This window comes from Campylobacter sp. LR291e (genome assembly GCF_008633915.1).
In the GTDB taxonomy this organism is placed as follows: domain Bacteria; phylum Campylobacterota; class Campylobacteria; order Campylobacterales; family Campylobacteraceae; genus Campylobacter_D.
Window position 1 is genome coordinate 57,672 of the sequence record NZ_VJNV01000023.1, and the last position, 90,225, is coordinate 147,896.

Consider the following 90,225-nt stretch of genomic DNA (forward strand, 5'->3'; position numbering starts at 1 on the left):
CATACAAAATTTAGAAAATACCCTCGCCAATTTGTTATGTCCTTGCGTAGAAATTTAAACTGGTATTCTCAAACACTAATCCCTGATTATACAAATCCAAATATTGACAGGGCTCGTTTGGTTTTTGAATTTAAAGACTTTTCAAGGGGGATTGCAACATTTAGGGTGTATATTGAAGATAGAGATTCTAGGCTTGAGGTGAAATTTTTAGATCCAAAAAATATGAATAATATACAAAATACAAACTAGATTAAGTAAAAAATAATAAAATAATAAAAAAAAAAAAAAGGAAATTTTGTGCAAGAAATTGATTCTTTAATAGAAAGTTTTTTAAAAGATTTAAACTATCCACCTATTTTAGATATGATGAAACATACAAATTCGGGTAAAAAACTTCGTTCAAAACTACTTTTAAGCATCGCAAAACCTAGTAAAAAAGCCTTTATACTTTGTGCTGTTATTGAACTTATACATTTAGCTAGTTTATTACATGATGATATTATTGATGATAGCAAGTTAAGAAGAGGGGTAAAATCAATAAACGCTGAATTTGGCGTTAAAAATGCCCTAATGCTTGGTGATATTTTATATGCTAAGGCCTTTTTTGAATTAAGCAAAATCGAAGCAATTTTTGGACAAATCATCTCAAAAGCCGTTTCAAATTTGGCTATTGGCGAGTTAATGGATGTAAGTTTAAGTCAAACTTTTAATAGCGACAAAAAGGCATATTTAGATATGATTTATAATAAAACTGCTGTTTTAATCGAAGCTAGTGCAAGATGTGGGGCTATTTTAGAGAATTTAAACGAAGAAAAATTTGGAGAATATGGAAAAAATTTAGGCCTTGCCTTTCAAATGATAGATGATGTTTTAGATGTTAGTGGAAGTAGTGATAAGCTTGGAAAACCTGCCCTTAATGATTTTAAAGAAGGCAAGGTAACCTTGCCTTATATTTATTTGTATGAAAGTTTAGAAGATAAAAATAAGTTAAAGACCCTTTTTAAAAAGGAAATTAGCGAAGATGAAAAAAACTGGCTTTTAAAGAGTATTGAAAAACCCTTAAAAAAGGCAGTAGAAGAGGCTAAGGAGTATGCAAATTTAGCCTTAAATGCGATTAAAGAATATAAAAATGAAAAATTAGAAAATATCGTTAAAGCGATGATAGATAGGGAATTTTAATGCATTATTTTTGTATTTCATTTACTCACAAAAATACAGATATTTCTTTAAGGGAAAAATTAAGTTTAAGTGTAGATGATAAGCAAAATGAGTTTTTAAAAATACTAAATTCAAAAGATGATATCGTAGAAAGCTTGGTGTTAAGCACTTGCAATAGGGTAGAATTAATAGCCTTTGTTAAAAAACTTAGTGGAATAGCTGATTATATGGTATCTACTTTATCCTTGCTTTGTGGAGTTGATAAAGAACTTTTAATGCAAAAGGCTGATATTTTTGAAGATAGTGGGGCAATTCATCATCTTTTTGCAGTGGCAAGTTCTTTAGATAGCTTAGTAATAGGCGAAACGCAGATTGCAGGACAGCTAAAAAATGCCTTTAATTTTTCTGTTAAAAATAATTATTGTGGTGTAAATTTAAGCAGAGCTATACAATATGCCTTTAAGTGTGCAGCAAAGATTAGAAATCAAACTCAAATTTCTAAAAATCCTATATCAGTTGCTTCTGTTGCCGTGGCTAAGGCTAAGGAATTAATAAATTTAAAGCAAAAAGAAGTTATTGTAATCGGGGCTGGTGAAATGGGCGAGTTAGCTTGTAAGCATTTAATCGCAGCTGGCGCGAGGGTGATTATTTTAAATAGAGATATCAAAAAAGCTGAAAATTTAAGTAAAAATTTAGGCGTTTTAACAAGCTTTGATAGCATAGAAAAACTAGCTAAATACATAAACGAATATGAAGTATTTTTTTCAGCCACAAATGCAAATTCAGCAATCATAACAACTTCCTTAATCAAAGAAGTAAATTTTAAAAGATACTTTTTTGATATAGCAGTCCCCAGAGATATTGACTTAGATTCTAGTGAAAAAATAAGGGTCTTTGCGGTAGATGATTTAGAAGAAGTAGTTCGTAAAAACTTAGCCCTTAGAGAATGTGAAGCCAGTGTGGCGTATTCTATAATAGGGTCTATGACAAATGAATTTTTTAAGTATTTAAATGATTTAGCCTTGCATCCTATCATAAAAGAATTAAGGCTTAGGGCAAAAGAATGTGCTAGAATACAGCTTGAAATTGCCATTAAAAAGGGCTATTTAAGAGGCTCTGATAAAGAAGAGGCTAGAAAATTAATACACCAAGTTTTTAAGGCATTTTTGCATAATCCAACTATAAATTTAAAAAAATTACAAGGTAAAATCGAAAGTGATAGTATCATAAGTGCTATGCGTTATATTTTTAATTTAAATAATCAAGAAGAAAATAAGGTTTTAATTATGGAGAATGATGATGAAATTTAGTAAATTATACGCACCAAGTTCAAAACAAGCTCCAAAGGATGCTATGTTACCAAGTCATATTTTTTTACTTAGAGGTAGCTTTGTAGAACAAATTGGTAGTGGTTTGTATAATTTTTTACCACTTGGAAAAAGGGTTTTAAGTAAGATTGAAAATATAGTAAGAGATGAAATGGATAAGGCAGGGGCACTAGAAGTAAGCCTTAGCTTTGTAACCCCTGCTACTTTGTGGCAAGAAAGTGGTCGTTATAATATTTTTGGAAAAGAACTTTTAAGATTTAAAGATAGAAAAGAAAATGATTTTGTTTTAGGACCTACCCATGAAGAAGCCATGCTTTCAATAGTTAAAAACAAAGTTACAAGTTATAAAGAACTTCCTTTGAATTTATATCAAATAGGACTTAAATTTAGAGACGAGGCTAGGCCTAGATTTGGGCTTTTGAGATGTCGTGAGTTTTTAATGAAGGATGCTTATAGTTTTCATGCAAATGAAGAAGATTTGGGGCGAGAATTTGACAATATGTTTAAGGCGTATTCAAATATCTTAACGCGTTTAGGGCTTGATTTTAGGGCTGTTGATGCAGATAGTGGGGCGATTGGAGGAAGTGGCAGTAAAGAATTTATGGTATTAGCACAAAATGGCGAAGATGATATAATACTTTGTGAAAATTGTTCTTATGCAGCAAATATTGAAGCAGCAAAAAGGACTAAGAAAATTTCAAACGCTCCAAGACCCCAGGCAAATTTTGTAAGTAAATTTCACACTCCAAACATAAAAACCATAGATGAATTAGCCAAATTTTTTAAAATAGATAGCTTTTATACCATTAAGGCAGTGGCAAAAAAGGCAATTTATGAAAATGATGAAAAAATCGTTATATTTTTCATAAGAGGAAGTGATAATCTACAAGAAAAAAAAGCCTTAAATGCTTGTGGGGCTTTAGAATTTGAAGAAGTTGATGAAGATGAATTGGCAAAAGTTGGCTTAGAGGCTGGATATATAGGATTTGTTGGCTTAAAGGGCGTTGATTTTTATATAGACTTAGAACTTGAAAATGAAACCCAAATGATAATAGGAGCAAATGAAAAAAATTACCATTTAATAGGCATTAATGTTGTAAATTTAAAAAAAGAACGTTTTAAGGACTTAGTTGAAGTAAACGCAGGGGACAATTGCGTTCATTGCGGAGGAGTGCTTAAAAAAAGTAAGGGCATAGAAGTAGGACATATTTTTAAGCTAGGACAAAAATACTCATCGGTCATGAATGCTACTTTTTTAGATGAAAATGGCAAGACAAAGCCCTTTTTTATGGGCTGTTATGGCATAGGGGTTAGTAGATTAATAGCTGTTGCAATCGAGGCTAGTCATGATATTAAGGGTTGTATTTGGAATAAGCAATTAGCACCCTTTGAACTTGATTTAATACTTTCAAATGATAAGGATGAAGAATCTTTAAAATTTGCAAATTTACTTTATGAAAAGCTTTTAAATTTGGGTATAAATGTGCTTTTTGATGAAAGAAAAGAAAGATTTGGCGTTAAGATTAATGACTTTGAATTAATGGGTTTTCCTTATGCAATTATAATTGGCAAAAAATATACCGAACTAAAAGAAGTGGAATTTATAACGAGAAAAACCTTACAAAAAATATCGGTTAAAGATTACGAAATCATAGACCTAGTTAAAAAGAATCTATTATGAATCAAAGATTTAAGATAAGCTTAACCCCTGTTATAATAAGCGAATTTATAATTAGCATTTTGTTTATATATGTTTTTGGAGTTGGAAATTTTGTAGTTTTCATAATGGCAAGTATGCTTTTAGGCGTGATTTTATTGATAATTTTTTGGAAAAATATGCTTGAATTTCAATTAAGTGGCGTTAAAAATATGATAACTCAATTTTCCTTTGTAATAGCCGGTTTTTTGCTAGTTTTCCCGGGGGTTTTAACTAGTTTTTTTGGATTTTTAATTTTAATTGTTGCCTTATTTTTTCAATTTTTTACAAAAACGCGTTATAGGCGAACTCAAAGGCAAAATATGCAAGGGAATGAAGAGATTATAGATGTAGAAATTATAGAGGATGGAAAATGAAAGAATTAATAATTGCAACTAGAAAAAGCAAACTAGCCCTTTGGCAAAGTGAATTTGTAAAGGATTTTTTAGAAAAAACTCATAAAATTTCAGTTAGCTTACAAGGCTTTAAAACAAAGGGTGATGTTTTGCTTGATTCTCCTTTGGCAAAGATTGGTGGTAAGGGACTTTTTACTAAAGAACTTGAAGAAAGTATGCTTAGAAAGGAAGCCCATTTAGCAGTACATAGCTTAAAAGATGTACCTAGCTTTTTTCCAAGTGGCCTTGTTTTAGCTGCTATTAGTAAAAGAGAAGAAAGCAATGATGTTATGCTTAGTCAAAAATATAAAGATTTAATAGCTTTACCTATGAATGCAAAGGTAGGTACCACAAGCCTTAGACGCTCAATGCAACTTAAATTTATAAGACCTGATTTAAATATTATTTCTTTAAGAGGCAATGTAAACTCACGCATTCAAAAGCTAAAAGATGGCGAATTTGATGCTATTGTTTTAGCCTTAGCTGGTGTGAAAAGATTAAATTTAGATAAAGAAGTAAATTTTATTTATATTTTTTCAAAGGATGAATTAATCCCAGCTGCAGCACAGGGGGCTTTAGGAATCGAGGCCATTGATGATGAAGAAATTTTAACCTTGCTTAAATGTTTAAATGATGAAGATGCCTTTATTGAAACAAAGATAGAAAGGGATTTTATAAGGACCTTAGATGGAGGATGTCAAGTACCCATTGGGGTAAATGCCCAGTTAAAAAATGGTGAAATTTGCATTAGGGCAGTTCTTGGCTTACCTGATGGCAGTGAAAAATTAAAAGAAAAAATTTTTGTTAAAAAAAGTGAATTTAATGATATTGGTGAAAAATTTGCTAATGATTTTATAAAAAAAGGTGCAAAAGAACTTTTAGAAAGGGCTTTAAAAATGGTGTAAGAATATGCAAAGATTTATAAAAATTTTAAAAGAAAATGATTTATTAAAAATCTATAATGAGCCCTTAGATGTAGAACTTGAAATTCCACATATTGCTTATATAGAGGCAAAAAAGGGCGAAGATGGCAAGGCTTTGTTATTTAATAATCCAATTAGTAAAAAAGAAAATAAAAGCTATGATCATCCTGTTTTAATGAATGTATTTTGTAATAAATTAGCTTTAAATTTAGCCTTTACTAGAGATTTTGAAGAAGTAGTAAATGAAATTTTAAAATTAACAAAAATGCATATTCCTACAAATTTAAGTGCAAAGATTGATTTTTTTAAATTCTTACTTTCCTTAAAAAATGTACCACCAAAAAGATTAAAATTACCTAGGCCTAAATTTCGCTATAAAGAATTAGATAGCCTTTATGATTTACCAGTGCTTAAAACTTGGGAAGAAGATGGTGGCAAATTTATAACCATGGGGCAAGTTTATACTCAAAGCCTTGATAAAAAGCAAAATAATTTAGGTATGTATCGTCTGCAAGTAAGTGGTGAAAAAGAACTTTTAATGCATTGGCAAATTCATAAAGATGGGGCAAATTTTTATAATGAGTATAAAAAAGCAGGGCTTAAAAAAATGCCTGTAAGTATAGCAATTGGTGGTGACCCCTTATATATTTGGTGTGGGCAAGCTCCTTTACCAAAAGGAATTTTTGAACTTTTGCTTTATGGTTTTATAAAGAAAAAAAGGGCTATTTTATCTGCTTGTGATAATAAAATTTTTGTTCCATTTGATAGCGATATAGTAATTGAGGGCTTTGTTGAGATAGATAATTTTAAAGATGAAGGACCCTTTGGTGATCATACAGGCTTTTATACGCCGGTTTTGCCTTTTCCTGTTATGAAAGTTGAAAAGATAAGGGTTAAGAAAAATGCTGTATATCAAGCTACCGTTGTTGGAAAGCCTCCTTTAGAAGATAGGGTTATGGGGCTTGGGACTGAAAGGATTTTTTTGCCACTTTTGCAAACTTCTGTACCTGACTTGATTGATTATAAAATGCCAGAAAATGGCGTTTTTCATAATTTAATTTTAGCTAAATTTAATCTTAAATACCCAGCTCAAGCTACTCAATTAATGCATGCTTTTTGGGGCGTTGGGCAAATGAGTTTTGTAAAACATGCAATTTTTGTTGATGAAAATGCCCCTGATTTAGATGATTATGATAAGTTAATCCCTTATATTTTGGAGCATTTTGATAGTAACAATATCCTAATTAGCAAGGGAATTTGCGACCAATTAGACCATTCTAGTAATGATGAGTGTTTTGGTGGAAAAATAGGGCTTGATGCAAGTAAAATAGCACATGTACAAACCCTTGAAATATTAAGTGATGAAAATTTAAAAGACCTTTTTAAAAGTAAAATCGACCTTATAGATTTAAAGCAGTTTTATGTACAAACAAAAAGCCCTGTAGTGTGTATTTTAATAGATAAAAAAGAAAAAATTTCAACACTTTTTGGAAATTTGCTTGAGTTTAAAAATCATTTTAGAATTTTAGTATTTTTAGATAAGGAAAATAAGCTTGAAAATCCATACATGCTTGTTTGGAGAGTAAGTAATAATATAGATGGATTAAGAGATGTTTTTATAAAAGATGAAAGGGTTTGTTTGGACGCTACTAAAAAGGGAAAATTAGAAAATTATACAAGGCAGTGGCCAAAGCAAGTTGATTGTTCAAAGGGCGTTTTAGAAGATTTGGTTTTAAGAAAGATTATACAAAATGATACTCAGCTTTTTGACAAATTTGAAATTTAATAAAAAATTAACAAAAAAGTTCTTTAAAAACAAGAGATAATTTGTTAAAATTGCTTACAAAGTGTTTATTAATTTTTGTAATAGTCGATATAGAGATTGACTAATACAAAAAAATTTTAAAAAGGATTTTAAAATGGAAGTGACAAAATTAGCTATGCAAGGTGTGCAAATGGATACAACTTCGGCTGTATCTAAGACAGATTTTGAGTCTAGTAATTCGCAAAGTGCTAGTACTACTAATACTATACAAAGCGTTCAAAGCCAGGATGGCATTGAGAGTACTCAGCAAAGCGATAAAGGGTTAAGCGAAAAGTTAGCCGAGATTACGCAGGAATTAAACGAGCAAATGGAAACTATGGATTCAAATATTAGATTTGGTTATAGTGATGAAATTGATCGCATGTATGTTAGCGTAGTAGAAAAGATGACAGGCAAGGAAATTCGTAGAATTCCAACCGAAGAGGCCATGCGTTTAACCGAATATTTTAGAGATGCAATGGGCATGATTTACGATGAGGAGGTTTAAATGGCAACAGAATCAAGTAGCTTATCAAGCTTAGGTTTTGCTTCTGGTGTTTTGACACAAGATGTTATTGATCGGTTAAAGGAAGCGGATGAGACTTCTAGACTTACGCCTTATACTACGCAAATAGAAAGTAATACCACAAAACAAACCGATGTAACAGAACTTATCACTATGCTTTCTAGTTTGAAAACTTCTGTTTCAACACTAGCCGATGGTACGATTTTTACAAAAAGAAGTGTTACAGCTAACAAAACAGATGACCCAGCTGCTACTTTAACAGCAGATAGTGGTGTAGCTTTACAATCATTAAATGTTAGTGTTACTCAATTAGCACAAAAAGATGTGTATCAAAGTGCAGGTTTTTCAAATAATACAGGTTATGTAAATTCTAGCCTTACTTCTCCTACTGCTTTTACACTCTTTGTTGATGGACAATCTTATACTATAAATGTTACTTCAAGTATGACTTATCAAGACTTAGCAGATGAGATTAATAGTGCAACTGATGGGGCTATAGTAGCAAAGATAGTAAATACAGGAGAAAAGGATGCTCCTTATAGACTAACCCTTACCAGTGGTGATACTGGGTCTGATAATGCTATTACTTTTTTTGCTGGTACAAAAAATAGCACTACTTCTACTTATGAAACAAGTACTGAGGCAGAGGAAATTTTAAAAAATTTAGGTTGGGAGATGGATACTAGTACTAGTTCAGTTGACGTTACTGATTCTAGCTTTGCTGGTTATGGTATCACAAATGATGCAGACTTACACGTACAAACTGCACAAGATGCTTATTTTACAATAGATGGTATCAAATACACTAGGTCTTCTAATACCATAGATGATTTAACCACAGGTCTTACACTAACCCTTAACACAATAGGCGATATAAATTTTGAAGTAACACAGGATTTATCATCTGCTACCGAGACTATGGAAAGTTTAGTTGAAGCTTACAATAACCTAATCGCTAATCTTTCAGCTGCTACTGACTATGATATTGATACTGGTACTTCAGGTAGCTTAGTAGGGGTAAATGCAGTAACAAGCATTAAGTCAACTATAAATAAAATCCTTTTTGGTTATCAAACAGTAATAGGCACAGTTGAAAACGATGATGGTACTTATTCAACTTCTCAAGTTTCAGTTTCTTTGCTTGATTATGGTTTAAGTGTATCAGATGATGGGGTATTAAGCTTTGATTCTTCTACCTTTGAAAGCAAGATGAAAGAAGACCCTGACTTTGCCGAGGAATTCTTTGCAGGTATTAGAGAGTATGAAACCCTTACTTATACTAGTAATCTCATTAAAACAGGTTCTTTAGAAAAAGCATTGCAAGATGAAGGTGGTTCTATAACCTTTAGTTCAGGTGATTTTAAAATAATCTACAATGAAACTACTTATGATTTGTATAAGAATAAAGATGGTTCTACTTTTGTTTTAACAGGTAACACCGAAGAAGAAATTATGCAAAATTTAGTTACTCACATTAATGACCTTGGTATAGAAGGGCTAACTGCTAGCTATGAAACCTATAATAAAAACGGCGAAACAGGTTATAATCTAGTATTAACTGGTACTACCGGTTCGAATTTGCAAATCAAGGGTGATAGCGATTTTCTTAGTACCTTTGGTTTAAAAGAAACTACTATGTATGCAAGTATCAAAGAAGCAACCGGTATCTTTGCTGAGTTAAAAGATGCTATTAATGGTATTATAGGTACAAATGGTTCTTTAACCTTGTATGATGAAAGCCTTACTTCTTCTACTACAGCACTCACTGAGTCAAAAGAAAGGGTACAAGAAATGATTGATGCTAAATATGCAACTATGGAAAATCAATGGTTGCAGTATGAAAAGATTTTAAGTGCCCTTGATTCTCAACTTTCAGCCGTTGAAATGTTGATTGAAATGATGAGTCAGTCTGATGATTAAAAGAGTTAGCAATGCAAAATAAGTTAGCTTGTAATGCGTATTCTCAAAATCAATTGGGGGTAGAATCCCCCCAAAAACTCGTAGAAATGCTTTATGAGGGCATTTTGAAATTTTGTGCTAGGGCAAAGGTTTATATACGTAATGAAGATATAGAACAAAGGGTATATTATATTAAAAGGGCTACTGCAATTTTTGTAGAATTAATAAACGGGCTTGATTATGAAAAAGGTGGCGATGTGGCGTATTATTTAGCTGGTCTTTATACAAGAGAAATTCAACTTCTAGCATTAGCAAATTTAGAAAATAACGAAGCTAGGGTTGATGAGGTGATAAATGTAGCCAAATGTTTGTTAGAGGCTTGGAGGGAAGTGCATAGTGAAAAAAAACAAGACTTGGCTTGATGAATTTAAATTAGCCTTATTTTTAGATGATATAGGAAGTTTTGAAAAATTACTTAATAGAATAGAATATAATCAAAGTGAATTAGTACAAATCAGGGCCTTATTAATAGAGGCCATAAAATTAGTTAAACATAAAAAAGACTTACAAGCTGTTGAAATTCAAAAATGCCGCAGGGCATTAAAATATGTCAAATCGTGAGATTGTGAAAATATTAAAGAATATGAAAATATTAAAAAATAAGTTATTAAAAATTTAAAAGCATAGCGATAAGCCGAGTTCTGTCGTGAATGCTCATTTATCTAGTTTTGTTTTTACAAACAAAATCAAGCGAAGGGTTAAAAACAAAGACTTTAACCATCCCTTCTTGCTGCGAATTGGGTTTACATAGCCGAAATTGTTACCAAAAACGCTGGTAGGCTCTTACCCCACCCTTTCACCTTTTCCATTTTCATGGTAGTTTACTTTCTGTTGCACTATCCCTTAGGTCGCCCTAGCCATCTGTTAGATGGAATTCTTGTCTTTAGCAGCTCGGACTTTCCTCTTCAAAATGAAGCGAGCATTTACTATGCTTTGTGTGTAATTTTATCTAAAATTTAGTAATTTTTATTAGTTTATAAAAAAATATTTGTTAAAATATCGCTCATTTTTTATTAAAGGATTATGATGGCAACTTACTCAATGGGAGATTTGAAAAAAGGCTTAAAAATTGAAATCGATGGTGTTCCTTTTAAAATCGTAGAATACCAGCATGTAAAACCCGGTAAAGGACCTGCCTTTGTTCGCATTAAGATTAAATCATTTATCGATGGTAAGGTACTAGAAAAGACCTTTCACGCAGGCGATAAATGTGAGTCTCCAAATTTAGAAGAAAAAACTATGCAATACCTTTATGATGATGGGGAAAATTGTCAATTTATGGATACTCAAAGCTATGAGCAAGTTGGCATTAGTGATGAGGATGTTGGAGATGTTAAAAAATGGATGCTTGATGGTATGATGGTTGATGTGCTTTTTCACAATGGCAAAGCAATAGGCGTTGAAGTACCCCAAGTAGTTGAGCTTAAAATCGTTGAAACTGCCCCAAATTTTAAAGGTGATACTCAAGGTTCTAATAAAAAACCAGCCACTTTAGAAACGGGGGCTGTTGTGCAAATTCCCTTTCATATCTTAGAAGGTGAAGTAATCCGCGTTGACACAGTGCGTGGAGAATACATAGAAAGGGTAAATAAATAAAGATTTGCTTTTATATTAATGGCAAATTTGCCATTAATTTTTTTTAAAACTTTCAATTTATTTTTTAACTTTTTAACTTTCTTAAAAAATATCAAAAAATTTAATATACAAAACTATAAATTTTAAAACTATTAAAATATTTTTATTAAAATTTTATAAATTAAATAAAAAATACTTCAATCATTAATTTTTATCAAAATAAAGGCAAAATTTAAGCTGAATTTTTATTAAAATTTTTATCTTTCATAAAAAATTTCTAACAAAAATCTAAATATTAAAAAATTTTTATTCTCTTTAAATACCTTAAAAATAGTTATTTTAGATATAAATTATAATTTTGATTAAAAAATTATATTAATATTTTATTAATTTTATATTTTTTTAAAGAATTTTAAATATAATTTCTTTTGATTTTTTAAGGAGAGAAAAATGAACGCAGTAAATACTAGCTTTATTATGCTTTGTTCTTTACTTGTTTTGCTGATGACACCGGCATTAGCTATGTTTTATTCTGGTATGGTAAGAAGTAAAAATACTCTAAATACCATTATGAATTGTTTTATAGTCTTTGGTGTCATTAGCTTACAATGGGTTTTGATAGGCTTTAGCTTATCATTTGGGGATGATAGTGGCACTGGTCTTATAGGGTCCTTTGCAAATTTTGCCTTAAATGGCATTAGTGGGGAAAATGATGCAGGCGTGCCAAATGTCCTTTTTGTGATATTTCAAATGATGTTTGCATTAATCGCTTCTGCTATTATTACAGGAAGCTTGGTTGGACGCGTTAAATTAGGCGTTTTAGTGGTATTTTTGCTTTTTTGGAGTACCTTAGTTTATGATGTTTTAGCCCATATGATTTGGAGTAGCGATGGCTTTTTGTTAAAAAGAGGAAGTCTTGATTTTGCTGGAGGTGGAGTTGTGCACATTAGTTCAGGCGTTGCAGGTCTTGTTGGTGCCTTAATGGTAGGGGCTAGAAATGAAAAGCCTACACAAACAGCAGCCCATTCCATACCTTATGCCTTTTTAGGGGCAATCTTACTTTTTATAGGTTGGCTTGGTTTTAATGCAGGTAGTGCAGGTGAGATCGATGAAATAGCTGTAAATGCTTTTATAGTTACCATATTATCAGCGTCTATGGGATTTTTAGTATGGGTTTTGGCTGAGTGGATTAAACATAAAAAGCCATCCATTTTAGGAGGACTTAGTGGGCTCGTGGCTGGTCTTGTAGGCATTACACCAGCTTGTGGTTATGTTGGGATTCTTGAGAGTATGATTATAGGTGCTATGAGTGCGATTTTTTGCTACATGGGACTTAGTTATATAAAATACAAACTTGGCTTTGATGATACTTTGGACGCCTTTTCTTTGCATGGAATAGGTGGTGTTTGGGGAGGCATTGCAACAGGGCTTTTTGCGAGCGATAGTGTAAATAATGGTGCGTCAAATTTAGGAGAGGGCTTATTTATAAGTGGTTCTTGGCATTTGCTTTTAGAACAATGCCTTGCTATAATAATTTGCATTATACTTTCTGCTATAGTAAGTTATGCGATTTTTAAGTTTATCTCACTTTTTACTAGTCTTAGGGTTGAAAAAGAAGATGAAAATATAGGACTTGATATTATCTTACATGGTGAAAAAGCTTATAATTAGTTATTCAAGGGCTTAAATTTTTAAGTCCTTGAATTTGCAAAAAAATGATAAAATACGAATTTTTAGAAAAATTAGAAAAAATGGGGTAAAAATGAAAAATAAGTGCTTTAGGTTTAAGTGCGATTTTTGGGTTGTTCCGATTCATTAAATGATACTTTTTCAAAAGACAAATATTGTTCTAATAATCACAAAGATGAGCTTTATACTAAATTTGAGATGCTTAATAAGCTTAAAGGTAAATTTGGTAAAAAAGAAGAAGTTAAAAATGGTATTTTTGCTAATAAAAATGCAGATATTCTTTCAAAATTTTATGTTTTTTGTAATGATAACTTAGATGTAACAAATGCTATTAATTGTAAAGAAGTTGTTAATATAGTTTATTTTGAAAAGCATCCTATACAATGGCAATATTAAAATAAATTATTTTTAATAATTTTGTATTTTTTTTATTTATTGCATTTATAGTTTTTGCGTTAAATCTACTTTCTTTGTAAGCTATGGCTAAAATTATTTTATAATCTATCTTATAGGTATTATTAGCAAATTTAAGATAATTTTCTAATCTATCTTCAAAACGCTTAAAAAGGCTTCTTGAGGTAATTTTACCTTACCTATTGTTTTCATCCTTTTTTTGCCTTCTTTTTGTTTTTCTAAAAGTTTTCTTTTGCGTGTAATATCGCCTCCGTAGCATTTTGCAGTTACATTTTTACCCATTGACTTAACCGTTTCTCTTGCTATGATTTTATTTCCAATACTTGCTTGAATGGCTACTTCAAAAAGCTGTCTAGGGACTATTTCTTTCATAGCCTTTACAAGTTCACGTCCCTTGCTAAGTGCTTTTTGACTAGGTACTATAATGCTTAATGCGTCTATATTTTCACCAGCTACCTTTATATCAAGCTTTACTAAATTAGCATCTCTAAATTCAATAGGTTCATAATCAAAACTAGCATAACCCCTAGTTAAGCTTTTTAATTTATCATAAAAGTCCATAACTATTTCATTTAATGGTATATCATACTCAAGTAAGACCCTTTCAGGCGTTATATAATCCATTTTTATTTGAATTCCTCTTTTATTATTTAAAAGCGTAATTAAATTTCCTAAAAACTCACTAGGGCTAATGATTGTAGCACGAACAAAGGGTTCTTTTATATAGGCTATTTTATTAACAGCTGGTAGTTCGCTAGGATTTTGAATTTTAATCATAGAATTATCAGTTAAATAAACTTCATAAGTCACGGTTGGGGCTGTGGCGATTAAATCTAGGTTAAATTCCCTTTCAAGCCTTTCTTTGATTACTTCCATATGTAAAAGCCCTAAAAAGCCTACTCTAAAGCCAAAACCAAGAGCAAGGGAGGTTTCAGGTTCATAAGTTATAGAACTATCATTTAATTTTAATTTATCAAGTGCCTCTCTTAAATCTTCAAATTTATCAGTTTCTATTAAATAAAGCCCTGCAAATACAAAAGCTTTAGCTTGTTGAAAGCCTACTATTGCTTCTTTTGCCTTGTTTTTTACTAAGCTTATAGTATCGCCAACTTGCACGTCCCCAAGTGTTTTAAGTCCAAGTACCACAACTGCGATCTCGCCTGCACAAATTCTATTTGTCTTTTTAGGATTTATAGGGTGAGGATAAAAAAGTTCTTGCACTAAATGCTTTTTTTCAGTACTCATTATTATAACTTCATCGTTTTTACTAATACTTCCTTCATAAACTCTAACAAGGGCTAAGGCCCCTAAATAATTATCAAACCAAGAATCATAAATTAAAGCCTTAGTTGGGGCGTTTTCATTTGCCTTTGGAGGTGGAATTTGCGTGATTATCCTTTGTATCAATTCTTTAATGCCTTGTCCTGTCTTTGCACTAACGCAAATTGCATCCTTGCAATCAATGCCTATAATATGTTCTATTTCATGTTTAACCCTATTTATATCAGCTGATGGCAAATCGATTTTATTAATAACAGGTATGATTTCTAAATTATTTTCAAGTGCTATATAAACATTAGCAATGGTTTGGGCTTGTACCCCTTGACTTGCATCAACTACAAGCAAAGCCCCCTCACAACTTGCAAGGCTACGACTTACCTCGTAACTAAAATCAACATGGCCTGGGGTGTCTATTAAATTTAATATAAAATTTTCTTTATTAAAAGTGTATTCAAGGCGAACTGATTGGGCTTTTATAGTAATTCCTCTTTCTTTTTCTATATCCATAGTATCCATAACCTGTTCGCTCATTTGCCTATCGCTAATCGCCCCACACTCACTAATAATTCTATCAGCTAAGGTGCTTTTCCCATGGTCAATATGTGCTATTATGGAGAAATTTCTAATATTTTTCATATAAGACCTTAAATTTCAAAATTTAAAAAAGTAAAATTGTAACAAAATAAATTTAAAAGAAAGGTAAGATAGACACAAGGCCTATCTTAAATTAAAGCCAAAAGAAGTAAGCAGCTATGGCGATTATAACGCTACAACAAATATTTAAAATAATGCCTACCCTTACCATTTCAGATTGTTTTATATAACCTGTTCCAAAAACTATAGCATTTGGAGGGGTAGCAACTGGTAGCATAAAAGCACAAGATGCCCCGATTGCAATTATTAAGGCAAGACCTAGTGGAGGAGCACCCAAAGATTCTGCGATTGAAATAAATAAAGGCACTAAAAGTGCAGCTGATGCTGTATTTGAGGTAAATTCTGTTAATAAAACTATAAAGAAAGAAATAGCTAGGCCAATTAAAAATAAATGTCCTCCTTGAATAGCCCAAATAAGACCATCAGCCATTACCTTACTAGCACCTGAATCCTTTAATATTAAACTTAGGGTAATTCCACCACCAAATAACATTAAAACGCCCCATTCTGTATTTTTTTCTACTTTTTTCCAATCAATTACGCCAAAAATACATACCAAAACAGCAGCAAAAATAGCTATTACGCTATCAAAGGAGGCAATTTTTTTCATATTGATTAAAGATGCTACTAAAGGGCTTAAATAGCTAGAAAATATCCAGCACAATGCAGTAAAGGCAAAGATAGCTAGGGTTATGTATCTTTGTTTATTCATAGGGATAATGTCTAGGGTTCCGCCTACCTTTTGTTTTAAATTTGGTCTAAATACTATGAAAAGTACTATTAACATTAAAGGCATTAAGACAAGGACCATAGGGATTCCATATTGTAACCATTGAGAAAAATTTATATTTAAATTTGTAGCAACGATTAGATTTGGAGGGGTACCAACAAGGGTGCCAATTCCTCCTATACTTGCAGAAAAAGCTATACCAAGTAGGGTAAAAACATAAGTGCTCTTATTTTCTTCAAATTTCACATTAGAAAGCATACCAATGGCAAGTGGTAGCATCATAGCAGCTGTGGCGGTATTGCTAATCCACATTGATAAAAATGCAGTTATAATAAACATATATAGCAAAGAAAGTGCAAAATGACCACGAGCTAAAAGTAAAATTCTTTGGGCTATGATTTTATCAAGTTCTTGATAGTGCATGGCAGCTGCTAGGGCAAAACCTCCAAAGAATATAAAAATATTTGGGTCAGCAAAACCTGCCAGAGCTACCTTAGTGGTTAAAAGACCAGTACAAGCTGCTAAAATAGGGATTAAAATAGCTGTTATTGTTGTGTGAACTGCTTCACTTAGCCATAAAACTGCTATAAAAACTAATATAGCTAAGCCTTGATTTACCTTTGTCTCAAAGGGTAGTAAATAAAGAAGTGCTATAAATAATAATATATCCACTATAATTATAGATATTCTTATGCTTCTACTCATAAATGCTCCTTAAACAAAATTAGTTTTATTATAAGTTAAAAAGAATGTATTTTTCATAAAAAATTTTTAAATTTACAAAACTTTTAATTTAGCGTTTAAAAAAGTATCAAAAATATACATTAAATTTAAAAATTTTAATATTTTTTGATAAGTTTTTTAGTAAAATACCTTTTCAAATTGAAAATCATAAAGGAGAGTTGATGTTAAAAAATCTCATTTTATGTATATTAGCAGTCTTTTTACTAAATGCTTGTTCAAGTAATACTTACTCGCAGGTAAATCAAATTGCTAATAATACGCAGTGTTATTCTTGCGAAAGCTCACAAGCTTTTGAGGCTAGAATCAAAGGACTTTATTATGTAAGCGATATGGGTATTAAGTGTTGTGCATCAAAACGTACGCTTGATAGTTCAGTAGCCATTAAAAAAGTATATTTGCATCGTTTTTATGACTTAAAAGAAGAAGAAAAAGTACTTAACACAGATACTAGGACTTATCTTGTAGATGTGCAATTTCACACAGCTTTTTATATTTATTTAAAGCAAGAATTAGAAGCTAGGCATATTGAGGTGTTAGATGACAACAACAATAATTCTCCTTATGTTAGCAAGATAGATTTAAGCTTTACCGGTTTTAATTCAAAGCAAGATACCACAGGGCTTCATTCAAGATTGGTTGGGGTTTTAAGCGTTAAGGATATTAATAAAGATAAAAAATTTACACTTAGGACTAAGCAAGATGTAGAAGGCTTTAGTAATCTAAGAGATATTAGTTTTTATACGCATTTGCTTATAAAACAAATGGCAAATAAAGCAGCAAGTTTAATATCTGAGTTGTGAGATGTGTTAACTGTCACAACTTTTCCTTGCTTGTGTTTTGCGATAAATGCTTAGAAGAACTTGGGGAATTTTCTCTAGGCGTTAGAAAGCTTGAAGAGAATTTTAAGGTTTATTCTTTTTATAAGTATGATGAGATAAAGCATTTGATATTTTCAAAACATCATTTTTATGGGTATTTTGTCTTTAATATGTTGGCAAAATTAAGCTTTGGCAAATTTAAGGATTTTTTTAATCCTAATGAAAAAATAAATGCCATAGCACTTGATGATAGGGTTGAAGATTCCCTTTATTCTCATTGTGCTATTTTAGCAAAGCATTTAAAAAGTGCTAGTATAAAGCCTAAATTTAGAGTTTTACAAGCTCAAAATTTCGTAAAGTATTCTGGTAAAAGTGTGTCTTTTCGTAAGCAAAATAAAAGAAAATACAAACTTTTAAAGGATATAAAACACCCTGTTATATTAGTTGATGATGTTATAACCACGGGTTGTAGTTTATTAGAGGCTAAAAAATTTTTAGAAAAAAAAGGAAAATGCGTACTTTTTGCTTTAGTTTTAGCTGATGCAAAAGTTTAATTTGGTAAAATGTAGCTTTTATTGTAAGGATTTTTATGGAAAATATTTTCAATCATAATAGCGATACTCAGCTTGTAGATATAGAAAATTCTATTAAGAGTAGTTATTTAGATTATTCTATGAGTGTTATTATAGGTAGGGCATTGCCAGATGCTAGAGATGGTTTAAAACCAGTACACAGACGCATTTTATATGCTATGAATGACCTTGGCGTTGGAAGCAAAAGTGCATATAAAAAATCAGCTCGTATAGTAGGTGATGTTATAGGTAAGTATCATCCACATGGAGATGGGGCAGTTTATGATGCACTTGTTAGAATGGCACAAGATTTTTCTATGCGTTATCCAAGCGTTGATGGGCAAGGAAATTTCGGTTCAATTGATGGCGATAGTGCTGCTGCTATGCGTTATACTGAGGCTAGAATGACTATTTTAGCTGAGGAGCTTTTAAGGGATATTGATAAAGAAACCGTTGATTTTGTGCCAAATTATGATGATTCTTTAAGTGAGCCTGATGTTTTACCTTCTAGGGTGCCAAATTTATTATTAAATGGTTCAAGTGGGATTGCTGTTGGTATGGCTACAAATATTCCTCCTCATAGCCTTAATGAACTTATCGATGGGCTTTTATACTTACTTGACAACAAGGATGCAAGTTTAGAAGAGATTATGCAATTTATAAAAGGACCTGACTTTCCAACTGCTGGGATAATTTATGGCAAAAAAGGCATTATTGATGCGTATCGTACTGGTAGAGGTAGGGTTAAAATTCGTGCAAAAACACATATAGAAAGAAAGGCAAATAAAGATGTTATTGTGATTGATGAATTACCTTATCAAACAAATAAGGCAAGATTAATCGAACAAATTGCTGACTTAGTAAAAGAAAAGCAAATCGAAGGAATTTCAGAAGTAAGGGATGAAAGCGATAGAGAAGGAATTCGAGTTGTTATAGAACTTAAAAGAGAGGCACAAAGTCATATAGTTTTAAATAATTTATTTAAGTCAACCACTATGGAAAGTACCTTTGGTGTGATTATGTTAGCAATTCATAATAAAGAACCAAAGATTTTTTCTTTATTAGAACTTTTAAATTTATTTTTAACCCATAGAAAAACGGTTATTATAAGAAGAACTATTTTTGAACTTCAAAAGGCAAAGGCTAGGGCACATATCTTAGAAGGTCTTAAAATAGCACTTGATAATATAGATGAGATTATAAATTTAATCAAAACAAGCCCTGATACAAGCACTGCTAGAGTTAGTTTAATGTCTAGATTTAATTTAAGTGAATTGCAAAGCAATGCTATTTTAGATATGAGACTTAGCAAACTTACAGGACTTGAAAGAGAAAAGCTTGAAAATGAGTTAAATGAACTTATAAAAGAGATTGCAAGACTTGAAGAAATTTTAAAAAGCGAGGATTTGCTTGAAAATTTAATTAAAGATGAATTAAAAGAATTACGTTTGAAATTTGACGTGCCTCGTATCACTCAAATAGAAGATGATTACGATGAGATAGGCGATGAGTCTTTAATACCTAATGAAAATATGGTTATTACTATAACTCATAGAGGTTATATTAAAAGAATGGCAAGTAAGCAGTATGAAAGGCAAAAAAGAGGAGGTAAAGGGAAAATAGCCCTTACTACCTATGATGATGATTTTATAGAAAGCTTTTTTACTGCAAATATGCATGATACTTTAATGTTTATTACAGACAGAGGTCAGCTTTACTGGCTAAAGGTGCATAGAATTCCAGAAGGAGGCCGCATCGCAAAAGGAAAGGCCGTTGTAAATTTATTTGAATTAAATGGTCAAAAGATACAAGCTATCATAGCTACTACCGATTTTGATAAGAGTAAATCCTTATGCTTTTTCACAAGCAATGGTATAGTAAAAAGAACAAATTTAAGTGAATATAAAAATATTAGAAACATAGGGGTGAGGGCTATAAATTTAGATGAAAATGACCAGATTGTAACAGCTTTGATTGTCCAAAGGGATGAAAATGAGCCTATTATCGATGAAAACGAACCTATAGAAGTAGATGAAAATAGCCAAAACGATGAAAATAATGAAATCATAGACGAGAATTTTAAAGGAAAAATGCTTTTTGCTATTACTAAAAAAGGCATGTGTATTAAATTCCCACTTGCAAAGGTGCGTGAGATAGGTCGCGTTAGTCGTGGGGTTAGGGCTATTAAATTTAAAGAAGAAAATGATTGTGTTATCGGGGCTACCCTTATAGAAAATGATGAACAAGAAATTTTAAGCGTTAGTGCAAAGGGTATAGGAAAAAGAACAATGGCTTCTGAATATAGACTTCAAAGTAGAGGTGGTAAGGGCGTTATATGCATGAAGCTAACTGATAAAACAAAGGATTTAGTAGGGGTTGTTATAGTAGATGAAAGTATGGATTTAATGGCTTTAACAAGTAGTGGAAAGATGATTCGTGTTGATATGCAAAGCATTAGAAAGGCTGGGCGAAATACGAGTGGAGTTATAGTTATTAAGGTCGAAAACGATGAGGTGGTTAGTATAGCAAAATGTCCTAAACAAGAAGAAGAAAATTTAGGCGATGATACTAATCAAGATTTAAATTTAGATTAGTTATAATGTTGGCACGCTTTTTGCTAAGTAAATTGTAATTACAATATTTTGAGGGTGTAATATGAAAAATTTATTTTTTGCGCTTGTTTTAGCGTTGGTTTTTGTTGGGTGTACGCCTATTTCGCAAAGAAATACTGCAAGTACTGGCACAGGTTCAACTTCAACTTCTACTCCAAGTTCTGATGTAATCGTTCAAAAGGTAGATAAGGATGATGTTAGAGATATCATTAGACAAGAAAAGATGTTAGCACCTGATGTAAGTGAAACAGAGCTTAGTTTTACTGCTGTTGGCGAAGGAATTGCTCCTTTAAACACAGTTTCATCAGCACAAGCATTAGCACTTGCAAAAAGGGCTGCGATAACTGATGGTTATAGACAACTTGCTAGTAAGCTTTATGGCGTTAAGGTAAATGGTAAGGATACAGTAAAGGATGCTATGCTTAGAAGTTCTACTATTACAGCACAAGTAAATGGTTTAATTAAAAATGCAAGTATTATTGATGAGAATTTTAATCAAGGGCTTTATCGCATTAATTTAGAATTAAAAATAGACGCCGATAAGTGGAAAGAATTGTTTGCTTATTAATCTTTCTTAGTGTTAAGCTTTGTTGCGAGGAATTTATCTTCTGGGCAGAGCTTACTAATAAAAATTTAATCCTTTTTCATCAAAAACAAAATTTATCCCTAGCTATGACAAATAGCGAAAATGCAGATAGTGAATTTGCTTGTGAGATTAAATTTAGTCAAAAAGATTATGATGAGTTACCTAAAAATGAACTTGGCTTAATAGATGATGATATGCCAAAGGCTAGAAAATTAAGCTTTTTAAATGAGCATAAAGACGAGCTTAGTGAGTGTTTTATAGGTGCTAAGATTAGCGTTAAAGATATAATCAATACAAATTTAATGCAAGCAAAAAATGAAACCTATGTGAAAATTTTACCTCTTCGTTTTATAGTTGATTTTGGTCAAAATAGTGCCTTAATTTACTATCTTAAAAAGAGTAAATAAAAATTAAGTGCAAATTTGCTATTATCTTGCAAAAATTTTAAGGTGAGCTTATGAATTTAGTTATCGTAGAAGATGATATAAATATGCGAAAATCTTTAGAAATTGCACTTAGTGAGTATGATGAATTTAATATTAAAAGCTATAAATCAGCCACTGAGGCCTTAAAAAAGCTAGACGATAGCACCGATTTAATTATAACAGATATTAATATGCCAGGCATTGATGGGCTTGAATTTGTAAAAACTTGCGATAATAAATATGATTTTATTATTATTACAGGCAATGCTACATTAAATAGGGCCATTGAGGCCGTAAGGCTTGGGGTTAAGGATTTTTTAACTAAGCCCTTTGATATTAATACCCTTGTTGAAGCGATTAAAAGGGCTAAGATTATACGCGAAAAAACAAGCGATAAAAAAATAGCTAAGAAAAAAGAAAAAAATAATAGTGATTTTTTTGCAAGCTCACCAAAACTTGAAGAAGTATTAAATTTAAGTAGTAAGGCTGCAAAAACTGATGCTTCTGTTATGTTTTTTGGTGAAAGTGGGGTTGGAAAGGAACTTTTTTCACAATTTATCCATAAAAATAGTAAAAGAGCGAATAAGCCTTTTGTGGCTATTAATATGGCAGCAATTCCTGCAAATTTGATTGAAAGTGAGCTTTTTGGCTTTGAAAAAGGAGCTTTTACAGATGCAAACGCCACAAAAATAGGGCTTTTTGAAATGGCAAACGAAGGGACTTTATTTTTAGATGAAATAGGAGAAATGCCTTATGAAATTCAAGCAAAATTACTTAGGGCTTTGCAAGAAAAAGAAATTACAAGGCTTGGTAGTACAAAAAACATTAAGATAAATGTAAGAATCATAAGTGCAACAAATGCAAATTTGGATGATAAAATTCAAAATGGAAATTTTAGAAGAGATTTATATTATAGGCTTAATACCTTGCCTATAAATATACCACCTCTAAGAGAAAGAAAGGAAGAAATTTTAGATATATCAAAAAGGGTGCTTGATGATACTTGTAAAGAATACGAATTTGAAAACAAAGAACTAAGTAAGGAAGCACAAAAAACCTTATTAGAATATGATTTTCCTGGCAATGTTAGGGAGTTAATCTCCATAATTCAAAGGGCTTGTATTTTAAGTGAGGGTAAGGAAATTACAAGCAAGGACTTATTTTTAGAGGCTAGAACGGTTAAAAAAAGTGTTAAAAATTTGGAAAAAGAATTACTTTTAGAGGCCTTAGAAAACACAAATTTTAATATAGAAGAAGCAGCTAAAATTTTAGGACTTGCAAAAGATATTTTTGAAGAAAAAATGAAAAAATATAATATAAAAGGATAAGATATGAAAAAACAAAGAATTGCGATAGTTGGGGCTACTGGTGCTGTTGGCGAGGAGCTTTTAAATGTTTTAGATGAACTTGATTTTCCTGTACAAAGCATTTTGCCACTTGCTAGTGCTAGAAGTGTGGGCGATGAAGTGGAATTTCAAGGTAAAATTTATAAGGTAAAAGAGCTTACTGAAAATGTTTTTAAGGAAAATCCTGTTGATATAGCCTTTTTTAGTGCAGGTGGAAGTATTTCAGAAAAATATGCTAAATTTGCTGTTGAATGTGGGGCTGTGGTGATTGATAATACAAGTCATTTTAGAATGGATGAAGACGTACCATTAGTAGTGCCTGAGTGCAATGAAGAAGATATTAAGCTTTATAAAAAAACAGGCATTATAGCAAATCCTAATTGTTCTACTATACAAATGGTCCATGTCTTAAAGCCACTAGATGAAGTCTTTGATTTACAAAGGGTTGATGTAAGCACTTATCAAGCAGCAAGTGGGGCTGGAAAAGAGGGTATGCAAGAATTAGTTGAGGCTATGCAAAGTTTTTTTGCCTTTAAATTAGATGAATTTGAGGCTAAGGTTTTTACTTATCCACTTGCTTTAAATTTGATACCTCATATTGATGTTTTTAATGAAGAAAATGGCTACACAAAAGAAGAGCTTAAAATGGTAAATGAAACTCAAAAAATTTTACATAAAAAGATTGAAGTTTCAGCAACCTGCGTTAGGGTACCTGTTTTAAGAAGTCATAGTGAGGCCATTACCATGAGTTTTACAAATGAGGTTAATGTTGAAAAAGCAAGGGAAATTTTAAGTAAGGCTAAAAGCGTAAAATTAATCGATGATATAAGAAACAAACAATATCCTATGCCACTTTATACAAGCAATACTAACGATACTTATGTAGGTAGAATCAGGGCTGATTTAAGTAGGAAAAATATTTTGCATCTTTGGTGCGTGGCTGATCAAATTCGTGTTGGGGCTGCTACAAATGCAGTTAGGATTGCACAAAAATGGCTAAAAATTCACAATGCATAAATTTAAAAAGTAAATTTATAATTTTTTGCTATAATCAAGGCTTGTTATTTAATGAGAAAAAGGAAAGTAAATGAAAAAAGTTATGTTTTTTGTTTTATGCTTGATTTTTTGTTTAAATTTTACTAAGGCAAGTGATTTTAACGAAACTATTAAGGATGTTGATATAAGTGGTTCTTTAAAATATGAGTATAACTCAGGCAGTGCTAAAAAGAAAGATGGTCATCAAGGTAGGGCTTTAATAAATGTTGGCGTTGAATAGGTTAATATTTATTTTATTTTTTTTAAGCTTAAATTTTGCCTTTGGTGTTAGCTTAAAATCTTTGTTTGATTATTCTTTTGATGCTGATAAGGTTTATGATACTCAAAGGGCTAAAGAGCTTTATTTTAAAAAAAGATGCAATACCTGCCATGGCGATATGGGTGAGAAAAAATTAACAGGGTCTAGAAGATTAAGAGATATGAACGCACAAGATATTAAATCTAGCCTTATTGATTACGCACTTGGAAACAATAGCCAAACAGCAGGTTCGGTGCAGATGGCAATTTATGCAAATAGCTTAACGCATGATGAAATGGATGAATTAATAGCTTATATTAAGGGTGAAAATTTTGTTATTGAATTACAAATACAAGATTTAATAGAACAAGAACCACCCAAAAAAACAAAACATGGTACTTTTATAAAATAAGGAAAAAATATGAAAAAAATATGTTTAATACTTGGAATTTTTGCCTTTATTAATCTACAGGCGAAAGAACATAAAATAGGCATTGTATTGCCTTTAACAGGAGCAGTTGCAGCCTATGGACAAGATATATTAAGTGGGGTTAGCCTTGCTAATAAATTAAGCTTTAAACTTGAAAATAACGATGAAGTAAAACTTGTGATAATAGACACAAAGGGCGATAAACTTGAAACTGCAAATGGGGTAAATCGCTTAATATCACAAGATAAGGTAATAGCTTTAATAGGAGAGGCTATTACACCAAATACCATTCAAGCCATTTCAATAGCTGATAATAAGCAAATTCCTATAATTGCACCAGTGGCCTCAGGGGACAAGCTTTTAGATAAAAGGACCTTTGCTAGTAGGGTTTGTTTTAATGATAGCTTTCAAGGTGATAAATTTGCTAGCTATGTTAGCAAGGAATTAAATTTAAAAAAAGTAGCTATAATAATCGACCAAAGCAATGTGTATTCTTTAGGACTTGCAAAGGCCTTTGAAGCTTCTTTTATAAAAAATGGTGGTCAAATTTCAAAAAAGATTAATATAAATTCAGGCGATAAAGATTTTAGGGCTATTATTTCTCAACTTAAAAATATAGATATTGATTTTGTTTATATGCCTATTTATCACCCAGAAGCCGCCCTTTTTGCAAGACAGGCTAGACAAATGAATTTTATAAAATTATTAAGTGCAGCTGATGGGGTTAATAATCAAGCCTTTATTGAACTTGGTGGAGAAGCTGTTAATGGCGTGATTTTTACGGATAGCTTTGATTATAACAATCTTAGTACAAAGCTTGGAAAAGATTTTTTAAATGAGTATGAAAAAACAAAGGGTTCAAGAGAATTACCAGCCTTTTCGGCAATGGGGGCTGATGCTTATTTTGTAATGGTAAATGCAATGAATGCTTGTATAAATGATTTAAGCTCAAAATGTATAAATGAAAAGATTAAAAGTACTAAAAATTATGAAAGCGTGGGTGGAATTTTAACTATAAATTTAGATGGAAATGCTGTAAGACCTGTGGTTATAAAAGAGATTGTAAATCAAAAACAACATTTTAAAAGTTCTATAAATCCATAAGGTTAATTTATGAAAAAAATATTAATATTTTTGTGTTTAAATCTTTTTTTGTATTCAAATGAGTATAAAATAGGCGTTGTTTTACCATTAACTGGTGCAAGTGCGGCCTATGGACAAAGTGCGCTTAATGGCATAAAATTAGCAAATAGTATGCAAGGTAGCTTAGATAATGGAGATAAGATTGTATTAAGTGTAGTAGATACAAAGGGCGATAAGCTTGAGTCTTATTCTTCTTCTTTACGTCTTGTTTCAAATGAAAAGGTGCTTGGTTTAATAGGAGAAATGCTTACAGCAAATACTTTGCAAGTTATGCGAGTAGCAGAAGAAAAAGAAATTCCATTAATTGCCCCTGCTGCTACAAGTGATAGAATTTTAGATAAAAAAAATTTTTCAAGCAGGGTTTGTTTTAATGATAGCTTTCAAGGTGAAAGTTTAGCAAAATATGTATTTGACAAGCTTAATTATAAAAAAGTTGCGATAATAATGGACCAAAGTGCCGATTATTCTTTAGGACTTGCAAAGGCCTTTGAAAATGAGTTTAAAAAAAGAGGTGGCGATATTTTAAATACCTTTAAGATAAATTCAGGCGATAAAGATTTTAAGACCTTAATAGCCCAGCTTAAAAATTTAAATATTGATTTTATTTATTTGCCACTTTATTATAACGAGGCTGCCCTTTTTGTAAGACAAGCTAGAAATTTAAAGCTAAATACCCCTATGGGTTCAGCTGATGGGGTTGCTGATAAGACTTTTATAAATTTAACTGGCGATACAAGCAAGGGTCATATTTTTACTGATAGCTTTGATTATAATAATCCTAGCACTGATTTAGCTAAGGAATTTATTAAAAATTATAAGGGTCAGGTGCCAAATTTTACTGCAATGGGGGCTGATGCTTATTTTGTAATGATAAGGGCTATGAATAATTGTTTATCAAATTTAAGCCCTAAGTGTATAAATGATGAAATTCATAAAACGAATTTTGAAGGCGTAACGGGCAAAATTAGCATTGATAAAAGTGGCAATGCAAAAAGAAGTGTTGTTATCAAAGAAATAAATAATCAAAGCCAAATTTATAAAGATACTATCAATCCTTAGAGTTTAGCATGGATTTTTCACTTTTTTTACAACAACTTATAAATGGTTTAAGTGTAGGTAGCATGTATGCCCTTATTGCTGTTGGTTATACTATGGTTTATGGGGTGCTAAGACTTATAAATTTTGCCCATGGTGATATTATGATGGTCGGGGCTTACATTTGTCTTATTTGCATGGCTAGTTTTGAGATTCCTTTTTTAGTTGCCCTGTGCTTAGCTATCGTTTTTGCAATGTGTATAGGAATTGCTACTGATAAGATTGCTTATAAGCCACTTAGAAAGGCCCCTAAAATTTCACTTTTAATAACAGCCATAGGCATTAGTTTTTTATTGCAAAGTCTTTTTAATATGATTTTTACTTCAACGCCTAGATTTTTTACTGCTCCTGAGTATTTTGAAAAAAATATTGAATTTATAGGGCTTAGTATTAGTTTTGGAAATTTATTAGTACCTATTTTAACCTTTTTTATAATGTTAATAGTACTTTTCATACTTTATAAAAGCAAATACGGCATAGCTATTAGGGCACTAGCCTTTGATGTTCAAACGGTTAATTTAATGGGTATTGATGCAAACCGAATTATAGCAATAGTCTTTGCAATAGGCTCAGCCCTTGCTTGTGTGGGTGGAATTTTTTATGCTGCCATTTATTATTCAGTAACACCTACAATGGGAACCCTTGTTGGCTTAAAGGCCTTTGCAGCAGCCGTGCTTGGTGGGATTGGCTCAGTTGTTGGGGCTGTTATAGGTGGGTTAATTATAGGACTTAGTGAAGTTATAGCAATAGCATTTTTTCCCGAACTTTCAGGCTTTAAAGATGCCTTTGCCTTTATATTTTTAGTTTTTATCTTACTTTTTAAACCTAGTGGAATTTTAGGGATTAATTTTGAAAGAAGTAGGTTTTAATGAATAAAATTTCACATTTAAGCTTTTTTATCCTAGCTATATTTTTTATAATTTTAAGCCCTTATATCTTTGAAGATTATGGTATAAGCATACTTAATCAAATAGCAATTTTTATAATCTTAGCAGTAAGTTATAATCTAATAAACGGCGTTACAGGACAATTTTCACTTGAACCAAATGGCTTTGTAGCAGTTGGGGCCTATGTTAGTGCCTTACTACTTTTAAGCGTTGATTCTAAAAACGAACAATTTGCTTATGAAGGCATTAATAGCTTAGTTTTAATGCTCCATACTCCCTATCTTATAATAGCCTTACTTGCTAGTGGAATTTGTGCTTGTTTGCTTTCTTTGATACTTTCTTTTGCTGTGTTTAGGGTAAGGGGCGATTATTTAGCCATTGTAACCCTTGGTTTTGGCATTATTATAAAATTATTGGCCCTTTCTTGTCCTACCTTTACGAACGGTTCAAGGGGCTTAGTTGATATCCCAAGACTTAGCAATATTTATGTTATAGGTGGCGTTGCTATTATCTCTGTTATTTTAATACTAAATTTAGTATATTCTAAATTTGGTAGGTCTATGAAGGCCATTAGAGATGATGAGGACGCTGCTAGTGCAATGGGTATTAATTGCTTTTGGATTAAAACTCTTGCCTTTGGCACCTCTGCTTTTTTAGAAGGAGTAGGGGGTGGATTAATGGCTTGTTTATTAGCTAGTGTTTCGCCTGAACAATTTGATTTTATCTTTACTTTTCAGCTTTTGATTATAATAGTGCTAGGTGGACTTGGTTCTACAAGTGGGGCTATTTTAGGTACTATTTTGGTAATAGGTGGCAGTGAGTGGTTGCGTTTTTTAGACGAGCCTATGAGTATATTTGGCTTAAATTTACCTGCAATGGTAGGCTTTAGAATGGTAGTTTTTTCACTTATTTTAATCTTAATTATGCTTTTTGCAAGAAAGGGCATAATGGGCGATAAAGAATTACTAGAACATTTAAAAAGCCTTAAAAATTTCATTAAAAAGAAAAAACAATGCTAGAATTAAGACATATATATAAAAGTTTTGGTGGTGTTATGGCAATTAGCGATACTTCTTTCACACTTAAAGAAGGCGAAATTTTTGCCCTAATAGGCCCAAATGGGGCAGGTAAAACCACGCTTTTTAATATAATTACAGGCAGTTACAAACCAAGTTCAGGCGAGGTACTTTTTAAAAATCAAAAAATAAACGGACTTAAAACGCATAAAATAGTAAGATTAGGTATAGCTAGAACCTTTCAAAACATACGTCTTTTTTCTAGTATGAATGTACTAGAAAATGTATTAATAGGCTTTAATTTTCAAATGAAATATAATATCTTAGAGGCCTTTTTACATTTTGGACGTTTTAAAAAAATAGAAAGTGAATTTAAAGATAAGGCTTTCTTGCTTTTAAAAGAACTTGGAATTTCACATTTAGCAAATAATATGGCTACAAGTTTAAGTTATGGTCAGCAAAGAAAGGTAGAACTTGCTAGGTCAATGGCTACAAATCCTAGTTTGCTTTTGCTTGATGAGCCTGCTGCTGGGATGAATGCTAAGGAAAGTGATGATTTAGCAGAACTTATTTTTAAGCTAAGAAAGGATTATAAAATTAGTATTTTGCTTATTGAACATGACATGAAATTTGTTAATAAATTATGTGAAAATGTCTTGGTGCTTGATTATGGTAAGAGTATTTTTAATGGAAAACTTAGCGAGGCCCTAACGCATAAAGAAGTAATTGCAGCTTATTTGGGTGATTTTGAAAGTTTAGGACAAAGCAATGTTGGTAGTTAAAAATTTACAAGTTTTTTATGGACTTATACAAGCAGTAAAGGGCATTAGCTTTGAGGTAAAAGAAGGGCAAATTATATCTTTAATCGGTTCAAATGGGGCTGGTAAAACCTCTACCTTAAACGCCTTAATAAACGCTGTTAAACGCAAAGGAGAGGTGATTTTTTTAGGCTATGAAACAAAGAGGCATTTAACGCATAGCTTGGTAAAAAAAGGGATATCCTTAGTACCTGAGGGTCGTAGGGTATTTATAAATTTAAGCGTAGAAGAAAATTTAAAAATAGGGGCTTTTAATAATGATGAAAATTACGAACACTTAAAAAAACAAATGTATAAGCTTTTTCCAAGGCTTGAAAATAAAAAAAATGTTTTGGCTGGAAATTTAAGTGGAGGAGAAGCACAAATGCTTGCAATTTCAAGGGCTTTAATGAGTGAACCAAAATTATTAATGCTTGATGAGCCTTCCCTTGGACTTGCACCAAAGATTGTAGGAGAGCTTTTTGAAACGATTGTACGTTTAAAAAATGAAGGTATCACTATACTTTTAGTTGAACAAAATGCTTATAGTGCCCTTAAAATTAGTGATTATGCTTATGTTTTAGAAAATGGACAAATAGTACTTCAAAACGAGGCTAAGCATTTAATTAACGATGATGAAGTGCGTAAAAAATATTTAGGATTGTAAAATGAAAGTTTTTATAAAAAATGTGGGAAATATTAAAATTTCTATTATGTTGTTTTTGCTTTTTGCAATATTTAGTGCCCTTGCTACATTTATTGAAAGTGCGTACAAAACGCAAACTGCTTGGGCTATGATTTATGGGACTTGGTGGTTTGGCTTAATACAGCTTTTACTTGGTATAAACTTAGCCTGTGCAATTTTTTCTTATAAGATGATAAATAGAAAAAAAATTCCACTTTTACTTTTTCATATCTCTTTTTTATTTATCTTGTTTGGAGCTGCTATGACAAGGTATTTAGGCTTTGAGGGTATGGTTCATATTAGAGAAGGAGATACAAATTCAGCCATTGAAAGTTCTAAGTCCTTTGTAAGACTTTCTACCATTAAGGATGGCGATATAATTAGCGTTACAAATAGCGATTATATTTCTTTACTACCCTTTGTAAATAGCTTTAACTTAAATTTAGATTTAGAAAAGGGCAAGGCAAAATTAGTTTATGAAAATTTATTACTTGATGCTAATTCAGTTTTTAAAGAAAATGAAAAATCTCCACCCTTGCTTGTCTTAACGCTTTCTAGTGAAGATAGCAAGGGAGTTGATTTGTATTTTAGGCAAGGGGAGATAAAAACAATTGATGGTATAAATTTTGCTTTTTTAAATGATGAGGTAGAAAAACCATTTGTAAAGATTGATGAAAATTTAAAGCTTAGTTCAAGCAATGCCTTATCTTTTTTGCAAATGAGTAGTGGAGATAGTGCGTCAATTAATCCTTTTGATATGGTTGATAGTAAAGAAAGAAGACTTTATACTATAAATAATATAAATTTCGTTGTCAAATTTGCCTCCTTGCATGGACAAGAAAGTTTAATTGGTAAAAATAGACCTCAGGATGAAAGTTGGTGGCTATGGTTTAAAAGTGCTTGGCTTGAAGTATTTAGAACCATGCTAGTATCTAGTTTTGGAGAACCTAGCAATTGGAAAGCCTTTTTTCTTACACCTTTTAAAGAATTTGCTATGAGCACAGATTATCATTCCCTTGAATTAAGTGGCCAAAATGCCTTAAAACTTAGATTAAGCTATGATGGAGAAGAAAGAGAACTTTATATATTTGAACACTCAAATCCTTTAAGAATAGAACTTGGTGGACAAAGATTTTTTGTATCTTGGCGTAGCGAGTATTATGATTTGCCTTTTGAACTTTATTTAAAAGATTTTATAATGGATAGATATCCAGGTTCAATGTCGCCATCTTCTTATGCAAGCGAGGTTGAGGTAAGAAATGATAAAGAAAATTTTGATTATAGGATTTTTATGAATAATGTTTTAGATTATGATGGATATAGATTTTATCAAAGTTCTTATGACCAAGATGAAATGGGTACTTATCTTTCAGTTAACAAAGATCCTGGCAAAATTCCTACCTATATAGGTTATTTTTTACTTAGCCTTGGTATGTTTTTAAATTTGCTTAACCCACATTCAAGATTTAGAACTCTTGCAAGGCTTATAAATAAAGATGCCTTAAAAACGGCAAGTATTGCTATATTTATTTTATTTATCTTTAATACAAAAAGCCTTGCAAATAGTGATTTTATTTTAAATGTAGATGAAAAACACGCTAAAAATTTAGCCTCTTTGGTTATGCAAAAGGCAACTGATGGTAGGATGGCCCCCCTTGATACGCTTTCAAAAGAAATTTTAGGAAAAATTTATAAAAAATCAACATACAAGGGAAAAAGTGCAAATGCAATAGTCCTTTCTATGCTAACAAATGTAGATGAGTGGCAAAAAGAAGACATTATCATTATGCCTAAAAATAAGGCTGTAAGGGATGAGATTGCTAGAATTTTAAATATAGAAAGTAAGCCTTATATATCTTATTTAGACTTTTTAAGCGAAGATAGACAAGAATATAAATTACAAAAATATGTAGAAAATGCAAATCGTAAAAACCCAAACGCAAGAGGTATTTTTGATAAAGAATTGCTTTATTTAGATGAAAGGGCAAATATTATGTACTTGGTATTTAGTGGAGAATTATTTCACTTTATACCTATTGCAAATAGCCAGGATAATGCTTGGCTAACGCCTTTTTCTGCAATATCGCATTTAAAAGGAGAAGAAAGAGAATTTGTACTTTCCTTGATACAAAATTATTTTGGTGCTGTTACTGAGGCCTTTGCAAATAATGACTGGAAAAAAGCAGATAGAGGTTTGAATTTGCTTAAAGAATATCAAGAAAAGGTTGGTGCTGCTATAATCCCTAGTAAAACAAGACTTCAAACTGAAATTTTTGTAAATCATGCAGAAATTTTTGTAAAGCTTACCCCACTTTATTTAGTGGCTGGTTTTTTACTTTTATGTATAGTTTTAGCTAAGATGATTAAGCCAAATTTAAAGATAAATTTAATCTTTAAACTAGTTTATTATTTTAATATTTTTGCCTTTTTAGTTCATAGCATAGGTCTTATTTTAAGGGCATATTTAGCAGACCATGCCCCTTGGAGTAATTCTTATGAAAGTATGGTTTATATAGCTTGGGCACTATCGCTTTCAGGTATTTTCTTTTCAAAGAAAAGCCCTATTGCCCTATCATTAACCTCAATTCTAGCAGGTATTACATTGCTTGTAGCACATTTAAATGAGATAAATCCTCAAATTACAAATCTTCAACCTGTATTAAATTCATACTGGCTAAGCATACATGTATCTGTAATCACTGCAAGTTATGGATTTTTAGGGCTTTGTGCCTTACTTGGAATTTTTGTTTTAATACTAATGTGCTTTTTAAGAAAGGATGACAAATTTAACGCAAATATTTTAAGAAATATCACAGAAGCCACTAGGATTAATGAAATGGCTATGATTTTAGGGCTTTGTTTGTTAACCATAGGAAATTTTTTAGGGGCTATTTGGGCAAATGAAAGCTGGGGCAGGTATTGGAGCTGGGATTCAAAGGAAACTTGGGCCTTAATTAGTATACTTGTTTATGCAGCTATTTTGCATATTAGAATGATTCCTTCATGGGCTACTCAATTTAATTTTGCTATAACTTCAATGTTTGCTTATTGGGTTATTATAATGACTTATTTTGGTGTAAATTATTTTTTAACAGGTATGCATTCTTACGCAGGAGGAGAGGCAGCTCAAATCCCTGATTATGTATATTGGGGCTTTTTCTTAATGGTGTGTTTAGGAATTTTTTCTTATACAAAAAGAACTTATGTAGGTAGGCTTTAAGTGTCAAAACTAGTAATGGTTGGCTTATTTAGCGTTTTAGCACTTTTTTTAGTGTTAAGTTTTATTACCTATTTTGCATTAAGTGATGGCAAAAAAAGGCCTAAAAAAGCTAAAAAGTCTAAAAAATCAAAGAAAAAAAAAGAACAAGCCCCACCAGCTAAGAAATTTAAAAGCGAATTAAATCAAATGATAGAAGAAGCAGCTAATAGAAATAATTCAGATTCTGAGTTAAAACAACTTGCAAAGCTTTTTTTGCAAAAGCACAAGCTTGGTTCTAAAACTAGTAAAACCTTGGATGATGAAACCAAAAATAAGCTTGAATTTATATCAGCCCTTGCTTCAAATACAAGGGCTAGTGCTGGTACTATTAGTTTTTTAAATCAAGAATTAAAAAGAAGTTCAAATTCATACAGAAAAGAAATTGATGCTTACGAACAAATGGGACTTGCCAAACGCAAAATAAAAGAAAATGCGTGATTTTGTTTTTATAAACAAACTTTAAGTCTAAAACTAATAAACACTATCACGTAAATCACAGGCATTCGCACATTATTTTTTAATCAATATTTGCTAAATAATCAAAAAAACTTTCTTTTACTTCAAAGCTTTTTCCAAGTTGGGTTTTATTGATTAAGGAATTTGTGCCGTATAAATGTGAATTTGGTTCTAGGATTAGAATTTTTGAAGCTAGGATTTTTGCATTTTGTGGGTAGTGGGTATTAAAAATAATAGTCTTTTTTTTATCTTTTAAACGTTCTAAATTCTCTAAGATTAAAAGCTGATTTTTAAAATCCAAATTTGATTCAGGTTCGTCAAGTATTATAAGCAATGGATTAGATATTAACGCCCTTGCAAAGATTACCATTTGCAATTCCCCTCCACTTAGATTATCGCAAGTTCTGTCTTTTAAATGATAAATTCCTATCAAATTTAGCATATCCTTAGCCCTTTGGATATGTTCTTTTTTAGGCATTAAGCTAATATCTACATTTAAGCCGAGTAAGACCATGTCAAGCACATTTAAGCCAATGTTGTTATTTTTAGCCTGTGGAATGTAAGAAATTAACGAAAAAAGTTCTTTTTTGCTATATTCTTTAAGGTTTTTATCTTTTAACTTAATATTCCCATGTTTCACAGGCAAAAGCCCCATTAAGCAGTTTAAAAGCGTGGTTTTACCAACCCCATTTCGCCCTAAGATAGCTAAAATTTCACCACTTTTAAGTTCAAAATTTATATCTTTAAAAAGTTCTTTTTTATCCCTGCTAAAGCTTATGTTATCAGCTTTAAACACGTTCATATTTTAAGTCCTTTGTATTTGTAAAGTATGGCTATGAAAAATGGGGCACCAACTATAGCACTAAGTACAGAAAGTGGTAATTCTTGATTGATTAAGGTTCTAGCTAGGGTATCGATTAATAGCATGAAAATGCTACCTATTACTATGCTATAAGCAATGACTTTTGCTGTATTAAAACCAGCTATCATTCTTGCAATGTGAGGTATTACAAGACCTATCCAGCCGATAATTCCACACATTGAAACTATACAAGCAATTATTAAGGTAACGCAAAATATGATAAATAATCTCACATAAATCACATTAAAGCCAAGCGTTTTAGCCTCGTTATCATCAAGCATTAAGATATTATGTTTCCAGCGAAACAAATATATTATAAGGCCAAAAATTATAATAAAGGCACAACAAAATAAAATTTGATGAGTGTTACTAACTTGCAAAGAACCTAAAAGCCAGTAAGTAATAGTGGGCAAGGTATCTTGTGGGTCAGCTATGTATTTTAAAAGCGAGATAAAGCTTTGAAAAAGTGCAGCTATGATAATACCTCCTAGTATAATCATAATTTTATTGCTAAAATCCCTAGCTATAATAATCGTAAGCCCTAAGCTTAAAAGTCCACAAAGAAAAGAAGTAAGCGTTAAAAAATATATATTAAGGCCTAAAATTAGGGACAAAACTGCTCCAAAACTTGCCCCACTTGAAACGCCTAAAATATCAGGACTTGCCAAAGGGTTTCTAAAAATAGCTTGCAAACTTGCCCCACTTATGCCAAGCCCAGCACCTACAATGATAGCTAAGATAACCCTAGGCAGTCTTACATTTAGGATAATAAAATTTTTATCATTCATATTTTGATAAAGTAAAATTTCATAAATTTCAGCATAACTTATATCATAACGACCTATGCCAAGTGTTAAAAATCCAAGTATTAAGATGATTAAAAGGGAAAGCAATATTTTCATTATTTTGAAATTCCAGCCTCTCTTTTTGGATTCATAATTAAGTTTAAATCGTTCTCGCTTAAATTAATATCGTAAAATTCCTTAAAATGCTTTTTAAACTCAGCCTTTATATCATAATTAAAAAGTTCTGGGTGATTGTTGTTTGCTAGAAATTTTAATATTAAGCTTAAATCAAGGCTTGGGGCGGTTGGGCGATACGAACCAAGTGGCAATTTAAAAACTTTTTTGTTTTTAACAGCTTTTAAATTTTGTAAATTTTTATCTTGCATAATATCTTCAACTTGCAAGGGGGTAAAATTTGTTATATAAATAATGTCTGGATTTAGGGAGTAGAATTCTTCTAAATTTAAATAACTATTATTAAAGCCATTAAATTTAAATGCATTAGTAGCACCTGTTTTTTTAAATAAATAGTCTACAAAACCGGTACTTGTCATTATTTTATTACCATCATATCCTCTTAATGCAACAGCTTTTATAGGTTTGATATTGTATAATTTTAAGTTTATTTCTTTTTCTACTTCATCAATATTAGATAAAAGTTTATCGCTTATTTGTTTAATATCAAAATACTTATTGAGCGATTCTAGCCAATGTTTCAGAGCTGATCTTGAATTATAATTATCTACATTTATAGTTAATTTTAATACTTCTTTGCCACTTTTACTCAAAAACTCACAAATCTTTAAATCATTTATATGACAAATATATAAATCAGCATTTAAGGCTAAAAGTTCTTCTAAACTAGGATTATTAGAACTTTTGATATTTTTTAATTGAGGATAAAATTTTACAAGCAGTGAGTTATTAATAAAATTTGATGAAGCCTTTGGTATTAAAACCATATTAGCATCTTTTGTAATAAAGGCCAATAAAGAAGGTACTGGCCATAAATCAACTATAACTACTTGTTTGGCAAAAATAAAATTTACAAAAATAAATAAAGAAAATATTAATTTTTTCATAAAAGTCCTTAATAATTATAAGAATATTTTACAAAGAAATTTGTACCAGGTTCTAATAAAGGATTTGTCCTTGCAAAATCATAACTAATATCTTCAATATTTACAGGATTGCGTCCTTTTCTATCAAAGATATTTTCAACCCCAAAAGTAAGTTCCATATCTTTCATATTAGTACTAAACGCACCCAAATTTAAACCAGCGTAAATATCACTCATAGCATAACTACCACTTTTTCTTTCTTGGCTTTCATCTATTCTAGTTTTGCCCTTAACCATTCTTTCTTGTACTTTTAAATAACCAAAATTTTTATAATCATATTGAAGTGAAATCCTGCCATAAAGTGGGGCTATATGATCAAGTGGTTTATTTTCAGTACGATTTTGTCCATAGGTGTGAGTTGCATTATAAGCTAAGATAAAATCATAAAATTTATGATTTCCTTCAAGTTCTACGCCTTGAATGTAAGTTTTTCCTATGTTTTCGTAATAATAATTGCTAGAACTAGCTGAACTAGTAGTTTTTAACATATCTTTATAATTTGTCCTATACGCGTTTATGGTAAAAAAGTTTTGTTCATCATGAATTCTAAATCCTAGTTCATAAGTTTGAGAAGTTTCGCTTTTTAAATTAGGATTAGGCCATTTTTCATTTCCATTTGTATCTCTACTTGCCGATGAATAATTAGAAGCACCTGGTGCTTTAAAATTATGACTAATATTACCAGTTATAGAAAATATATTACTTAAAAACCAAACAGCACCAAGACTTCCTGTTAATGCACCTTCATCAAGCGTACCTAAATTTTTAAGTTTTTCTTTTACTTCATCGCTATAACTTGATTCTGTATCAGCACTTCTTTTGCCTATTGTGGTGAATACATGGTCATATCTAATGGCACCTTGAAGTATTAAATTATCAAGCATAGAATAATCATCTGTTATAAAGGCTGATATAGTGTTTTGCCAAGATTTTCTACCATCAGTTTGTGCAATATTTGTATTTAAATTTACTTGTTTTCCTTGAGTTGGGGATAATGCATTTAATGTTTCAACGCCATATCTTAAAGTATGAGCATTTAGTATAGAAGTAAAGGCTAGGCGTCCACCTATATAGTTATTGTTATATACTTTATTATTTACATAATTTCCCGTTCCTGCGTTATAAGTATATAAATCAGTCGTATAATATCTCCAATAAACATACCAATCAAGCTTTTCAGCAAAGCTTAGATTTTCAGCCTCTACTCCAAATTTTAAATAAGTCTCATAAATAGGATCTCTTTTTCTAATGAAACCAAAATCGCTTCCAGCCCCAGCAAATTGACCACCTCCATCGTTATCTACTGCCCTTGAATATCGACCTTGCGTGTAATATCTTATATCATCATAACTATATCCTACATTCCAATCAAAGCCGTAGTTTTTAGAATTTGAATTTTTAATTTCACCTTCTGGACTTCGGTAGTCTTCTGTATATCGTCCATTTAAGCCAAATAAAACATCAAAACCATCACCACCTCCAATTGCTTCAAAGCGAGAAGCCAAGCCGCTATTTACGCTAGAATACTCCAAAGCCCTTAATCTAAAATCCATATCAAATTCTTTATTAATATCACCTCTATAACGCCTTGAAATAAAATTTATAACTCCGTTCATAGCATCAGAACCATAAAGGGCTGAGGCAGGTCCTCTAATAATTTCAACTGCATCAAGTGAATTTGAATCAAAAATATTTAAAGCCAAAGTATTTCTACCAAGTACAGGTACCCCATCTAATGTAATCAAAGCCCTTGAAACCTGTGTACTCATACCTCTAATAGAAACTTGTCCATTTGTACTGCCTGAACGAACAAACATAATACCGGGTGCTTGTTCTAATATACCTTGAATTCCATTTGTAGTACTATTTCTTAAAATTGACTCAGAATTTATCACACTTATACTCCTACTTTGTTCAATTAAGGGAGTATCAAAGGTATTAAGATAATCAGCACTATCTTTAATAATGATTGAATCTAGTTGATATTCGCTTGTTTTGTTATTTTCATTTGCAAAAGCATTTGAAAAAAGTCCTAAATAACAAGCTAGGCTTAAAAAAATTTTATTTTTCATTATTTCTCCTTGCTATTTATATCAAATTCAAGCCATTTCATAAATTTGTCAAAAAAGACTTCGGTTATAGGCATAAAGCCTTGTCCTAGGTGAAAATCAGGGTCTAGTGCACTTAGATAAAGTGAGCCTTTAAAGGTCTTTTCATCCTTACAAAGTATGGACCTGCCAAGTTCATCAACAAGCAGTTTTTCTACTTCACCACCATGCTTAAAAGTACCATGATAATGCCATTTGCACTCCTTAACCTCTAAAAAATTCCACAAAGTAGAGTTTTCATTAGCCTTATACATAGGTAAATCTGCATTTTGACTTATCCACCACCAAAAATTTACCTGTCCTGTTTCATAGGTTATATGATTAAAAAGTCCACTTATTAAGTCAGGAAACATTAAAACATTGCCATCATTTTTTAGATAATTTAAAATTTTCTCAAAATTTTCTCTCATAAATTTTGGATACATACGAGAGGCAAAAACTACTAAGTCAAATTCGCTTAAATCCTTATCTTTAAGATTGGCTAGATAAATTTTTTCATCATAAAAATTACTGTATTTTGCATCTTTATTTATGAAGAAATTTTGGTGAAAAGAACTACCTCCTGTGATTATTGCTTTTTTCATTTTTCTAGCCTTTCTTTTAAGATATTTTCTATATAGATTAAGACATTTAATCCAAGGCGTCTAGCCGTGCTTAAATCAAAAAGCCCATAAGCTAATAAATCAGCCCCTGCTGTGTTTATTAAAACGCCCTTTGAGCTTGTTCTATCAACATAAGCTACGCAATATCCTTCATCATCTTGCATAAAAATTTCAGCCTCATCACTTGGATTTTTATAACCTCTATTAAAAAAGCCCTTTACTCCACGTCTATAATTTATATCATACTCTCTCAAACCATTACAAATAGGGTGTTTATTTAGCTTAACCTCTCTTAATCTAATAGGTGTTTTACTAGCTATATACTTACTATCATAAGGACAAAAATCACTCACTGAGGCCGTGAAATTTAAAATAATTCCACCTCTATCTAAGTACTCTTTAAATTTATCCTTATATGAACTTAGCCAAATTTGGTCTATATTCATAGGAAAAAGAATGGCTGCGTGATTTTCTTGCCAAAAAATTTCATTTAAGTCCTCATAAATATCAACCTTTTTTAAGGTCCCTTTATAAAGTTCTTCTTCGCAAAGATGCTTTGCCTCGCAACACAAAGAATCACCCCAACAATCCAAATAAGCTATTTTTCCAGCTTTTTTGATAAGCTCAAAATCATATTTTGTATAGTCTATATAAGACATGGTTCTCCTTTTAAAAAAATCTTTGTATTATATTGATAATTATTTTAAAAATTTATAAAAAAAAAAAAAACGAAAGAAAAATTCTAAAATAGTCTATATATAAGTATTTAAACTTGAAAATAAGTTTCAAAAAAATATAAATTTTTTTGAAAAATATAAGTTTTTATTGATTAAAATTATCAATTAATTTGAGATGAAAAAAATAACTAGAATAAAGTAAAGATAAAAATTAAATATAATTTTTATCTTTTAAAATGGTATATAGTCTAATGGTAGATATAAAAAAGGTTAAAATGGCAGGTCCAAGTATAATGCCCCAAAAACCAAAGCTTGAAATTCCAGCTATCATTGCTAAAAATATTAAAAATTCATTGATTTTAGCAGGGGTTTTTACTAATTTTTGATTAATCCATTTTATTATAAGTGGCTTAATGATAGTATCTGCAAGAAAAGAAATAACTATTATACAATAGCCAAAAATCCAAAAGGCCGTTGCTTGATTGCCAAGGGTAAACTCATAAATGCTAATAGGTATATACATTAAAGCCCCACCTATTGCTGGTATTAAAGAACTTATTGAAAAAACTAAGCCCATTAAAATGGCATCATAGCCAAAAATTCCTGTAATTATAGAAAATAAAAAGCCCTCAAAAATAGCTACAATCACCATAGAATAAAGCACAACAGCCATTACATTACTAACCTCGCTTAAAACGTCTTCTAATTCTTTTTTATTGATAGGCACGACTGATTTTATATAAATAACAAGTTCAGTCCCGTATAAATTTGCAAAAAAGTAAAAAATACAAATTAAAACCATATCTACTAAGAATTTAGCCCCACTTTTTGTAAAATTTGAGAGATAGTTTAATGATTGTTTTGCTAGTTGATTTAAATCAAGTTCTATCAAAAATTTTTTTATTTTTGGTTCTAAAAATTGAAGCGGCTCAGGTAGTTTAAATTCATAACTTCTAATATATTCTAAGGTTTGACTAACCACATTTATATCGAAATTTCTAAGTATTTTTGCAAGTTCAACCATGGCATAAATAAAGGGTGCAAAAAAGACTATTATTATACAAATAGTCGTTAAAATAGTAGCTAGTAATTTTTTTCCCTTTACAAAAAATAAAATTTTAGCATGTAAATTTGAGGTAGCAACCGCCATTAGGCTCGAAATGATAATTACTAGCAAGAAATCTTTGAAAAGATATAATAATAATAATAAAACTATTAAAATAAAACAAAATAAAAAAACTTTACCATTTTTCAAACTTACTCCTCGTCAAACAAAGTTCGCTCGTAATTTAATTTTAAAGCCTTGTAGCTTTTAACACTAGCAATTCTGCCCTTTGCAGTTCTTTCTATATAGCCATTTGCAAGTAAATAGGGCTCAATCACGTCCTCAATGGTATTTTCATCCTCGCTTAAGGCCGCTGCTAAGCTACCAAGCCCTATAGGACGGCCCCTAGAAGTTGTTAAAAGTTCTAAATATTTTAAATCCATACTATCAAAGCCAAGTTCATTTACTCCAAGTGAATTTAAGGCCTCTACGGTCCTTTGTTGAGTGATTGTTTCTTCATCGTTTACATCTGCAAAATCTCTAACCCTTCTTAATAAACGAAGTGCTATTCTAGGCGTTGAGCGGCTCCTTTTTGCTATCTCCATGGCTGCGTTTTTATCACAAGTTTTATTTAATTTTACAGCTGCTTTTTGTATAATCGTTGCTAGTTCTTCATCTTTATAAAATTCAAGCCTAAATTGCATTCCAAATCTATCTCGCAAAGGATTACTAAGCTTTCCTGCCCTTGTGGTTGCACCTATTAGGGTAAATTTTGGCAGGTCTATTTTAATGGTTTGCGCAGCTGGCCCACTACCTATGATAATATCCAAGCGAAAGTCCTCCATTGCCGGATAAAGTACTTCTTCAATCGCAGGGCTAAGGCGATGAATTTCATCTATAAATAAAATATCACCTTCACTTAAATTTGTAAGAATAGCAGCTAAATCCCCACTCTTTTCTATCATCGGAGCTGCCGTTGTTTTGATATTTGCAGTCATTTCATAAGAGATAATATTTGCAAGTGTTGTTTTTCCAAGTCCAGCAGGACCACTAAATAAAATATGGTCTAAATTTTCCTCTCTTTTTTTTGCAGCACTTATAAAAACATTTAAATTTTTTTTGATATTTTCTTGTCCTATGTAATCATCAAAGGAGGTAGGACGTAAAGAATTTTCGTATTTTTCATCAAAGGAAAATTTTTCTATTTCTACGATTTTATCCATTTTTTACACTTGTTTTTAAAATTCAAATAAGATTTTAACTAATTTTTGTTAAAATTTGGCAAAAATTACGATGAGTGCTTATGGGAATTTTACGCAGTTTAGAAATGGAACACGATATTGATGATGTGGATAAATTTTTGCAGTACTTTAGGACCATGTGTGATAGCTTTGAACCCTTAATTATCAAGCTTACAAGCGATAGTGAAAAATATAAAGAAGCAATAAATGAGATAGAAAGACTAGCCCATAATACAGCTTGGGCGGCAAGAAGGCTTGATTTAGGAGAAATTACTGATTTTTGTGTATTTTGTGAAGAAATGATGCAAGAAGCCAGTCGTTTTAATGGTCCTGCAAGTGATGAATTTGCTGATTGGTTGCTTTTAATGAGTGACCAGTTTGAAAAATATTGCCGTTCTTATGAAAATGATGCTTCTGTTTTAGCTCTTTTTAATCCTTTAATTGTTAATGTTCCAAATATCATTTCTAAATAAACTTTTCTTAATGGGGACGACCTGGCTTCGACAGGAATAGTTTTGCAATGATGGCATGTCGCTTTGGGCAAAGCGTAAAAAGCCTACTTAAATTTAAACGCAAACAACGCGAAATTTGCTCCTGCCTACGCTAGAGTTGCGTAGTCGTGGTTGAGCCTTGCTTTTTGATGATACTATCTAGTTAAAAAAGCGAGTCATTTTTTGATAGTGTAGCTTGATTTTTGACGAATTTTAAGCCAAATTTAGTCTTAGCTAGTTTGTGAAATTTTAAAGGTGAGTTTAAACTAGTGAAATTTTCATCTTTGATAAGCATGTAGAGATTGTTGTGGGATTATTTTTGGACAGGGGTTCAATTCCCCTCGTCTCCACCATTAAGCTATTTCTAAGTTTTATCAATATCTTTCAATTACCATTTTAGCACACTTTGACACTCTTAGATATCCAAATATATTTATAATAAATTAAATATTATGATATAATTTTACTATTTATTTTACTACCTGTATGAAATTAAAAAAGGACATTTTAAAAGCGTAGGCAATCTAAAAAACTTTAAATAAGTCTTTTTATTTATCAAGCAAATAAAAATTTTAATAACTTATAAACTATAAAAGAAATAAAAAATTCTCCATTCATCCACACAAATGCTATAATAAAAATTTCTAAATAAGATAAAAAGATGTTTTGTTTATACTTGCAGCCATTGTTAAAGAGCTTTTTTCTCCATTATAAACAAAGAATAAAAATGGAATATATAAAAACAAAAACCATAAACCAAACAATATTTTTTATTATTGATAAAAAATAAAGCAATTATCATTAAAATAATATTTAATATATGTTGCATTCAAAATTTCCTTGATTGCTATATGTGCCTACTTCTTCTGGTAAGCTTATTTCTATGCCAAGGGTTGAATAAAATTTATTTGCTTTCAGTTTTGTTTCTAGGGTGTAGGGCATTTAAATCCCTAATTATTGCTTTTGAATTTTGCTTGAAAATTCATTAACTATTCTTAGAAGTTCGTTTAAATTTTCCTTTGCCTTGTCGTCCTTTTTACATAGTGTTTTTAAGTGTAAAAATTTGTTTTTATCCATAAGAACAGTATTTAAATCCGTAAAAATTTGAAGTAAATTTTTAGCCTTTTCATCATTCATTATATACATACTCCTTTTCTATGTTTTTATCTAAGATATATTTTTTAATGCCTTGATAGCTTAAATTTTTTAATTTATCATCATCCACAAAGCTACTTGATTTTTGGTCATTTTGATAAAGTTCGTATAATCTTAAGCCATTTTCTGCCATTTTTAATTTAGTTAAAACTATATTATTTTTACCCTTATCATCCTTTATAATCTTAGTTTGAAAGTATAATAAACTAGCATCTTTCATCATATTTAAGGTGCGAATTAGCACATCGTTAAATAACTTTTTTTCTTCTACCCTATCTTCTGCATGGGTTACTAAAATAGCGATTTTTTGATAATCTAAAAGAGTATTGTGTAGTTTTGTCATAGGAATTTCTTCTATATTAAAGGGGTGATTTTTAATGGAATTTTTTAATATTAATACACTTAAAAATATTAATAGCTTATTTCGCCCCATCATTTTTGAAAATTCCTAAAAGCTAGTTTTGTATTTGTAAATCGTATAAAATCAATTATTTTATAAGTGGCAAAGAAAAAATTTAGCATAGCATTATTTATGATTTTTTTATGTATTTTAAAAAACACTGAATTTGAATTTTGTATGCCTGTATGTAATACAATAAAAATTGCTTTCAAATGCCTTATTATCCAACTTTCCTTTATATTTTGTTTGAAAATTCTTTAAAATATTTATAATATTGTATCTATTTTTTTATTTTATTAAAATTAAGCAAGAAAATTTTTTTAAAAGCTTAAGGCTTAAAATTAAATTTAAGCCTTAAGTAAATTATTTAACTCCGTCAACTACTTCTTTTATCATGGCACTTAAAGATTTAATCCCATTTCCACCTACTAAGTACCAATACTCAGGGTCTAAAAAGACTATTTTACCTTCATTTGCAGCCTTTGTTTTTTTAATCAAGGCATTATTTAAAAACTCGTCATTAACCTTATCCTTGCCAACTATAACATTCCTATCTACAATAAAGATAAAATCTGGATTTGTTTCTAAAATATACTCATAATTTATGCTTTTTCCATGAGTCCCTACCTTTATGCTATCATCAACCGGGTTAATGCCTAAAATATCATGTATTAGACCAAAGCGAGAAGAAGGTCCAAAGGCTGAAATTTTATTTGCATTTGTCATTATGATAAGGGCTTTTTTATCCTTTGATAATTCTTCTTTAGCCTTGCTTATCTCACCTTCAATTAGAGCAATTTTCTCATTAGCCTCTGCTTCTTTTCCATAAAGTTTAGCAAGGGCTAAAGTATTTGTTTTGAAAGAATTTAAAAAGCTTGCATTATCATACCCTATACCCATAAAGGCAGTTGGGGCTATTTCTTTAAGCTTGTCATAATACTTTGCCTGTCTTCCTGAAATGATGATTAAATCAGGCTTTAAGGCATTAATGGCCTCTAAATCCACTTGTTGAACGCCACCAATGCTATTTTTATTTGAAAATTCCACTAAATATCTTGGCAAATTTTTAATAGGTACCCCTACGACATTGTCATTTAAATTTAAGGCAGAAAAGCTATCTAATATACCTAAATCAAGTACCACTACCTTTGTAGGGGCCTTTACAACTGAACTTGTACCAAGGCTGTGATGAATGATAAAATTATCCCCATCTTCTTCCACGTTAATAGGGGTTATCTCAAAACTAGCCTTTGCATCAACTGGCTTAGATTGTTCTGCAGTGCTTGAATTTACTTCAACACTTGTATTATTTCCAGTACTATTTGACTCAGTACTTACTTTTTTATTATCAGTGCAAGCACTGAAAGCAACGACAATCGCACAAAGTGCGACAACTAAATTTTTTTTCATTATTTCTCCTTTATTAAAAATATATGCAAACTCGTTTTTTTTCAAATTCACAAACCTTAATTTGCATATCATAAATTTGTGCTAGCATTTCCGTGTTTATAAGCTTGTCTGTGCTATCACAGGCGATTAACTTGCCATTTTTTAGGGCAGCTATCTCATCAGCATAAGTAGCAGCAAAATTTATATCATGCAAGACAACAGCTATTGATTTGTTAAAATCATGCACTAAATTTTGCATTAACTGCATAATTTGAACACAATGTTTCATATCAAGGCTATTTAATGGCTCATCAAAAAAGATAAAATCAGTATCTTGTGCTATAATCATCGCTATAAAGGTCCTTTGTCTTTGACCTCCACTGAGTGTGTCTAAGAATCTATTTTTAAGTTCATAAATTCCCATATAATTTAGGGCAGTGTTAATCTTTTCTTTGTCAATCTTATTTAATTTTCCTTGAGAATAAGGAAAACGTCCAAAGGCTACTAATTCATCGACCCTTAAACGCATATTTATATTATTTTGTTGTTTTAATATAGAAATTTTTTGGGCTAAAATATCGCTTTTATAAGAATTTATAGGTTTATCATTTACATAAATTTCACCACTATCAGCCTTAATAAGACGACTAGCAATAGCTAAAATGGTGCTTTTCCCAGCCCCATTTGCCCCTATTAAAGCAGTAATCTTACCCTTTTTAAAGCTTAAATTTATATTTTCTAAAACAGCTTTTTCGTTATAAAATTTATTAATATTTTCGAGCCTTATCATCTTTTATTATCCTTAAATACTAAATAAATAAAATAAATTCCACCTAGAAAATTTATAATCACACTCACAGTTGTGTTATAGCCAAAAACCTTTGATACGAAAAAAATCGCCCCAACTAGTGCAATCATACTTACAAATACACAAGCAAAAAGTAAAATTTCATGTTTGCAGGTTTTAAAAAGTTCATAAGTTATATTTGCTACTATAAGTCCTAAAAAAGTTATAGGACCTACTAGGGCAGTTGCAATCGAGGTTAAAACAGCAACTATTATCATTAATTTTTTAACTACATTTTGATAATCAATGCCTAAATTTATAGCTAAATCCTTGCCTAAAATCAAAGGATTTAAAATTTTAAGATACTTAAATATTATTAAAAAACAAGCAATAGTAGCAATGCTAGCCAGTAATAAAACATCCAAGGCGATATTATCAAAACTTGCAAACATTCTACCTTGTACAATCATAAATTCATCAGGGTCAATTAATACTTCAAAAAAAGAACTCAATGTACTAAATAAGGTCCCAAAGATTAAGCCTAAAAGCATGATTAAATATATACTTCTTTCGTTTCTAAATAAAATTTTATATAGAAGTAGGGCAAAAAATATCATACAAACTAAGCTTAATAAAAAATTTACATTTTCCTTATAAACACTTAAATTAATAGCCCCAAGGGTAAAAACTAAAAAAGATTGCAAAAGCAAATATAAAGAATCAAGCCCTATAATGCTTGGGGTTAGAATTTTATTATTGCTTATGGTTTGAAAAATAATGGTTGAAACGCCTATGCAAGATGCTACTATTATAACGGCACAAACTTGCATTGAGCGATTTTTAATGGCATATTCGCTAAATTCCCCTGTAAAGCTAAATATATAAGCAACAATTATAACAAGGGCAATAAGCATTAAAATAAGCATTCTTTTAAGCATAGTTTTGTTTCCTAAATAAAAGCAAGATAAAAACAAAACTTCCAACAACTCCTGCTGTTATGCTTATAGGCATTTCAAAAGGATATATTATAAGTCTTGAAAAAATATCACAAATTAGTAAAAACAAAGCCCCACTAAGTGCTATGTATATGAGATTTTTTCTAAGATTATCTCCTCTATAAATTGCTATAATATTTGGAATTATAAGCCCTAAAAAGGGGATAACCCCAACGCTTACAACTATGATTGAAGTGATTATTGAAACTATTAAAAGCCCTATTAATAAGACTAAATTATAAGAAACACCCAAATTTAAGGCAATATCTTCGCCCATTCCAACAATGGTAATTTTATTTGCAAAGAAAAAGGCTAGTAAAAATAGGGGCAAGCTAATATAAATTAACTCATAATTTCCTTGCATTATATTTGTAAAGCTACCTTGTAACCAAGCACCTATGCTTTGAATATAATTTAAACTATAAGCAAAAAATGTACTTATCGCACTAACTATACCTCCAAACATAATGCCTATTAATGGTACAAAGATGATATCTTTAAGCTTGATATATTTTAGCATTTGAATAAAAATAAAACTTCCAATCATAGCAAACAAAGAAGCTATTATACCTTGAATTATAAAGGAATTTGACCCAAAAAAAACTAGGGCTATTAATATACCAAATCTCGCACAATCCATAGTTCCAGCTGTGGTTGGAGATACGAATTTATTTTGCGTTAATTGTTGCATTATAAGCCCACAAATTCCAAGGCTCATTCCCGTTAATATAATGGCAATTAAGCGAGGTATCCTAGTGATTAATAAAATTTCTATATTTTCATAATCTAAAAAATTGCTTAAATTTATGTTTTTAACGCCTACAAAGATGCTTATAAAAGAAAAGATAATAAGTAAGCTAAGCAAAATTTTTAACGAAAAAATATGTCTTAAAAACACAAATATCCTTATAATATAATAATAATTATCAAAGTTGGCTATTGTATCTAAAATTCTTTAATAAGTTATAAAAAATTGATAAGTATTTTTAAAAATAAAAATTTAACCTAGACTTTGTTATAATTTGTAAAAATTCTAAGGATAGTATATGAAAATACGTGTTTATTACGAGGATACTGATGCAGGTGGGGTTGTTTATCATAGTAATTATTTAAAATTTTGTGAAAGAGCAAGGAGTGAAATTTTTTTTCAAAAAAATGCTGATATTTTTGATAAAGATAGGGGACATTTTTTGTTAAAAAGAACTACTTGTGATTTTATAAAATCTGCTAAGCTTGGCGATATTTTAGAGATTAAAACGCAAATTTTAGAACTTAAAAATGCCTCTGTTATCTTAGAACAAGATATTTTTAAAGACGATATCAAAATCTTTTCTGCAAACTTTGTTTTAGCTTATATAAAAGATTCTAAGCCTTGTAAAATGGATGAAAATATTAAAAAATATTTTAAAGAATTATCTACTTAGTCTCTTCAAAATTCCCATTTAAACCACGCATTAAGCGAATATTATAAATAACTTGTGAATTATTTATACTTTCTTCAAATAAGGATTTATTATCGCTTAAAAAATTTGTGTAAAAATAATCAACCCCTATGCTAGTAGCATAAGACACCCAGTTATAATTTATATTTTGATTGAAAATTTCATTTAAATAAGCTAGATTATCATCTGTGTTATTTATGGAATTTGCTATGTAAAAATTGCGTCTGTCATTTAGCTGAGTAAGGCTAAAAAGGGCAGGGTTATAATTTATTTGAGTTGATAAAAGTACGGCTGGATAAATTTTATATACACGCAGTTGAGAACTAATAAGGGCAGTTTTGATTAAGGAGGTATTAAAAAAAATCGTAGTCCCATTTAAAGACTCTTGCGAACGAAGTAAAGATGCAAAATTCATTTTATCACTATTAACATTATAAGTAGACGTATCAGGATTTAGTTGCTTAACTTCGCTTGTTAGGCTATTTAGCAAGGATGAGTTTTCACTAAATATAGCTATCTTTGAATTTCCTTTATTTAAAAGGGTTTTAATTTGTGCTTCGTAATCAATGCCACCAAAAAAGATATTTTCACTTTTTACATTTGTCGTGCTTTTATGCGTTGTAGGTATGAAAATTTTCATATTATCTTGGTAATTTTCAAGTACGCTAACTCCTTTTTGAGTAAGGCCTGCTACTATATATTGATAATTTTGAGCCTTTATTTGTTGTAAGGCCTCTTTTATATTAACACTATCTTCTGTGCCTATTAAAAAAACTTTAAGCTTAATATCTGCCCTTTGTCTTAATAAATAAGCTACACTTGCGTTTATTATGGTGTTAGAATAACTTTTTATAGTTTTTTCAGGGATAATAATGGCAAGTTTTATTGAGGCTGATTTTTGAATATTTTTTTCAAAATCTGTTATGGAATTTAAAAGTTTTGCATAGATATTTACTAAAAGCTGGTCAGTATTTGAGCTAAATTCACTTAAAAAGCTAAGATAAAGTCTTGATTCTAGGTATTCAAGTAGGCAATTTTTGTTACAAACATGAGTGCTTAAATTTGGATATATATTTTCACTTGGTTCTATTTTTGATAATTTTTGACTCTTTGCATAAAGTAATATCGAACTTAGCATTAAAATAAGTATAATTTTTTTCATATAAAACCCTTAATCTTTAATAAATCTTTTTTAAATTCATCTTGATAACTTGGATTTTTTTCTAAAAAATCCATATCAAAACTTGCCATTATAAGACTATTTTTATAAGATAAAATTTCACCTCTTAAAGAGTTAAAATCATCAAATCCCAAAGCCTTAAAAGGATAATAACCTAAGCAAAGTATAAATTTTGGCTTAATTAAATTTATCTCATTTAAGCTAAATGGCAAACAAGATTGTAGCGAAAAATCGTCAACTTTCAAAGAAGAAAAACATTTAATTAGATAAGAAAAATAAAAATTTTCTTCGTTCAGTCCTAAGTTTTCATAGATTAAAGTTTTTAATCTCTCACCTTGCTTTGAATTAAGCAAAATTCCACTCTCATTTTCACTTTTTTGCCCAAAACTTGTTAAAACAAAAAGTCTTGCATTTTTTTGAGTTTTTTGCATTAAAATATGTTTTCTTTGCTTTGAAAATTGACATAAAGAACAAGTACTAGCTGTTTTTCTTAGATTATCAAAGCTTAAATTATATATGTTTTCATCTTTTATCTCATCTAAAAAATCATAACCCATGGCTTTAAGATAATGTAAGCTTCGAATCATTAATGAACTTTCAAGTTTAATTAAACTTTGTAAATTTAACAAAATAAAGGTTAAGAATTGCTTGAAATTTTAAAGCAATTTATAAGTAAGGCTTAGATAAAATACGAACTTTATTTTATATTTTTAAGGAAATTCTTATGAAAAGGACTTATCAACCACATAATACTCCTAAAAAACGCACTCATGGTTTTAGGGTTCGTATGAAAAGTAAAAATGGACGTAAGATTATCAACGCAAGACGTTCTAAGGGTAGAAAAAGACTTGCTGTGTGAGAACTTTTTTTAAATTTGATAGCAATGAAGAATTTACACAAGTTTACAAAACAGGCAAAAAATGGCACTGCAATGGTTTTATTATTTTTTATTTAAAAAGTGAAGAAAAAAAAATGGCAGTTGTAGCAGGTAAAAAGGTGGGTAAGGCAGTTATTAGAAATCGCGTTAAACGCGTTTTAAGGGCTTTATTTTTTAACGCACAAAATAGTTTAAAAAGTGGTAAGTATATTTTTATAGCCAAAGAAGAAATGAAAACTGCACATTTTTTGCGTTTAGAAAAAGATTTAAAATGGGGTTTTAAAAAATTAGAATGTTTAAGATAATTTGTTTAAAGATATTGCGTTTTTATCAGTATTTTATAAGCCCATTAAAGCCTAATTGTTGTAGATATTATCCAAGTTGTTCAAATTTTGCCTTTTTGCAATTTCAAAAAAATAATATTTTCTTAGCCTTTTTTGCAACCTTTATTAGAATTATAAAGTGCAATCCTTTTTTTAAAGGTGGTTTTGATTATCCAAAAATTTCAACTTCTTTTCAAACTATAAGTATATTTAAGCCTTCTTTTTTAGCAAAAAAACCCTTGCGTTTTTTATATATTCCTTATAAAAAAGAAGCGTATTATTTAATTAAAATTTTATAAAGGAACAATGGTGAATCCTATTAATAATAAAAATAATGCTACTCAACAAAAACGAATTTTTTTAGCTGTTATTATCTCTTTTGTATTTTTTATGGTTTATGATTATTTTTTCTTACCAAAAAAGCCTATAAACAGCGAACAAAACACAACTCAAATTAGCACAAATGAAAGTACAATTTCAAATACAGCCCCAGAAGTTAAACAAGAAAACACTTCTTTACCAACGACAAATGCTCCCATTTCACAAAGTCAAAATTTAGTTAAAATTTCTAGCGATTTCTTTGAAGCAGATATTGATATTTATGGACGCATTAGTACTTTTTATTTAAAGGATAAAAAGCATCAAAAAGAAGATGGAAGTAGGGCAAATTTAGTAACAAATGATAAATTGCCACTGCCTTTAGAACTTCGTTTTAATGATACAAATATCAATCAAGAAGCCTTTAATACCCCTTATATTAGCGATGAAAGTGAGCTTATAATAGAAAATGAACATAAAATTTTACATTTAACTCAAAATTTAAGTGATCTAAAAGTAGAAAAAATCATTACCTTTTATCCCAGGGGAAATTATGAGATTGAGATTAAGCTTAGCAAGGATACACCTTATTTTATAAGCCCGGGTTTTAGACCTAGTATAGCAATTGATGGCTACACCGTGCATGGGGCTTTAGTCGTTGATAAGGATGAAAAGATTACTACCTTTGAAGATGAGGATGTGGATGAAAATGAACAAGTAAATAATATTATCATTGCTTCTGCCTTTGATAGATACTATGCTTCTGTGTTTTATAATTTTGACGAACCTTTAAATATAGTTATTAGCCACGATGAAAAAGAAAATCCTATAATTTACGCACAAGCACAAAATAGTTTTAAAGCAGGTGGTTACATAGGTTCAAAAGAACATGCTGTTTTAATGAATATTGATAAAAGGCTTAAAGATGTTATTGAATATGGCTGGTTTACCTTTATAGCTAGGCCTATGTTTGATTTTTTAAATTTCTTACATAAATACATTAATAACTGGGGCTGGGCCATTGTAGTAATGACCTTAATAGTTAGAATTGTGCTATTTCCTCTAACCTATAAATCTATGATGTCTATGAATAAATTAAAAGACTTAGCCCCAAAAATGAAAGAATTAAAAGAACGTTACAAGGGCGATCCACAAAAAATGAATATGCACATGATGGAACTTTATAAAAAACATGGAGCAAATCCTATGAGTGGGTGTTTGCCTATATTTTTACAAATTCCTATATTTTTTGCCATTTATAGAGTTTTGTTAAATGCCACAGAGTTAAAAGACGCCCCTTGGGCGTTTTGGATACATGATTTATCATTAATGGACCCTTATTTTATCTTGCCTATTTTAATGGGTGTGACAATGTTTGTACAACAACTCATTACACCTATGAGTATACAAGACCCTACACAAGCTAAGATTATGAAATTTTTACCTGTAATTTTTACCTTTTTCTTTTTATGGTTTCCAGCAGGACTTACACTTTATTGGTGTGTTAATAACCTTTGTTCTTTACTTCAACAATTTGTTATTAATAAGCTTTTTGCAAGAGAACATCATAAAAGAAAAGAAAGCGAGTAGATTATGAAAATTGAAGCCTCAAATTTAGAAAGCGCCTTAACACAGGCGGCCAAAGAATTACAATGTTCTATTATTGACCTAGAATATGAAATTTTACAATATTCTAAGGGTGGTTTTTTAGGTTTTGGAAAAAAAAATGCTATCATAGAAGTACGTTCCAAAAAAAAGGCATTTAAAAAGGAATTTGAGAAAAAGCCTTATAAAAATTATGAAAAAGATAAAAGATATGAAAAAAATTTTGAAACAAGAAGTGAAAGCAAATTTGAAAGACAAAATTTAACAAATGAAGAAGAAGTAAAACAAGAAGAAGTTGTAATTAGAAAAGAAATTCTAAGAAGTTCTTATAATGTAGAAAGCGATAGGATTTTTGATAGCTTTCATAAGGAAAGTAAAAAAGATATAGATGAAATTTTAAGCGAAATTCGCACAGGGATTGTTTCTTTGCTTGAAAGTATGGAATTTAACATACACTTAGAAGAATTAAGAATGTTTGATGAAAACTGCGTTTTGATTAGACTTGATGGAGAAGATGCAGCCTTAATGATAGGTAAGGAAGCTCATAGATATAAAGCTATGTCTTATCTTTTACATAGTTGGATAAATTCAAAATATGATTTATTAATTAGACTTGAAATAGCACAATTTTTAGAAAATCAAATAAGAGGCATGCAGTTTTATCTACAATCTGTAATTGAAAAGGTACAACTTAGTGGCAGAGGTCAAACAAAGCCCCTTGATGGAGTTTTGATAAAAATAGCCCTAGAACAATTAAGAGCTCAGTTTCCTAATAAATATGTAGGCATTAAGCAAAATGGTGAACAACGTTTTGTAGTTATTAACGATTTTTTTAAAAGAAATGAATGAGACTATAGCAGCCATTTCTACTTCCCATGGAATTTCATCAATTTCTATAGTAAGATTAAGTGGCGATAATGCCCTTTCAATTGCCCTTAAACTTACTCACAAAACAAATTTAAAAGAACGTTACGCTACCCTTTGTAAGCTTTATGATGAAAATAATGATTTTATAGACGAGGCCATTGTACTTTACTTTAAGGCACCCTTTAGTTTTAGTGGTGAAGATATAGTCGAGTTTCAAGTACATGGAGGAGTTAGTGTTAGCGAAGTGGTTTTAGAAAATCTCATAACTTTGGGGGCTAGACTAGCAAGGCCAGGAGAATTTAGCAAAAGGGCTTGTTTAAATGGCAAAATGTCTATTTTAAAGGCCTTAAATATACAGGATTTAATATTTGCAAAATCAAGTTTTGCAGCAAAAATTATAGCTAGAAATTTAGAAGGGAAATTAGGGCTTTTACTTGAAAAAATAAGGCAGGATTTAGTAAAAACTTTGGCCTTTGTTGAAACTAGCATTGATTATGCAGATGATGATTTACCTAAGGATTTGCTTAATCAAATTCAAGCAATGTGTAAGGAAAATGCTGATATTTTAAATGAAATTTATACTATTTCACAAAGTAAAAAGGGCCTGATTGATGGCTTTAAGGTTGCCATTGTAGGAAAGCCAAATGTTGGTAAAAGTTCTTTATTAAATGCCTTTTTAAGTTATGAAAGGGCCATTGTTTCACAAGTACCAGGTACTACAAGAGATAGAGTAGAAGAAAGCTTTTGCCTAGATGGCTTTTTACTTCGTATAATTGATACAGCAGGCATAAGAAATAGTGATGATTTGATTGAAAATAAGGGCATAGAACTTAGTAAAAAAAGCATTGATGAAGCTGATATAATCATAGCTTTATTTGATTATAATTCTTATTTAAGTAAAGAAGATGAGAATTTATACGAACTTTTAAAGGATAATTCAAAAAAAATTTTTTGGGTCTTAAATAAATGCGATTTAAAGCAAAATTTTAAAACCTTTAAGAACTTAGATTTTATAAAAATTAGCACAAAGCATGATATAAACGCACTTAAAAATGCCCTTGTTACATATTTAAAAAGCCTTGATAGTAATGGAGTGATTGTTCATTCTTTATATGTTATAAATGCTTTAAAAAGTGCAAGCGAGGCGATTTTAAGGGCAAAAAATTTAATAAATGAGGAAAATTTAGAACTCTTTGCTTTTGAATTAAACTTAGCTATACAAGAGATTGCAAAATTTACTAAGGATTTTAATAGTGATGAAATTTTAGATGAAATGTTTAGTAATTTTTGTTTAGGAAAATAAAGGATAAAAAATGGATAAAAAAACCATACAAGCTCATAAAATAAGTGATGAGGAGTATCAAGAAATTTTAAATATTCTTGGAAGAGAGCCAAATTTACTTGAACTTGGGGTTATTTCTGCAATGTGGAGCGAACATTGCTCTTATAAGTCTAGTAAAAAATATCTTAGTGGTTTTCCAACTAAGGCAAAATGGGTTATACAAGGGCCTGGAGAAAATGCAGGTGTTATTGATATAGGTCAAGGAATGGTTGCTGTTTTTAAGGTAGAAAGTCATAATCACCCAAGCTTTATAGAGCCTTTTGCAGGTGCAGCAACAGGGGTTGGAGGCATTTTAAGAGATGTTTTTACCATGGGTGCAAGGGTAGTAGCAGGTTTAAATTCGCTTAAATTTGGTGATATTTTTGATGAAAAGGTAGGAAAGCATCAAAAATACCTTGTAAAAGGTGTGGTTAATGGCATAGCACATTATGGAAATTGTATGGGTGTACCTACAATAGGAGGAGAAATAGCCTTTGATTCTTGTTTTAATGGTAATATCTTAGTAAATGCCTTTGCTTTGGGAATTTGTCCTATCAAGGATGTTTTTTATGCTAAGGCAGAAGGCATTGGAAATAGCGTTATTTATGTTGGAAGTAAAACAGGACGCGATGGGCTTGGTGGGGCAGTTATGGCAAGTGATAGCTTTAACGAGTCTAGTAAAACTTTAAGACCTACGGTTCAAATAGGTGACCCATTTAGTGAAAAGCTTTTAATGGAGGCGTGTTTAGAATTATTTAAAACCGATTATATAATAGGCATACAAGATATGGGTGCAGCAGGGCTTACTTCAAGTTCCTTTGAAATGGCTGGAAAAAGTGGGGCTGGAATGAAGCTTTATTTAGACAGGGTGCCTATGAGAGAAGCTAAAATGACTCCTTATGAATTAATGTTAAGTGAAAGTCAAGAAAGAATGCTAATTTGTGCTAAGCATGGCTATGAAAGAGAGATTATTGCTATCTTTGAAAAATATGGACTTGACGCAGTTATTATTGGAGAGGTTACAAATACTTCAAAGATGGAACTTTTCTGGCAAGATGAAAGGGTGGGTTTAATACCGATTGAGCCATTAAGTAAAAAATCACCCGTTTTAAATAGACCTCTTAGTAAGCCTTTGTATTTAAATGAGATAAAGGATTATAAATTTAGCTTAAAAATGAGTGCTAAGGACTTGTTATTAAAAATGCTAAGTAATGAAAACGTAAATGATAAAGGCTTTATTTACGAACAATTTGACTCAACCGTGCAAACTAACACTATAAAGGCTGATGGAGGTCTTGGGGCTAGTGTGATTCGCGTTAAAGAAAATAATGCAAGTATTGCAATGGCTATTGAGTGCAATTCTCGTTTAAATTATATAAATTCAAAAATAGGTGCAGCAAGGGCAGTTATGGATGCAGGTAGAAAGGTAGCTTGTACGGGGGCAAGACCTTTGGCAATAAGTGATTGTTTAAATTATGGAAATCCTCAAAATCCAGAAGTAATGTGGCAATTTGCAAAGGGTTGTGATGGTATTAAAATGGCTTGCAAGGCCTTAAAAACTCCTGTTGTAAGTGGTAATGTTTCACTTTATAATGAAAGCGATAAAATTAGTATTTTTCCAAGTCCAACTATAGTAAATGTAGGGGTTTTAAAGGATTGTAAAAAAAGCTTAAAGGCTAAATTTAGTCCAAATTCAAGCGTTTTTTTAATAGGTAAAACTAGGGGCGAATTTGGGGCAAGTTTAGCTATGAAAATTCAAGATAATAAAGTAGCTGGTAAACTTAAAAAGCCTAAATTTAAACAAGAACTTAGATTATGGAAATTTTTATATAAGGCAAATGAAAACAATCTTTTAACTTGTGCAAATAGCGTAGGAATTGGAGGCTTAGCTTTAAGCTTAGCTAAAATGTGTGCTATTTCAAATCTTAGCATTAATGCAAAATCAAATTTTAAAAATGAAATTTTGCTTTTTGATGAAAGTGCGAGTAGGGTTATTTGTGGGGTAAAAAATGAAAAGAAATTTAGACTTTTAGCTAAGAAATTTAAGTTAAAAATCACAAAATTAGGCACTACAAATAAAGCTAAAAGCTTTAAACTTGATAGCATAAATATTAGTTTTGATGAGCTTAAAAATGCTTATTTTAAGAGCTTTAAAGAACAAATTCAATGATTTTTATTATCTTACTTGTAGCTATTTTTGCCTTTTATTATTATTATAAAACCTGGGGAAAGGAAGATTTTTCTAGTACTATTAATAAATTTAGCCGTGGGGCTAAGGGCTTTGCTAGGGATTTTTCAAGGGGTGTAATGGAAGAAAGGATAGATGAGTTTAGAAGACGGGTTAATTATTATGTAATCGCCCTTTTAGCTAAGATTGCAAAAAGTGATGGCAGGGTTAGCGAAGAAGAAGCGGATATGATAGCCCAGCTTTTAAATGCAAATGCAAAAGATGAAAGAGAAAGGGAGTTTTTAAAAAGAGGTTTTAACGAACATAAAGAAAATTTAAGCGATGTCTATGAAGTGGCAAGGGAATTTATAAAAGAAGTACCCCTGCCAAAGGAAGAATTATTTAATATATTAAAAGTTCTTGTTTTTATGGCCTTAATAGATAGTGATTTTAGCCCTAAAAAACAAGAACTTTTAAATCAAATCGCAAGGGCCTTTTCTATATCGCAAAATGCCTTAAATGCCTTTATAAATGAACTTAGAAACTATAAGCCTTCAAATTCAAAACAAAGTATGGATATAAATACAGCTTACGGGATTTTAAATTTAGATAAAAATGCTAGTATTGAAGATGCAAAAAAGGCTTATAGAAGACTTGCTAAGCAGTATCATCCTGATGTGCTAAATGCAAATAAGGTAAGTGACGAACAATTAAAACAAGGTGTTTTGAAATTTCAGCAAATTAACGAAGCTTACGAACTTCTTAAAAAGAAATTGGAAAATAGATGAAAATTCTTTTGCTTATTGCTATGCGATTATTTATGGGCTTTGTTGAAATAATACTTGTTGTATATGCTTGTTATTTAGGGTATCATTTAGCACAAGATGCTTATTATTTTAAGGGTTTTGTAGGTAAAACTATACAATTTTTAGCCTTTGATAAGGGTAGTTGGATAGTTTCAATCTTAGTTTTTGCAATAACAGTTGGTGCATGTTTTTTTATAGGATATTTTATTATTGAATTTATAAAAATGCTTTTAACCCATGCTATTAATAATATTTGGCGTATTTTAGGTTATCTTGCAATATCATTTATATTTGCCCCTTATCATTTTACAAAGACCTTTATATATTATCCTATACATTGTAGCATAGTTATTTTTAAGTCCTTTTCTTGGCTTATTAGAATTTCACTTATTTTAGCTTGGTTCGTTTTTTTAGGAATTATCATTTTTGCCTTTTATCATTTTAATTTAATTCCTATAATTGTGGATTTTTGCCTTAATAATTATCAAAAAATAATTACTATGAAAAAACTTGATTATTCTTATATTTTCTCATTTTTCTCAATCTTTATAGCAGTTGATTTTATAAGCTTGGGATTTATGTATTTATTTCAAAAATTCCTTCTTTTAATCCATATGAAAGCCTATGAAAGATTAGAAAAAGAACATTTAAGAAAAAAACAAGCACAAGAAGAAAGACAAAAAGAGTATTATAAGGCTTATAAAGAAAGTTATCAAAATGAAGAAAAATACGAAGAAGAACAAGAAGAAGAAAAATTTCAAAGCAAAGAAAATGATAAGGAAGAATTTCTTATGTTATTGCAAATTTTTGGTTTAACAGAAAATACCTTTAATAGAACAAATTTGAAAAAAAGCTATAAAAGGTTGGTAAAATTATTTTACCCTGATTTAAAACCAGAACATGAAAAAGAAGAAGCTCATAAAAAATTTTATTCAATTTCAAGAATGTTATGAAAAATTACAAACACATTTAAAGGATTAAAAATGAAAAAAAAGGCATTAATTAGTGTAAGTGACAAAAAAGGAGTTGTTGAGTTTGCTACAAATTTAGCAAAACTTGGCTTTGATTTGTTATCTACAGGAGGAACATACAAGCTTTTAAAAGAGACTGGTTTAAAGGTGCTTGAAGTAAGTGAGTATACAAAGAGTGTTGAGTTATTTGAAGGCAGGGTTAAGACCTTGCATCCTAGAATTCATGGTGGAATTTTATACAAAAGAAATAATATAAGTCACACAGGTCAAGCTAAAAAATTTGATATAGAAAGCATAGATTTAGTATGCGTAAATTTATATCCTTTTAAAAAAACTACCATGCTTACAAATGATTTTAACGAGATAGTAGAAAATATAGATATAGGAGGTCCTGCTTTAATACGAAGTGCGGCTAAAAACTATAAAGATGTCTTGGTGGTGTGTGACATTTTAGATTATCAAAGGGTAATTAATGCTATTAATAATGGTTATAATGATGAAGAATTTAGGCGAGGTTTAATGATAAAAGCCTTTGAACATACTGCAAATTATGATTCTTATATTGCAAATTATATGAATGAAAGATTTAAAGAAGGCTTTGGAAATAAGAAATTTATAGTAGGTCAAAAGATATTAGATTGTAAATATGGAGAAAATCCTCATCAAAGTGGTGCTTTATATGAATTTGAAAATTTTATTTCTAGTAATTTTAAGGTATTAAAAGGCGATGCAAGTTTTAATAATATAACAGATATTAACGCAGCCCTAAATTTAGCTACTGCCTTTGGGAGCACACCTTGTGTTGCCATTGTTAAGCATGGTAATGCTTGTGGTTTTGCTATAAAAGAAAATTTGGTACAAAGCTATATACATGCCTTAAAATGCGATAGTATTAGTGCTTATGGTGGTGTAGTGGCTATAAACGGTTGTTTAGACGAGACTTTGGCAAATAAGATTAATGAAAGTTATGTTGAAGTAATAATAGCTGCAAATGTTAGTGATGATGCTTTAAGGGTTTTTGAAAATAAAAAACGTATAAAGATTTTTACCCAAAAAAGTAGGTTTTTATTAAAAGCAGTTGATAAGTATGATTTTAAGCATATAAATGGTGGTTTTGTGTATCAAAATAGCGATGAAATTTTAGAAAATGAATTTCAAAATGCAGTTTTAAAGAGTAAAAGGGTGGCAAGTAAGGATGAGTTAAGGGACCTGGAAATAGCCATGACAATCGCAGCTTTTACTAAGTCAAATAATGTAGTTTATGTAAAAGATAGTGCTTTAGTTGCTATAGGAATGGGAATGACAAGTAGGATTGATGCAGCAAAGGTTGCTATTTCAAAGGCTAAGGAAATGAAAATTGATTTAAAAGGTTGCGTTTTAGCTAGTGAAGCCTTTTTTCCATTTAGAGATAGTATAGATGAAGCCGCTAAGGTTGGCGTTAAGGCAGTGATTGAGCCAGGTGGTAGTATAAGGGATATAGAAGTAATTGACGCAGCGAACGAACATGACATGGCACTTTATTTTACAAAGGTTAGGCATTTTTTGCATTAAAATTAAGGGTTTTAAGCTCTTAATTTTGCAAGAAAATATCTCTACTAAACACCTTTTCTTCTATATCTAAAAGCTCATCGCACTTTCTATTTGCAAGTATCAACTCGCTTTTTTCTTTGAATTCATTTAAATCATTAATGATTTTTATACCCATAAAATCACTATCTTTAAGGAGTGGTTCGTATATTATTAACTTAGTTTTTTCTTTTAAAAGATTCATTATATCAATAATGGCTGATTGTCTAAAATTATCTGAGTTCATCTTCATTACAAGGCGATAAATTCCTATTACTTTTGGCTTTTTTTCTAGTATAAGTTTTACAATATAATGCTTTCTTATATCATTTGCCTGTACAATTGCTTTAATTAAAGAATTTGGAATATCTTCATAATTTTGCAAAAGTTGCTTTGTATCCTTTGGCAGGCAATACCCTCCATAACCAAAGCTAGGATTATTATAATGCATACCGATTCTATCATCTAAACAAATTCCTTTGATAATATCACTTGCGTTTAAATTCTTTGAAAGAGCAAAGGAATCTATCTCATTAAAATACGCCACACGCATTGCTAGATAGGTATTTGCAAAAAGTTTCACAGCTTCTGCCTCGTCACTTTTCATAAATAAAATTTGTATTTCTTTTTTATAAGCAGCATTTTTAAGTAAATTAGCAAAAATTTCGCCACTTTTTTTGCTTTTTTCATCACTATAACCTATTACAATCCTACTTGGATATAAATTATCATAAAGGGCTTTTCCTTCTCTTAAAAATTCAGGCGAAAAGCATAAAGTTAAGTCCTTAAATTTATCTTTTAAATTCTTTGTATAGCCTATGGGTATGGTACTTTTTATAATAATACTTGCATTTTTATTAAGTTTAATAATATCATTTATAACGCTTTCTATAGAACTTGTATCAAAAAATTTACTCTGTGTATTATAATCAGTTGGTGTTGCAATAATGATAAAATCGCTATTTTTATAGGCTTCTTCTTTATCTAGGGTAGCTTTGAAATTTAAGGCTTTAAGGCTTAAAAATTCTTTTATCTCTTTATCATCAATTGGGCTTTTTTTAGCATTTAAAAGACTTACTTTTTTCTCATCTATATCAAGGGCTATCACTTCATTTTGTTGGGCTAAAAGTAAGGCATTTGAAAGCCCTACATAACCAGTTCCTACAATTGTTATTTTCATATTTTTCTTTCAAATTTAATAAAGAAAAAATTATAACAAATTATTTTTAATTTTAAATATTTGGATAAAGTGCCTTTTTGAAATTTTTAGCAATCATATTTGCTCTTTGCAAGATAACATTGCTCATTTCATCATTGTAAATTGATTTTAAACTTTCTTCAAATAAACTTAACCAATTATCAAAAAGTTCTATCTTAAAAGGTGGCAAATCCATATGCTTTTTTAAGGGTTGACCATTATAATCACCTTCCCCAAGCAACATTCCAGTCCAGAAATTTCCTATTTTTTTCTTATGTTTTTTCCACTCTTCATTACTAACCCCAACTGCCTTATTAAAAATAGGTCCTAAATTTTCATCTATTCTTATTTTTTCGTAAAAAATTTCCATTAATTTAGCTATGCTTTCTTGATTTATGGTTTCGTATTTTGACATTTTTTATCCTTTAAAATTTACTAAGCGTTAATATATCAAAATTAAGATTTTAAAATATTAACAAGGGTTAAGGAATGCAAGAATATTTAGAATTTTTAAAAAATATAGGGCTTGTTAAAAAATATCCAAAAAAGGCTATTTTATTCTATGAAGGTGAAATAGCTTTGAATTTACTTATATTAATAAAGGGCAAGGTACGTGTTTATAAGTGTTTAAATGATAAAGAATTAAGTTTGCATTTTTTTACGCCTGCAAGTTTTATAGCTGAAATGGCTACCTTAAAAGAAATTCCTTATCCTGCAAATGCTGAATGCCTTGAAGAGAGTGAAATTTTAGAAGTAAATATAAATGATTTTAAAAGACTTTGTAAGGAAAATGAAAAATTTAATATGCTTTTACTTAGTTCTTTATTTGAAAAAATCCAAATTTTAGGCAAAAATTTAATGCAAAATTCTATGCCCTTGAGAGTAAAATTACTAAATTATCTTTTAGAAAATGAAAGAAATTTAGCTAAAATATCTCAAAAACAAATTGCAAGTTATTTAAATATAAGGGTTGAATCCTTATCAAGGGTGATTAAAGAACTTAAAATTCAAGGTTTAATCAACACAAAGCAGGGTAAAATTTTCTTGCTTGATAAAGAAGAGATTATTAAGGAGTGCATTTAGTATGGATTATAATTTTTTACTAACTTCAATAATGCCCTTTTTACATGCAGCCTTTTTAACTATAAAACTTAGTTTTTTTGGTATAGTTTTTTCTTTTATAATTGGCTTTTTTTGTATATTAATGACTTATTTTAAATTTAATTTTTTAGAAAAGATTTGTAAAATTTATATTGAATTTTCAAGGAATACCCCACTTTTAATACAGCTTTTCTTTTTGTATTATGCCTTGCCTAAATTTGATATACACTTAGAAAAACTGCCATTAATTGATTTAATATGCCTTAGCGTTGATGATAGTTTAAGACCTTCTTTTGCTTGTGCTGTTGTGGGGCTTAGCTTTTTGGGTGGTTCTTATATGGCTGAAAGTTTAAGGGCAGGTTTTGAAGCAGTGAGAAAACAGCAATTTGAAGCAGGTCTTTCACTTGGCTTTACACATTGGCAAAATTTGCGTTTTATAATTTTTCCTCAAGCCTTAAGTGTCGCAATGCCTAGCATTAGTGCAAATATTATTTTTTTAATTAAAGAAACCTCAGTAGTTAGCATTATAGCTTTGCCTGATTTAGTTACTTTGATGAAAAATTTAAATTCCTTGACCTATAAGACGGATGAGCTTTTATTTATGCTTTTTATGTCTTATTTAATTATAATCTTGCCACTTTCCTTAATCTTATCTTGGTATGAAAAAAGGCTAATAAATGGTTGATTTACTTAGTTTAAGCACCTTTTATAGACTTTGGCAAGGACTTTTTATAACCCTTGAAATTTCAGTTATAAGCTTGATTTTTACCTCTGTTTTTGGCTTAATTTTAGGCATTATAATGTGTCTTAAAAATCCATATACTTATGCTTTGTGTCGTTTTGGCTTAGAATTTGTTAGGGTAATGCCCTTGCTTGTATGGCTTTTTATAGTGTATTTTGGCTTTTCAAGGTGGTTAAATATCAATATAAACTCAGTAAATTCTACTATTATCGTATTTAGTATTTGGGGCAGTTTAGAAATGATGGATTTAGTTCGTTCTTCATTAAAAAGCATACCAAAACACCAATACGAAAGTGCGGTCTCATTAGGATTAAACACAAGGCAAACTTATTTTTTTATTATTATTCCACAAGCCTTTGCAAGATTAACCCCTGCAAGTATAAATTTATTAACTAGAATGATAAAAAGTACTACCTTTGCTTATTTAATAGGAGCAGTTGAACTTGTAAAAGTAGGGCAGCAAATTATAGAACTTCACAATAAAAACGACTTAGCACCCTTTATAATCTATGGTTTGATATTTTTCATATATTTTTTAGTGTGCTATCCCTTATCTTTATATTCAAAAAAATTAGAAAAAAAATGGAGTTAGAATGATTTTAAAGATAGAAAATTTACAAAAATTCTATGGAACTCACCAGGTTTTAAAAGATATAAATTTAGAAGTTAAGCAAAGCGAGGTTGTAGTGATTTTAGGACCAAGTGGCTGTGGTAAATCTACGCTTTTAAGGTGCATAAATGGGCTTGAAGAGATTAAGGATGGAAGTATTTATATAGAAAATGAAAAAATAACAAAGGATTTTAAAGAATGGACTAAAATTCGCCAAAAGGTAGGAATGGTTTTTCAATCTTATGAATTGTTTGAACATTTAAGTGTTAAAGAAAATATATGTTTAGGTCCTTTAAAGGTACAAAAAAGAAATAAAGATGAAATTTTACAAGAGGCTAAAATGTGGCTTGAAAAGGTTGGCTTAGCTCATAAAATAGATGCTTACCCAAGGCAGTTAAGTGGAGGGCAAAAACAAAGGATTGCCATAGTTAGAAGCCTTTGTATGAATCCAAAATTAATGCTTTTTGATGAAGTTACTGCTGCACTTGACCCTGAAATTGTTAGAGAGGTTTTAGAGGTGATTTTAAATTTAGCTAAAGAAGGTATGACCATGCTTATAGTAACGCATGAAATGGGCTTTGCTAAAGCAGTTGCTGATAAGATTGTTTTCATGGATGAAGGACAAATCGTAGAAACTAATACCCCAAAGGCATTTTTTGAAAATCCTCACTCAAAAAGAGCGAAGAAATTCTTAAATTTATTTGATTATCATACTTAAGTTATTTTAACAAGCCTTCAAAGTCCATTTTTATATCTTTAAATTCTATCTCTAAGTCACAAATTGCCTTATAATCATCATTTTTCATAAAATTAACTCTTATATCATCCTTACAAATTCTTTCTTTATAAAGTTCTACTTGCTTATTTGCATTTTCTAAGGGCTTTTTAGTGGCTAAAATTTGCCTTGTTATATCATCTGCTATATTTTTAACATAGTCTATATAAGCATCATCAAGCTTAATATCTTTTATCTTAGTTCCATTTTGATAAAAATTACTAAAGCTTTTGCCATTTTTTAAGCTAATTATATTATATCCATCACTTCTTCCTGCCATATTTACAGGCACAAAAATGTATTCTTCTTCTATTAAATTATTTTGTGAATAATCACTTATCAAATAGGCAAAATTTGGATACTGCTTAGAATAAACTATGCTAGAAAATAAGGTTGATTCTTCCATTCTATAAACTAGCATATTATCAAAATCTACAATCTTAGTTTCTACGATAATATCATCATCGCTAAGGCGAAAAATTTTACTCATATTTTCATTTGCAATCAAATAAAAAAGCTCATTTAATGGGTCGTACGCATAATGTTCGCTTACATTTTCATTTTCATAACTTTCTATAAATTCTCTAATTAAAATTCCACTTTGCTTATCTTTTATAAAAAGTCTCCCAAGCCCATTAGCAAAGCCATTTTTACAGCTACCATCCCAATAAGCATCAATATAACTTATATAATCCTTGCTTACTTCTTTATAGATAATCTTACAATCTTGCTTATGATTTTTAGGTTGCATTAAATGTTTTATATTTTCATCTTTTTTGTATTGTTCTTTTATGTGTTTGTAAACTTGTAACCTTTCTCTTTCAAATTGTAAAATTTCATTATTAAGATTTAGCTTTGCTTGAGTTATTTTGTTTGAACAAGCTACAAAAAATAATGCAAATACTAAGTAGCTTATTTTTTTCATTTATATCCCCTTGTATTTTACTTCCCTTGAACTTAGAATTTATTCTATTTTTTCTTAGCATTTTATAAAGTGTGTAAATTTGTCAAATTTTTTACATAAAAGTGTTTAAAAAAGTAAAGTTAAGTTAAATAAATTTTTCATGCTTATAAAATTTTGTCCTTGCTTTTGCAAAACTCACTTAAAAAGCATTCCTTGCAAAGTGGATTTTTAGCCTTGCAAATATATCTACCAAAAAGGACCATTGCTTGGTGTAAATAATTTAAATTATCCACAAAAATAGCACTTAAATCCTTTTCGGTTAATTCAGGGGTCTTTGCCTTGCTTAAATTTAAGCGATGTGCTACGCGAAAAACATGGGTATCAACGGCCATAAAATTTGCCCCGCACCATTCTATTAAAACAACATGGGCTGTTTTTTGCCCTACACCTGCTAAGGATTTTAAATCATCTTCATTAAGTGGAATTTCTCCCTTAAAATTTTGCTTAACAGCCTTAGCCATTTTTATTAAATTTTCTGCCTTATTGTTAAAAAAAGAACAACTTTGTATAAGGCTTTTTAAGTGCGTTATTTTGGCATTACAAAGGGTATTTATATCAGGGTAAGTTTTAAAAAGTGCAGGGGTGATTAAATTTACTCTTTTATCCGTACATTGTGCAGAAAGCATAACGCAAACTAAAAGCTCATATAAATTATTAAATTTAAGCTCAGTAGTAGGATTTTGATACTTTTGTAAAAAAAGTTCTTTAATTTTTAAATTTCTTTTCATTTTTTTATTTTAATTAATTAGCTTTAACCAAGTTTAGCTATAATTAAATAAATTTTTTCAAAAGGATAAAAAAATGATTAAAAAACTTTCTTTAGTTGTAGCAACCTTACTTATGGGCACTTCTTTAAATGCAGCTACAGTTGCCACAGTTAATGGTAAAAATATTAGCGATACAGAAGTTGCTAAAGAATTTGAATCGATTCTTAGAGGCCGTTCTTTTAGTTCTTTATCTCAAAACGAACAGAGAACTTTAGTGGTTCAATATGTATTAAGAGAATTGATTATTGAAGATGCTAAAAAGCAAAATTTAGAAAAGGATTCATTTTATATTCAAACACTTGAAAAGGCAAAAGAACAGGTATTAGTAAGTACTTATGAGAAAAAAATGTTTGATAAGATTAAAATCGACAATGCAAAAATAAAATCTTTTTATGATAGCAATAAAGATAAATTCGTGGAACCAGCAAGGGTTCAAGCAAGACATATTTTAGTTGAAAATGAAAAAGATGCAAAGGACATTATAAATGAGCTTAAAAATTTCAAGGGTGATGAGTTAAAAACTAAATTTAGCGAGGCTGCTAGGACTAAGTCAAAGGACCCAGGTTCAGCTACAAATGGTGGCGAACTTGGATGGTTTGACCAAAATACTATGGTTAAAAATTTCACAGACGTAGCCTTTTCTTTAAAAAATGGCGAGATGAGCAAGACCCCTGTAAAGACAAATTTTGGTTATCATATTATCCTTAAAGAAAACTCACAAGCTAAAAAACAAAGAACTTATGATGAGGTAAAGGATAGCATTGAAAACGCCTTAAAAGCTGAAGAACTTAGAAAGGTAATGAGTCAAAAGGGCGAGGAATTAGGTAAAGCTGCAAAAGTGGATATTAAATAATGGGCGTTTTAGATATAGTAAAAGCCGGTGTTGTTCAAGGAAATGATTTAAATAAAATTTATGAATACGCCAAGGCAGAAAATTTTGCAATACCTGCTGTAAATGTTGTAGGTACAAATTCTATAAATGCTGTTTTAGAAAGTGCTAAAAAGGTAAATTCCCCTGTCATTATACAATTTTCAAATGGTGGGGCAAAATTTTATGCTGGTAAAAATTGTCCAAATGCCGATGTTTTAGGTGCCATTAGTGGGGCAAAGCATGTTCATTTACTAGCTAGTGCTTATGAGGTACCTGTGATTTTGCACACTGACCATGCTGCTAGAAAATTACTTCCTTGGATAGATGGATTAATTAAGGCAAATGCTGAATTTAAGGCAAAAGAAGGTATGGCTTTATTTAGTTCTCATATGCTTGATTTAAGTGAGGAAAGTTTAGAAGAAAATTTAAGCACTTGTGAAGAGTACTTAAAGAAATTTGAAGAACTTGAAATTTCTTTGGAATTAGAACTGGGTTGTACTGGTGGAGAAGAAGATGGCGTGGATAATACAGGCATTGATAACGCTAAGCTTTATACGCAACCTCAGGACGTAGCCCTTGCTTATGAGAGATTAAGCAAAATTAGTAAAAATTTTACAATAGCTGCTAGTTTTGGTAATGTACATGGTGTTTATAAGCCTGGCAATGTTAGTTTGCAACCTAGCATTTTAAAGAATTCTCAAAGTTTTATTAAGGATAAATTTAAGTTAAATAGCGATAAGCCTATAAATTTTGTCTTCCATGGTGGTAGTGGTAGCGAGTTAAAAGACATTAAAGACGCTGTTAGCTATGGTGTTATAAAAATGAATATAGACACAGATACTCAGTGGGCTTTTTGGGATGGCATAAGAGGTTATGAGCTTGAAAATAGGGCCTATTTACAAGGACAAATTGGAAATCCAACAGGCGATGATAAGCCTAATAAAAAATACTATGACCCACGCGTTTGGTTAAGAAGTGGCGAAGAAAGTATGATTAAACGTTTAGAAATTGCCTTTGAAAATTTAAATTGCATTAATAGAAATTAAGCTTTTAATAGGGTTTAAAATGGATATAAAATCAGAAGAAATTTCAGAACTCATCTTACCTGAGAGTAGAGAGAAAAAGGGATATTTTGTTTATACTAAGATAGTTTTTTTACCAAGTTTGATTTTTTTATTTGTTTTGCTTGGTTATTTTAATTATATTCCCTTCCCTATACAAATTCATACCTTTGTTATGATAGCAATTATTTATGTAGTATCCTTAATCTTTGCTAGACATAACGCAGAATACGCTTATAATATTTTCGAACAACAAAAAGATGAGTTTAAACAAGCCCTAAAAAGCCATATTATGAAGCATTTTTTAACCGTGGGCAAGGATACAAAATCAAATGCAAATTTTGATGACTTTGCATATGAGTATATAAAGGTTGCAAGGAATGAGAAATTCGCAGCAATTGCTCCTAGTGTTTTTCCTATGCTTGGAATTTTAGGCACCTTTATAAGCATTGCTATTTCTTTACCAAATTTTACCTCAAGTGATACAATAGCCTTAGAACAAGAAATAGCACAGCTTTTAAGTGGGGTTGCAACTGCTTTTTATATCTCTATTTATGGAATTTTTTTAGCCCTTTGGTGGTTATTTTTTGAAAAATTTGGTACAAGTAAATTAATCACGCTTTTAAATAGACAAAAAAAATCAACAAGTGGCTTTTTTTGGACCAAAGAAGAATTAGACCAAAGGTATTTAAGCGAAAGCTTACAACATTTTGAAAAAATAGGATTAATTTTTAATCAAGTTAGCAACGAAAATTTCTTCGCTGATTTAGATAAAACCATAGAGAGAAAATTTGATTTATTTAAAGATATGCTTGATAAGGAAGAAAAGACCATTATATTAGGTGCTGAACACATTAAACAAACCATGGCTGAACTTGGTAAATCTCAAAGAGAACAAAGGGATTTAAATAAACTTTATGCTGATATGCTAAATGCTACCAGTGTTTTAAGCCACAATTTAAGAGAGATAAGTACAAGAATGAGCGAGCATTACAATCGCTTATTAGATATAAGCAATGAAAAAACTCAACACCTTGATAAAACGCTTTTAAATTTTGATCAAAGGGTTGAGAGATTTCAAAGAGGTTTTGAGCTTTATGAAAGACATATGCTTGAAAATCAAGAAAAAATCTTTAATGGCTTTAAGGATACCTTAATCGAGGGTATGCATCGTTTTAAAGAAGTTTATGAAGAAGAAAAAAATATAGATTCAAATATTCAAATGATGGATAATCTAAAACAAGAGATTAAGCTTATAGATAGCGAAGCAAGTGCCATGATTTCAAGGCTTGAAGAAGAAAAAGATGAAAAAGTTTTAGAACAAAAAATGAAAGAGGCTAAGGAAGTTAACAATTCTACTCCTGATAATAAAAATAGCGGTGAATAAATGAAAAAAAAAGAAGAAAGTGCTTTTTGGATAGCCTATGCTGATTTGATGGCAGGACTGCTTTTTGTATTTATTTTAATTATCGGGGCTGTGATTGTAAAATATGTCTTAGCTCAAAGTGATTTAAAAGAGATAAAGCAAAGCCTGGATGCCCAAGAAGAACACATTAGATTAAGTAGCGAAGAATTAAAAGTAAAAGAAAATCTCATAGAACAACTTGGAAAAGATTTAAGCAAAAGCAAAGAAGTAGTGGAATTTAACAAATTTGAAAAATTAGTAAAAGATTCAAATGTCTCATTTAATAGCGAAAAAAACGCGAGTTTAGATAGCAAAGACAGGCAAGTTTTGATACTTCTTGGACAGCTTGAAAGAAGAGATGAGATTATACAAGCTTGGCAAGATAAATTTGGCATTGCAAAGCAAAAGGTACAAAATTTAGGCTTACTTCGTACAAATCTTAGTAAAAATCTTAAATTAAAGCTTGATGATTTAGATAATAATATAAGTATAAATGATAAAACAGGGTCTATTGTGCTATCTGCTACGAATTTATTTGGAAAAGATTCTTATGTTTTAAAAGATGAAGTTAAGGTAAGGCTTAGAAATTTTTTAACTAAATATTTTGAAGTGATTTTAAACGATGAAAAACTTTATTTAAATATAGAAAATATACTTATAGAAGGTCATACAAGTAGCGATGGGTCCTATGTTTATAATCTTGATTTATCTCAAAAAAGGGCATATGAGCTTATGAATTTTATTTATACCTTTAATAAAGACAATAAATTACATAAATTTTTAATCGCAAGTGGCCGTTCTTCTTCTGTGCCTATCCTTAAAAACGGCGTTGAAGATAAGGATGCAAGCCAAAGAATGGAGATAAAATTTATCATTAAAACAAATTATGCCTTAAAAGACTTAGAGAATTTTTTTGAATTTAACTAGAATTGACAAAATTAAATTTAAAGGTTTTGAATTTTATGTTAAAAGAGATGATGAATTAGGTTTAATTAATGGCAATAAGGCTAGAAAATTAGCCTTTTTTATGTCTAAAAATTATCCAAAAGGACAAGGCTTTTTAAGCTATGGTGGAACGCAAAGTAACGCTTTACTAGCCTTGGCAATCTTTACTAAACAAAGAGACTATAAATTAAATTTTGTTCATGCTAAAATCTCAAATTTTTTAAAAAATAATCCTTGTGGAAACTACCTTTATGCCTTAAATTATGGCACAAATTTTATAGAAAATACTTCAAAATTATCCTTAAAAGAATTTGCCTATTCTTTAAAAAAAGATAATGAATTTTTTTTAAATGAAGGTATTGCTCAAAATGAGGCAGAATTTGGATATAAGGAACTTGCAAAAGAGATTGAATTACAAGCTAGAAATTTAAACATAGAATTTGATATATTTTTGCCATCAGGAACTGGCACCTCTGCAGCTTTTTTGGCAAAACATTCTAAATTTAAGGTTTTTACCACTTTTTGCGTGGGTGATGAAATTTATTTAAAGGACCAAATTTTAACGCTTATTAAGGATTATGATTTTTCAAATTTGCATATTTTAAGCTTAGATAAAAAATATCATTTTGCTAAGCCTTATGCTGAATTTATTAAAATATATAAAGAAATTTTAAAACAAACTCAAATAGAATTTGATTTATTATATGATAGTCTTGGTTTGCTTTGTATTTTAAAACACAAAAATATTTTTAAAAATCCACTTTTATACATACACCAAGGAGGGCTTATAGGCAATATATCAATGCTTAAACGTTATGAATTTAAAAAATTTATGTAAAAATCGCCAAATATATTATTTTTCATTTAATTTTTATTGACCTTTAACGCTAAATTTACTAAAATAAATGATTATTAAAATTTAAAGGCTTACCATGGATGAAATTATCGTAGCTGATGATACTTTAATAACCTCAAAAACAAACTTAAAAGGCGATATAATTTATGCAAATTCAGACTTTTTAAAATACGCAGGTTACACAACAAAAGAAATTTTATACAAACCTCACAATATAGTACGCCATAAAGATATGCCAAAGGCTGTTTTTAAATGTTTATGGGATTATATTAAACAAGGCAATGAAATTTTTGCCTTTGTGAAAAATAAGGCTAAAAGTGGGCAGTTTTACTGGGTATTTGCAAATATCACGGCTTCTTTTAATGAAAGTAAAGAAATTATAAATTATTATTCTGTTCGCCGTGCCCCAAATAGAAAGGCCTTGCCTATCATAGAAAAGCTTTATTCTTCTATGCTTGAAGCTGAAAGCAAGGGTGGCATAAAAGCAGGTGTTGATACCTTGTTAGAGGTGGTAAATTCGCATAAAATGACCTATAATCAATTAATCTTACACTTACAAAAAAACGCAAGGTAAAAAATGAAAAATCTTATTATTTTAGGCTTAGTGCTTAGTTTTTGTGGTATTGTATCTAGTTTTTTTAATGCTTATATTTGTTTAGTATTTTTTATACTTTTGCTTTCTTTGTTTATATATACTTTGTTTTATTATTCGAATTCGCAAAGCATGATAGATAAAATTTTAACCCTTTCAAAGCAATTACAGCAAGGAAATTTCGACAGCAGGGTTGTTTATACTAGTAGCAAGGATAAAAAGTTAGCTACTATTGCAAATTGTTTAAATGATATGATAGACGAACTTGAGGCGTATTTAAGAGAGATTAATACCTCTATTATGTGCTCTCAAAGACATGAATTTTATAGAAAGGCATTGCCACAAGGTTTAAAGGGAATTTTTGCCCATAATATTGATTTTATAAACGAGGCCCTTGATAATATAGAACTTACTTCAAAATCAAGTGTAAAAAATGCCCTTTCAAAGTCCTTAATGGATTTAAGCCTAAGTAATCAAAATAAAGATATGGTTGAAATTTCAGACACCCTAAATAAAGATATTGTTTATATGCAAGATGTGCATAAGGTGGTAAATTCAATAACCGAGGTATCTAATGAAAATGGCAAGGATGTTGATGAATTACAAAGTTCTATAACTTCACTTTTAGATATGGTAGATTCAAGTAAGCAAAGCGTGGAAACTTTTGGGGTAAATTCTCAAAATATAGTTTCAATCGTTGATGTTATCAAAGATATAGCCTCTCAAACAAATTTACTTGCCCTTAATGCAGCAATTGAGGCGGCTAGAGCAGGAGAACATGGCAGAGGTTTTGCAGTGGTGGCTGATGAAGTAAGACAGCTTTCAGAAAGAACGCAAAAATCAACAAATGAAATAGCCATAGGCATTCAAACCATGCAACAAGATTTTACAAGTATACAAGAAAATAGCCAACAAATTTTTGATATAGTAAAAAATGCAGAAGAAAAGATAAATAATTTTTCTCACGCCTTTTCTAGGCTTGAAAATCATAGTTCATCGCTTTTTGGTGGCTTTAATGCCTTTGCAAAAAGGCTTGTTTTATCTGTTTTAAAGCTTGATCATATTTTATATAAATCAAATGTGTATTTAAGTTTAAATGGAACGCAGGACTTTGATTGTTTAAGTATCGACCCTATTTCTAAATTTTGCAACGAAAAAAAGGCAAAAGAAGTTATCTTTGAATATGTTAGCGAAGAAGAATTTAACACTAGTAAAAATATCATACAAAGCAAGGCAAAAGAAGCAATTAGTACTTCTAAGTTAACGATTGACCAAAATGCTTGTGATTTGATACTTAAAGACATAAAGATACTTGAAGAACAAAGTAACGAACTTTTAAGAAAATTAAAAGAATGATTAAGCTTAATTATTAAGTCAAATTTAGTTAAAAATATATTATAATCGCAATCTTTAAATAAATTTAGGATAAATATGCAAAATAATTACGATATTATAGTTATAGGTGGGGGTCATGCTGGTATAGAGGCTAGTTGGGTAAGTGCTAAAATGGGTAAAAAAACACTGCTTTTAACTACCTTGATAGAACAAATCGCAGCTGCTAGTTGTAACCCTGCAATAGGAGGACTTGCTAAGGGGCATTTGGTTAAAGAACTTGATGCACTTGGTGGCTTAATGCCCTTAATTACCGATGAAGCAGGAATTCAATTTCGTATTTTAAATGAAAGTAAGGGTGTAGCTGTTAGGGGTAGCAGGGCTCAAATTGATATGGACCAATATAAAATAATAGCCAGAAACAAGCTTTTAAGGCTTAAAAATTTAGATATTTCTCAAGAACAAGTTCTTTCTTTGATCATTGAAAATAACGAAGTTAAAGGCCTTAGCACAAATTTACAAAATAATTATTTAGCTAAAAAAATAATTCTTACAACAGGCACCTTTTTAAATGGGCTTATACACATAGGAGAAAATAAGCTTGAATCAGGTAGGGTTGGGGAATTAGCCTCTATAAATTTAGGCAATTTTTTAAAACAAAGTGGGCTTAAAATGGGTCGTTTGAAAACTGGTACCTGTCCTAGGGTTAATGCAAAAAGTATTGATTTTAGCGTTTTAGAACTTCAAAATGGGGATGAGAATCCAAAGCCTTTTAGTTTTCGTTCCAAAAATTTTAATCCCACTCAACTTCCTTGCTATATAGCAAGAACAAATAAAAATACTCATGAAATAATCAGGTCAAATTTTTATAGGGCTCCACTTTTTACAGGGCAAATTGAAGGGGTGGGGCCTAGGTATTGTCCTAGTATTGAAGATAAGATTAATAGATTTAGTGACAAAGAAAGCCACCACCTGTTTATAGAACCACAAACTAAGGATGCGACAGAATATTATATAAATGGCTTTTCAACCTCTTTGCCTTATGATGTGCAAATTTCAATGCTAAGAAGTATAAAGGGCTTTGAAAATGCTGATATTACGCGTTTTGGCTATGCTATTGAGTATGATTATATTGAGCCCACTGAACTTTATCATAGCTTAGAAACTAAGAAAATTAAAAATTTATATTGTGCAGGGCAGATTAATGGTACTACAGGCTATGAAGAAGCAGCAGCACAAGGCTTTATGGCAGGTATTAATGCAAGTTTAGCAATTGATAAAAAAGATGCCTTTATTTTAGGACGGGACGAGGCCTATATAGGTGTTTTGATTGATGATTTAGTTACAAAGGGGACAAAAGAACCTTATAGAATGTTTACTTCAAGGGCTGAATTTAGACTGCTTTTAAGAGAGGAAAATGCTATTTTAAGGCTTGGAGAATATGCTTATAATTTTGGACTTTTAAGCGATGATGAATTTAATTTTATTAAAAATATTCGCTCAAATTTAAATAAGGCAATGGATTTTTTACTTAATAAAGAATTAACCCCAAATAATGAAAATAACGCTTTTTTAGCCAGTATAAATGAAGAAAAAATTACTTCTATAATAAGTTTGCAAAAAATAGTAGCAAGGATAAGTTTTAACATAGATAAGCTAAAAAAACTTGATACAATGTTTGAAAATATGGATAATTATTCTTTAAATGAAATTTTAAACGAGGCAAAGTATTATCATTATATTTGCATACAAAAGCTTCAAGTTGAAAAAATGAAAGGCTTAATATCTTTAAAAATCCCTAAAAATTTTGATTTTAAGGCATTAAGTGGGCTTAGTAATGAAGTTGTAGAAAAGCTTGAAAAATTTCGTCCTCAAACCCTTTTTGCAGCCTCTCAAATCAGTGGTATAACCCCTGCAGCACTTGATATTTTACAAATTCATATTAAAATGCACAAAAAATAATTAAAATAAGGTTTGTGGATTTGCCTTTTCTTCCTTATCGTGAGGTAATTTCATACCACCTAATAAATGAAAATGCAGATGAAAAACTTCTTGTCCACTATTTTTACCACAATTTGTAATTAAACGATAACCACTTTTATCAACGCCTAGTAAAACAGCTAATTCTTGTATAAATTTAGTCATTTTTGCCATAAGTTCAGGTTTAAATTCTTGGAAATCTTTAAAATGCTTTTTAGGGATAATTAAAATATGAATAGGAGCCCTTGGGTGAATATCATGAAAGGCTAGAAAATCATTATCTTCTAAGACTTTATTAGAAGGTAATTTACCCTCAATTATCAGTTCAAAAATGGTTTTTTCTCTCATCGTTTATCCTTTGTTGAAAATGAATTTTGCATAATTATACTTTAAATAAGTTAAATTTTTATGCTTAATTTAAATTAGTTTTTAATAAAATTAGCATTTAAAACAAAAATTTAAAGGGTTATCATTGCAAGAGTTAATAAAAAAGGTCTTAGAATGTCAAACTTTAAAGGACTTGGAAGAACTTAGGGTTTTTGTACTTGGAAAAAAGGGCATTTTAACGCAAGAATTTGCTAAATTAAAAGATTTAGATAATGAGAAAAAAAAGGAAGTTGCTGTAAGTTTAAATGAGCAAAAAGAAAGCTTTAACAAGGCCTTAAATTTAAAGATTAAGCAACTTGAAGATATAGAACTTGAAGCAAAAATGCAAAAAGATGCAATGAGTTTTCATTATTTTGATGAAAATGTTAAAACAGGGGCCTTGCATCCTATTATGGCTACCATGGATAAGATTATAGAATACTTTGTTTCTTTAAATTTTAGCGTTGAAAGTGGTCCATTAATAGAAGATGATTTTCACAATTTTGAAGCCTTAAATTTGCCTATTACTCACCCAGCAAGAGATATGCAAGATACCTTTTATTTTGATGATAAAAGACTTTTAAGAACTCAAACTTCTCCTGTTCAAATTCGCACTATGCTAAGTCAAAAACCACCCATTCGCATGATAGCACCGGGGGCTGTTTTTAGAAGGGATTTTGATATAACTCATACCCCTATGTTTCACCAAGTAGAAGGGCTTGTAGTAGAAGAAGGACAAAGGGTAAATTTTGCAAATTTAAAAAGTGTTTTAGAAGAATTTTTACATTACATGTTTGGAGATGTTAAAATTCGTTTTAGACCTAGCTTTTTTCCTTTTACAGAACCTTCTGCAGAAGTTGATATAAGTTGTGTTTTTTGTAAGCAAAATGGTTGTAGGGTATGTAAGCACACTGGTTGGCTTGAAGTTTTGGGCTGTGGGGTGGTTGATCCTAATGTATATGATTTTGTTTCTTATAAAAATGTTAGTGGTTATGCCTTTGGACTTGGGATTGAACGTTTTGCGATGCTACTTCATCAAATTCCTGATTTAAGGTCTTTGTTTGAAGGAGATTTAAGGTTATTGGAGCAATTTAGATGATAATTACAAAAACTTGGTTAAATGAATGGATAGATGTAGAATATAAAAGTTTAAATGAGCTTAGCAAGACCTTAAATTCCCTTGGCTTAGAAGTTGATAGTGCTACTCATTTAAGGGCACCTGATAAAGTAGTAATAGGGCTTGTAAAGGAAAAATTTAAGCATGAAGACTCAGATAAATTAAATGTTACTAAGGTTGATATAGGTAGTGAAATTTTACAAATTGTTTGCGGGGCTCCAAATGTAGAGACTGGGCAGTTTGTAGCAGTGGCTTTAAAGGGTGCTATAATGCCAAATGGTATGAAAATTTCAAAGGCAAAATTAAGAGGTATTGAAAGCTGTGGAATGATTTGTTCATCAAGTGAGCTTGGTTTTGCCAAGATTAATGATGGCATTATGGTTTTAGATGAAAGCATTGGAAAATTAGAACTTGGCAAGCCTTTAAATGAATATAGTCTTTTTAATGATTTTATAATCGAGGTAGAATTAACGCCAAATAGAGGCGATTGTTTAAGCATTTATGGCATTGCAAGGGATTTAGCCACGGTTTGGAATTTAGAATTTAAGAAAAATGCTGAATTTAACGAAAGCGATAATGTATTAGGTATAGGCAGAGTGCTAAGGATTATCACTCAAAAGGATATAAATTCGCTTTTTATGTATAGGGCGATTGAGATTAAAAATAATGTTAATGTTAGCTTATTAATGCGTTTAAGATTAGCACAAATTGAGTTTTTAGGTAAAAATTCTATTGAAAATGTGCTTAATTACGCCACGTATTCAACAGGCGTTTTATTTAATGCCTATGATTTTAATACATTGAGTAAGGATGGCAAAGAAATAACTCTTCATTTAAATAAGGATGAAAATGGTGCTACAAAGGTGCTTTGTGATGAAAAATTGCTAAGTGTAAGTGGAATTTTTCAAAGTGAAAAACTGCTTTTAAATGAAGAAGAAAAAATTGTCATTATAGAGGCAAATTATACGGACCCAGTTTCCATTGCTTTAGCAAAAAATTCTTATAAAAAGCACGATGAAAACTCACTTTATAGGAGTTTTAGAGGAAGTGAGCCAAATTTAAGTTTGGGTATGAATTTTTTACTTAAAAACCTTGATAGCTCCCCTGATATTATGATTTATAGTTCATCGCAACACTTTTTAGAATATAAAGAAAATCCAATAATTGCCGTAAATATCGATATTATAAATAAAATCATAGGGCAAGAAGTTCACAAAGATGAAATTTTTAAAATCCTTAAAAAACTTGGTTTTACCCTAATAGTAGCAAATGAAGGACCTATCAATGTTAAAGCCCCACTTCACAGAAGTGATATTAAAAATTTAGCTGATATTTGCGAAGAAATAGTTCGCATTATAGGCATTGATAATATTACTTCAAAGCCACTTGAATTTGTAGAAACAAATAGGATAAATGATACCTTTAAGCTATATAAAGAATTAATGAATTTAAGATTAAGAGCAGTTAGCAATGGCTATTTTGAGAGTTTGCACTATGTTTTAGATAATGAAAGCGAACTTAGCGAACTTGGTTTTGAAAGGGTTAATTTAAAACTAATCAATCCTATCACAAATGAATTAAATGCATTAAGAAGTACGCTTTTAAACCACCTTTTAAATGCAGCAAGTTTTAATATAAAAAATTCTAAAAAGATTATTAAACTTTTTGAATCAGGGGCTTGTTTTGATAAAGATGCTAATGAAATTCACCATTTAGCCTTTATACATTGTGGTTTTAAAGAAGAAGCAGGTATTAAAAACCATGCTAAACCCGAACTTGTAAATTTTTATGATTTTTTAACAGATATAAAAAATATAGTAGGGGATTTTAGCTTAAAAGAATCAAAACATAGCTTTTTAAGCTCCTTTGAACAAGCTGATATTTATATAAAAGGACAAAGGGCAGGTTTTGTAGGACGTTTGCATTTGGGTTTAGAAAATAAAAAAGATTTGTTAAAAACCTATGTTTGCGAACTTGAGACGAAATTTTTAAGATTAAAGCATAAAAATGTTAAGCCTTATTCTAAATTTCCAAGCATAAATAGGGATTTAAGCGTTTTAATTCCAAAGGGTTATGTTTATGAAAATATTAAAAATGCCATTGAAAACTTAAATTTAGATATTTTAGAACATTTTAAAATAGTTGATATTTATAGCGATGAGAATTTAAAAGATGAATACAGTTTGACTATAAATTTTTCTTTTAGAAATTTAGAAAGAACCCTAGAAGATGAAGAAGTAAGCCTTTGTATAGATAAAATTTTAGAAAAATTAAAAGAGTTGGAGTTAAAACTAAGATGAAAGTAAAGCCTTTAAAAAAATTTAATAAAATTATAGAAAATATAGCATCTGATAAAAGTATTAGTCATCGTTTTGCGATTTTTTCTCTTTTAGCTGGCGAACAAAGTAGGGCTAAAAATTATTTATTAGCACAAGATACACTCCATAGCTTAGATATTGTAAAATCCTTAGGGGCTAAGGTAAAACGCAAAAAAGATGAAGTTATAATAAATCCACCAAGCACAATTACATCGCCAAATTCTATCTTAGAATGTGGAAATTCAGGCACAACTATGCGTTTAATGATAGGCTTATTAAGTGGAATTAAGGGCTTTTTTGTATTAAGTGGGGATAAGTATTTAAATAATCGACCTATGAAAAGAATTAGTAAGCCTTTAAGTGAGATAGGGGCAGTTATTTATGGAAGGGACAATGCAAATTTAGCCCCACTTTGCATAATAGGACAAGACTTAAAAGCCTTTGATTATAAAAGTAAAATTTCATCAGCACAGGTTAAAACAGCTATGATTTTAGCGGGGTTTAAGGCAAGTGAGGTTAGTAAATTTAAAGAAGTTAGTTTAAGTAGGAATCATAGTGAAAATATGTTAAAGGCTATGAACGCTCCTTTAAAAATTTCACAAGATGAACTAAGTATTGAAATTTCGCCACTAAATAAGCCTTTAAGTCCACTTAATATTACTATCCCAAATGACCCATCTTCTGCTTTTTATTTTATTTTAGCAGCCCTAATAATACCAAATTCGAAGATAAGGCTTAAAAATATCTTGCTTAATCCTACTCGTATTGAAGCTTATAAGGTATTGCAAAAAATGGGTGCAAATATAGAATTTATCGTTGATAAAAATACAAATTTTGAAATAGTTGGAGATATAATAGCTAAAAGTAGCCACTTATCAAGCATTGAAGTTAGTGAAAATATAGCTTGGTTGATAGACGAGGCACCCGGCCTTGCAATAGCCTTTGCCATGGCAAAAGGAAAAAGCATTTTAAGTAATGCAAAGGAATTAAGGGTTAAAGAATGTGATAGAATTTCTTGTGTGGTTACAAATTTAAGGGCCTTTGGGATTGAGGTAAATGAGTTAGATGATGGCTTTGAGATAATTGGAGGAAGACCTAAATTTGCAAGAGTTAATAGCTTTGGAGACCACAGAATTGCTATGAGTTTTGCTATTTTAGGCTTAGTTTGTGGGGCTTATATTGAAGATGATGAGTGTATAAAAACCTCTTTTCCAAATTTTAAGGAACTTTTAAAAAGCTTAAATAAATAAAAATGAAAATAGAACTTGCTAAAAATTATGGTTTTTGTCCCGGGGTAAAAAGGGCTATTGTAAAGGCTGAAAGGATAAAAAATGCGGCTACCATAGGACCTTTGATACACAATAACGAAGAGATAAAAAGACTAGCTAAAAATTTTAATGTAAAAACCTTAAAGGATATTAGAGAATTAAGCGATGAAAAAAAGGCTATTATAAGAACTCATGGCATTACAAAGGATGATTTGGCTGAACTTCAAAAAAAAGATATTGAAATTTATGATGCAACCTGCCCCTTTGTTTTAAAACCTCAAAGAATTTGCGAAGAAATGAGTAAGGAAGGCTATGAGGTGGTAATTTTTGGCGATGAAAATCACCCCGAGGTAAAGGGTGTTAAAAGCTATGTTAGCACTAAGGCTTATGTGGTATTAAATAAAAAAGAACTTGAAAATGTAAAATTACCTAGCAAAATAGCTGTCGTAAGTCAAACTACAAAAAAAATCCAAGAATTTATAGAGATAGTAAATTTTTTAATGCTAAGGGTAAAGGAAGTTCGCGTTTTTAACACAATTTGCGATGCTACCTTTAAAAATCAAGAAGCCATTACAAATTTAGCTAAGAAAAGCGATATTGTTATCATTGTAGGTGGAAAGCATTCTGCAAATACAAAGCAACTTTTTTTGATAGCTAAAAGATACTGCAAAAAAAGTTATTTAATAGAAAATGAATTTGAGCTCAAAAAAACTTGGTTTAAGAACAAAAAACATTGTGGAATCAGTGCTGGGGCATCTACGCCTGAGTGGATTATTCAAAAGGTAATTGATAAAATTGAGAGCTTTGAAATTGAAGAAAATTTATAAAATACTCAAAAAAATCAAGTAAAATTAACGCTATTTAAAGAATTTTAGTGTAAAATACAAGGAATTTTTCATTTTTTTAAAAGGACCACGATGAATGAGGCGAACAAAGAAGTTCAAACAAATGACTATGAGTATCAAGAAGATGTCGATTTTGGACAGGTTTTAGATGCTTTTAATAAATCTAGATCTGATACTACTGAGGGTAAGATTGTAGATATTAAAAACGATGAAGTGTATGTTGATATAGGCAAGAAATCAGAAGGTATTTTAGCTATTAGTGAAATACAAGATGAAAATGGGACTTTGACCTTTAATAAGGGCGATTTGATTAAGGTAGCTGTAGTTGGCTCACGTGGTGGTAAAGCACTGCTTTCACATAAAAAGGCTTTAAGAAAAGAAAAGGTAGTTGAATTTATTAAAAACTACAAAGAAGATAGTGAACAAATTTTTGATGTTAAGGTTGTTGGTAAAAATAAGGGTGGATTAGTTTGTGTTGATGATAAGGGCGTTGAATTTTTCTTACCAAAATCTCAATATGGCTTTAAGGAATCAAATAATATCATAGGAAAAAGCTTTAAGGTTAAAATTCTTAAAATTGATGAAGATGCCCAAAGTATAGTTATTTCAAGGAAAAGAATTTTAGATGATGAAAGAAAAAAACGCAAAGAAGTTATTAATAATGTAGTAGAACAAGAAGGTGCCATTGAAGGAACGATTAAAAAAATAACTACTTATGGAATGTTTGTTGATGTTGGTGGGGTCGATGGGCTAGTGCATTATAGCGAGGTTTCTTATAAGGGACCTGTAAATCCTAGTGCTTTATATAAGGAAGGCGATAAAGTGCCTGTTAAGGTGATTAAGTATGATAAAGATAGAAAACACCTTTCACTTTCTATAAAGGCGGCCTTGCCTGATCCATGGAGCGAGATAAAGGATAGCTTAGAGATCGGCGATACCATTAAGGTTATAGTTTCAAATATCGAACCTTACGGGGCTTTCGTGGATTTAGGCAATGATATAGAGGGCTTTTTGCATATTAGCGAAATTTCTTGGGATAAAAATATTAAAAATCCAAAGGATTATATAAGCAAGGGTCAAGAAATAGATGTTGAAGTGATTGAAATAAATCCAGAAAACAGACGCCTTAGGGTTTCTTTGAGAAATTTACTTGCTAAGCCTTTTGATAATTTTGTTAAAAATCACAAGGTAGGTGATATTTTAGAAGGCGTTGTAACTTCTATAACAGCCTTTGGGGCCTTTATAAAGCTTGATTATATAGAAGGCTTATTACATAACGAGGATGCTTCTTGGAATAGAAGTGATAAGTGCAAGGATTTATTTAAGGTTGGAGATAGTATTAAGGTTAAAATTATTAAAATCGATGAAGAAAATCAAAAAATTTCACTTAGTACTAAAGAATTAAACGAAAGTCCGGCAGGTACTTATTCTCAAACGCATAAGGTAGGAGATATAGTAAAGGGCATTATAAGGGATATTAAAGATTTTGGTGTTTTTGTTGAACTTAACAAAAATGTCGATGCTTTAATTCATAAAGAAGATATTAGTGCTTCAATGCTTGAAAAATTAAGCGTTGGAGAAGAAATTGAAGCAGCTATTGTATTTATAGATGAAAAGAAAAATAGAATTCGTTTAAGCGTTAAGAATTTGGTTAAGATGAAAGAACGCGAGGCCTTAAATGAGATTAATAGCGATGATAAAATGACCCTAGGTGATATTATAAAAGACCAGCTAAGTTAAGATGAAAAAATATACCCTTTTTGGGATTTTAATCGCCTTATTATGTATTTTATTATTTGTTGTTTTTTATTTATTATGGGAATTTAGGGCTAGTGCAAATTCTTTGCCTCGTTTTACTCACGATGAAAATACAAGCACTGCTTTAATAAAGCAAGAAAATGATGAAAATGCTTGGCAAAGAGAACTTTCTCAATGGACTACTAAGGACTTTGTACCCGCAGCAGAACAATATAGCCTTTATTTTGACGCAGACACAAGCGAGTTAAAAGAGAAGAATCAATATTTTCAACTTATCGTAAATAAATATGATATTTATTCTATGTTTTGTTTAAGGCAGATTTTAAATTCTTTTAATGTAAAATATTTTTTAGTAAAATCAGGAGAAAGCCCTGAAATTTTCATAGATACAGGCAATAAAAAGCTAATTGATGAGATTATACAAGAACTTAAAAAATATAAAATTAATACCCAGGCTAAGGAGATATGGTTATGAAAAGGAAGATTATAGTATGTGATGCGATTTTAGATAAGGGAGTAGAACTTTTAAGAAATGCCGAAGATATCGAGCTTATCGATGCTACAAAGCTTTCAAAAGATGATTTAATGCCCTTATTAAAAGATGTTGATGTTGCCATTACTAGAAGTTCAACAGATGTTGATGATAGATTTTTAAGCCATGCAAATAAGCTTAAAGCTGTCGTTCGCGCAGGTGTTGGAGTAGATAATATAGATATACAAAATTGTTCTAAAAGAGGCGTAATCGTTATGAATGTACCTACTGCAAATACCATTGCAGCAGTAGAACTTACCATGGCACACCTTTTAACTTCGGCAAGAAGTTTTGTAAACGCTCATAATTTTTTAAAATTTGAAAGAAAATGGGAACGTGAAAAATGGTACGGCATTGAGTTAAAAGATAAAACTCTAGGCATTATAGGCTTTGGAAATATAGGTTCAAGAGTAGCTGTTCGTGCAAAGGCCTTTGGAATGAATATTATTGCTTATGACCCTTATATTCCAGCATCTAAGATTACAGATTTAGAAATGACTTGTGTTAAACACTTAGATGAAATTCTAACAAAAAGTGATTTTATAACCATTCATACCCCAAAAACTAAAGAAACTAATGGCATGATAGGGCTTAATGAATTAGCTAAAATGAAAGATAAAATTCGCCTTATAAATTGTGCTAGAGGTGGTTTATACACAGAAGAAGCACTTTGTGAGGGTTTAAAAAGTGGTAAAATTGCTTGGCTTGGCATTGATGTTTTTGAAAAAGAACCAGCCACAAATCACCCACTTTTAGAATTTGAAAATATTTCAGTTACCTCTCACCTTGGGGCAAATACCTTAGAAAGTCAAGAAAATATCGCCATACAAGCCTGTGAAAATGCCTTAAATGCAGCTAGAGGCATAGTTTTTGCAAATGCTTTAAATTTGCCTATAAAAACAGAGGATTTGCCTCCTTTTGTGGAACCTTATATAGAACTTGTTTCTAAAATGGCATTTCTAGCAGCCCAGCTTGATAAAAGTCCTATAAAAAGTATAAAACTTGAAGCAGAGGGTAAAATAGGCGAGTATACAAATTCAATGCTTACCTTTGCAGCAGTGGGGGCTTTAAATAGCATTTTAGGCGAGACTATTAATTATGTAAATGCTGAATTTATCGCAAAAGATAAGGGCATAGAATTAGCTTGTGAAACCTTGCCAAATAGTGGTTATAATAATAAATTAAGCGTAAAAATTTCTACTGATAATAGTGTGGTTAGTGTTTCAGGCACCGTGTTTAACGAAGATGAACAAAGAATTGTTGCCTTAAATGGCTTTAAGACGGATTTTAAGCCAAAGGGAAAAATGCTAGTCTTTAAAAACAAAGATATTCCAGGCGTTATTGCTACTATTAGTTCAGTTTTAGCTGAAAATAATATAAATATAGCTGATTTTAGGCTTGGACGAGATGGCTTTGGTTATGCTTTGGCTGTTGTTTTGGTTGATGAGTGTATAAATCAAAAGGTGCTTGATATTTTAAATGAACTTGATGCTTGTGTTTTTGTAAAATATGTCGAAGTTTAGTCATTTATGGCACTTATTGAACTAATTAAAGCTAGTAAAAAATTTGGCGAAAAAATTATTTTAGATGAGATAAATTTTAGTGCTAATGAAAATGAAAAAATAGCCATTATAGGCAAAAATGGCGAGGGCAAATCGACTCTTTTAAAGGCTATTTTTGGCACCTTGCAGCTTGATAGTGGAAGAATTATAAGGCAAAATGATAAAAGCATAGCAATGCTTGCTCAGCAAGTTGATTTTAATACAAATTTAAGCCTTGATGAACTTATAAATAAAAATTTGAGTGAAATTTATGAAGCCTTAAATAAATATGAAAACCTACAAGCAAAACTTGCCACACATTTAGATAATAAGAATTTGCATAAAGAAATTAATAATTTAATTAATTTTATTGAAAGCAAGGATGCTTGGAATATAGAACAAAAAAAAGAACGTTTTTTAAAGGAATTTAAGCTTTTTGAGTATAAAAATAGACCTATATCAAGTTTAAGTGGTGGGGAAATTCGCAAGATTAATCTTTGTATTTTAGTACTTCAAAACCCTGATGTTTTGTTGCTTGATGAACCAACTAATCACCTTGATGTTTATATGTGTGAATTTTTAGAAAAATTGCTTAAAAACTCAAAAATTTGCGTTATTTTTATATCTCATGATAGATATTTTATAGATAATGTCGCTAGTCGTTGCGTTGAGATTGAAGGTGGTAAAATCAGTTTTTTTAATGGAGGTTATGCTTATTATTTAGAAAAAAAGGCACAAATTCTAGTCTCTTTATCAAAAAGCTATGAAACCTTAATAAAGCATTTAAAAGCAGAAGAGGAGTGGTTAAGAAGAGGGGTTAAGGCTAGGTTAAAAAGAAATGAGGGTCGTAAGGAGCGTATTTTTAAGATGCGTGAGGAGGCAAAGAAAAATCCTGGTGAAATAAAAAGATTAAAGCTAGAACTTTTAAGGGCAAATTCTAGTATTCAAAAACCAAATTTTAATAAGCAAAAAATGATTTTTGAACTAGTTAATGCTAGTAAAATCATAAATAATAAAATTTTATTTAAAAACTTTTCTACGCGTATTTTGCAAGGTGAAAAAATAGGCATTGTCGGGCAAAATGGCTGTGGTAAATCTACTTTTTTAAAGATTTTGTTAAATTTAGATAAATTAAGTAGTGGCGAGATCAAAAATGCAGATATTAAGATAGGTTATTTTGACCAAGCAAGGGCTATGTTAAATTCGGATAAAAGCTTAATAGAACTTTTTTGTCCAAATGGAGGGGATAGAGTGCAGGTTAGAGGCCATGATATGCATATTTATGGCTATTTGAAAAGCTTTTTATTTCCTAAGGAATTTTTAAGCCAAGCTGTATCTGTGCTAAGTGGAGGAGAAAAAAATCGCGTAGCCTTGGCCTTGCTTTTTACAAAAGATTACGACGTGCTTATTTTAGACGAACCTACTAATGATTTAGATATTGCAACTATAAATATTTTAGAAGAATATTTAATGGAATTTAAGGGTGCTTTAATCTTTGTTTCTCACGATAGATATTTTGTAGATAAATTAGCAACCAAGCTTTATGTCTTTGAAAATGGTGTTATTAATATAGAACATATGTCTTATACTCAGTATTTAGAAAGAGAATTTGAACTAAGAGAATTTGATGATTTTGTATTAAATTTAGAAAAAGAAAAAGGTGCTATAAAAGAAAAACAAAATAAAAAATTAAGCTATAAGCAAAATGAAATTTTAAACTTATACCCTGAAAAAATAGAACTTTTAGAAAAAAAGATTAAAAAGTTAAATTTAGAACTTTCAAAAACAAGTGATTATGAAAACACAAATAAGCTTTTTGAAGAATTAAAAACACTTCAAAACGAATTAAATAATTTAGAAAACGTATATTTTGAGGTCTTAGAATTTAGCGAAAGTTTATAAGTTTAAAATTTAACTACCCTAAATTTTACTTCTTGCTTACTAAGGTTTAAAAAAGATTCTAAGGACAAAATTATTTTATCAAGGCTTAAATTCTTAGCTATAAAAACTAGTTTTGAGTTTTTTTCTTCGCTTTTAATATGAGTTGGTGGATAGATTAAATGACCTACACCGTTTATGTTAATAAGGGTATTTTCTCCAATATCAAGTAAGCCCTTTACGCGTAAAATTTTATCTCCATATTTATTCAAAAGCATACTAAGCCAAATGCTAAAAAGATTCCAATCAATAAAATTTTCAAAATAAAAACAAAGAGAATTTATATCGTCGCTGTGTTTTTGTGTATCTTCAATATTAATTTCTTGGTGTTTTGTGTTAATTAAATCATCAAAGTTAAATTCGGCTTTTTTTATGAGTTGTATGCTTGAATTTAAGCCCTTAATTACCTTGCTTAACTCATTTATATCTGGGTTTAAATCACATTTTGTAAGTAAAATACAATCACTTATAATTATTTGATTAAGAGCTTCTTCGTTATTTTTAATATGTTCTATGCCATTTAACGCATCAACGCAAGTAATTATATTTGATAGTTCAAAATGATTACTTAAAAATGGGTCGGTTAAAAAGGTAAAGATTATAGGGGCAGGGTTTGCAAGACCTGTTGTTTCAATGATAACCCTTTGTAATTTTTGATTGTTTAAATCCATTTTATCTAGTATATTTTTAAGGCTAAGGGCTAGGTCTTCCCTGCGTTTACAACACATACAACCAGAATTTAAAAGCAAGGTTTTTTCCCTTACAAATTCGCTTTTAATCAAAATATCATCAAGGGCGATTTCACCAAGTTCATTAACTATAACTGCTATATTTTCATTTTTTTTATCTTTTAATAATTCTTGTAAAAATGTAGTTTTGCCACTACCTAAAAAGCCAGTTATTATATGAGTTGAAATTTTAGGCATTTTTTCTTTTTAAAAAATTTAATAAATTCTCATCCAAGGCATCAAATTCGCATTTTTCAAGCTCACTAGCCTTAAACCATAAATCACCTAAATCATTTACGATAACATTTTGACCCTTTTTATTGCTTAAAATATATTTGCTTCCTTGCCAATCTGCAAGTTTTAAGGCATAAAATTCTAAAATTTTATTTAAAATGGCTACCTTTTGAAGTCTAGTTTTCATTCTATCTTTTTGATTTTCACCAGCTGTTATTAAGCTTTTTTTATCCTTAAAATTCGTATCACTCCAATGGAAAAAGCTTATCATTTCACCACATAAAACACACATTTTATTACCTTATAAATTAAATTCCTTAGCCTTATACTTCATAAACCACAAATAAGCAAAATTTAATAAAGGAGTATGAATAAGATTTTTAATAAAATCATCAAATTTATTAACCTTAACATAGATTATCTCAATTTCTTCGTTATCAACCCCACCTCCATTTGAAATTTTATCACTTTCATCAATGCTGGCAAAAAAGAAAGATTGTTTGCTAACGCCTGAACCAAAACCTGTATAAAAATCTCCAATTTTTTCTAAATTCTTAGGCAAATACCCAACCTCTTCTACGCACTCTTCTTTTGCTATATCTTCAAGGCTTAAATTTTTATCTACAAGACCTGAACAAAGTTCTATAGTAAAGCCCATATTTTCATCTTTTATATAGCTTTTATCGTTATTTTGGTGAAACCACATAGGAATTCTAAATTGTCTTACAAAAATAAAGCTTTTTAAGCTAGTATGATATAAAAAAACAGATACGCTATCTTTTGGTTGTATAAAATCCCAAGTACAAAGCTTACCCTTGCTTATATAGCTATATCTTTTTGGTTTTATGTAATTTGACCCGGTAAAATTTTCTTCTTTTAGATTTGTAAAAGCCATTATTTGTCCTTAGGTACAAAACATGAAGGTGGTGTCCCGTGTTGGGATCGAACCAACGGCCACCTGATTAAGAGTCAGATGCTCTACC

90 protein-coding genes, 2 other RNA genes and 1 pseudogene (1 of these 93 cut by a window edge) are annotated in these 90,225 nt (G+C 30.4%); 64 read left to right on the plus strand and 29 right to left on the minus strand.

Annotated features, from left to right (window positions below):
• The 11 genes and pseudogenes from FMM58_RS04850 to FMM58_RS04900 form a co-directional block, all read left to right on the plus strand.
• Window positions 1–219 (plus strand): annotated as a pseudogene (locus tag FMM58_RS04850) (exporting protein); its annotated part reaches 195 nt to the left of the window's first position; the annotation flags it as partial.
• Window positions 220–297: 78 nt separating this feature from the next.
• Window positions 298–1,179, plus strand: coding sequence for a polyprenyl synthetase family protein (locus tag FMM58_RS04855; protein ID WP_150140436.1), 882 nt, complete (start codon window positions 298–300; stop codon window positions 1,177–1,179).
• A complete protein-coding gene (hemA, locus tag FMM58_RS04860) occupies window positions 1,179–2,468 on the plus strand; it encodes a glutamyl-tRNA reductase (protein WP_150140438.1) in 1,290 nt (429 codons plus the stop codon). The genes FMM58_RS04855 and hemA overlap by 1 nt, the downstream gene beginning before the upstream one ends.
• The gene (locus tag FMM58_RS04865) at window positions 2,455–4,167 is read left to right on the plus strand and encodes a proline--tRNA ligase (protein ID WP_150140440.1); all 1,713 of its coding nucleotides are present in this window, start codon (window positions 2,455–2,457) and stop codon (window positions 4,165–4,167) included. Before hemA ends, FMM58_RS04865 begins: the two co-directional genes overlap by 14 nt.
• On the plus strand, window positions 4,164–4,559 hold the full coding sequence (locus FMM58_RS04870; protein WP_150140442.1) for an integral memnbrane protein: 396 nt from the start codon (window positions 4,164–4,166) through the stop codon (window positions 4,557–4,559). Before FMM58_RS04865 ends, FMM58_RS04870 begins: the two co-directional genes overlap by 4 nt.
• On the plus strand, window positions 4,556–5,482 hold the full coding sequence (gene hemC / locus FMM58_RS04875) for a hydroxymethylbilane synthase (protein ID WP_150140444.1): 927 nt from the start codon (window positions 4,556–4,558) through the stop codon (window positions 5,480–5,482). Before FMM58_RS04870 ends, hemC begins: the two co-directional genes overlap by 4 nt.
• Window positions 5,483–5,486: 4 nt before the next feature.
• Entirely contained in the window at window positions 5,487–7,286 is a 1,800-nt protein-coding gene (locus FMM58_RS04880) for a menaquinone biosynthesis decarboxylase (protein ID WP_150180458.1), read from the plus strand.
• 133 nt (window positions 7,287–7,419) lie between these two features.
• Window positions 7,420–7,812, plus strand: a complete 393-nt coding sequence (locus tag FMM58_RS04885; RefSeq protein WP_150180459.1) for a flagellar protein FlaG — start codon at window positions 7,420–7,422, stop codon at window positions 7,810–7,812.
• Window positions 7,813–9,750, plus strand: coding sequence for a flagellar filament capping protein FliD (gene fliD, locus FMM58_RS04890; protein ID WP_150180460.1), 1,938 nt, complete (start codon window positions 7,813–7,815; stop codon window positions 9,748–9,750).
• An 11-nt stretch (window positions 9,751–9,761) separates the two neighbouring features.
• Window positions 9,762–10,151, plus strand: coding sequence for a flagellar export chaperone FliS (gene fliS / locus FMM58_RS04895; RefSeq protein ID WP_150140451.1), 390 nt, complete (start codon window positions 9,762–9,764; stop codon window positions 10,149–10,151).
• The gene (locus tag FMM58_RS04900; RefSeq protein WP_150140453.1) at window positions 10,126–10,350 is read left to right on the plus strand and encodes a hypothetical protein; all 225 of its coding nucleotides are present in this window, start codon (window positions 10,126–10,128) and stop codon (window positions 10,348–10,350) included. The genes fliS and FMM58_RS04900 overlap by 26 nt, the downstream gene beginning before the upstream one ends.
• Before the next feature lie 53 nt (window positions 10,351–10,403).
• On the opposite strand, the gene rnpB is transcribed toward FMM58_RS04900, so the two are convergent.
• An RNA gene (gene rnpB, locus FMM58_RS04905) (RNase P RNA component class A) lies at window positions 10,404–10,724 on the minus strand.
• Between the two features lie 91 nt (window positions 10,725–10,815).
• On the opposite strand from rnpB, the gene efp reads away from it, so the two are divergent.
• The 3 genes from efp to FMM58_RS04920 all read left to right on the plus strand — a co-directional run bounded on the left by efp (window position 10,816) and on the right by FMM58_RS04920 (window position 13,449).
• The gene (efp, locus tag FMM58_RS04910; RefSeq protein ID WP_150140454.1) at window positions 10,816–11,385 is read left to right on the plus strand and encodes an elongation factor P; all 570 of its coding nucleotides are present in this window, start codon (window positions 10,816–10,818) and stop codon (window positions 11,383–11,385) included.
• Between the two features lie 429 nt (window positions 11,386–11,814).
• Complete coding sequence (locus FMM58_RS04915) at window positions 11,815–13,035, plus strand: ammonium transporter (RefSeq protein ID WP_150151774.1); 1,221 nt, start codon at window positions 11,815–11,817, stop codon at window positions 13,033–13,035.
• 126 nt (window positions 13,036–13,161) lie between these two features.
• Window positions 13,162–13,449 carry a hypothetical protein gene (locus FMM58_RS04920; RefSeq protein WP_150139916.1) on the plus strand — a complete coding sequence of 96 codons (288 nt, stop codon included), beginning with the start codon at window positions 13,162–13,164 and terminating at the stop codon, window positions 13,447–13,449.
• On the opposite strand, the gene FMM58_RS09345 is transcribed toward FMM58_RS04920, so the two are convergent.
• From FMM58_RS09345 to FMM58_RS04935, 3 genes are all read right to left on the minus strand, one after another.
• Window positions 13,430–13,636, minus strand: coding sequence for a transglycosylase SLT domain-containing protein (locus FMM58_RS09345; protein ID WP_150139987.1), 207 nt, complete (start codon window positions 13,634–13,636; stop codon window positions 13,430–13,432). The genes FMM58_RS04920 and FMM58_RS09345 overlap by 20 nt on opposite strands.
• Complete coding sequence (gene lepA / locus FMM58_RS04930) at window positions 13,594–15,384, minus strand: translation elongation factor 4 (RefSeq protein ID WP_150139917.1); 1,791 nt, start codon at window positions 15,382–15,384, stop codon at window positions 13,594–13,596. The genes FMM58_RS09345 and lepA overlap by 43 nt, the downstream gene beginning before the upstream one ends.
• Before the next feature lie 91 nt (window positions 15,385–15,475).
• On the minus strand, window positions 15,476–16,837 hold the full coding sequence (locus FMM58_RS04935; protein ID WP_150139918.1) for an SLC13 family permease: 1,362 nt from the start codon (window positions 16,835–16,837) through the stop codon (window positions 15,476–15,478).
• A gap of 200 nt (window positions 16,838–17,037) precedes the next feature.
• Between FMM58_RS04935 and mapA the strand changes: the two genes are divergently transcribed.
• From mapA to FMM58_RS05020, 17 genes are all read left to right on the plus strand, one after another.
• The gene (gene mapA / locus FMM58_RS04940) at window positions 17,038–17,676 is read left to right on the plus strand and encodes an outer membrane lipoprotein MapA (RefSeq protein ID WP_150151776.1); all 639 of its coding nucleotides are present in this window, start codon (window positions 17,038–17,040) and stop codon (window positions 17,674–17,676) included.
• A complete protein-coding gene (locus tag FMM58_RS04945) occupies window positions 17,673–18,248 on the plus strand; it encodes a ComF family protein (RefSeq protein WP_150151779.1) in 576 nt (191 codons plus the stop codon). Before mapA ends, FMM58_RS04945 begins: the two co-directional genes overlap by 4 nt.
• A 35-nt stretch (window positions 18,249–18,283) precedes the next feature.
• Window positions 18,284–20,860: a DNA gyrase subunit A gene (gene gyrA, locus FMM58_RS04950; protein WP_150151782.1), complete on the plus strand. Its 2,577-nt coding sequence runs from the start codon at window positions 18,284–18,286 to the stop codon at window positions 20,858–20,860.
• Window positions 20,861–20,921: 61 nt separating this feature from the next.
• The gene (flgP, locus tag FMM58_RS04955) at window positions 20,922–21,446 is read left to right on the plus strand and encodes a flagellar assembly lipoprotein FlgP (RefSeq protein ID WP_150139922.1); all 525 of its coding nucleotides are present in this window, start codon (window positions 20,922–20,924) and stop codon (window positions 21,444–21,446) included.
• Window positions 21,422–21,871 carry a hypothetical protein gene (locus FMM58_RS04960; RefSeq protein ID WP_150139923.1) on the plus strand — a complete coding sequence of 150 codons (450 nt, stop codon included), beginning with the start codon at window positions 21,422–21,424 and terminating at the stop codon, window positions 21,869–21,871. Before flgP ends, FMM58_RS04960 begins: the two co-directional genes overlap by 25 nt.
• Before the next feature lie 50 nt (window positions 21,872–21,921).
• On the plus strand, window positions 21,922–23,217 hold the full coding sequence (locus tag FMM58_RS04965; RefSeq protein ID WP_150139924.1) for a sigma-54-dependent transcriptional regulator: 1,296 nt from the start codon (window positions 21,922–21,924) through the stop codon (window positions 23,215–23,217).
• A 3-nt stretch (window positions 23,218–23,220) separates the two neighbouring features.
• A complete protein-coding gene (locus tag FMM58_RS04970) occupies window positions 23,221–24,252 on the plus strand; it encodes an aspartate-semialdehyde dehydrogenase (protein ID WP_150139925.1) in 1,032 nt (343 codons plus the stop codon).
• A gap of 70 nt (window positions 24,253–24,322) precedes the next feature.
• On the plus strand, window positions 24,323–24,511 hold the full coding sequence (locus FMM58_RS04975; RefSeq protein ID WP_150139926.1) for a hypothetical protein: 189 nt from the start codon (window positions 24,323–24,325) through the stop codon (window positions 24,509–24,511).
• The gene (locus tag FMM58_RS04980) at window positions 24,495–24,941 is read left to right on the plus strand and encodes a c-type cytochrome (RefSeq protein ID WP_150151793.1); all 447 of its coding nucleotides are present in this window, start codon (window positions 24,495–24,497) and stop codon (window positions 24,939–24,941) included. Before FMM58_RS04975 ends, FMM58_RS04980 begins: the two co-directional genes overlap by 17 nt.
• Before the next feature lie 9 nt (window positions 24,942–24,950).
• Window positions 24,951–26,063, plus strand: coding sequence for an ABC transporter substrate-binding protein (locus FMM58_RS04985; protein ID WP_150139928.1), 1,113 nt, complete (start codon window positions 24,951–24,953; stop codon window positions 26,061–26,063).
• Between the two features lie 9 nt (window positions 26,064–26,072).
• The gene (locus FMM58_RS04990; RefSeq protein ID WP_150180461.1) at window positions 26,073–27,161 is read left to right on the plus strand and encodes an ABC transporter substrate-binding protein; all 1,089 of its coding nucleotides are present in this window, start codon (window positions 26,073–26,075) and stop codon (window positions 27,159–27,161) included.
• A gap of 8 nt (window positions 27,162–27,169) precedes the next feature.
• Window positions 27,170–28,066 carry a branched-chain amino acid ABC transporter permease gene (locus tag FMM58_RS04995; RefSeq protein ID WP_150139930.1) on the plus strand — a complete coding sequence of 299 codons (897 nt, stop codon included), beginning with the start codon at window positions 27,170–27,172 and terminating at the stop codon, window positions 28,064–28,066.
• The gene (locus tag FMM58_RS05000; RefSeq protein WP_150139931.1) at window positions 28,066–29,103 is read left to right on the plus strand and encodes a branched-chain amino acid ABC transporter permease; all 1,038 of its coding nucleotides are present in this window, start codon (window positions 28,066–28,068) and stop codon (window positions 29,101–29,103) included. Before FMM58_RS04995 ends, FMM58_RS05000 begins: the two co-directional genes overlap by 1 nt.
• Window positions 29,097–29,882, plus strand: a complete 786-nt coding sequence (locus FMM58_RS05005; protein WP_150139932.1) for an ABC transporter ATP-binding protein — start codon at window positions 29,097–29,099, stop codon at window positions 29,880–29,882. Before FMM58_RS05000 ends, FMM58_RS05005 begins: the two co-directional genes overlap by 7 nt.
• Entirely contained in the window at window positions 29,869–30,564 is a 696-nt protein-coding gene (locus FMM58_RS05010; protein WP_150139933.1) for an ABC transporter ATP-binding protein, read from the plus strand. Before FMM58_RS05005 ends, FMM58_RS05010 begins: the two co-directional genes overlap by 14 nt.
• A 1-nt stretch (window position 30,565) precedes the next feature.
• Complete coding sequence (gene ccsA, locus FMM58_RS05015) at window positions 30,566–33,802, plus strand: cytochrome c biogenesis protein CcsA (RefSeq protein ID WP_150180462.1); 3,237 nt, start codon at window positions 30,566–30,568, stop codon at window positions 33,800–33,802.
• A complete protein-coding gene (locus FMM58_RS05020) occupies window positions 33,803–34,279 on the plus strand; it encodes a hypothetical protein (RefSeq protein WP_411675293.1) in 477 nt (158 codons plus the stop codon).
• Between the two features lie 79 nt (window positions 34,280–34,358).
• Here FMM58_RS05020 and FMM58_RS05025 read toward each other — a convergent pair whose 3' ends face one another.
• The 8 genes from FMM58_RS05025 to ruvB all read right to left on the minus strand — a co-directional run bounded on the left by FMM58_RS05025 (window position 34,359) and on the right by ruvB (window position 42,720).
• A complete protein-coding gene (locus FMM58_RS05025; protein ID WP_150139935.1) occupies window positions 34,359–35,099 on the minus strand; it encodes an ABC transporter ATP-binding protein in 741 nt (246 codons plus the stop codon).
• Window positions 35,096–36,061 carry a FecCD family ABC transporter permease gene (locus FMM58_RS05030; RefSeq protein WP_150139936.1) on the minus strand — a complete coding sequence of 322 codons (966 nt, stop codon included), beginning with the start codon at window positions 36,059–36,061 and terminating at the stop codon, window positions 35,096–35,098. Before FMM58_RS05030 ends, FMM58_RS05025 begins: the two co-directional genes overlap by 4 nt.
• A complete protein-coding gene (locus tag FMM58_RS05035; protein ID WP_150139937.1) occupies window positions 36,061–37,026 on the minus strand; it encodes an ABC transporter substrate-binding protein in 966 nt (321 codons plus the stop codon). The genes FMM58_RS05030 and FMM58_RS05035 overlap by 1 nt, the downstream gene beginning before the upstream one ends.
• Before the next feature lie 8 nt (window positions 37,027–37,034).
• Window positions 37,035–39,137, minus strand: coding sequence for a TonB-dependent receptor (locus FMM58_RS05040; protein ID WP_150180463.1), 2,103 nt, complete (start codon window positions 39,135–39,137; stop codon window positions 37,035–37,037).
• A complete protein-coding gene (locus tag FMM58_RS05045) occupies window positions 39,137–39,757 on the minus strand; it encodes a hypothetical protein (protein ID WP_150151805.1) in 621 nt (206 codons plus the stop codon). Before FMM58_RS05045 ends, FMM58_RS05040 begins: the two co-directional genes overlap by 1 nt.
• Complete coding sequence (locus FMM58_RS05050) at window positions 39,754–40,434, minus strand: hypothetical protein (protein WP_150139940.1); 681 nt, start codon at window positions 40,432–40,434, stop codon at window positions 39,754–39,756. The genes FMM58_RS05045 and FMM58_RS05050 overlap by 4 nt, the downstream gene beginning before the upstream one ends.
• A 229-nt stretch (window positions 40,435–40,663) precedes the next feature.
• Entirely contained in the window at window positions 40,664–41,707 is a 1,044-nt protein-coding gene (locus tag FMM58_RS05055) for an AI-2E family transporter (RefSeq protein WP_150139941.1), read from the minus strand.
• A 2-nt stretch (window positions 41,708–41,709) separates the two neighbouring features.
• Window positions 41,710–42,720: a Holliday junction branch migration DNA helicase RuvB gene (ruvB, locus tag FMM58_RS05060; RefSeq protein WP_150180464.1), complete on the minus strand. Its 1,011-nt coding sequence runs from the start codon at window positions 42,718–42,720 to the stop codon at window positions 41,710–41,712.
• Window positions 42,721–42,800: 80 nt separating this feature from the next.
• Between ruvB and FMM58_RS05065 the strand changes: the two genes are divergently transcribed.
• Window positions 42,801–43,211: a histidine phosphotransferase gene (locus tag FMM58_RS05065; protein WP_150139943.1), complete on the plus strand. Its 411-nt coding sequence runs from the start codon at window positions 42,801–42,803 to the stop codon at window positions 43,209–43,211.
• Between the two features lie 12 nt (window positions 43,212–43,223).
• Window positions 43,224–43,582, plus strand: a transfer-messenger RNA (tmRNA) gene (ssrA, locus tag FMM58_RS05070).
• Between the two features lie 460 nt (window positions 43,583–44,042).
• Here the strand turns inward: ssrA and FMM58_RS09150 are convergent.
• The 7 genes from FMM58_RS09150 to FMM58_RS05100 all read right to left on the minus strand — a co-directional run bounded on the left by FMM58_RS09150 (window position 44,043) and on the right by FMM58_RS05100 (window position 48,853).
• Window positions 44,043–44,171: a hypothetical protein gene (locus tag FMM58_RS09150; RefSeq protein ID WP_263312706.1), complete on the minus strand. Its 129-nt coding sequence runs from the start codon at window positions 44,169–44,171 to the stop codon at window positions 44,043–44,045.
• Between the two features lie 12 nt (window positions 44,172–44,183).
• The gene (locus tag FMM58_RS05075; protein WP_150180465.1) at window positions 44,184–44,366 is read right to left on the minus strand and encodes a hypothetical protein; all 183 of its coding nucleotides are present in this window, start codon (window positions 44,364–44,366) and stop codon (window positions 44,184–44,186) included.
• Complete coding sequence (locus tag FMM58_RS05080) at window positions 44,359–44,820, minus strand: hypothetical protein (RefSeq protein ID WP_150139945.1); 462 nt, start codon at window positions 44,818–44,820, stop codon at window positions 44,359–44,361. The genes FMM58_RS05075 and FMM58_RS05080 overlap by 8 nt, the downstream gene beginning before the upstream one ends.
• Before the next feature lie 327 nt (window positions 44,821–45,147).
• Window positions 45,148–46,194, minus strand: a complete 1,047-nt coding sequence (locus tag FMM58_RS05085) for a siderophore ABC transporter substrate-binding protein (RefSeq protein WP_150180466.1) — start codon at window positions 46,192–46,194, stop codon at window positions 45,148–45,150.
• 13 nt (window positions 46,195–46,207) lie between these two features.
• Entirely contained in the window at window positions 46,208–46,963 is a 756-nt protein-coding gene (locus FMM58_RS05090; protein WP_150139947.1) for an ABC transporter ATP-binding protein, read from the minus strand.
• Window positions 46,960–47,898: an iron chelate uptake ABC transporter family permease subunit gene (locus FMM58_RS05095; RefSeq protein WP_150139948.1), complete on the minus strand. Its 939-nt coding sequence runs from the start codon at window positions 47,896–47,898 to the stop codon at window positions 46,960–46,962. The genes FMM58_RS05090 and FMM58_RS05095 overlap by 4 nt, the downstream gene beginning before the upstream one ends.
• A complete protein-coding gene (locus FMM58_RS05100) occupies window positions 47,891–48,853 on the minus strand; it encodes an ABC transporter permease (RefSeq protein WP_150180467.1) in 963 nt (320 codons plus the stop codon). Before FMM58_RS05100 ends, FMM58_RS05095 begins: the two co-directional genes overlap by 8 nt.
• Window positions 48,854–49,001: 148 nt before the next feature.
• On the opposite strand from FMM58_RS05100, the gene FMM58_RS05105 reads away from it, so the two are divergent.
• The gene (locus tag FMM58_RS05105) at window positions 49,002–49,379 is read left to right on the plus strand and encodes a YbgC/FadM family acyl-CoA thioesterase (RefSeq protein WP_150139950.1); all 378 of its coding nucleotides are present in this window, start codon (window positions 49,002–49,004) and stop codon (window positions 49,377–49,379) included.
• Here the strand turns inward: FMM58_RS05105 and FMM58_RS05110 are convergent.
• Both FMM58_RS05110 and FMM58_RS08695 read right to left on the minus strand, forming a co-directional pair.
• Window positions 49,372–50,559, minus strand: a complete 1,188-nt coding sequence (locus tag FMM58_RS05110; protein WP_190317949.1) for a hypothetical protein — start codon at window positions 50,557–50,559, stop codon at window positions 49,372–49,374. The genes FMM58_RS05105 and FMM58_RS05110 overlap by 8 nt on opposite strands.
• Window positions 50,556–51,164, minus strand: a complete 609-nt coding sequence (locus FMM58_RS08695; RefSeq protein WP_190317950.1) for a uracil-DNA glycosylase family protein — start codon at window positions 51,162–51,164, stop codon at window positions 50,556–50,558. The genes FMM58_RS05110 and FMM58_RS08695 overlap by 4 nt, the downstream gene beginning before the upstream one ends.
• Before the next feature lie 137 nt (window positions 51,165–51,301).
• On the opposite strand from FMM58_RS08695, the gene rpmH reads away from it, so the two are divergent.
• Genes rpmH through purH form a run of 10 tightly spaced genes read left to right on the plus strand, consistent with a single transcriptional unit; the run spans window position 51,302 to window position 61,383 of the window.
• Window positions 51,302–51,436, plus strand: coding sequence for a 50S ribosomal protein L34 (rpmH, locus tag FMM58_RS05115; RefSeq protein WP_150139951.1), 135 nt, complete (start codon window positions 51,302–51,304; stop codon window positions 51,434–51,436).
• Complete coding sequence (gene rnpA / locus FMM58_RS05120) at window positions 51,433–51,759, plus strand: ribonuclease P protein component (RefSeq protein WP_150139952.1); 327 nt, start codon at window positions 51,433–51,435, stop codon at window positions 51,757–51,759. Before rpmH ends, rnpA begins: the two co-directional genes overlap by 4 nt.
• Window positions 51,747–52,076, plus strand: a complete 330-nt coding sequence (yidD, locus tag FMM58_RS05125; protein ID WP_150139953.1) for a membrane protein insertion efficiency factor YidD — start codon at window positions 51,747–51,749, stop codon at window positions 52,074–52,076. Before rnpA ends, yidD begins: the two co-directional genes overlap by 13 nt.
• A 19-nt stretch (window positions 52,077–52,095) precedes the next feature.
• Window positions 52,096–53,685, plus strand: a complete 1,590-nt coding sequence (gene yidC / locus FMM58_RS05130; RefSeq protein WP_150139989.1) for a membrane protein insertase YidC — start codon at window positions 52,096–52,098, stop codon at window positions 53,683–53,685.
• A 3-nt stretch (window positions 53,686–53,688) separates the two neighbouring features.
• Window positions 53,689–54,549 carry a Jag N-terminal domain-containing protein gene (locus tag FMM58_RS05135; protein WP_150139954.1) on the plus strand — a complete coding sequence of 287 codons (861 nt, stop codon included), beginning with the start codon at window positions 53,689–53,691 and terminating at the stop codon, window positions 54,547–54,549.
• Window positions 54,542–55,870, plus strand: a complete 1,329-nt coding sequence (gene mnmE / locus FMM58_RS05140) for a tRNA uridine-5-carboxymethylaminomethyl(34) synthesis GTPase MnmE (protein WP_150180468.1) — start codon at window positions 54,542–54,544, stop codon at window positions 55,868–55,870. The genes FMM58_RS05135 and mnmE overlap by 8 nt, the downstream gene beginning before the upstream one ends.
• Window positions 55,871–55,880: 10 nt before the next feature.
• On the plus strand, window positions 55,881–58,058 hold the full coding sequence (purL, locus tag FMM58_RS05145) for a phosphoribosylformylglycinamidine synthase subunit PurL (protein WP_150139956.1): 2,178 nt from the start codon (window positions 55,881–55,883) through the stop codon (window positions 58,056–58,058).
• On the plus strand, window positions 58,055–58,843 hold the full coding sequence (locus FMM58_RS05150) for a DnaJ domain-containing protein (protein ID WP_150139957.1): 789 nt from the start codon (window positions 58,055–58,057) through the stop codon (window positions 58,841–58,843). Before purL ends, FMM58_RS05150 begins: the two co-directional genes overlap by 4 nt.
• The gene (locus FMM58_RS05155; RefSeq protein WP_150139958.1) at window positions 58,840–59,814 is read left to right on the plus strand and encodes a hypothetical protein; all 975 of its coding nucleotides are present in this window, start codon (window positions 58,840–58,842) and stop codon (window positions 59,812–59,814) included. The genes FMM58_RS05150 and FMM58_RS05155 overlap by 4 nt, the downstream gene beginning before the upstream one ends.
• A 30-nt stretch (window positions 59,815–59,844) precedes the next feature.
• Entirely contained in the window at window positions 59,845–61,383 is a 1,539-nt protein-coding gene (gene purH / locus FMM58_RS05160) for a bifunctional phosphoribosylaminoimidazolecarboxamide formyltransferase/IMP cyclohydrolase (RefSeq protein ID WP_150139959.1), read from the plus strand.
• A gap of 19 nt (window positions 61,384–61,402) precedes the next feature.
• Here purH and FMM58_RS05165 read toward each other — a convergent pair whose 3' ends face one another.
• On the minus strand, window positions 61,403–62,578 hold the full coding sequence (locus tag FMM58_RS05165) for a nucleotide sugar dehydrogenase (RefSeq protein ID WP_150180469.1): 1,176 nt from the start codon (window positions 62,576–62,578) through the stop codon (window positions 61,403–61,405).
• A gap of 52 nt (window positions 62,579–62,630) precedes the next feature.
• Window positions 62,631–63,011 (minus strand): group III truncated hemoglobin, encoded by a 381-nt coding sequence (locus FMM58_RS05170; RefSeq protein WP_150139961.1) that lies wholly within the window; start codon window positions 63,009–63,011, stop codon window positions 62,631–62,633.
• A 74-nt stretch (window positions 63,012–63,085) separates the two neighbouring features.
• On the opposite strand from FMM58_RS05170, the gene FMM58_RS05175 reads away from it, so the two are divergent.
• From FMM58_RS05175 to FMM58_RS05190, 4 genes are read left to right on the plus strand one after another with little or no spacing between them, the layout of a single operon-like run.
• Entirely contained in the window at window positions 63,086–63,679 is a 594-nt protein-coding gene (locus tag FMM58_RS05175; RefSeq protein ID WP_150139962.1) for a Crp/Fnr family transcriptional regulator, read from the plus strand.
• 1 nt (window position 63,680) lies between these two features.
• Window positions 63,681–64,382, plus strand: a complete 702-nt coding sequence (locus FMM58_RS05180; protein ID WP_150139963.1) for an amino acid ABC transporter permease — start codon at window positions 63,681–63,683, stop codon at window positions 64,380–64,382.
• On the plus strand, window positions 64,375–65,031 hold the full coding sequence (locus FMM58_RS05185) for an amino acid ABC transporter permease (RefSeq protein ID WP_150139964.1): 657 nt from the start codon (window positions 64,375–64,377) through the stop codon (window positions 65,029–65,031). The genes FMM58_RS05180 and FMM58_RS05185 overlap by 8 nt, the downstream gene beginning before the upstream one ends.
• A gap of 1 nt (window position 65,032) precedes the next feature.
• Complete coding sequence (locus FMM58_RS05190; RefSeq protein WP_150139965.1) at window positions 65,033–65,767, plus strand: amino acid ABC transporter ATP-binding protein; 735 nt, start codon at window positions 65,033–65,035, stop codon at window positions 65,765–65,767.
• Window position 65,768: 1 nt separating this feature from the next.
• On the opposite strand, the gene FMM58_RS05195 is transcribed toward FMM58_RS05190, so the two are convergent.
• Together FMM58_RS05195 and nth are read right to left on the minus strand one after the other, a co-directional pair.
• Window positions 65,769–66,749, minus strand: a complete 981-nt coding sequence (locus FMM58_RS05195) for a hypothetical protein (protein WP_150180470.1) — start codon at window positions 66,747–66,749, stop codon at window positions 65,769–65,771.
• A gap of 143 nt (window positions 66,750–66,892) precedes the next feature.
• Window positions 66,893–67,516: an endonuclease III gene (nth, locus tag FMM58_RS05200; RefSeq protein ID WP_150139967.1), complete on the minus strand. Its 624-nt coding sequence runs from the start codon at window positions 67,514–67,516 to the stop codon at window positions 66,893–66,895.
• Between the two features lie 76 nt (window positions 67,517–67,592).
• Here nth and FMM58_RS05205 point away from each other — a divergent pair, with 76 nt between their 5' ends.
• From FMM58_RS05205 to mnmG, 8 genes are all read left to right on the plus strand, one after another.
• A complete protein-coding gene (locus FMM58_RS05205; protein WP_150180477.1) occupies window positions 67,593–68,408 on the plus strand; it encodes a peptidylprolyl isomerase in 816 nt (271 codons plus the stop codon).
• Window positions 68,408–69,472: a class II fructose-bisphosphate aldolase gene (gene fbaA, locus FMM58_RS05210; protein ID WP_150139968.1), complete on the plus strand. Its 1,065-nt coding sequence runs from the start codon at window positions 68,408–68,410 to the stop codon at window positions 69,470–69,472. Before FMM58_RS05205 ends, fbaA begins: the two co-directional genes overlap by 1 nt.
• Before the next feature lie 19 nt (window positions 69,473–69,491).
• Complete coding sequence (locus FMM58_RS05215) at window positions 69,492–70,874, plus strand: MotA/TolQ/ExbB proton channel family protein (protein WP_150139969.1); 1,383 nt, start codon at window positions 69,492–69,494, stop codon at window positions 70,872–70,874.
• Window positions 70,875–71,819: an OmpA family protein gene (locus FMM58_RS05220; RefSeq protein ID WP_150139970.1), complete on the plus strand. Its 945-nt coding sequence runs from the start codon at window positions 70,875–70,877 to the stop codon at window positions 71,817–71,819.
• Window positions 71,806–72,675, plus strand: coding sequence for a 1-aminocyclopropane-1-carboxylate deaminase/D-cysteine desulfhydrase (locus FMM58_RS05225; RefSeq protein ID WP_150139971.1), 870 nt, complete (start codon window positions 71,806–71,808; stop codon window positions 72,673–72,675). Before FMM58_RS05220 ends, FMM58_RS05225 begins: the two co-directional genes overlap by 14 nt.
• 94 nt (window positions 72,676–72,769) lie before the next feature.
• Window positions 72,770–73,267, plus strand: a complete 498-nt coding sequence (locus FMM58_RS05230) for a PAS domain-containing protein (protein ID WP_150139972.1) — start codon at window positions 72,770–72,772, stop codon at window positions 73,265–73,267.
• A gap of 3 nt (window positions 73,268–73,270) precedes the next feature.
• Entirely contained in the window at window positions 73,271–74,641 is a 1,371-nt protein-coding gene (locus tag FMM58_RS05235; RefSeq protein ID WP_150180471.1) for a methyl-accepting chemotaxis protein, read from the plus strand.
• A 75-nt stretch (window positions 74,642–74,716) separates the two neighbouring features.
• On the plus strand, window positions 74,717–76,579 hold the full coding sequence (mnmG, locus tag FMM58_RS05240; protein WP_150139974.1) for a tRNA uridine-5-carboxymethylaminomethyl(34) synthesis enzyme MnmG: 1,863 nt from the start codon (window positions 74,717–74,719) through the stop codon (window positions 76,577–76,579).
• On the opposite strand, the gene FMM58_RS05245 is transcribed toward mnmG, so the two are convergent.
• Window positions 76,580–76,945 carry a histidine triad nucleotide-binding protein gene (locus FMM58_RS05245; protein ID WP_150139975.1) on the minus strand — a complete coding sequence of 122 codons (366 nt, stop codon included), beginning with the start codon at window positions 76,943–76,945 and terminating at the stop codon, window positions 76,580–76,582. It lies immediately after the preceding gene.
• Window positions 76,946–77,069: 124 nt separating this feature from the next.
• Here FMM58_RS05245 and pheS point away from each other — a divergent pair, with 124 nt between their 5' ends.
• From pheS to abc-f, 8 genes are all read left to right on the plus strand, one after another.
• The gene (gene pheS / locus FMM58_RS05250; RefSeq protein WP_150180472.1) at window positions 77,070–78,062 is read left to right on the plus strand and encodes a phenylalanine--tRNA ligase subunit alpha; all 993 of its coding nucleotides are present in this window, start codon (window positions 77,070–77,072) and stop codon (window positions 78,060–78,062) included.
• Window positions 78,059–80,380, plus strand: a complete 2,322-nt coding sequence (gene pheT / locus FMM58_RS05255; RefSeq protein WP_150180473.1) for a phenylalanine--tRNA ligase subunit beta — start codon at window positions 78,059–78,061, stop codon at window positions 80,378–80,380. Before pheS ends, pheT begins: the two co-directional genes overlap by 4 nt.
• Window positions 80,377–81,648 (plus strand): 3-phosphoshikimate 1-carboxyvinyltransferase, encoded by a 1,272-nt coding sequence (gene aroA / locus FMM58_RS05260; RefSeq protein ID WP_150180474.1) that lies wholly within the window; start codon window positions 80,377–80,379, stop codon window positions 81,646–81,648. Before pheT ends, aroA begins: the two co-directional genes overlap by 4 nt.
• 2 nt (window positions 81,649–81,650) lie before the next feature.
• Complete coding sequence (locus tag FMM58_RS05265) at window positions 81,651–82,493, plus strand: 4-hydroxy-3-methylbut-2-enyl diphosphate reductase (protein ID WP_150139979.1); 843 nt, start codon at window positions 81,651–81,653, stop codon at window positions 82,491–82,493.
• Between the two features lie 90 nt (window positions 82,494–82,583).
• Complete coding sequence (locus FMM58_RS05270) at window positions 82,584–84,251, plus strand: 30S ribosomal protein S1 (protein WP_150139980.1); 1,668 nt, start codon at window positions 82,584–82,586, stop codon at window positions 84,249–84,251.
• 1 nt (window position 84,252) lies between these two features.
• Complete coding sequence (locus FMM58_RS05275) at window positions 84,253–84,744, plus strand: hypothetical protein (RefSeq protein ID WP_150139981.1); 492 nt, start codon at window positions 84,253–84,255, stop codon at window positions 84,742–84,744.
• Window positions 84,741–86,324 (plus strand): phosphoglycerate dehydrogenase, encoded by a 1,584-nt coding sequence (serA, locus tag FMM58_RS05280; RefSeq protein ID WP_150139982.1) that lies wholly within the window; start codon window positions 84,741–84,743, stop codon window positions 86,322–86,324. Before FMM58_RS05275 ends, serA begins: the two co-directional genes overlap by 4 nt.
• Window positions 86,325–86,330: 6 nt before the next feature.
• Complete coding sequence (abc-f, locus tag FMM58_RS05285) at window positions 86,331–88,244, plus strand: ribosomal protection-like ABC-F family protein (protein ID WP_150180475.1); 1,914 nt, start codon at window positions 86,331–86,333, stop codon at window positions 88,242–88,244.
• 2 nt (window positions 88,245–88,246) lie between these two features.
• On the opposite strand, the gene FMM58_RS05290 is transcribed toward abc-f, so the two are convergent.
• From FMM58_RS05290 to FMM58_RS05300, 3 genes are read right to left on the minus strand one after another with little or no spacing between them, the layout of a single operon-like run.
• On the minus strand, window positions 88,247–89,206 hold the full coding sequence (locus tag FMM58_RS05290) for a CobW family GTP-binding protein (protein WP_150139984.1): 960 nt from the start codon (window positions 89,204–89,206) through the stop codon (window positions 88,247–88,249).
• Window positions 89,199–89,534: a hypothetical protein gene (locus tag FMM58_RS05295; RefSeq protein ID WP_150139985.1), complete on the minus strand. Its 336-nt coding sequence runs from the start codon at window positions 89,532–89,534 to the stop codon at window positions 89,199–89,201. The genes FMM58_RS05290 and FMM58_RS05295 overlap by 8 nt, the downstream gene beginning before the upstream one ends.
• 9 nt (window positions 89,535–89,543) lie before the next feature.
• Window positions 89,544–90,137: an NUDIX hydrolase gene (locus FMM58_RS05300; RefSeq protein ID WP_150139986.1), complete on the minus strand. Its 594-nt coding sequence runs from the start codon at window positions 90,135–90,137 to the stop codon at window positions 89,544–89,546.
• Window positions 90,138–90,225: the final 88 nt, after the last annotated feature.

Coding starts and splice junctions, on each gene's coding strand:
- hemA (WP_150140438.1), top strand. CDS start 1,179: ATGCATTATTTTTGTATTTCATTTACTCACAAAAATACAGATATTTCT.
- FMM58_RS04865 (WP_150140440.1), top strand. CDS start 2,455: ATGATGAAATTTAGTAAATTATACGCACCAAGTTCAAAACAAGCTCCA.
- FMM58_RS04870 (WP_150140442.1), top strand. CDS start 4,164: ATGAATCAAAGATTTAAGATAAGCTTAACCCCTGTTATAATAAGCGAA.
- hemC (WP_150140444.1), top strand. CDS start 4,556: ATGAAAGAATTAATAATTGCAACTAGAAAAAGCAAACTAGCCCTTTGG.
- FMM58_RS04880 (WP_150180458.1), top strand. CDS start 5,487: ATGCAAAGATTTATAAAAATTTTAAAAGAAAATGATTTATTAAAAATC.
- FMM58_RS04885 (WP_150180459.1), top strand. CDS start 7,420: ATGGAAGTGACAAAATTAGCTATGCAAGGTGTGCAAATGGATACAACT.
- fliD (WP_150180460.1), top strand. CDS start 7,813: ATGGCAACAGAATCAAGTAGCTTATCAAGCTTAGGTTTTGCTTCTGGT.
- fliS (WP_150140451.1), top strand. CDS start 9,762: ATGCAAAATAAGTTAGCTTGTAATGCGTATTCTCAAAATCAATTGGGG.
- efp (WP_150140454.1), top strand. CDS start 10,816: ATGGCAACTTACTCAATGGGAGATTTGAAAAAAGGCTTAAAAATTGAA.
- FMM58_RS04915 (WP_150151774.1), top strand. CDS start 11,815: ATGAACGCAGTAAATACTAGCTTTATTATGCTTTGTTCTTTACTTGTT.
- lepA (WP_150139917.1), bottom strand. CDS start 15,384: ATGAAAAATATTAGAAATTTCTCCATAATAGCACATATTGACCATGGG.
- FMM58_RS04935 (WP_150139918.1), bottom strand. CDS start 16,837: ATGAGTAGAAGCATAAGAATATCTATAATTATAGTGGATATATTATTA.
- mapA (WP_150151776.1), top strand. CDS start 17,038: ATGTTAAAAAATCTCATTTTATGTATATTAGCAGTCTTTTTACTAAAT.
- gyrA (WP_150151782.1), top strand. CDS start 18,284: ATGGAAAATATTTTCAATCATAATAGCGATACTCAGCTTGTAGATATA.
- flgP (WP_150139922.1), top strand. CDS start 20,922: ATGAAAAATTTATTTTTTGCGCTTGTTTTAGCGTTGGTTTTTGTTGGG.
- FMM58_RS04965 (WP_150139924.1), top strand. CDS start 21,922: ATGAATTTAGTTATCGTAGAAGATGATATAAATATGCGAAAATCTTTA.
- FMM58_RS04970 (WP_150139925.1), top strand. CDS start 23,221: ATGAAAAAACAAAGAATTGCGATAGTTGGGGCTACTGGTGCTGTTGGC.
- FMM58_RS04975 (WP_150139926.1), top strand. CDS start 24,323: ATGAAAAAAGTTATGTTTTTTGTTTTATGCTTGATTTTTTGTTTAAAT.
- FMM58_RS04980 (WP_150151793.1), top strand. CDS start 24,495: ATGTTGGCGTTGAATAGGTTAATATTTATTTTATTTTTTTTAAGCTTA.
- FMM58_RS04985 (WP_150139928.1), top strand. CDS start 24,951: ATGAAAAAAATATGTTTAATACTTGGAATTTTTGCCTTTATTAATCTA.
- FMM58_RS04990 (WP_150180461.1), top strand. CDS start 26,073: ATGAAAAAAATATTAATATTTTTGTGTTTAAATCTTTTTTTGTATTCA.
- FMM58_RS04995 (WP_150139930.1), top strand. CDS start 27,170: ATGGATTTTTCACTTTTTTTACAACAACTTATAAATGGTTTAAGTGTA.
- FMM58_RS05000 (WP_150139931.1), top strand. CDS start 28,066: ATGAATAAAATTTCACATTTAAGCTTTTTTATCCTAGCTATATTTTTT.
- FMM58_RS05005 (WP_150139932.1), top strand. CDS start 29,097: ATGCTAGAATTAAGACATATATATAAAAGTTTTGGTGGTGTTATGGCA.
- FMM58_RS05010 (WP_150139933.1), top strand. CDS start 29,869: ATGTTGGTAGTTAAAAATTTACAAGTTTTTTATGGACTTATACAAGCA.
- ccsA (WP_150180462.1), top strand. CDS start 30,566: ATGAAAGTTTTTATAAAAAATGTGGGAAATATTAAAATTTCTATTATG.
- FMM58_RS05025 (WP_150139935.1), bottom strand. CDS start 35,099: ATGAACGTGTTTAAAGCTGATAACATAAGCTTTAGCAGGGATAAAAAA.
- FMM58_RS05030 (WP_150139936.1), bottom strand. CDS start 36,061: ATGAAAATATTGCTTTCCCTTTTAATCATCTTAATACTTGGATTTTTA.
- FMM58_RS05035 (WP_150139937.1), bottom strand. CDS start 37,026: ATGAAAAAATTAATATTTTCTTTATTTATTTTTGTAAATTTTATTTTT.
- FMM58_RS05040 (WP_150180463.1), bottom strand. CDS start 39,137: ATGAAAAATAAAATTTTTTTAAGCCTAGCTTGTTATTTAGGACTTTTT.
- FMM58_RS05045 (WP_150151805.1), bottom strand. CDS start 39,757: ATGAAAAAAGCAATAATCACAGGAGGTAGTTCTTTTCACCAAAATTTC.
- FMM58_RS05050 (WP_150139940.1), bottom strand. CDS start 40,434: ATGTCTTATATAGACTATACAAAATATGATTTTGAGCTTATCAAAAAA.
- ruvB (WP_150180464.1), bottom strand. CDS start 42,720: ATGGATAAAATCGTAGAAATAGAAAAATTTTCCTTTGATGAAAAATAC.
- FMM58_RS05065 (WP_150139943.1), top strand. CDS start 42,801: ATGGGAATTTTACGCAGTTTAGAAATGGAACACGATATTGATGATGTG.
- FMM58_RS09150 (WP_263312706.1), bottom strand. CDS start 44,171: ATGCCCTACACCCTAGAAACAAAACTGAAAGCAAATAAATTTTATTCA.
- FMM58_RS05075 (WP_150180465.1), bottom strand. CDS start 44,366: ATGAATGATGAAAAGGCTAAAAATTTACTTCAAATTTTTACGGATTTA.
- FMM58_RS05080 (WP_150139945.1), bottom strand. CDS start 44,820: ATGATGGGGCGAAATAAGCTATTAATATTTTTAAGTGTATTAATATTA.
- FMM58_RS05085 (WP_150180466.1), bottom strand. CDS start 46,194: ATGAAAAAAAATTTAGTTGTCGCACTTTGTGCGATTGTCGTTGCTTTC.
- FMM58_RS05090 (WP_150139947.1), bottom strand. CDS start 46,963: ATGATAAGGCTCGAAAATATTAATAAATTTTATAACGAAAAAGCTGTT.
- FMM58_RS05095 (WP_150139948.1), bottom strand. CDS start 47,898: ATGCTTAAAAGAATGCTTATTTTAATGCTTATTGCCCTTGTTATAATT.
- FMM58_RS05105 (WP_150139950.1), top strand. CDS start 49,002: ATGAAAATACGTGTTTATTACGAGGATACTGATGCAGGTGGGGTTGTT.
- FMM58_RS05110 (WP_190317949.1), bottom strand. CDS start 50,559: ATGAAAAAAATTATACTTATTTTAATGCTAAGTTCGATATTACTTTAT.
- FMM58_RS08695 (WP_190317950.1), bottom strand. CDS start 51,164: ATGATTCGAAGCTTACATTATCTTAAAGCCATGGGTTATGATTTTTTA.
- rpmH (WP_150139951.1), top strand. CDS start 51,302: ATGAAAAGGACTTATCAACCACATAATACTCCTAAAAAACGCACTCAT.
- yidD (WP_150139953.1), top strand. CDS start 51,747: ATGTTTAAGATAATTTGTTTAAAGATATTGCGTTTTTATCAGTATTTT.
- FMM58_RS05135 (WP_150139954.1), top strand. CDS start 53,689: ATGAAAATTGAAGCCTCAAATTTAGAAAGCGCCTTAACACAGGCGGCC.
- mnmE (WP_150180468.1), top strand. CDS start 54,542: ATGAATGAGACTATAGCAGCCATTTCTACTTCCCATGGAATTTCATCA.
- purL (WP_150139956.1), top strand. CDS start 55,881: ATGGATAAAAAAACCATACAAGCTCATAAAATAAGTGATGAGGAGTAT.
- FMM58_RS05150 (WP_150139957.1), top strand. CDS start 58,055: ATGATTTTTATTATCTTACTTGTAGCTATTTTTGCCTTTTATTATTAT.
- FMM58_RS05155 (WP_150139958.1), top strand. CDS start 58,840: ATGAAAATTCTTTTGCTTATTGCTATGCGATTATTTATGGGCTTTGTT.
- purH (WP_150139959.1), top strand. CDS start 59,845: ATGAAAAAAAAGGCATTAATTAGTGTAAGTGACAAAAAAGGAGTTGTT.
- FMM58_RS05165 (WP_150180469.1), bottom strand. CDS start 62,578: ATGAAAATAACAATTGTAGGAACTGGTTATGTAGGGCTTTCAAATGCC.
- FMM58_RS05170 (WP_150139961.1), bottom strand. CDS start 63,011: ATGTCAAAATACGAAACCATAAATCAAGAAAGCATAGCTAAATTAATG.
- FMM58_RS05175 (WP_150139962.1), top strand. CDS start 63,086: ATGCAAGAATATTTAGAATTTTTAAAAAATATAGGGCTTGTTAAAAAA.
- FMM58_RS05180 (WP_150139963.1), top strand. CDS start 63,681: ATGGATTATAATTTTTTACTAACTTCAATAATGCCCTTTTTACATGCA.
- FMM58_RS05185 (WP_150139964.1), top strand. CDS start 64,375: ATGGTTGATTTACTTAGTTTAAGCACCTTTTATAGACTTTGGCAAGGA.
- FMM58_RS05190 (WP_150139965.1), top strand. CDS start 65,033: ATGATTTTAAAGATAGAAAATTTACAAAAATTCTATGGAACTCACCAG.
- FMM58_RS05195 (WP_150180470.1), bottom strand. CDS start 66,749: ATGAAAAAAATAAGCTACTTAGTATTTGCATTATTTTTTGTAGCTTGT.
- nth (WP_150139967.1), bottom strand. CDS start 67,516: ATGAAAAGAAATTTAAAAATTAAAGAACTTTTTTTACAAAAGTATCAA.
- fbaA (WP_150139968.1), top strand. CDS start 68,408: ATGGGCGTTTTAGATATAGTAAAAGCCGGTGTTGTTCAAGGAAATGAT.
- FMM58_RS05215 (WP_150139969.1), top strand. CDS start 69,492: ATGGATATAAAATCAGAAGAAATTTCAGAACTCATCTTACCTGAGAGT.
- FMM58_RS05220 (WP_150139970.1), top strand. CDS start 70,875: ATGAAAAAAAAAGAAGAAAGTGCTTTTTGGATAGCCTATGCTGATTTG.
- FMM58_RS05230 (WP_150139972.1), top strand. CDS start 72,770: ATGGATGAAATTATCGTAGCTGATGATACTTTAATAACCTCAAAAACA.
- FMM58_RS05235 (WP_150180471.1), top strand. CDS start 73,271: ATGAAAAATCTTATTATTTTAGGCTTAGTGCTTAGTTTTTGTGGTATT.
- mnmG (WP_150139974.1), top strand. CDS start 74,717: ATGCAAAATAATTACGATATTATAGTTATAGGTGGGGGTCATGCTGGT.
- FMM58_RS05245 (WP_150139975.1), bottom strand. CDS start 76,945: ATGAGAGAAAAAACCATTTTTGAACTGATAATTGAGGGTAAATTACCT.
- pheT (WP_150180473.1), top strand. CDS start 78,059: ATGATAATTACAAAAACTTGGTTAAATGAATGGATAGATGTAGAATAT.
- aroA (WP_150180474.1), top strand. CDS start 80,377: ATGAAAGTAAAGCCTTTAAAAAAATTTAATAAAATTATAGAAAATATA.
- FMM58_RS05265 (WP_150139979.1), top strand. CDS start 81,651: ATGAAAATAGAACTTGCTAAAAATTATGGTTTTTGTCCCGGGGTAAAA.
- FMM58_RS05270 (WP_150139980.1), top strand. CDS start 82,584: ATGAATGAGGCGAACAAAGAAGTTCAAACAAATGACTATGAGTATCAA.
- FMM58_RS05275 (WP_150139981.1), top strand. CDS start 84,253: ATGAAAAAATATACCCTTTTTGGGATTTTAATCGCCTTATTATGTATT.
- serA (WP_150139982.1), top strand. CDS start 84,741: ATGAAAAGGAAGATTATAGTATGTGATGCGATTTTAGATAAGGGAGTA.
- abc-f (WP_150180475.1), top strand. CDS start 86,331: ATGGCACTTATTGAACTAATTAAAGCTAGTAAAAAATTTGGCGAAAAA.
- FMM58_RS05290 (WP_150139984.1), bottom strand. CDS start 89,206: ATGCCTAAAATTTCAACTCATATAATAACTGGCTTTTTAGGTAGTGGC.
- FMM58_RS05295 (WP_150139985.1), bottom strand. CDS start 89,534: ATGTGTGTTTTATGTGGTGAAATGATAAGCTTTTTCCATTGGAGTGAT.
- FMM58_RS05300 (WP_150139986.1), bottom strand. CDS start 90,137: ATGGCTTTTACAAATCTAAAAGAAGAAAATTTTACCGGGTCAAATTAC.